111 protein-coding genes (2 of these 111 cut by a window edge) are annotated in these 113877 nt (G+C 68.5%); 71 read left to right on the top strand and 40 right to left on the bottom strand.

What is annotated here, in order from left to right:
* The 3 genes from LKD76_RS21320 to LKD76_RS21310 form a co-directional block, all read right to left on the bottom strand.
* Positions 1-61, bottom strand: the start of a protein-coding gene (locus tag LKD76_RS21320; RefSeq protein WP_227983104.1) for a purine-cytosine permease family protein. The gene continues 1658 nt to the left of window position 1, outside the view; the window shows 61 of its 1719 coding nt (coding positions 1-61); it begins with the start codon at positions 59-61; the stop codon falls past the left edge of the window.
* 164 nt (positions 62-225) lie between these two features.
* Positions 226-498: a hypothetical protein gene (locus LKD76_RS21315; RefSeq protein WP_227983103.1), complete on the bottom strand. Its 273-nt coding sequence runs from the start codon at positions 496-498 to the stop codon at positions 226-228.
* Between the two features lie 2 nt (positions 499-500).
* On the bottom strand, positions 501-1049 hold the full coding sequence (locus LKD76_RS21310; RefSeq protein WP_227983101.1) for an RNA polymerase sigma factor: 549 nt from the start codon (positions 1047-1049) through the stop codon (positions 501-503).
* Between the two features lie 252 nt (positions 1050-1301).
* Between LKD76_RS21310 and LKD76_RS21305 the strand changes: the two genes are divergently transcribed.
* Positions 1302-1970 carry a trimeric intracellular cation channel family protein gene (locus tag LKD76_RS21305; protein ID WP_227983099.1) on the top strand — a complete coding sequence of 223 codons (669 nt, stop codon included), beginning with the start codon at positions 1302-1304 and terminating at the stop codon, positions 1968-1970.
* A gap of 153 nt (positions 1971-2123) precedes the next feature.
* Here the strand turns inward: LKD76_RS21305 and LKD76_RS21300 are convergent, their stop codons facing one another.
* Together LKD76_RS21300 and LKD76_RS21295 are read right to left on the bottom strand one after the other, a co-directional pair.
* Entirely contained in the window at positions 2124-2483 is a 360-nt protein-coding gene (locus LKD76_RS21300) for a group I truncated hemoglobin (RefSeq protein WP_227985353.1), read from the bottom strand.
* A 265-nt stretch (positions 2484-2748) separates the two neighbouring features.
* Entirely contained in the window at positions 2749-3393 is a 645-nt protein-coding gene (locus LKD76_RS21295; protein WP_227983097.1) for an NADPH-dependent F420 reductase, read from the bottom strand.
* Positions 3394-3480: 87 nt separating this feature from the next.
* Between LKD76_RS21295 and LKD76_RS21290 the strand changes: the two genes are divergently transcribed.
* The 4 genes from LKD76_RS21290 (at position 3481) to LKD76_RS21270 (ending at position 8388) form a co-directional block, all read left to right on the top strand.
* Positions 3481-3867: a winged helix-turn-helix transcriptional regulator gene (locus tag LKD76_RS21290; protein ID WP_227983095.1), complete on the top strand. Its 387-nt coding sequence runs from the start codon at positions 3481-3483 to the stop codon at positions 3865-3867.
* A 119-nt stretch (positions 3868-3986) separates the two neighbouring features.
* A complete protein-coding gene (gcvT, locus tag LKD76_RS21285) occupies positions 3987-5084 on the top strand; it encodes a glycine cleavage system aminomethyltransferase GcvT (protein ID WP_227983094.1) in 1098 nt (365 codons plus the stop codon).
* 263 nt (positions 5085-5347) lie between these two features.
* A complete protein-coding gene (locus LKD76_RS21280; protein WP_227983092.1) occupies positions 5348-6448 on the top strand; it encodes a branched-chain amino acid aminotransferase in 1101 nt (366 codons plus the stop codon).
* Between the two features lie 965 nt (positions 6449-7413).
* Positions 7414-8388, top strand: coding sequence for a formylglycine-generating enzyme family protein (locus tag LKD76_RS21270; RefSeq protein ID WP_227983088.1), 975 nt, complete (start codon positions 7414-7416; stop codon positions 8386-8388).
* 55 nt (positions 8389-8443) lie between these two features.
* Here the strand turns inward: LKD76_RS21270 and LKD76_RS21265 are convergent, their stop codons facing one another.
* The 8 genes from LKD76_RS21265 to LKD76_RS21230 form a co-directional block, all read right to left on the bottom strand.
* A complete protein-coding gene (locus LKD76_RS21265) occupies positions 8444-9100 on the bottom strand; it encodes a GAP family protein (protein ID WP_227983087.1) in 657 nt (218 codons plus the stop codon).
* A 30-nt stretch (positions 9101-9130) separates the two neighbouring features.
* Entirely contained in the window at positions 9131-9790 is a 660-nt protein-coding gene (locus LKD76_RS21260) for a GAP family protein (RefSeq protein ID WP_227983085.1), read from the bottom strand.
* Between the two features lie 54 nt (positions 9791-9844).
* On the bottom strand, positions 9845-10438 hold the full coding sequence (locus LKD76_RS21255; RefSeq protein ID WP_227983083.1) for a TetR/AcrR family transcriptional regulator: 594 nt from the start codon (positions 10436-10438) through the stop codon (positions 9845-9847).
* 77 nt (positions 10439-10515) lie between these two features.
* The gene (locus tag LKD76_RS21250; protein ID WP_227983081.1) at positions 10516-11247 is read right to left on the bottom strand and encodes an ABC transporter ATP-binding protein; all 732 of its coding nucleotides are present in this window, start codon (positions 11245-11247) and stop codon (positions 10516-10518) included.
* Positions 11244-12368 carry an ABC transporter permease gene (locus LKD76_RS21245; RefSeq protein WP_227983079.1) on the bottom strand — a complete coding sequence of 375 codons (1125 nt, stop codon included), beginning with the start codon at positions 12366-12368 and terminating at the stop codon, positions 11244-11246. Before LKD76_RS21245 ends, LKD76_RS21250 begins: the two co-directional genes overlap by 4 nt.
* Positions 12369-12554: 186 nt before the next feature.
* Entirely contained in the window at positions 12555-13268 is a 714-nt protein-coding gene (locus LKD76_RS21240) for an MBL fold metallo-hydrolase (protein ID WP_227983077.1), read from the bottom strand.
* A 103-nt stretch (positions 13269-13371) separates the two neighbouring features.
* Positions 13372-14343, bottom strand: coding sequence for a carbohydrate kinase family protein (locus tag LKD76_RS21235; RefSeq protein WP_227983075.1), 972 nt, complete (start codon positions 14341-14343; stop codon positions 13372-13374).
* 173 nt (positions 14344-14516) lie between these two features.
* The gene (locus LKD76_RS21230) at positions 14517-14867 is read right to left on the bottom strand and encodes a HesB/IscA family protein (protein ID WP_227983073.1); all 351 of its coding nucleotides are present in this window, start codon (positions 14865-14867) and stop codon (positions 14517-14519) included.
* A 315-nt stretch (positions 14868-15182) separates the two neighbouring features.
* On the opposite strand from LKD76_RS21230, the gene LKD76_RS21225 reads away from it, so the two are divergent.
* From LKD76_RS21225 to LKD76_RS21200, 6 genes are all read left to right on the top strand, one after another.
* A complete protein-coding gene (locus tag LKD76_RS21225) occupies positions 15183-15851 on the top strand; it encodes a DUF3043 domain-containing protein (RefSeq protein ID WP_372466003.1) in 669 nt (222 codons plus the stop codon).
* A 91-nt stretch (positions 15852-15942) separates the two neighbouring features.
* Entirely contained in the window at positions 15943-17781 is a 1839-nt protein-coding gene (gene cobT, locus LKD76_RS21220; RefSeq protein ID WP_227983069.1) for a nicotinate-nucleotide--dimethylbenzimidazole phosphoribosyltransferase, read from the top strand.
* A gap of 43 nt (positions 17782-17824) precedes the next feature.
* Positions 17825-18568, top strand: coding sequence for an adenosylcobinamide-GDP ribazoletransferase (locus LKD76_RS21215; protein WP_255660263.1), 744 nt, complete (start codon positions 17825-17827; stop codon positions 18566-18568).
* Positions 18569-19019: 451 nt separating this feature from the next.
* Positions 19020-20060, top strand: coding sequence for an ATP-grasp domain-containing protein (locus LKD76_RS21210; protein ID WP_227985351.1), 1041 nt, complete (start codon positions 19020-19022; stop codon positions 20058-20060).
* A gap of 35 nt (positions 20061-20095) precedes the next feature.
* A complete protein-coding gene (locus tag LKD76_RS21205) occupies positions 20096-22102 on the top strand; it encodes a hypothetical protein (protein ID WP_227983068.1) in 2007 nt (668 codons plus the stop codon).
* Between the two features lie 51 nt (positions 22103-22153).
* A complete protein-coding gene (locus tag LKD76_RS21200) occupies positions 22154-22891 on the top strand; it encodes a maleylpyruvate isomerase family mycothiol-dependent enzyme (RefSeq protein WP_227983067.1) in 738 nt (245 codons plus the stop codon).
* Between the two features lie 23 nt (positions 22892-22914).
* On the opposite strand, the gene LKD76_RS21195 is transcribed toward LKD76_RS21200, so the two are convergent.
* The 4 genes from LKD76_RS21195 to LKD76_RS21180 form a co-directional block, all read right to left on the bottom strand.
* Entirely contained in the window at positions 22915-24657 is a 1743-nt protein-coding gene (locus LKD76_RS21195; RefSeq protein WP_227983066.1) for a purple acid phosphatase family protein, read from the bottom strand.
* 74 nt (positions 24658-24731) lie between these two features.
* On the bottom strand, positions 24732-25280 hold the full coding sequence (locus tag LKD76_RS21190; protein WP_227983065.1) for a cysteine hydrolase family protein: 549 nt from the start codon (positions 25278-25280) through the stop codon (positions 24732-24734).
* A 159-nt stretch (positions 25281-25439) separates the two neighbouring features.
* Positions 25440-25709 carry a DUF2277 domain-containing protein gene (locus tag LKD76_RS21185; protein WP_227983064.1) on the bottom strand — a complete coding sequence of 90 codons (270 nt, stop codon included), beginning with the start codon at positions 25707-25709 and terminating at the stop codon, positions 25440-25442.
* 23 nt (positions 25710-25732) lie between these two features.
* Positions 25733-26095, bottom strand: a complete 363-nt coding sequence (locus tag LKD76_RS21180) for a hypothetical protein (RefSeq protein ID WP_227983062.1) — start codon at positions 26093-26095, stop codon at positions 25733-25735.
* A 208-nt stretch (positions 26096-26303) separates the two neighbouring features.
* On the opposite strand from LKD76_RS21180, the gene LKD76_RS21175 reads away from it, so the two are divergent.
* On the top strand, positions 26304-26792 hold the full coding sequence (locus tag LKD76_RS21175) for a hypothetical protein (RefSeq protein ID WP_227983060.1): 489 nt from the start codon (positions 26304-26306) through the stop codon (positions 26790-26792).
* A gap of 3 nt (positions 26793-26795) precedes the next feature.
* Here LKD76_RS21175 and asnB read toward each other — a convergent pair whose 3' ends face one another.
* Positions 26796-28721, bottom strand: coding sequence for an asparagine synthase (glutamine-hydrolyzing) (gene asnB, locus LKD76_RS21170; protein WP_227983058.1), 1926 nt, complete (start codon positions 28719-28721; stop codon positions 26796-26798).
* Between the two features lie 446 nt (positions 28722-29167).
* Here asnB and ctaC point away from each other — a divergent pair, with 446 nt between their 5' ends.
* Positions 29168-30166 carry an aa3-type cytochrome oxidase subunit II gene (gene ctaC / locus LKD76_RS21165; protein ID WP_227983057.1) on the top strand — a complete coding sequence of 333 codons (999 nt, stop codon included), beginning with the start codon at positions 29168-29170 and terminating at the stop codon, positions 30164-30166.
* 18 nt (positions 30167-30184) lie between these two features.
* Complete coding sequence (locus tag LKD76_RS21160) at positions 30185-30601, top strand: cytochrome c oxidase subunit 4 (protein ID WP_227983056.1); 417 nt, start codon at positions 30185-30187, stop codon at positions 30599-30601.
* A gap of 61 nt (positions 30602-30662) precedes the next feature.
* Here LKD76_RS21160 and LKD76_RS21155 read toward each other — a convergent pair whose 3' ends face one another.
* Positions 30663-31946, bottom strand: coding sequence for an FAD-binding oxidoreductase (locus tag LKD76_RS21155; protein ID WP_227983055.1), 1284 nt, complete (start codon positions 31944-31946; stop codon positions 30663-30665).
* A 150-nt stretch (positions 31947-32096) separates the two neighbouring features.
* On the opposite strand from LKD76_RS21155, the gene LKD76_RS21150 reads away from it, so the two are divergent.
* Positions 32097-32864 (top strand): SDR family oxidoreductase, encoded by a 768-nt coding sequence (locus LKD76_RS21150; protein ID WP_227983054.1) that lies wholly within the window; start codon positions 32097-32099, stop codon positions 32862-32864.
* Between the two features lie 111 nt (positions 32865-32975).
* Here LKD76_RS21150 and LKD76_RS21145 read toward each other — a convergent pair whose 3' ends face one another.
* Positions 32976-33368, bottom strand: a complete 393-nt coding sequence (locus LKD76_RS21145) for a VOC family protein (protein ID WP_227983049.1) — start codon at positions 33366-33368, stop codon at positions 32976-32978.
* A gap of 105 nt (positions 33369-33473) precedes the next feature.
* Between LKD76_RS21145 and LKD76_RS21140 the strand changes: the two genes are divergently transcribed.
* A complete protein-coding gene (locus tag LKD76_RS21140; RefSeq protein WP_227983047.1) occupies positions 33474-34448 on the top strand; it encodes a helix-turn-helix transcriptional regulator in 975 nt (324 codons plus the stop codon).
* 7 nt (positions 34449-34455) lie between these two features.
* On the opposite strand, the gene LKD76_RS21135 is transcribed toward LKD76_RS21140, so the two are convergent.
* Entirely contained in the window at positions 34456-35367 is a 912-nt protein-coding gene (locus LKD76_RS21135; RefSeq protein WP_227983045.1) for a helix-turn-helix domain-containing protein, read from the bottom strand.
* Between the two features lie 219 nt (positions 35368-35586).
* Here LKD76_RS21135 and cysD point away from each other — a divergent pair, with 219 nt between their 5' ends.
* From cysD to LKD76_RS21110, 5 genes are all read left to right on the top strand, one after another.
* The gene (gene cysD / locus LKD76_RS21130) at positions 35587-36492 is read left to right on the top strand and encodes a sulfate adenylyltransferase subunit CysD (protein WP_227983043.1); all 906 of its coding nucleotides are present in this window, start codon (positions 35587-35589) and stop codon (positions 36490-36492) included.
* Positions 36492-38369, top strand: coding sequence for an adenylyl-sulfate kinase (gene cysC / locus LKD76_RS21125; protein WP_227983042.1), 1878 nt, complete (start codon positions 36492-36494; stop codon positions 38367-38369). The genes cysD and cysC overlap by 1 nt, the downstream gene beginning before the upstream one ends.
* A gap of 40 nt (positions 38370-38409) precedes the next feature.
* Complete coding sequence (locus LKD76_RS21120; protein WP_227983040.1) at positions 38410-39648, top strand: hypothetical protein; 1239 nt, start codon at positions 38410-38412, stop codon at positions 39646-39648.
* Positions 39645-40436 carry an SDR family oxidoreductase gene (locus tag LKD76_RS21115; RefSeq protein WP_227983038.1) on the top strand — a complete coding sequence of 264 codons (792 nt, stop codon included), beginning with the start codon at positions 39645-39647 and terminating at the stop codon, positions 40434-40436. Before LKD76_RS21120 ends, LKD76_RS21115 begins: the two co-directional genes overlap by 4 nt.
* 136 nt (positions 40437-40572) lie before the next feature.
* Entirely contained in the window at positions 40573-41709 is a 1137-nt protein-coding gene (locus LKD76_RS21110) for a sulfotransferase family protein (RefSeq protein WP_227983036.1), read from the top strand.
* Positions 41710-41780: 71 nt separating this feature from the next.
* Here LKD76_RS21110 and LKD76_RS21105 read toward each other — a convergent pair whose 3' ends face one another.
* Positions 41781-42446: a TetR/AcrR family transcriptional regulator gene (locus LKD76_RS21105; RefSeq protein WP_227983035.1), complete on the bottom strand. Its 666-nt coding sequence runs from the start codon at positions 42444-42446 to the stop codon at positions 41781-41783.
* Positions 42447-42618: 172 nt separating this feature from the next.
* Between LKD76_RS21105 and fabG the strand changes: the two genes are divergently transcribed.
* From fabG to LKD76_RS21090, 3 genes are all read left to right on the top strand, one after another.
* Positions 42619-43377 carry a 3-oxoacyl-ACP reductase FabG gene (fabG, locus tag LKD76_RS21100; protein ID WP_227983033.1) on the top strand — a complete coding sequence of 253 codons (759 nt, stop codon included), beginning with the start codon at positions 42619-42621 and terminating at the stop codon, positions 43375-43377.
* A gap of 23 nt (positions 43378-43400) precedes the next feature.
* On the top strand, positions 43401-44558 hold the full coding sequence (locus tag LKD76_RS21095) for an acyl-CoA dehydrogenase family protein (protein ID WP_227983031.1): 1158 nt from the start codon (positions 43401-43403) through the stop codon (positions 44556-44558).
* 102 nt (positions 44559-44660) lie between these two features.
* Entirely contained in the window at positions 44661-45113 is a 453-nt protein-coding gene (locus tag LKD76_RS21090) for a MaoC family dehydratase (protein ID WP_227983030.1), read from the top strand.
* Here the strand turns inward: LKD76_RS21090 and LKD76_RS21085 are convergent.
* The 3 genes from LKD76_RS21085 to LKD76_RS21075 all read right to left on the bottom strand — a co-directional run bounded on the left by LKD76_RS21085 (position 45101) and on the right by LKD76_RS21075 (position 47382).
* Positions 45101-45592 (bottom strand): nitroreductase/quinone reductase family protein, encoded by a 492-nt coding sequence (locus tag LKD76_RS21085; protein ID WP_227983028.1) that lies wholly within the window; start codon positions 45590-45592, stop codon positions 45101-45103. The two genes, LKD76_RS21090 and LKD76_RS21085, sit on opposite strands and share 13 nt — an antisense overlap.
* A 154-nt stretch (positions 45593-45746) precedes the next feature.
* A complete protein-coding gene (gene trpD / locus LKD76_RS21080; RefSeq protein WP_227983027.1) occupies positions 45747-46799 on the bottom strand; it encodes an anthranilate phosphoribosyltransferase in 1053 nt (350 codons plus the stop codon).
* Positions 46800-46950: 151 nt separating this feature from the next.
* A complete protein-coding gene (locus LKD76_RS21075) occupies positions 46951-47382 on the bottom strand; it encodes a hypothetical protein (RefSeq protein WP_227983026.1) in 432 nt (143 codons plus the stop codon).
* Positions 47383-47592: 210 nt separating this feature from the next.
* Here LKD76_RS21075 and ctaE point away from each other — a divergent pair, with 210 nt between their 5' ends.
* The 5 genes from ctaE (at position 47593) to LKD76_RS21050 (ending at position 52439) form a co-directional block, all read left to right on the top strand.
* Positions 47593-48204, top strand: coding sequence for an aa3-type cytochrome oxidase subunit III (ctaE, locus tag LKD76_RS21070; RefSeq protein WP_227983025.1), 612 nt, complete (start codon positions 47593-47595; stop codon positions 48202-48204).
* A gap of 83 nt (positions 48205-48287) precedes the next feature.
* On the top strand, positions 48288-49169 hold the full coding sequence (qcrC, locus tag LKD76_RS21065) for a cytochrome bc1 complex diheme cytochrome c subunit (protein WP_372465916.1): 882 nt from the start codon (positions 48288-48290) through the stop codon (positions 49167-49169).
* Between the two features lie 20 nt (positions 49170-49189).
* On the top strand, positions 49190-50338 hold the full coding sequence (gene qcrA, locus LKD76_RS21060; RefSeq protein WP_227983024.1) for a cytochrome bc1 complex Rieske iron-sulfur subunit: 1149 nt from the start codon (positions 49190-49192) through the stop codon (positions 50336-50338).
* Between the two features lie 73 nt (positions 50339-50411).
* The gene (gene qcrB, locus LKD76_RS21055; protein WP_227983023.1) at positions 50412-52040 is read left to right on the top strand and encodes a cytochrome bc1 complex cytochrome b subunit; all 1629 of its coding nucleotides are present in this window, start codon (positions 50412-50414) and stop codon (positions 52038-52040) included.
* A 123-nt stretch (positions 52041-52163) separates the two neighbouring features.
* On the top strand, positions 52164-52439 hold the full coding sequence (locus LKD76_RS21050; RefSeq protein ID WP_227983021.1) for an Lrp/AsnC family transcriptional regulator: 276 nt from the start codon (positions 52164-52166) through the stop codon (positions 52437-52439).
* 30 nt (positions 52440-52469) lie between these two features.
* Here LKD76_RS21050 and LKD76_RS21045 read toward each other — a convergent pair whose 3' ends face one another.
* Complete coding sequence (locus tag LKD76_RS21045) at positions 52470-53018, bottom strand: cupin domain-containing protein (protein WP_227983019.1); 549 nt, start codon at positions 53016-53018, stop codon at positions 52470-52472.
* 29 nt (positions 53019-53047) lie between these two features.
* Between LKD76_RS21045 and LKD76_RS21040 the strand changes: the two genes are divergently transcribed.
* Entirely contained in the window at positions 53048-53491 is a 444-nt protein-coding gene (locus LKD76_RS21040) for a MarR family winged helix-turn-helix transcriptional regulator (RefSeq protein WP_227983018.1), read from the top strand.
* Here LKD76_RS21040 and LKD76_RS21035 read toward each other — a convergent pair.
* On the bottom strand, positions 53474-55312 hold the full coding sequence (locus LKD76_RS21035; protein WP_372465915.1) for a DEDD exonuclease domain-containing protein: 1839 nt from the start codon (positions 55310-55312) through the stop codon (positions 53474-53476). The two genes, LKD76_RS21040 and LKD76_RS21035, sit on opposite strands and share 18 nt — an antisense overlap.
* A 549-nt stretch (positions 55313-55861) precedes the next feature.
* On the opposite strand from LKD76_RS21035, the gene LKD76_RS21030 reads away from it, so the two are divergent.
* The 10 genes from LKD76_RS21030 (at position 55862) to LKD76_RS20985 (ending at position 64887) form a co-directional block, all read left to right on the top strand.
* A complete protein-coding gene (locus LKD76_RS21030) occupies positions 55862-56467 on the top strand; it encodes a C40 family peptidase (protein ID WP_227983017.1) in 606 nt (201 codons plus the stop codon).
* A 221-nt stretch (positions 56468-56688) separates the two neighbouring features.
* Positions 56689-57735, top strand: coding sequence for an NlpC/P60 family protein (locus LKD76_RS21025; RefSeq protein WP_372465914.1), 1047 nt, complete (start codon positions 56689-56691; stop codon positions 57733-57735).
* 53 nt (positions 57736-57788) lie between these two features.
* Positions 57789-58793, top strand: coding sequence for a hypothetical protein (locus LKD76_RS21020; protein WP_227983016.1), 1005 nt, complete (start codon positions 57789-57791; stop codon positions 58791-58793).
* Positions 58794-58845: 52 nt separating this feature from the next.
* Positions 58846-60024 carry a glycosyltransferase family 4 protein gene (locus tag LKD76_RS21015; RefSeq protein ID WP_227983015.1) on the top strand — a complete coding sequence of 393 codons (1179 nt, stop codon included), beginning with the start codon at positions 58846-58848 and terminating at the stop codon, positions 60022-60024.
* Positions 60025-60178: 154 nt separating this feature from the next.
* Positions 60179-60562 (top strand): polyketide cyclase / dehydrase and lipid transport, encoded by a 384-nt coding sequence (locus tag LKD76_RS21010; RefSeq protein ID WP_227983014.1) that lies wholly within the window; start codon positions 60179-60181, stop codon positions 60560-60562.
* Positions 60563-60585: 23 nt separating this feature from the next.
* A complete protein-coding gene (locus tag LKD76_RS21005) occupies positions 60586-61023 on the top strand; it encodes an SRPBCC family protein (protein ID WP_227983013.1) in 438 nt (145 codons plus the stop codon).
* The gene (locus tag LKD76_RS21000; protein WP_227985347.1) at positions 61020-62315 is read left to right on the top strand and encodes an ArsA family ATPase; all 1296 of its coding nucleotides are present in this window, start codon (positions 61020-61022) and stop codon (positions 62313-62315) included. The genes LKD76_RS21005 and LKD76_RS21000 overlap by 4 nt, the downstream gene beginning before the upstream one ends.
* Positions 62312-62857 carry a hypothetical protein gene (locus LKD76_RS20995; protein WP_227983012.1) on the top strand — a complete coding sequence of 182 codons (546 nt, stop codon included), beginning with the start codon at positions 62312-62314 and terminating at the stop codon, positions 62855-62857. The genes LKD76_RS21000 and LKD76_RS20995 overlap by 4 nt, the downstream gene beginning before the upstream one ends.
* Positions 62854-63909 carry an ROK family protein gene (locus LKD76_RS20990; protein WP_227983011.1) on the top strand — a complete coding sequence of 352 codons (1056 nt, stop codon included), beginning with the start codon at positions 62854-62856 and terminating at the stop codon, positions 63907-63909. Before LKD76_RS20995 ends, LKD76_RS20990 begins: the two co-directional genes overlap by 4 nt.
* 252 nt (positions 63910-64161) lie before the next feature.
* Positions 64162-64887 (top strand): lysophospholipid acyltransferase family protein, encoded by a 726-nt coding sequence (locus LKD76_RS20985; protein ID WP_227983010.1) that lies wholly within the window; start codon positions 64162-64164, stop codon positions 64885-64887.
* 72 nt (positions 64888-64959) lie between these two features.
* Here the strand turns inward: LKD76_RS20985 and LKD76_RS20980 are convergent, their stop codons facing one another.
* The gene (locus LKD76_RS20980; protein ID WP_227985346.1) at positions 64960-65469 is read right to left on the bottom strand and encodes a polyadenylate-specific 3'-exoribonuclease AS; all 510 of its coding nucleotides are present in this window, start codon (positions 65467-65469) and stop codon (positions 64960-64962) included.
* A gap of 159 nt (positions 65470-65628) precedes the next feature.
* Here LKD76_RS20980 and LKD76_RS20975 point away from each other — a divergent pair, with 159 nt between their 5' ends.
* The 3 genes from LKD76_RS20975 (at position 65629) to LKD76_RS20965 (ending at position 67915) form a co-directional block, all read left to right on the top strand.
* Positions 65629-67014 carry a class II 3-deoxy-7-phosphoheptulonate synthase gene (locus LKD76_RS20975; protein ID WP_227983009.1) on the top strand — a complete coding sequence of 462 codons (1386 nt, stop codon included), beginning with the start codon at positions 65629-65631 and terminating at the stop codon, positions 67012-67014.
* Positions 67015-67027: 13 nt separating this feature from the next.
* On the top strand, positions 67028-67420 hold the full coding sequence (locus LKD76_RS20970) for a hypothetical protein (protein ID WP_227983008.1): 393 nt from the start codon (positions 67028-67030) through the stop codon (positions 67418-67420).
* A gap of 273 nt (positions 67421-67693) precedes the next feature.
* Positions 67694-67915, top strand: a complete 222-nt coding sequence (locus LKD76_RS20965) for a hypothetical protein (RefSeq protein WP_227983007.1) — start codon at positions 67694-67696, stop codon at positions 67913-67915.
* 20 nt (positions 67916-67935) lie between these two features.
* Here LKD76_RS20965 and pknB read toward each other — a convergent pair whose 3' ends face one another.
* Positions 67936-69912, bottom strand: coding sequence for a Stk1 family PASTA domain-containing Ser/Thr kinase (pknB, locus tag LKD76_RS20960; RefSeq protein WP_227983006.1), 1977 nt, complete (start codon positions 69910-69912; stop codon positions 67936-67938).
* A 136-nt stretch (positions 69913-70048) separates the two neighbouring features.
* Here pknB and LKD76_RS20955 point away from each other — a divergent pair, with 136 nt between their 5' ends.
* On the top strand, positions 70049-70417 hold the full coding sequence (locus tag LKD76_RS20955) for an Rv2175c family DNA-binding protein (RefSeq protein WP_227983005.1): 369 nt from the start codon (positions 70049-70051) through the stop codon (positions 70415-70417).
* Here the strand turns inward: LKD76_RS20955 and LKD76_RS20950 are convergent.
* The 4 genes from LKD76_RS20950 to LKD76_RS20935 all read right to left on the bottom strand — a co-directional run bounded on the left by LKD76_RS20950 (position 70318) and on the right by LKD76_RS20935 (position 75817).
* Complete coding sequence (locus tag LKD76_RS20950) at positions 70318-71397, bottom strand: phytoene/squalene synthase family protein (RefSeq protein WP_227983004.1); 1080 nt, start codon at positions 71395-71397, stop codon at positions 70318-70320. The two genes, LKD76_RS20955 and LKD76_RS20950, sit on opposite strands and share 100 nt — an antisense overlap.
* A complete protein-coding gene (locus LKD76_RS20945) occupies positions 71394-73019 on the bottom strand; it encodes an alpha-(1->6)-mannopyranosyltransferase A (protein ID WP_227985345.1) in 1626 nt (541 codons plus the stop codon). Before LKD76_RS20945 ends, LKD76_RS20950 begins: the two co-directional genes overlap by 4 nt.
* Positions 73020-73103: 84 nt before the next feature.
* Positions 73104-74681 (bottom strand): phytoene desaturase family protein, encoded by a 1578-nt coding sequence (gene crtI / locus LKD76_RS20940; RefSeq protein ID WP_227983003.1) that lies wholly within the window; start codon positions 74679-74681, stop codon positions 73104-73106.
* The gene (locus tag LKD76_RS20935) at positions 74678-75817 is read right to left on the bottom strand and encodes a polyprenyl synthetase family protein (protein WP_372465912.1); all 1140 of its coding nucleotides are present in this window, start codon (positions 75815-75817) and stop codon (positions 74678-74680) included. Before LKD76_RS20935 ends, crtI begins: the two co-directional genes overlap by 4 nt.
* 309 nt (positions 75818-76126) lie before the next feature.
* Between LKD76_RS20935 and LKD76_RS20930 the strand changes: the two genes are divergently transcribed.
* Positions 76127-77125: a methylenetetrahydrofolate reductase gene (locus LKD76_RS20930; RefSeq protein WP_227983001.1), complete on the top strand. Its 999-nt coding sequence runs from the start codon at positions 76127-76129 to the stop codon at positions 77123-77125.
* Positions 77126-77271: 146 nt separating this feature from the next.
* On the top strand, positions 77272-77976 hold the full coding sequence (locus LKD76_RS20925; protein WP_227983000.1) for a hypothetical protein: 705 nt from the start codon (positions 77272-77274) through the stop codon (positions 77974-77976).
* Here the strand turns inward: LKD76_RS20925 and LKD76_RS20920 are convergent.
* The 5 genes from LKD76_RS20920 to LKD76_RS20900 form a co-directional block, all read right to left on the bottom strand.
* The gene (locus tag LKD76_RS20920) at positions 77960-79135 is read right to left on the bottom strand and encodes a glycosyltransferase family 2 protein (protein ID WP_372465909.1); all 1176 of its coding nucleotides are present in this window, start codon (positions 79133-79135) and stop codon (positions 77960-77962) included. The two genes, LKD76_RS20925 and LKD76_RS20920, sit on opposite strands and share 17 nt — an antisense overlap.
* Before the next feature lie 67 nt (positions 79136-79202).
* Positions 79203-79925, bottom strand: a complete 723-nt coding sequence (locus LKD76_RS20915; protein WP_372465907.1) for an LppM family (lipo)protein — start codon at positions 79923-79925, stop codon at positions 79203-79205.
* 81 nt (positions 79926-80006) lie between these two features.
* Entirely contained in the window at positions 80007-80855 is an 849-nt protein-coding gene (locus LKD76_RS20910) for a carotenoid biosynthesis protein (RefSeq protein ID WP_227982999.1), read from the bottom strand.
* The gene (locus tag LKD76_RS20905; protein WP_227982998.1) at positions 80852-82414 is read right to left on the bottom strand and encodes a phytoene desaturase family protein; all 1563 of its coding nucleotides are present in this window, start codon (positions 82412-82414) and stop codon (positions 80852-80854) included. The genes LKD76_RS20910 and LKD76_RS20905 overlap by 4 nt, the downstream gene beginning before the upstream one ends.
* Complete coding sequence (locus LKD76_RS20900) at positions 82411-83037, bottom strand: GNAT family N-acetyltransferase (protein WP_227982997.1); 627 nt, start codon at positions 83035-83037, stop codon at positions 82411-82413. The genes LKD76_RS20905 and LKD76_RS20900 overlap by 4 nt, the downstream gene beginning before the upstream one ends.
* A 219-nt stretch (positions 83038-83256) precedes the next feature.
* On the opposite strand from LKD76_RS20900, the gene LKD76_RS20895 reads away from it, so the two are divergent.
* The 23 genes from LKD76_RS20895 to LKD76_RS20785 all read left to right on the top strand — a co-directional run bounded on the left by LKD76_RS20895 (position 83257) and on the right by LKD76_RS20785 (position 110843).
* Positions 83257-83700, top strand: coding sequence for an SAV_6107 family HEPN domain-containing protein (locus tag LKD76_RS20895; protein WP_227982996.1), 444 nt, complete (start codon positions 83257-83259; stop codon positions 83698-83700).
* A 124-nt stretch (positions 83701-83824) separates the two neighbouring features.
* Positions 83825-84253, top strand: a complete 429-nt coding sequence (locus LKD76_RS20890) for an SCO2097 family morphological protein (protein ID WP_227982995.1) — start codon at positions 83825-83827, stop codon at positions 84251-84253.
* A 488-nt stretch (positions 84254-84741) separates the two neighbouring features.
* The gene (gene mraZ, locus LKD76_RS20885) at positions 84742-85173 is read left to right on the top strand and encodes a division/cell wall cluster transcriptional repressor MraZ (RefSeq protein ID WP_227982994.1); all 432 of its coding nucleotides are present in this window, start codon (positions 84742-84744) and stop codon (positions 85171-85173) included.
* A 149-nt stretch (positions 85174-85322) separates the two neighbouring features.
* Positions 85323-86294: a 16S rRNA (cytosine(1402)-N(4))-methyltransferase RsmH gene (rsmH, locus tag LKD76_RS20880; protein WP_227982993.1), complete on the top strand. Its 972-nt coding sequence runs from the start codon at positions 85323-85325 to the stop codon at positions 86292-86294.
* A gap of 61 nt (positions 86295-86355) precedes the next feature.
* The gene (ftsL, locus tag LKD76_RS20875; RefSeq protein WP_227982992.1) at positions 86356-87237 is read left to right on the top strand and encodes a cell division protein FtsL; all 882 of its coding nucleotides are present in this window, start codon (positions 86356-86358) and stop codon (positions 87235-87237) included.
* Complete coding sequence (locus tag LKD76_RS20870) at positions 87234-89156, top strand: peptidoglycan D,D-transpeptidase FtsI family protein (protein ID WP_372465905.1); 1923 nt, start codon at positions 87234-87236, stop codon at positions 89154-89156. The genes ftsL and LKD76_RS20870 overlap by 4 nt, the downstream gene beginning before the upstream one ends.
* 184 nt (positions 89157-89340) lie before the next feature.
* Positions 89341-91044, top strand: a complete 1704-nt coding sequence (locus tag LKD76_RS20865; RefSeq protein ID WP_227982991.1) for a UDP-N-acetylmuramoyl-L-alanyl-D-glutamate--2,6-diaminopimelate ligase — start codon at positions 89341-89343, stop codon at positions 91042-91044.
* Positions 91041-92591 (top strand): UDP-N-acetylmuramoyl-tripeptide--D-alanyl-D-alanine ligase, encoded by a 1551-nt coding sequence (locus tag LKD76_RS20860; RefSeq protein WP_227982990.1) that lies wholly within the window; start codon positions 91041-91043, stop codon positions 92589-92591. Before LKD76_RS20865 ends, LKD76_RS20860 begins: the two co-directional genes overlap by 4 nt.
* Positions 92588-93664 (top strand): phospho-N-acetylmuramoyl-pentapeptide-transferase, encoded by a 1077-nt coding sequence (mraY, locus tag LKD76_RS20855; protein WP_062966230.1) that lies wholly within the window; start codon positions 92588-92590, stop codon positions 93662-93664. Before LKD76_RS20860 ends, mraY begins: the two co-directional genes overlap by 4 nt.
* A gap of 48 nt (positions 93665-93712) precedes the next feature.
* A complete protein-coding gene (murD, locus tag LKD76_RS20850; RefSeq protein ID WP_227985341.1) occupies positions 93713-95176 on the top strand; it encodes a UDP-N-acetylmuramoyl-L-alanine--D-glutamate ligase in 1464 nt (487 codons plus the stop codon).
* Complete coding sequence (gene ftsW, locus LKD76_RS20845) at positions 95173-96702, top strand: putative lipid II flippase FtsW (RefSeq protein ID WP_227982989.1); 1530 nt, start codon at positions 95173-95175, stop codon at positions 96700-96702. The genes murD and ftsW overlap by 4 nt, the downstream gene beginning before the upstream one ends.
* Complete coding sequence (gene murG / locus LKD76_RS20840; protein WP_227982988.1) at positions 96699-97871, top strand: undecaprenyldiphospho-muramoylpentapeptide beta-N-acetylglucosaminyltransferase; 1173 nt, start codon at positions 96699-96701, stop codon at positions 97869-97871. Before ftsW ends, murG begins: the two co-directional genes overlap by 4 nt.
* 95 nt (positions 97872-97966) lie before the next feature.
* Positions 97967-99412: a UDP-N-acetylmuramate--L-alanine ligase gene (gene murC, locus LKD76_RS20835; RefSeq protein ID WP_227985340.1), complete on the top strand. Its 1446-nt coding sequence runs from the start codon at positions 97967-97969 to the stop codon at positions 99410-99412.
* A gap of 160 nt (positions 99413-99572) precedes the next feature.
* Positions 99573-100244 (top strand): cell division protein FtsQ/DivIB, encoded by a 672-nt coding sequence (locus tag LKD76_RS20830; RefSeq protein ID WP_227985339.1) that lies wholly within the window; start codon positions 99573-99575, stop codon positions 100242-100244.
* 424 nt (positions 100245-100668) lie between these two features.
* Positions 100669-101895: a cell division protein FtsZ gene (ftsZ, locus tag LKD76_RS20825; protein WP_227982987.1), complete on the top strand. Its 1227-nt coding sequence runs from the start codon at positions 100669-100671 to the stop codon at positions 101893-101895.
* Positions 101896-102091: 196 nt separating this feature from the next.
* On the top strand, positions 102092-102817 hold the full coding sequence (gene pgeF, locus LKD76_RS20820) for a peptidoglycan editing factor PgeF (RefSeq protein ID WP_227982986.1): 726 nt from the start codon (positions 102092-102094) through the stop codon (positions 102815-102817).
* A 20-nt stretch (positions 102818-102837) separates the two neighbouring features.
* Positions 102838-103587 carry a YggS family pyridoxal phosphate-dependent enzyme gene (locus LKD76_RS20815; RefSeq protein WP_372466002.1) on the top strand — a complete coding sequence of 250 codons (750 nt, stop codon included), beginning with the start codon at positions 102838-102840 and terminating at the stop codon, positions 103585-103587.
* A gap of 187 nt (positions 103588-103774) precedes the next feature.
* The gene (locus LKD76_RS20810) at positions 103775-104575 is read left to right on the top strand and encodes a cell division protein SepF (RefSeq protein ID WP_227982985.1); all 801 of its coding nucleotides are present in this window, start codon (positions 103775-103777) and stop codon (positions 104573-104575) included.
* A 123-nt stretch (positions 104576-104698) separates the two neighbouring features.
* A complete protein-coding gene (locus tag LKD76_RS20805; protein WP_030514706.1) occupies positions 104699-105001 on the top strand; it encodes a YggT family protein in 303 nt (100 codons plus the stop codon).
* A gap of 75 nt (positions 105002-105076) precedes the next feature.
* Complete coding sequence (gene wag31 / locus LKD76_RS20800; protein WP_227982984.1) at positions 105077-105910, top strand: DivIVA-like cell division protein Wag31; 834 nt, start codon at positions 105077-105079, stop codon at positions 105908-105910.
* Between the two features lie 138 nt (positions 105911-106048).
* Positions 106049-106249, top strand: a complete 201-nt coding sequence (locus tag LKD76_RS20795; RefSeq protein ID WP_227982983.1) for a hypothetical protein — start codon at positions 106049-106051, stop codon at positions 106247-106249.
* A gap of 298 nt (positions 106250-106547) precedes the next feature.
* Complete coding sequence (gene ileS, locus LKD76_RS20790) at positions 106548-109745, top strand: isoleucine--tRNA ligase (RefSeq protein ID WP_227982982.1); 3198 nt, start codon at positions 106548-106550, stop codon at positions 109743-109745.
* A 516-nt stretch (positions 109746-110261) separates the two neighbouring features.
* Positions 110262-110843 carry an NlpC/P60 family protein gene (locus LKD76_RS20785; RefSeq protein WP_227982981.1) on the top strand — a complete coding sequence of 194 codons (582 nt, stop codon included), beginning with the start codon at positions 110262-110264 and terminating at the stop codon, positions 110841-110843.
* Between the two features lie 30 nt (positions 110844-110873).
* Here LKD76_RS20785 and LKD76_RS20780 read toward each other — a convergent pair whose 3' ends face one another.
* Positions 110874-111983, bottom strand: coding sequence for a YhgE/Pip domain-containing protein (locus LKD76_RS20780; RefSeq protein WP_227982980.1), 1110 nt, complete (start codon positions 111981-111983; stop codon positions 110874-110876).
* Positions 111984-112038: 55 nt separating this feature from the next.
* Here LKD76_RS20780 and LKD76_RS20775 point away from each other — a divergent pair, with 55 nt between their 5' ends.
* Positions 112039-112482, top strand: coding sequence for a MarR family winged helix-turn-helix transcriptional regulator (locus LKD76_RS20775; protein ID WP_227982979.1), 444 nt, complete (start codon positions 112039-112041; stop codon positions 112480-112482).
* Positions 112483-112531: 49 nt separating this feature from the next.
* Here the strand turns inward: LKD76_RS20775 and LKD76_RS20770 are convergent, their stop codons facing one another.
* Positions 112532-113410, bottom strand: coding sequence for a UTP--glucose-1-phosphate uridylyltransferase (locus tag LKD76_RS20770; RefSeq protein ID WP_227982978.1), 879 nt, complete (start codon positions 113408-113410; stop codon positions 112532-112534).
* A gap of 268 nt (positions 113411-113678) precedes the next feature.
* Here LKD76_RS20770 and LKD76_RS20765 point away from each other — a divergent pair, with 268 nt between their 5' ends.
* On the top strand, positions 113679-113877 hold the 5' portion of the coding sequence (locus LKD76_RS20765) for a DNA polymerase IV (protein ID WP_227982977.1). 1202 nt of this gene lie beyond the right edge of the window; the window shows 199 of its 1401 coding nt (coding positions 1-199); it begins with the start codon at positions 113679-113681; its stop codon lies beyond the right edge, outside the window.

The raw sequence follows: 113877 nt of genomic DNA, 5'->3' as shown, positions 1-113877 counted from the left end.
GGAAGCGATTCCACCGCGTCGGCGGGACTCCGGAGGTCGGCGGTGTCGGGGAGGTGTTCATCGTCAGATCTCCTTGCAACGATCGCTGCGACGTTTCGGACCTCCGTCAACCGCGCTGTCTCACGACATCCGATCTGCAGCAAAAATCAAGGTAGGAGAGCTGATTCCGTTTGACAACATTCAAATGAATATTTTTCGAACGGGCAATATAGTGGTTACACAAGGTCAGCGGCGAGCGGCGATCCGGCACTGACCATCCACGCATTCTCGTTCGATCCGCCCGCGAGACACGGTCTGCGCCAGTCCGATCAGCCAGCAGGTGGGGCAACCGCGCAGCGCGACCAATCCCGCGGGCAGCAGGAGCAGTGCGATCGGCCCGATAACGGGAATCAACGCGACCGACGCGACCAGCAGGCCGAAACCGATCACCCCCCGGGTCAGATGTACGGGTATCGACCTACTCGCGAACGACTTCTCCGCGGTGGCACTGTCTTTCATGCTCACCTTCCTCGATCCGGTATCTCGAGATGTGCTCGGACCTCGGCCCGTGCGCGATGTAGCCGCGATTTCATCGCCGCCGTACTCAATCCGAGCGCCCGCGCCACGGCGCTGCCGGGCAGGCCCTGCACATCGCGCATGATCAGGACCCGCCGCTGATCATCGGGCAGTGCGGCGATGGCGGTGGTGATGCGATCGATCTCCAGGCGTGCCAGCACATCGTCCTCCGCGGAGGCGATGACGCCCTCGGCGACGGGGTCGCGCCGCCCGGCCGATTGCAGCCGGCGCAGGCATTCGTTGCGCACGATGCGGAACATCCACGAGGCCAGCGCGCCGGCCGCGCGCAGGGTTCCGATCTTGCGGAACAGCACGATCATGGCCTCCTGCGCCGCGTCCTCGGCATCCTGGCTGGTCGCGCACAGTGAGGAGGCGAAACGCTGGATGTGGGGATAGGAGCCGGAGACCAAGGCGGCGATCGCCGCCTGGTCACCCTCGCGCGCGGCCAGCACGAGGTGCTCCTCGGGCCAGGCCGAACGTCTGCGATCAGCCACGAGAACGCCTCCGGCGCAGGATCATCAGGCAACTACACCCCAACCCGGCCACGACCACCACGGCGACGACTGCGACAACCATTCCGACCTCCTTCGAACGATGCGGGCCCGATTGCCCGCACATCTATAAGAGATGCGGGCCGCGAAAAGGATTCACGGGACGCAGGTTCCCACGGCTGGTTGCCGGGCGATCCGCCGGGCGCCGGGTAGCGTGCCGATAGCGGGCGAGGTCGACGCGGAAGGAACGATGTCGTGGCGGGAGTGTCGGATACCGTTCCCGAGTTGTTGCGCGCCCTGGATCTGACCGGAGTGTTCGCCAACGCCATGCTCGGCGGCGCGGTGGCGCGGACCTACCGATTCGATCCGATCGGATTCGCGGTGCTCGCCACGGCCTCCGGACTGGGGGGCGGAATCATTCGCGACACCCTGCTGCAGCGCGGGACGCCGGTGGCGCTGGTCGACTACACCTATCTGCTCACCGCGCTGGTCGGGGCATTGATCGCCTTCGCCTTCCGATTCGAGGGCAGGTTGTGGGATCGGCTGTTCCCCTGGGTGGATTCGCTCGCGCTGGGATGCTGGGCGGCGGTCGGTGCGCAGAAGACCCTCGAGGTCGGGCTGGGCTGGCTGCCGGCCGTGCTGCTGGGAACGGCGACGGCGGTCGGCGGCGGCGTCGTGCGGGATCTGTCCGTCGGGCGGGTGCCGACGATCTTCGGGGGTAACACCCTGTATGCCACGTGTGCGCTGCTGGCCAGTGCGACGCTGGTGATCATCTGGTATTCGGGTCACGTGACGGCGGGATCGATCGCGGCGACGGCGGTCGGCGGCGGGCTGTGCCTGCTGGCCCGGTGGCGGGGCTGGATGTTGCCGGAGCAGGTGACCTGGCCGCAGCGGTTGCGATACGGACGGCGCAAGAGCGAGTGATACCTCGGCCGCGCGGTGTGAGGGAATCGGCCGAGCTCGTGGCGGCGGCGTCGCGTGGCCGTGCACCGGCCGATCCGGAGGATGGGAGATCCGAGCAGTGCCCGGCCGGGGAAGCCGGCCGGGCACGCATACGTTCTCGGGATCGTGGCGGATTCAGGAAACCGGTGTGTCGGAGGCGATCTCGGGCGCCAGCGGCGCGATCGCGCCGATGATCTCGCCGACCGTCGCCTCCGGAACGCCCGCGCCCTTCAGGGAATCGGTCAGATGTCCCGCGACGAGGTCGAAATGGTGCATGGTGATACCGCGGCCCTGATGCACCTGCTTCATCGGGGCGCCCGAATACGGTTCGGGGCCGCCGAGGGCGGCGGCGAAGAACTCGACCTGCTTCCCCTTCAATCTGGACATGTTGGTGCCGGAGAAGAAACCGGCGAGGTCGTCGTCGGCCAGGACCCGCACGTAGAAATCCTCGACCACGGTTTCGAGAGCTTCGTGACCACCGATCTGCTCGTAGATGGACGCGGCCGCCGGCTCGGGCTCGGGCTCGGGCTCGGACGAGGGCTCGGGCGAGGGCTCGGGCGAGGGCTCGGACGAGGGAGACGAGGACGACTTCGAAAACAACGACGAGATACGCATGACAAAAATGGAACCAACGTCACATTGCGCAACCGTTAGTCCTGTGTAGCTCCCGAGTTGCCTTGTGTAGAGGGATGATTTCGCCGTTCTCACAGTCCGCACCGGCATGCGGCGAGGTTCGTCTCGCCGGCTGTGACCTGCCGGGTCAGCCGGCCGGGACCACGGCGGGCATCGACGGTACCGCCGAGCGCGGGTCGATTCCGGTGAACGCGAGCGAGATCACGAAACCCGCCGCCTCCTCGAGCTGGCGTGCCCGCGTCAGATCCCCGAGGACCGCGGCGTCGGCACCGAGATCGCGTACGAGCCGTTCGGTGATCCGCACGGCGGTGGGATCGTCGCCGCACAGAGTCACCGTCACCGGTGTGGTCGCGGGCGCGGTCCACTGTTCGCTCGGGAACAGGTGAAAGGCCTTGACCACGTGTGCGCCGGGCGCCAGCGCGGCGACCCGCTCGGCGTGCGAGCCGCCCGGAGGCAGCCGCAGGACCCCGGTGCCGTGATCCACGGCATTGGTCGCATCGATCAGCGGCGTGCCGGTCACGGCGCCCGAACCCGCGCCGGCGGCCGCCAGTATGTCCGCGACGCCGGTATGGGTCACCGCGAGCAGGATCGCGTCCGCGCCGGTCACGGCCTCGCGCGGCGCTGCCGCCCGTGCGCGGGACCCCAGCCGGGTGGCCAGCGCGGCAGCCTTGTCCGCCGATCTGCCCGCTACGACCAGGTCGTGTCCGCCGCGGGCCCAGCCGCCGCCCAGTGCGGCCGCCAGCGTGCCGGTACCCAGGATCGCGATTCGCATCATTGACTCCTTCGATTCGATTCCGGGCAACGGTAGAAAATCCGATACGCACCGAACGGTGCGTGACGGACGCGCGATGATCGACAGATGAGCGGCTACGACGAGCACGCCGGCGAACTGGTCGCCGACTGCCGATTACGCGCGGCGACGGATCTTTTCGCGCACACCTGGGATCCGGTCGTCCTGGTCGCCCTGCTCGGCGGGCCGCGGCGGCGGGCCGAACTGCGAGCCGAGATCGGCGGAGTCAGCGATAAGGCGCTCACCGAATCGTTGCGCAGGCTGCACGGTCACGGCCTGATCGAACGCCGTCGCTACGCGCAGGCGCCGCCCCGGGTCGACTACGCCCTGACTCCGCTCGGGCTCAGCCTGGTCGAGGGGCCGATGCGAGCGCTGGGGGACTGGATCGACGAGCACGGCGACGAACTGCTCGCGGCGTCGGAGGAGGTGGAGCCCGACCTGCTGCGACACGGATAGGCGAGCCCGCACCGGCCCGGGCCGATCCGGAATATCCCGCCGCGGGGCGAGCGTCGCTCCAGCCGACACGGCGCGGGCGGGGCGAACTACACGGCGATCGGGCTCGATAAGCTCGCCGGGTGACCGAGACGCTGCAGCAGGGCCCCATCCACGCCGTCCATGCCGAGCTGGGCGCGACCTTCGCCCCGTTCGGGGGCTGGGAGATGCCGGTGCAGTACGGCGGCACCGTCGCCGAGCACACCGCGGTGCGGACCGCCGTCGGCGTCTTCGATGTCAGCCATCTCGGTAAGGCGACCGTGCGCGGGGCCGGGGCCGCCGAATTCGTCAACTCGGCACTGACCAACGATCTCGGACGTGTCGGTCCCGGCAAGGCCCAATACACGCTGTGCTGCACCGAGCAGGGCGGGGTGATCGACGATCTGATCGCCTACTACGTCGCCGACGACGAGGTCTTCCTGGTGCCGAACGCGGCCAACACCGCGAGCGTGGTGGCCGAGCTGCGCGCAGCGGCGCCGGCGGGGATCACGATCACCGATCAGCATCGCGACTACGCCGTCCTCGCGGTGCAGGGGCCGAAATCGGCCGAAGTCCTTGCCGCACTCGGACTCCCGACCGATATGGAGTACATGGCGTTCGCCGACGCCGAATGGGAGGGCCGTGCGGTGCGCGTATGCCGGACCGGATACACCGGTGAACACGGTTACGAACTGCTGCCGCGCTGGGACGACGCCGAAGCGGTGTTCCGCGCCCTGCTGGGCGAGGTGCGGGCCGCCGGGGGACAGCCCGCCGGACTGGGCGCCCGTGACACCCTGCGCACCGAAATGGGTTATCCGCTGCACGGACACGAACTGTCACCGGAGATCTCGCCGGTGCAGGCCCGCGCGGGCTGGGCGGTCGGCTGGAAGAAGCCCGACTTCTGGGGCAAACAGGCACTGGTACGGGAGAAGTCGGAGGGTCCGCGGCGAATCCTGCTGGGGCTGAAGGCACTCGACCGAGGCGTGCTGCGACAGGGGCAGACGGTATTGCGGGGTGAGCAGGCCGTCGGCGAGACCACGTCGGGAACCTTCTCGCCGAGTCTCAAGGTGGGAATCGCGCTGGCGTTGCTGAACACCGACACCGGACTGGAGCCGGGTGACGAGGTCGAGGTCGATGTGCGCGGTCGCCGGCTGCGCGCCGAGGTCGTGCGCCCGCCCTTCGTCACCCCGCACACCTCCTGAGCGGCCCCGCGCCCCGGGCCGATGGATCGGTCCCCCGGGGCCGACCCCGACGCAGGGGCAGCCTCGCAGTACGGCGGCGTGGCGTCCCGGGCCGGGCGCTGGACGCCCTGGCGTTCGACGCCGCGCCGTCGGCCCGGAGCCTGATCGAACCGCTCGAGCATCGCGGCCGGACCGGCTGTTGCAGGCCGCGGCGGACCTCCGATCGAGGCCACGACGCAGGTCCGGGCATCGCGGCCCGCGAGCACGGATCTACTATCGAGATCATGACAGTCGCCGCACAGTTCACCCGTACCCCGCATCCCGCCCCGATATCGGCGGATCGGCGCACGGAGATTCTGACGGCCCCCGGCTTCGGCCGGTACTTCACCGACCACATGGTGTCGATCGATTACGTCGACGGGCAGTGGACCAACGCGCGGGTCGAGCCCTACGGGCCACTGAGCATGGATCCGGCCACGATGGTGTTCCACTACGGTCAGGCCATCTTCGAGGGACTCAAGGCATACCGGCAGGCCGACGGCAGTATCGCCACCTTCCGCATCGATGCCAACGCGGCGCGGTTCCAGCGCTCGGCTCGCCGGCTCGCGATGGCCGAGCTGCCGGAGGAACTGTTCGTCGAATCGGTTCGACAGCTGCTCGAGGTGGACGCGGACTGGGTGCCCGCGGCCGGGGGTGAGGAGTCGCTGTACCTGCGGCCGTTCATGTTCGCCACCGAGGCCGGTCTCGGCGTGAAGCCGGCGGCGGCCTACAAGTATCTGCTGCTGGGCTCGCCTGCGGGAGCGTACTTTCCGCGTGGGGTGAAGCCGGTGCGGGTGTGGCTGTCGACCGAATACGTGCGCGCCGCGCCCGGCGGTACCGGTGAGGCCAAGGTCGCCGGTAACTACGCCTCGTCGTTGCTGGCGCAGCAGCAGGCCACCGAGCAGGGGTGCGACCAGGTGGTGTGGCTGGACGCGTGTGAGCGCAAATATGTCGAGGAGATGGGCACCAACAACCTGTTCTTCGTCTACGGCTCCGGATCGGAGGCCCGCCTGGTCACCCCGGAACTGTCCGGATCGCTGCTGCCGGGTATCACCCGCGACAGCCTGCTGACCCTGGCGGCGGACTCCGGATATCCGGTCTCCGAGCGCAAGGTGTCGGTCGAAGAATGGCGTAAGGGCGCCGAATCCGGTGAGATCACCGAGGTTTTCGCCTGCGGCACCGCGGCGGTCATCACGCCCGTGGGCTGGGTGCAGTCGGCCGAGGGGGAATTCGAGATCGGTGGTGGCGAGCCGGGCGAGGTCACCATGGCCCTGCGCGACACCCTCACCGGAATTCAGCGCGGCACCTTCGCCGACACCCACGGCTGGCTGCGCACCCTGGCTTGATATCGGCTGTCCACGGTGCCCCGGGGTCGGCCCGGGGCACCGTCGTCTGTTCGCGATGAGTCTCGTCTGTCGCGAGACCGCGCCACCTCGTAGTGCTTTTCGATGCCGAGTTAGCTGATACGGCTGTTCGATGAAATGAAATGGTTGTCCTCGGCCGATCCGGATACCGCTGATCGGTCTCATCGCCGACGAAACCGTAGAAGCGATCGAATCCCTGTCCCGGCGGCCGCCTGTCCCGCGATAATCGGGCGGTCCATTCATCGACCGGGATGGTGGGATTCTCTCCCGCCCAATAGGTTCCCCAACCAGCCTTGCGCAATATCTCGGCAATCGAGGCCTCCGCGGGGCGGGGCGGGAAACCGTAACCCGGGAATCCGGCCGCGGTCTCGGATATCGAGGCGAAACCGTTGAGATGATGATTGCGCCCGTCGGAAAGGTGGAACGGGTGGGTGAGCACAGCGCCGCGGGATGGCGCATACGGTAGGTCGGCCCCTCTCGGCCAGTCGGTCCATGGAGGGCATCTCGATGCGCCCGCCGTACGGAGACCACGCCGCACAGCCGATCTCGTCGGACCGCACGACCAGCGAGTTCGGTGCGCCCAGGGGCTTCCCGCCCAGGAACGCGTCCCACCCGGGGACCTGATCCCGGATATCGAGATCGATGACGCCCGTGAACCGCCGATGCCTCATAGCCGGAACCGCTGTCGGAGACCGGTCTGCGTCACGCAGTGCTCGCCGCCTGTGATCGCAGCATGGGACACGGTGTGGTCCTCATCCGCCTCGGGTGATTTCCACGGATCGTTCCGGGCCGGTCGGAGTGCTTTTCCGGATTGCGCACCCGTTCCCACAGCTCGATGTACGGTCGGGACAGCGTATGCGTGGTTACTGCGAGCCTGCTCGCGCGGCTCGGGATGGCGAACAAGTTTTCGGCGACCGCCGCGGCGGCGACGAGCGGGAGAGGACATCATGCAGCACCGCACCGAATCCGGGAAACAGACCTGCCAATGCGCCCCTACCGCCGACCGCAACGCCGTATCGGAAAAAGAATCTTTTCACGACAGGATTTCCGAGCCGGGGCCGGCGGCCGCCACGGTGACCGGATCGCTGATACGCCTTCCCGGTGGCACGTTCACCATGGGCGACGAGAGCCGCTGGGCATATCCCGGTGACGGTGAGGGCCCGTGCCATCCGGTCACGGTGGACGCCTTCGCGATCGGACCCGTCGCGGTCACCAATACCGAATTCGCCGCGTTCGTCGCCGCTACCGGATATCGCACCGACGCCGAGGAATACGGCTGGTCGTTCGTCTTCGCCGGACTGCTGCCCGACGATATGCCGCCGACCCGGGCGGTCGCGAACGCGCCGTGGTGGCGGCAGGTCGAGGGTGCCGACTGGGCCCATCCGTTCGGCCCCGCCTCCGATGTCGCCGCACTGTCCGACCATCCCGTGGTGCACGTGTCCTGGGCGGACGCGCGCGCCTACTGCGCGTGGTCGGGCACCCGCCTGCCCACCGAGGCCGAATGGGAGTACGCCGCCCGCGCCGGATCCACCGGCCCCTTTCCGTGGGGTGCGGACTTCGAACCCGGCGGGCAGCGGCGAATGAACGTGTTCACCGGCGACTTTCCCCGGACCGCGCCCGGTGCGCACCTGGGCACCATGCCGGTGAACGCGTACGCGCCCAACGATTTCGGTCTCTACAACACCACCGGCAACGTGTGGGAGTGGTGTGCCGACTTCTTCTCGCCGGACTATTACCGCCACAGCCCGGAGCGCAATCCGGCCGGACCCGATCTGGGCAGGGACCGGGTGATGCGCGGCGGGTCGTATCTGTGCCACCTGTCCTACTGCCGCCGCTACCGGGTGTCGGCCCGCCAAGGCAGTGAACCGGTCTCCTCGACCGGGAATCTGGGCTTCCGGGTGGTCGCCGATATCGCGCGATGACCAGCGTGCCGGCCCCGGATCGGAATCCTGCCCTCGCAGCGGTGAGCGGCTGACCTCACGCCAGGTTCACGATGCCGCGAATGGTGAACAACGCGCCGAAGCCGAACATCACCCCCAGCGACAGCACCCGGGTATGCCCGATCATCCACGTCTTCGCGGCATCGAGACCGGTGCGGGCGCGCTCGCCGAGCAGCAGGAAGATGCCGATCGGGATCACGAAGTCCAGGATCGCGGAGATCAGCAGCACGACGGTCGCGAGGATGGCCATGCTCACCGAGACGCCCGAGCTCGAGATCAGGCTCATCCCGGACATCATGATGAACAGATTGGGATTGATCACCGCGAGCCCCAGTCCCATGATGAAAGCCCCTCGGGGACCGACGTTCTCGAGTTCGCCGACCCAGCGCGGCGCCGCGTGGCGTGACCTGGGCTTGCGTATCGCGATCCACACTCCGCAGGCCAGGAACAGCAGTCCGACCGCGAGGCCCGCCCAATGCGAGGTGTCCTTACTGGTCGATTGCGGATCCCCGGCACCACCCAGCAGCGCCGCGATCGCGATCTGGGTATAGACCAGCAGAAACGCGCCGCCGAAGGCGCAGGAATTCGCGGTCGGGCGGCTGGACTGCAGCAGCAGCACACACCCGACGATCGCCCCGGGGGTGATGATCAACCCGATGATCTCCGGGATCAGCAGTACGAGCAGGTCACCCACGCCGACTCCTCAGCATCGATTCCGGTAGCCCTACAGGCCGCCGACGCCCTTTCCGATCACGACCGCGCCCATGACGAGCAGGAGCACCGCCATCACCACGTGATTGTTGGCCTGCAGCCACGTCTTCGAGGTGTCCAGCCCGCCGCGCATCCGATCCGCGGCGACCGCGTAGCCGATCACCGGGACCAGGACGGTGCAGGCCGCGAGGATCGTGAACACCACGACCGCGACGGCCGTCTCTCCGCCGGACAGCCCGCCGGTGCCGATCGTCAATCCCGCCGAGACACACAGCAGCAGATTCTTGGGATTCACCGCCGAGAGCACGATGCCCAGCCCGGTGGCCTTGACGAAGGTCATCCGGTCGATGGCCTGCATCCACCCTGGGACCGCGGTATCGGCCCGGTGGCGCCACTGCCCGACCGCCAACAGGATCAGCAGCACACCCAGCACGATCTTGACCCAGGCGACCGCGGGGGAGTGGGAGGCGCCGGCCTCGCCGTCGATGGACCCCGACAGCAGCACCACGACCACCGTGACCACGAGGATGCCCAGTACCCAGCCCGATCCGAAGCCGGTGCTGGTCCCCGCGGCCCGCGCCGACAGCAGCATCAGGATGGCCGCGACGATCGGGATGGGCGAGATCGCCACACCGACCGCCAGTGGCAGCAATTCGCCGAGAACGGTACCCATGCGCACAAGGTAGAAGACCGCGGCGCCCCGATCGTCACACGCCGCGGGTGAGGTTCAGCCCCGGCGGGGGCGGGAACGGCCCAGATAGGGGCCGAGCAGTTCCGTGACGCGGGCGGCGACATCCGCGAGTGGCGCGTCGTTTTCGATCATGCGCGATGCCGAGTGCACGACGGCGTTGATCAGCTCCGCGGTGGTCTCCGGATCGGGCGCCCCGAATTCGGCCAGTGCCGCGATCAGCGGGGTCCGCAGCTCGGCGTGAATGGCGCGGCCCTGCGCCGCGAGGGTGTCGGCGGCGACGAGGGTCGAAAGTCCCTGCACCACAGCGTGTTCACCCTCGGCGACGAGTTCCAGATTGGCGTGCGCGTAGGCCAGTACCCGGCCGCCGGGATCGTCGGCCGCGGCCATCCGGTCGGCGATGCGCGCGCTCCACCGCGGCAACGCGTCGGCCAGGACCGCGTCGAGCAGGGCATCCCGGGAGCCGAAGTACTGGTACACGCTCGGCCGTGACAGTCCGGCGCGAGTGGCCACCTCACCCAGAGTCGGTGCGACACCCGGATTCTCGGCGAGCAGGGCCCGGGTGGCGTCGAGGAGGGCACGTCGTTGCGCCTGCCGGTGCTCGGCCACGGTCGCCGCCTGGATCTTCGGCATGCGTCCTCCTCGTATCGCGGGCGTCTCGGACACAGTGTTTCACTCGCCGGGTGCCGTCGGGCGGCCGGTCCGCGTGATCAGGCGGTGACCTGCCGGTTCGCGGTGAGGCGGCCGTCGACCATGTGGAGGACGCGGTCGCAGCGGTCGAGGATGTCGTGGTCGTGGGTGACCATGACCGTGGCCACCGCCGCGGCGCGGGTTTCGCGGGCGAGCAGTTCCACGACCTCGGCGCTGCGGGCCCGGTCCAGCGCGGCGGTCGGTTCGTCCACGAGCAACACCTGTGGGGAGCCGATGAGAGCGCGGGCGATGCCGACGCGCTGGCGTTCCCCGCCGGAGAGCCGGTCCGGTCGCCGCTGGGCCTTCTCACCCATCCCGACCGCGTGGAGCAGTTCCAGCGGATCGCGGCGACTCCCGGTGAGGCGGGCGACCAGTCGCAGCTGATCGACCGCCGTCAGCGCGGGCAGCAGATTACCCGACTGGAATACGAATCCGATGTGGCGCAACCGGAATCGGGTGCGAGCGCGCGTGCCGAGGGTGCCGAGGTCGGTGCCACCGATGCCCACCCTTCCGGAATCGGGGGAGGTGAGTCCGCCCGCCGCGGCGAGCAGGCTGGATTTGCCGGATCCCGACGGTCCGATGATCGCGACGAATTCTCCGGGGACGACGGACAATTCGACGTGGTCGAGCGCCGTGACCGTACTCGAGCCGTCGCCCAGGGTCAGGCATACGTCGTCGAGGGTCAGCCCCGCTGTCGGTGAGTCGGACGAATACGAGTGTGTGACAGGGGATGTGCGGGTGAACGGGCTCATCGGTTGGCTCCCAGTGCGGTGAGGGGATCGATCCGGGTGACGCGCACGATCGCCGCGGCCGCACCCAGTACGCCCAGGATCACGAGCAGTCCGGCGCCGGTCGCGATCGCGGCGGGATCGAGTGTGAACGGCATGCCGTGGATGAATCTGCTGCCGCCCACGGCGATCAGCACTCCGGCCGCGGTCGCCCCGACGAGCACCACTATCGCCTGGGTGAGGCCGTCGAGCAGCAGATAGCGGGTGGGAGCGCCGATCGCGCGCAGGACGGCCAGTTCACCGGCGCGCTGGATGGTCCACACCAGGAAGAACGCGCCTACCACCAGAGCGGAGATCGCGTACAGGAACACCTTGATCAGCGACATGGTCGCCATCTCCGCCGAGAAGCCGGGTGAGGCGTCGTAGGACGCGGTGCGGGTCATGGCGGTGGTGTCCGCGGCCGCGTCACCGGCGGCCAGATCGATGGTGGCGCCGGGCGCCGCGCGCAGGGCGACCGCGCTCGCCTCGCGATAGGTCTGGTCGCGGACCGATTCACCCGGTTTCGCCCCGGCGTGGATCTGCTGCCAGGTACGCAGCGGCACATAGGCGACATCGACATGGCCGAAGGTCTGCTTGGCGGCGGTCACGCCGACGATGGTCAGCCTGGTCCCGAGCCGGTCGATCACCACGGTGTCACCGAGGTGCGCGCCCTTGTCGACCGCCGTCGCGCTCACGACGATTCCGTCCGGCCGGTCCAGCCCGGAGCCGCGAGCGGGGTCGGGAGCCAGGAACGAGCCCGGCTCGACGCCGAACAGCGCGAAATCGACCGCCACTCCGGCCCCGGTCCTCGCATTGACCAGGGTGTTGCCGAAGGGGGCGGCGTCGGCGACGCCGGGCCGGGAACGCCACGTGGTGACCTGGGCGGTGTCGACCGTGCTACGGGTGAACGCCGAATCGGTCTTGGTGCCGTGCGCGAAGGCAAACGCGTCGACCGGCAGTGCCCGCAGACCGGAGACGCCGTCGTCGACCAGTCCCGAGGACAGCCCCGACAACATCACGGTCAATATCGAGATGAGCGCTACCACGCCGCCCATCAGTCCGAATCTTACTCGCGCGTACCACAGTTCGCGCAGTGCCAGGAACATGGAGAACTCTCCTCACCGCGGCCGCCGGTAGCCCCGGCGGCGGGACACGAGACCGTCTTGCTGACAGCCTGTCGGTAAGATACCAACGTGGTGTCGGGAAGATGGTTCGGGGGGTGGGGCAGCGGCCCGGAAATGCGAAAAGCCCTCTCGCGCCGGGCGAAAGGGCTGGTGCCGAGACCGAGGGACTCAGCCGGGCATCAACATATGCCACTGTTCGAGGGTTGTCGGGCGCATCACGTAGTTGTTCTCGCGCACCGACGACAGCGCCGCGCTGGGCTGTTCGGAATACCAGTGCCCGGGATAGATCACCGGATCGCCGCTCAGTTCGGCCAGGTGGCGCAGGCTGCGGAACATGGCATCGGAGTCGCCGCCGGGAAAGTCGGTGCGGCCGCAGCCGTCGACGAACAGCGTGTCACCGGCGACCAGGCGATCCTCGAGCAGGAAGCATTGACTGCCGGGGGTGTGCCCGGGCGTGTGCAGGAATTCGATGTCGACGCCGCCGACGCTGAGTGTGTCACCGTGGTCGTGGCCGGTCAGCTCGCTCGGGGCGATGCCGGTGACATCGGCGACCCAGGACAATTCCTCGTGGTTCACGTGCACCGGAACCTGGACCCGCTCGAGCAGTTCCTTCACCCCGCGCAGGGTGAAACCCATCATGGTGCCGCCGACGTGGTCGGGGTGGTGGTGCGTGGCCAGCACTCCGACCAGGCGCAGGCCGTCGGCCTCGGCGATATCGACCAGATCACCGGCCGCGTACGCGGGATCCACCACCACGCATTCGCCGGATTCGCGATCACCGATCAGGTACGAGAAATTGCGCATCTGCGTGGCAATCGGATCGCCGACGGCCCAATCCCGGCCCGCCAGCAGTTGACGAAAATATAAACGATCGGATCCCATACGCACACCCTATTGTTCGCCGGCGAACTCCGCGCATCCGGACGCAATGTTGTGAATCGTCACGGATGCGGCCCGCCGCATGGCTCGATTCCTCGGGGCGCGGTCAGCCCAGTAGGGCGCCGAGTTCCGCGGCGGCCTCGGGACCGTACGCGCCACGCAACCGCTCGATCGCCGTCTCACGATCCAGCGACCACTCCTGAGTGCCGACGGTCTCGAGCACCAGAACCGCGGTGAGCGAACCCAGCTGCGCCGCCCGCTCCAGGCTCAGGCCTCCGGTGTGCCCGGTCAGGAATCCGGCCCGGAAGGCGTCGCCGATACCGGTCGGGTCGGTCTTCGAAAGTTCCGGCACCACTTCGACATTCAGCTCGACACCGTCACCGTCGACGATCACCACGCCCTTGGCGCCCAGGGTCGTGACCCGGATGCCGACGCGGCGGCCGATGTCCTCGGGGGACAGGCCGGTCTTCTGCAGCAGCAGGCCCCACTCGTACTCGTTGGTGAAAAGGTAAGTGGCGCCGTCGATCAGGGCCAGCGCCTGCTCGCCGTCGAGGCGGGCCAGCTGCTGGGAGGGATCCGCGGCGAACGGGATACCGAGCTTGCGGCACTCCTCGGTGTGACGCAGCATCGCGTCGGGGTCGTTGGCGCCCACCAGAACCAGGTCCAGCGAACGGTTTTCGGCGACCTCGGCGATCGAGATGTCACGTGCCTCGCTCATCGCGCCCGGATAGAACGACGCGATCTGGGCCATCGTCTCGTCGGTGGTGCAGACGAACCGGGCGGTGTGCGCCGTCTCGGAGATCCGCACCGCCGAGCAGTCGACACCGTGGCGCTCGAGCCACGCGCGGTACTCGGCGAAGTCGGGGCCGACGGCACCGACGAGCAGCGGGCTGCCCTGCAGCAGACCCATCGCGTAGGCGATGTTGCCGGCCACCCCGCCTCTGCGAATCACCAGATCGTCGACCAGGAAGCTGAGCGACACATGCTGCAACTGGTCGGCAAGCAGGACATCGGAGAACTTCCCCGGAAACCGCATCAGGTGGTCGGTCGCGATGGAAGCAGACACAGCGATGGTCACGAAGCCCGGTCCTTGTCTGTCGAAGGCGAAAACAGCCTTACCGTACCGTGTCGGGATCCGGCGGGGTAAGGCCTCACAGGACACGCGTACCGCGAAACGCCCCCGGTCGGAGGCGGCGGCACGCACAACACGGCGCGGAACCTCCGCAGAGGTTCCGCGCCGCGCAGGGAACGTCAGTTGAAGCTGTCGCCGCAGGCGCAGGAGCCGGTGGCGTTCGGGTTGTCGATGGTGAAACCCTGCTTCTCGATGGTGTCGACGAAATCGATGGACGCACCCTGGACGTAGGGGGCGCTCATCCGGTCGACCGCCAGTTTGACGCCGCCGAACTCGACGGTCAGATCACCGTCGAGGCTGCGGTCGTCGAAGAAGAGCTGGTACCGCAGGCCGGCACACCCACCGGGCTGCACGGCGATGCGCAGCGCCAGATCGTCGCGCCCCTCCTGGTCCAGCAGCGCCTTGGCCTTGGAGGCGGCGGCGTCGGTGAGGATCACACCGTGGGTGGTGGTCTCGTTCTGCACAGTCATGAAGTCTCCTCGCAGACCCTGGTTCAACCCGTGAACGTTGTTTCCGTGAACAGCGCACGGCTCGGTAGCTGTCAACGCCACGTCGCGGGTGGCTATTCCAATCTTGCCACTGCGGTCGCGGTTGCGGGCCCGTCGGCCCCGGAAATTCCGTGTCGTCGGCGGTCGGACGTGCGAATTGCCACACAGTCGGCGCGTGTCAGGACCGGTGCGATGCCCGGTCGGGGCCCGATATCGATACGTCCGGTATGACCGATGACACAGCATCTGCCGAGACCGTATTTCCTGGCGGGTATGCCATCCAATAGCCTGGTCGGCGTGAAGTTCCTGCGCCGTGGCGATACCAGCACCACCGACGACCACGCCGACGACACTTCGGCGGCGACCGACGGTGACTCGGCCACTGTCGCGGGCGGGTCGGGGCAGACCGCCGCCAAGGGCAGACCCACGCCCAAGCGCCGCGATGCGCAGGGCAAACGCCGCGGCCCCGTCGCGCCGGCGCCGCTGACCTCGAAGGAGGCGCGCGCCCGCCGCAAGGCCACCCGGGGTAACCGGGAGGAGCGCAAGGCCGCCTCGGCCGATCGCCGGGCCGCCGCCGCGGACCGTCGCGCCCGCATGCTCGCCGGTGAGGACAAGTATCTGTTGCCGCGCGATCGCGGACCGGTGCGCGCCTACGTCCGCGACCTGGTCGACGCCCGCCGCAATCTGGTCGGCCTGTTCATGCCGCTGGCGCTGGTGCTGATCCTGACGATGTTCCTCACCCCGCAGGTGCAGGCCTACGTCACCCTCGCGATGATCGTGATGATGGCGTTCATGGTCGCCGAGGGCTTCCTCATCGGGCGCACCATCAACAAGCGGGTGCTCGAGCGCTACCCCGACGACACGACCTCACGCTGGTCGCTGGGCTGGTACGCCTTCGTCCGCGCCTCGCAGATCCGGCGCATGCGCGCGCCGAAGCCGCGGGTCTCGCCCGGCGACGCGGTCTGAGCCGACCCGCCCCGGTGACCGCCGCCGCCGACGGCCGTCGCGGCCCGGGTAGGCGCGGGTACCGGTGCTCGCGGATTGGTACCGTGCTGGCGTGGTGAACGATGCTGCGGGCGGCCGAGGGCTGCGGACGCTGGTGCTCGGTGGGGCGCGCTCGGGTAAATCCGCCTATGCCGAGGCGGTGGCCGGGCGCGGCGGGCCCGTGCGGTACGTCGCGACCGCGATCCCGGATCCCGCCGACGCGGACTTCGCCGATCGTATTGCCGCGCATCGGATTCGCCGGCCCGGCACCTGGAATGTGGTGGAGGGCGACCCGGTCGTCGTCCTCGGCGACGCGGCGCCGGTGACCCTGATCGACGACCTCGGCACCTGGCTGACGGCCCGCATCGATGCGCGCGGCGCCTGGGACGCGCCGCGAGGAACCGTCGCCCCCGATATGGACGCCCTGGTCGTGGCGGTGAACGGATACGCCGACCGGCTGGTGATCGTGAGTCCCGAGGTCGGCCTGGGAGTCGTCCCGGCCACGCCCGCCGGCCGGCTGTTCCAGGACGAGATCGGAACACTCAATCAGCGGCTCGCGGCGGTATGTGACGAGGTGGTGCTGGTCGTCGCGGGTATCGCCACGGTGATCAAGAGCGCCGCCACTCCAGCCTCCGCCGCGCCGGAACGCCCCGCCGAGCCCGGGGCCGGCCGAGCGGTGGCCGCACCCTCCAGCGCGCGGGAGCGCACGGGATCGGTGACCGCCGCCGCGGCGACCGCGAGTGCCGGTGCGGCAGCCGGGCTTTCGGCCGCTACACCCGAGACCGCCGCCGAGACCGCCGCACCGCCCCGGGGGCTGACCGAATTCGGCGGTACCGCACCGTCGTTCGGTCCCGTGGCCGCGCCGGACGCGCGCGTGCGGGGAGAGGCCGAGCGGCGGCAACTGCTGCTCACCAAGCCCGCCGGTGCGCTCGGGCGGCTCGAGACCCTGGGTAACTGGGTGGCCGCCTGCCAGGGGGAATGCCCGCCGCATCAGTTCGAACGCGCCCGGGTGGTGGTGTTCGCCGGTGATCATGGTGTCGCGCGGCACGGGGTCTCGGCCTACCCGAGCGAGGTGACCGCCCAGATGGTCGCGAATTTCCTGGCCGGTGGGGCCGCGGTGAATACGCTCGCGCGGCTGGCCGACGCCACGGTGCGGGTGGTCGACATCGCCGTCGACTCCGATACCGATCCGGCCGTGTCCGCGTACAAGATCCGCCGCTCCAGCGGATCGATCGACCGCGAGGACGCGCTCGGCGAGGCCGAACTCCACGCGGCGCTGGCCGCGGGCCGGGCGATCGCCGACGAGGAGATCGACGGTGGCGCGGATCTGCTGATCGCCGGTGATATGGGTATCGGGAACACCACTCCCGCAACGGTTCTCATCGCGACCCTGACCGACACCGAACCGGTCGTGGCGATCGGCCGCGGCACCGGCGTCGACGATGCCGGATGGATGCGCAAGGCCTCGGCGGTTCGCGACGCCATGTGGCGTGCCCGCCCGCACCGGCAGGATCCGTTCGCGATGTTGCGGATCGCCGGTGGCGCCGACTTCGCCGCCACCGCGGGCTATCTCGCACAGGCCGCGGCCCGGCGCACCCCGGTGATCCTCGACGGTGTCGTGGTGACCGCGGCCGCGCTCGTCGCGGAGATGCTGGCGCCCGGTGCGAAACGCTGGTGGGTGGCAGGACATCGGTCGACCGAACCGGCCCATCCACTGGCCTTGCGCAAACTCGAACTGGAACCGCTGGTGGAGCTGGATATGCGGTTGGGCGAGGGCTCCGGTGCGGTGAGCGCGCTACCGTTGCTGCGCGCCGCCATCGCCGCGCTGGCCGAGATGGCCACCTTCGGTGAGGCCGGGGTGAGCACCGCCGACGCCGAATCGGGTTCGGCGGCACCGGAAGTCGTGTCCTGAACGGGAGCGATTCGGACGCCCGGGCCCGATCGGGGCCGCGGCGATGATCGCGGCGCTCCGGCTCGCGATATCGTGGTTGACCGTCCTGCCGGTGCGTGGGCCGCAGACCGTCGATCGCACGACGGCGGCCGGGGCCATCGCCGCCGCCCCGCTGGTCGGGGCCCTGCTGGGCGCCGGTGCGAGCGGGCTGCTGTGGGTGTTGTGCTGGGCCGGAGCGAGTTCGGCGCTGGCCGCGCTGGTGACCGTCGGCGCACTGGTCCTGGCCACTCGCGGCATGCATATCGACGGGCTGGCCGACACCGCGGACGGGCTGGGCAGTTACGGGCCGCCTGAACGCGCGCGCGAGATCATGAAAAGCGGTGGAGCCGGCCCGTTCGGCGTCGCGGCCGTGATCTTCGCGATCGGTATCCAGGCGCTCGCCCTCGCCGCTCTGGCCGACGCGGGTGACTGGTTCGCCGTAGCGCTGGCCGTCACCGTCGGGAGGGTGGCCGTGGTCGCGGCCTGCCGGAGCCATCCGGCCGCGCCCGGCGCCGGTTTCGGTGCGCTGGTGGCGGCGACCCAGACCTGGGTGCCGGTGGTCGTCTGGATCGCCCTCGCCGTCGGCGCCGGCGTTTTCGCCGCGCCCCGGCCGTGGCTCGGACCGCTCGCGGTCGTCGCGGCGCTGGGCCTGGCGGCGGCGCTGGTCCGGCACTGCGTGCGGCGGTTCGAGGGACTGGGCGGCGATGTGCTGGGCGCCGCGGTCGAACTCGGGGTCGCGACCGCGGCAGCGGTGCTGTCGCTGTCGTGACGCGCGGATAGCCGGGATCCGAACTCCGCTGTGCCGGTTTGCAGCTGGTTCGTCGGGGTACTCCGGGGAAAGTGACGGCATTTTTCCGGATTGCCTTCGTCACCGCCGGTCGACTACACCGGTGCTCAAGCCCGGATTCGTCGACACCGTTGTCACGATATTCGATGCCGGCCGCCGATGCCCAGCGTAGGAGTGCGACCCAGAGATCGACGAACCGTGCACAGAAGTCGAGAGGGGAGAAGGTTTGTCGATTTCAGTTTCGGAATCGAAGAGTCGAAACCCGGACAAAGGCTATGTGGCCCTGCTCGGGTGGAGTTTGAATGCAGTCGAAGCGATCGACCGATTCGACCGTCGCTATATCGTGGTCGCGCCGGAGTGGGCCGAAGAATACTGCATAGAACACGAAATACCCTATCTGCCATGGAATTTCGAGCGCCTGAACGATCGTTCGATGGAGATCGCGGAGACGCTGCAGGACCTGGGCGTCGATGTCGCCATCCCGATCTTCGAGGAGACCGTCGAGTGGGCGGGCGCGATCAACTCGGTGCTGCGCGCCAATCCGCGGTTGCTGGGCCAGTCGATGCTGCTGCGGGACAAGTCGCTGATGAAGCGGCGCGCGCAGCTGGGCGGCATCCGGGTCGGGATCTTCGAGGAGGCGCACGAGCGCGACGATGTCATCCGATTTCTCAAGCGGGTCAATCAGACCCTGCTCAAACTCGATGGCGATCCCAACGATCCGATCCACATCAAGGCGTTCGACAAGGCCGGGTGCCTGGGGCATCGGATCATTCGCACGCCGGATGAGATCGATTCGATCCCCGATGAGGATTTCCCGCTGTTGATGGAATCTCATCTGGACGGTTGGGAATTCGCCGTGGAGGCGTGGATCCACGACGGCAAGATCCGCTTTCTCAACATCTCCGAATATGTGACGCTCGGATACTCCGTGTTCGTGCCCGCCACACCGGAACTCGAGAAGTACCGGCCGGAGATCACCCGCCAGGTGGAAAAGCTGATCAAGACGTTCGATATCGAATTCGGATTCGTCCACCCGGAATACTTCGTCACCAGCGACGGTGAGATGTACTTCGGTGAGGTCGCCTATCGCCCACCCGGCTTCAAGGTGTTCGAATTGCTGGAACGGGCCTACGGTTTCAATGCCTACCACGCCCTGGTGCTGGCCTTCGACCCGAAGACCACCGAGGAGGAGATCGTGAACTTCTTCCCCCGTGAGGTGGTCGATGCCACAGGCCATGCGGGATCGTTCGGGGTTTATCCACGCCGACGTGTGGTCACCCATCTCTCGGTCCCCGAGGAGACCGAGGACCACGACTACTTCGAGGCACACGAGCTCATGGCTCCCCTCGAGGAGAAAGTCACCAAACGCACGGCGTTCGGAAACCACTGGGGATTGCTGTACTTCTTCGGTGAAGATCCGTACGCTCTCCGGGACCTGCTGAAGCGACAAGAAGAACTCGACTTCTACGTATGATCCGATCAGCGGGATGGATCACAGGAGGATCCTGATTGAGGCCGCTCGGCAGCGACGACGCAACCCTGGGCAGACAGCTCGCCCGCCTGGACGAAGCGACGCAAACTCTTGCCCGCACCAGCGAATTCGGCAAGCAGGTCAAACTGTCCCGGGTGCTGAGCGCGTTGCGGCGTGTTCTGCAGCTACCCGGCGGATGCGCGGCGCTGCGGTCGCGGGCGGCCGCACTCGAGGACGCGGGGCTGTTCCTCGGCACGGATTGGGCGCAGCCGCAGATCCTGATCCCCGCGTTGAGTCCGGGTTCGTTGCGGAGCCCGAATCCGGACACCGTGGTTCTGGAGACGGTCAGCAATCTGCGCCTGCTGGCCGTGGCCAAGGGCGACTATCCGCACCCGCGGATATCCGCCGAACACGCCGCCAACCATCTGTCGCAGGTGCTGGCGATCAATCTGACGCTGCTGTTCACGCCGCCCGGGGAGGCCGAGCGGCACCAGCAGGGCCGGATGGCGGATGTGTCGCGGGAACTGATGCGCCACCTCGTCGAGGAGGTCGGCTACGAGAAGGTGCTCGAGAACCTGGTCGACGAGATCTGGCGGATCTTGCGCCAGCGGCCGATCCAGGTCGAGCAGGTCAAGCGCATGATCACCCAGATCGCGGTGGCCCGCGCCAATCCGGATATCGATCTGGGTTCCAGCGGACTCGGCGCTGATCGCCTCATCAGCAGCCTCTACGGCACCACCGACGCCTGCCGTGAGGATCCTGGTGTCGAGGTCTACCGCGGTCGGCTGGAATCGATGGACGACAGCGCGTTGCAATACGAGGCAACGGGTTTCGCGCGGTCGATGCACGACACCGGGCTGGTGTCGCCCTATCACGCGGTCCTGCTGCGATTCCTGCTGAGCAAGGGCGACTACCTCATCGGCGAGGCCCTGGGATTGTCGAGCACCGGTCGCGACTGCCTGCTGTGCTACCACGAGCTCGTGCACCACCTGATCGAGCGGTCGGTGTACGTCGAGACCGCGCAGGGCATCTACGGCCTGGCCCTGCTGCTGGAACGGGGAATCCTGTACCAGCCGCCGGTGGCGCCGGCGCTGTGGCGGCAGCTCGGACTGCAGTTGTCACCCGCGGCGAACCGGCGCCTGACAGAGGTCTTCGGCGCGGGCGTGGATCCGCGCAATCGGCTGTTGTCGGGTGTGCTGTCGATACTGGGGCTGCCGCTCGGGGTGGGCCAGGGCGACAATCCGACCTGTCAGTCGGCGCGCGCGCTGTCCATGTGGTCCTACAACGATCCCGACTACCTGCTGCAGATCGTGGCCTGCGCGGCCCGCGACGACGAGGTCGTCATGCACTTCGAAGGGCAGGCGATCTCGTCGCGAGAGGTCGCCGCCGGAGTCGCTACCACGACGCCGATGGATCTGGATGCGGTATCGCTGCTGGTGGTGCCACATCTGGATCGGATCTACGCCGAGATGGGACGCTACTGCGCCGATCGCGAAGGCGATCCGCACCGCTGGGTCAACCCCGAATTCCACGGCTGGTGGTCGGGCCGGGGATTCCGGATCAACGTCGACGTGGCCTCCGGGCGGCTGACCGATGTCGAGGAATTCCTGCGCCACTTCTACGCCAGCCACCACCCCTTCTACAACGGCAACCAGCCGCTGATCCACCCGCAACCGGCCGGTGTCGCCGTCACCGACAGCGCGGCCCGCTTCGTGGGCTGGCACGCCATCACGATCCTGCGGGTCAGCCTCGATCCGCAGGACGCGATGCGGGTCTACTTCTACAACCCCAACAACGACAGCGGTCAGGACTGGGGTGACGGCGTGGTGGTAGGAACCGCCGGGCACGGTGAGCGTTTCGGGGAGGCGTCGCTGCCGTTCGAACAGTTCGCCTCGCGTCTGTACATCTTCCACTTCGACCCGCTCGAGCGCGGTGAACTGGCGGCGGTCGAACGCGCCGAACTGGATTCGGTGGTCGGTTACCTGCATCGCAGCTGGGGTGCGGACCGGCTGCCGGAGATCGTGAGCGGCGCCGCCGCGCAGTGATCGGCCCGCGCGGCCGGTAGCAGGCGGTGCGGCGCGGGATAGATTGGGAGTGTGCGTGATGCGATGTGGCGGTCGGCGCTGTCGACCGAGGGTGACCGGATCGCGGCGGTTCCGATGTCCGCATCGAGTGCCGCTGTCATGGCCTGCCCGGGCTGGGATGTCGCTCGACTGATAACGCACGTCGGCCGGGTGCACCGATGGGCGGCGATGGTGATCCGTGACGGTGCGCAGGCGGCGGCACAGGCACCGCGGCAGCCGCGTCCGGAGATCGCGGGTCTCGCGGACTGGTACCGCGACAGTCGCGACCTGCTGCTCCGGGAGCTGGACGCCCATGCACCCGATGCGGCGGCCGATGTCCTCACCGGCCGCGGCACCGTCCGATTCTGGTTGCGCCGCCAAGCCCACGAGACGGCGATGCACCGCTGGGATGCCCAGGACGCGGTGTCCCCGGGCGCCGCGACCGCGTTCGATCCCGACCTCGCCGACGACGGGATCGACGAATGGCTGCGAGTCTTCCTCCCGCGCCATCTGGCCCGCATCGGCGGTGTCCCGGCCGAATTGGACGGCGCCACACTGCGACTGCGCAGCACCGACACCACAGGCCCCGATCCGGTCCTGCGCCTGGGGCCCGAGCCGGCGGTCGAGTACGGCGTGGCGCCGGTCGATACGACGCTGTCGGGATCGGCCGCCGATCTGCTGCTCACCATCTGGCATCGGCGACCGGCGATCGCGCCGGTGGCGACCGACCCCGGACTGTCGGAACGCATCCTGGATCTGATCCACATCTGAGCGGCCGACGGCGGACCGGTCGTTCAGCGATCCGAACGCGGGCGGGTGAGGGTGAACGAGTCCACCGGCTGCCATTCCCCGGGGCGCGCGCCGAGTGCGAAATAGGTGGCGGTGATGGTGGTATCGCCGCCGGGCACACCCGGGTCCACGTCGAAGGCGCAGAATCCGTAGGGATGGTCGGGATCCTTGAAGGCCGACCAGGGCGCCGATTCCATGACATAGGTCGGCGCCTTCTTACCGGTGGCCGGATCGACCGCGCCCACGCCGGTGAGCACCCGGCACTGCCTGCCGGGGAAGAACAGGGTGTTCGACGGCACCGAGGTACCGCCGCCGCCGATCACCAGATGGACGGTGCCCCGGGAGGTGTCGACGATATCGGTCGCGGCGCCGGTCGCCGAGGGCGGACCGGCGGTGACCGCTTCCGGGACCGGTTTCGGCGTCAGGGTGTCACTGCCCAGCACACCGCGCACGGGATGGGAACGCTCGTAATGGTGTTCGTGACCGCAGAGCACCAGATCCACCTGATAGCGGTCGAACAGCGGTAGCCACTGCTCGCGGATCGCCAGATCGGCGCCGTTGGCCTTGTCCGCCGACGACATCGCGGTCTGATGCATGAACACTACGATCCAGTCGATACCCCGGTCCGCGCGCGCGGCCGCCAATTGCTGTTCCAGCCAGCGTTTCTGGGCGCCGCCGGAATAGCCGCGGACGTAGCTGTTGCCCCCGTCCTGATAGCAGATGTCGTCGTTGGCGAGCGCGATCACCCGCATCCCGCCGACGGTGAACGCGTACCAGAGCCCGCGCGCGAGTTCCTCGGCGCCGCTGTCGGGAACGGTGAAATAGGTTTGGAACGCGGCATATCCGATCGGGCCGTTCCCCCGTTCGTTCTCGTGATTGCCCGGCGCCGGCATCCACGGCCGATAGCGGGCGGACCGGGAGTTGTTGGCCCACCAGTCGTTCCAGGTGCGAATCCGGTCGGTGGCCAGATTGGCGTAGCACAGATCGCCGTTGACGAGATGGAACAGCGGTGCCAGCGCCTCGACGCCGCCGGTCACGTCCCCGGCGAACGGTGAGCCCAGGTTGTCGTTGACGTAGCGCCCGTTGTCGAGTTTGCCGAGCGTCGGTGTGCCCTGATCGCCGAAACTGGTGAACCGGAACGCGGCCCGGCCCGTCGGCGCGGTGCGCAGCGTGCCCAATTCCGGTGGTGCGCCGTCGTGCCCGGCGGCGTAGACGTAGTCGGAATCGGGGGACAGGCCGGTGAGCCGAGCATGGTGGACGTGCACTTCGGCGCCGGAGGCGGCGTCGCGATACATCCGGGTGCGCGCCGGCACCGTGGTGCCGAATCCGGCGGTGGGGGTACCGAATCGCACCACCGGATTGCGGACCGGGGCGGCGCTCTGCCAGCTCACCACGGCCTCGCGGGCCGCGTCCGCGCCGAACTGCAGATGGACCCCGGAAACCGGCGGTGCCGCCCCGCGATCAGTCGCGGCGGTGAAATTCGGCATGCGTGGCCAGAATTCGCGTGCGGTCGCCCGGCGGTCGGTGTCTTCCAGTGCGACGGTGGTTCCCGCGCCGACCGCCAGGCCCGCGATCACCGCGGCGCCGGAAGCACCGAACAGCCATCTCCGACTGACGCCACGTGGCGCACCGGAGCCGCCGTCGGCGCCCTCGTTCGGCGGGGGTGGGGTATCGGCGGGGTCGTGCTCGCCCCGCGGTTGCTCGGCCGGATTCTGCGCGCCGGTACCGCTCGCCCCATGGTCGCTCATCCCCTCAGCCAACCCGCTTCGGGTTCAGTCCGTCCGACGATCCGGCGAACATGAGGTGAATCCGGGCGCGACGGCTATCGAGGCCGCCAGCCGGCGCAGGTGACGACCTCGAATCCGCGACTGGGGAATACGGCGTCCATGAAGAAGTCGTGTATCGCGGGATCGCCGTCGGCGCAGCCGTCCCGCAATACGGTGAGCCGATAGCCACGGTCCGCGGCGTCGTAGCAGGTCGCGGCGACCATGGCACTGGTCGCGACACCTGCCACCGCTATCGTGTCGACACCGTTGGCGCGGAGTACGAGGTCGAGGTCCGTGCCGGCGAACGCGCTGGCGCGTCGTTTCAGCACCACGACGTCCTCCTCGGCGACCGGCAGCGTGAGTTCGGTTCCTCGCGAGCCCTCGTGAAAGGCGTCTCCGGCTTCGTGGAACGACCTGACGGTCGCATCGCCCGGGGCGAGATCGGTGCCATTGGGACGCAATGCGAAATGCACGAACACGACGAGAGCGCCTGCGGCGCGGGCTCGGGGGAGCAGGTCGGCAATCGGCGACAACACCGTACGGGTGAACGGGTAGCCGCCGGTGATACCGCGTTGGATATCTCCGACGATCACCGCGGTGGTCACGATATCCGGCCCGTTCGCTGCCGGGCCGCTCCCCGGATCGACGAGGGATGGGTGAGATGCGTCCGGACGGTATCCACGCGGCCAACGGTAGCCGTCGTCGCGCCGATGGGAAGCCGCCCGGCCGGCGGCGTGCGCCTAGCCGGATCCGGACGGAACCGCTCAGCCGCGGGCGGCGATGCGAGCCTGGACCTCGGGGCGCCGCAGCGGCGGAATCGTCTTGGGCGGCACCTTGCGATCCGGCAGGGCGGCCAGTAGGCGGGTGGTGGCCGCGGCGATCTCGGCGACGGCTTCGTCCACGGCCGGGCGGGTGGCGGCCGAGATGCTGTTCAGGCCGCCGACCTTGCGGACGTACTGCAGCGCGGCCGCATCGATCTCCTCGGGGGTCGCCTCGGGGTCCAGACCGCGTAGCGCGGTGATATTTCGGCACATGCTTACGAGGCTAGGCCGCCGGATCAGTAAGCGCTTCCGCTCGACAAGGGCGAGTAACCGCCGAAACCGTAGCCGTAGCCGTAACCACCGCCCGGCCACGGGCTGTACCACCCGGGATACATGCCTCCGTAGCCCAGACCGGGCACGCCCCATCCCGGTGTTCCCCAGCCGCCGTGATAACCGCCCCAGCCGCCGTGGTGCCCCCACCCGTGGACGAACTGGACATCTGTCGTCGCGGTCTGCACCTGGGCCGCAGCCGGGGTGGCCACCGGTTCGGCGAAGGCCGGGGCAGCCGCGGCCGCGACCGGAGCCGCCGCGATGGCGAGTGTGATCACGGTATGCGACATCCGGCTGCGGACCTTCCAGAGCAGGTCTTTTCGAACCATCGGAATTCCTTACATGCGTTATCTCGGTCGTATCCGTCCAGGGCCGGAGCCCGGCCGCTGCACTAGCTTGTCGGTAATTAATGTACCGTTAGATAGCGGCACGTTCAAGGGTGTGAAGCAGATCGGGTGCGGTGGGCTGCGTCGGGTGTTCCTGGGCGGGGGAAGCCGACCGGTACGGTTCCTCGGCTGCCCTGATTGAATGCATTTCATGTGCGCTGCAACGGAATTGACGATCGACTCCGACTACCGGCAAATTCATCTCTTCGACAGCGGTACGGCCAACGAACCGTGGTCGGGCTGGGGTGATGAACCGATGGTGCTCGCCGAGGATGCGGCCGGGATCCTTACCGGGGTCAACGGTGATGTGACCGTGGTGTTCGAGGTGACCGACGGTCCGGTGACCGACGATGAGGAGGCCGAGCACACGATTGTGGAATTCAGTCTGCTGTCGGCGTCGGGGCGGCTACTGGTGACCAGCCCGAGCTGGGGAGTCGAGGACGCCGAGCCGCTCGAGGTGCCGCGGGGGCCGCTGCGCCTGCGAGTAGCTCTGAGCAGGCAGCCCTGGCTGGACTCCGATGACGATGATGATTTCGACGAGGACGACACCAGCGAAGACGGCGATCCGGCCGACCGGCAGCGAATCCGCATCCGCTGCTGGCCGGCCGCGCCGTCCGCCCCGATGATAGTGAAGAGCTGACCGCTACAACCGGACCGGGTAGGACGGTTGCTCGATGGTCGGCTTGATCCGGTCCTCGACGAAGATGCCGTGCCAGATCATGAAGACCAGCAGCGTCCACAACCGGCGGCTGTGATCGCCGTTGCCGGCCCGGTGCGCCTCGAGCATCGCCTTGATCGCGGACTTGTCCAGCAGGTGGTCGGTCTGCGATTCGGCGATCTGGGTGGCTGCCCAGTCGTAGAGCTCGGGGCCGCGCAGCCAGTGCCGCAGCGGAACCGGGAAACCGAGTTTCGGCCGATGCAGTACATGCGGCGGCACGATCGTCTCGAGTGCGCGGCGCAGCGCGTACTTGGTGGTCTCCTTGGTGATCTTCTGCTCGTACGGGATCTGCTCGGCGACCGCGAACACCTCGGAATCCAGGAACGGCACCCGCAGTTCCAGCGAATTCGCCATCGTCATCTTGTCGGCCTTGACCAGGATGTCGCCGCGCAACCAGGTGAACAGATCCAGATGCTGCATCCGCGCCACCGGATCCCAGCCCTGTGAGCGCGCGTAGATCGGCGCCGTCACGTCCTGATGGGTCCACTCCGGGCGGAAATCGCGCAGTACCGCCCGCAACTGGGCATCGTTGAAGCTGCGGGCATTGCCGTAATAGCGCTCCTCGAGGCTCAGCGAACCGCGATGCAGCAGGCTCTTACCGCGAGTGCCGTCGGGAATCCGATCCGAGAGCTTGCCCGCCAAGCGCCGCACGCCCTTCGGCAGATATTCGAACGGCTTGAGCGACAGCGGCTCCCGATAGATGGTGTATCCGCCGAACAGCTCGTCGGAGCCCTCACCGGACAGCACGACCTTGACGTGCTTGCGGGCCTCCTGGGCCACGAAGTACAGCGGCACCAGGGCCGGGTCGGCCACCGGATCGTCGAGGTACCAGACGATCTCGGGGATCGCGGCCGCGAACTCCTCGGGGCTCACCATGCGGATGTAGTGCTTCGCGCCGATGGCCTCGGCGGTCTCGGCCGCCACATCGGCCTCGGAATAGCCCTCGCGCTCGAAGGCGGAGGTGAAGGTCAGCAGATTCGGATTGTGCTGGATCGCCAGCGCCGCGATCGCGGTGGAGTCGATGCCGCCGGACAGGAATGCGCCGACCGTGACATCGGCGCGCATGTGTTTGGCGACCGAATCCTCCAGCACGGCCGCGATCTCGCGGTAGCGGGCCTCCTCGGCACCGGCCGCGAACGGGCGCACTCGGAAATCCGGCCGGAAATAGCGGGTCACCTCCGGCGCCGCGCCGGGCCGCAGGGTGGCGTAGCAGCCGGATTCCAGGCGGCGGATGTTCGCGTGCAGCGATTCCGGCTCCGGCACGTACTGCAGCACCGTGTAGTGCTCGAGCGCGCGCGGATCCAGGTCGTCGGACAGATTCAGCGCCGGCAACAGCTCCAGCAGGCTCTTCTTCTCACTGGCGTAGCCGGTGCCGCCCGGGCCCGTCGCCAGGAACAGCGGTTTGATGCCGAACGGATCGCGGGCCAGTACCAGGTCCTGGGTCTCGGTATCCCAGATGGCGAAGGCGAACATGCCGCGCAGCTTCGAGAACGCCTCGGTGCCCCAGTAGTGGTAGGCCGCGACGATCGCCTCGCCGTCGCCCTCGGTGTGGAATGTCGCGCCGTGCTCCGCGGCGAGCTGCGCGCGCAACTCCAGGTAGTTGTAGATCTCGCCGTTGAACGCCAGGGCGTAGCGCTGCGGATTCTCCTCCGGCCCCCAGCGCAGCGGCTGATGCGAATGTTCGATGTCGATGATCGACAGCCGGTTGAAGCCCAGGATGATGTGTTCGTCATGCCAGGTACCGCGCTCGTCCGGGCCGCGATGGCGCCCGCACTGCAGGGCGTCGTACACCTGCTGTACGACGGAGTCGGTTGCCACATCGGCGGTCAGAAATCCCAGCAGTCCACACACTGCGTCGAGAACCTCGTTTCCGGATCGGGTACGCGGAGAACATTCGAAATCAGTCCCCGAGTATGCCGCACCGCGGGCCGTGACGCCGCCTCGCTGCGCGGCCGTTGTTCCCGGGGCGCCGGCGGGGCGTCGGCGTGCGGCCCGAACGGGGCGATCGCGCCCGGTGGCCGGTGTGTCGAAAGCGACCCGGGCACAACGCGGGAGGCGGTTTGGTCTACGCTGCGTAGTACTCGGGAACTCCCGTGGTCGGCCGTGCGTTCGGCGCGGCTCGCGGAAAGATCCCGAACGTGCTGAAAACGTGCTGCCCGGCCTCCGGGCAGCACCGTGTCGGATGGACGACCAGGAAGGCGTTGAGCGTGGCGCACAAGGCGAGCGAAGCGATAGGGGCACGACCCGCCCGGGTACGGCGGGGCCGCATCCTTCGGCGGGCCGGGCTGGCGGTGTCCATGGGGATCACCGTGATGCTCGTCTCGGGCTGCTCGATCGACAATCCCGTGCTTCGGTTCGGCTGGCCTTCGGGTATCACCCCGCAGGCGACCCGGATGCGGGAACTGTGGACGTGGTCGGTCGTCGCCGCCCTGGCGATGGGTGTTCTGGTCTGGGGTCTGACCTTCTGGACCGTCGCGTTCCACCGCAAGAAGAAGAACTCCCCGGAGTTCCCGCGGCAGACCGGGTACAACGTGCCGCTGGAGCTGACCTACACCGCGATCCCGTTCGTGATCATCGCGGTGCTGTTCTACTTCACCGTCGTCGTGCAGAACTACGTGCACGAGAAGACCTCGAACCCGGATGTGGTCGTCGATGTGACGGCGTTCCAGTGGAACTGGAAGTTCGGCTACCAGAAGGCCGTCGGCGTGGACGGTCACGTCTACAACGGTGTCGACGAAACTCGTCAGGCTCTGAACGAGCAGATCAAGGACGAGTACAAGGAGCGCACCGCCGACGGACACCCGCAGCCGGGCCCGCTGCACGGTCTGCCCGCCAACGACATCTCCTACCTGCACTACGACAAGGTCGAGACCATCGGCTCGTCGAACGAGATCCCGGTGCTGGTGCTGCCGACCAACAAGGTGGTCGAGTTCCAGCTGGCCTCCGCCGACGTCATCCACTCCTTCTGGGTGCCGGAGTTCCTGTTCAAGCGCGACGTGATGCCGAACCCGAAGGAAAACCACTCCGACAACGTCTTCCAGATCACCAAGATCGAGCACGAGGGCGCATTCGTCGGCCGCTGCGCGGAGATGTGCGGTACTTTCCACTCGATGATGAACTTCGAGGTGCGCGCCGTGACACCGGAGAAGTTCGACAAGTACATGGCCGCCCGTGAGACCGGCAAGACCAACGCGGAAGCGCTGTCGAGCATCGGTGAGTCGCCGGTCGCGACCACCACGCACCCGTTCGACACCCGTCGGACCTCGCGTGAAGCCAGCCAGGCCGAGAGCAAGTGAGAAGGGTACTGAACTGACATGAAGGTCGAAGCACGTATCTTCGAGCTGCTCACGGTGTTCTTCATCATCGTGGCGGTCGTCTACGCATTCTTCACCGGCCAGTCCCGCACCGGCGTGGAGTGGGCCGGCACCACCGCGATCGTGCTGACCGCGGGCCTGACCCTGATCGTCGGCACCTACTTCCGCTTCGTGGCGCGCCGCCTGGATCTGCGCCCCGAGGACTACGAAGAGGCCGAGATCGTGGACGGCGCCGGCGACCTGGGCTTCTTCTCGCCCGGTAGCTTCTGGCCCATCCTGCTGGCCGGCTCCGCGTCGGTCACCGCGCTCGGGTTCGCGTTCTTCCAGTACTGGCTGATCGGCCTGGGTGTGCTCTGCGTGCTCGCCTCGGTCGCCGGTCTGGTGTTCGAGTACCACCTGGGACCCGAGAAGCACTGACACAGCCGAACGAAAGGCGCCCCGGTCGACACGACCGGGGCGCCTTTCGTTGTCCTGGAGATTATTCGCCGGTCTCGTACCGGCGGGCGCGCTCGGAACGGCAGATGTCGTCGATGCCCGCGGTGATATCGCGCAGCAGATCCGGGGTGCCGGACTTGCCGGGGTAGATGCCGGTCGGGCGCAGGCGGCAGGTGAAGGTGATGAAACCGTGGTCCTCACCGGCGAATTCGTGCAGATACGGTGAGCGCACCCCGTAGGTCATGGCGGAGATGACCGTGATGGCGCCGCTGCGTTCGCGATGTTCGGCGAACAGGTCGTGCAGACGGTGGAATACGGTGCTGTAGCTGGTCAGCGGCGCGAAGACTGCGACCCGGTAGGCGGGACCGCGTTCGGAGGAGCTGATCACGGTGTCGGCGAGATACTCCGCGTCCCGCAGGGTGAGCACCTTCGGCGCGAACATCAGCGCGCCGGCGGCGGCATTGCGGACCGGCATACCGGCGCGGCCACCGGCGGCCGAGGCGATGGCGCCCAGCGATTTCCGGGCGCGCGCACCCAGTTCGCGACGTGCCCGCAGTGAGGGGGTGGCGGTGGTGGGGTGCAGGCTCGACCACTGCCCGAAGCGCACCGTCCCCAGCTGCACATGCCCGGTGCCCACCGGGCGCGACACCCGCAGCGGTGCGGTGTCGACCCAGCGGCCCACCTGCAGCAGGGCATCGCCGGGCCGGGTGATCTCGGCGTGCGAATGTTCGACGAAGGTGTCGAAGTCGAGGAAGCGGTGTGCGTCGGAGGTCAGCCAGGTGTGATCCTTGTCGACCTCGATGGCCTGTAGCGTCAGGGCCGTGATGATGCCGGTGCGGCCGCCGCCGCCCAGGACCCGGCGGAACCGGTCGGCCTGATGGGTGCGCCCGCAGGTACCGAATCTGCCGTCGGGGTCGACGTATTCGAGGGCGACCACATTGTCGCTGAACATGCCGTAGCGATGGGAGGCGGCGCTGAGCCCGCCGACCGCGGCGAATCCGCCGGCGGTGATCTCGCGGTGGTCACCGACGATCGGCAGTCCCAGACCGTGTCCGGCGAGGGTGCGGTCGATATCGGACAGCCGTGCACCGGCCTGGACGCGCACCAGCCGCGCGTCCGCATCGACTGCCTGCACCCGGTTCATCCGCCGCAGCGACAGCACGATGCGACGATCCGGCGGGGCCAATTCGTCGTCGAGTTGCTCGGCGCTGTGATCGCCACCGCGCACAGTCAACGGTTGAGGTCGTGAATCTCGCACTGTGCGAACGACATCCGCGGTGTCGCGGGGTAGATATTCCTCCGGCAGAGCAGCCAGCGTCGTACTCATGGCCCCACAGCTAACCACAGTCGCGGCGCTACGTCTGCCCCGGGAATTGCGCCGCAGGTGCGGGCCTTTTCCCGACAGGTGCCGAGGTGGACGGTGACATGCGTTTCAAGTACTTGTCCGGTTCCGGCCGGAGGAGTTTGCTGTGGAGATATGAGCACAGTGCTGGTGACCGGTGGAACGGGAGCGCTCGGGCGGCACGTCGTGGATCGGTTGCGTACGCGTGGGCACGAGGTGCGGGTGCTGTCGCGGCGCGAGGACGCGGGCACCCATACGGGAGATCTGACGACCGGACAGGGGGTGCCGGCCGCGGTCGAGGGCTCCGAGGTGATCGTGCACGCGGCCTCGGATTTCCGACGATTCGGCACACCGGATCTCGCGCAGACCCGGAATCTGCTCGCCGCGGCCGGGGGAGTGCGGCAGCTGCTGTACGTATCGATCGTCGGCATCGACCGCATCCCGCTCGGCTATTACCGCAACAAGCTGGCGTGTGAGCAGCTGATCGCCGACAGCGGTGCGCCGCACACGATTCTGCGCGCCACCCAGTTCCACGATCTCATCGCCGCGGTCCTCGGCGGGGTGCGGCGGCTCCCGGTCGCGCCGCTGCCGACGGACTTCCGTTTCCAGCCCGTGGACACCGGTGATGTCGCCACCCGGATCGCCGACCTCGCCGAGGGCGATCCGCTGGGCCGTGCGCCCGATTTCGGTGGCCCGGAGGTCTCGACCCTGGCCGAACTGGCCCGCGTGTGGCAGCGGCATCGAGGCGGGCCGAAACACCTGCTGCCGCTGCGGCTGCCGGGCCGCGTCGCCGGTGGATTCCGCGCGGGCGCCAACACCTGCCCCGAACATGCCGACGGCACCCGAACCTGGGCGGACTATGTAGCGGCCGACCCAGGTCCGAGCTACCGCCTGCGCGGATAACCGCTGATCGCCGCGGCCGCGGCCGCCGCCGGCGTCAGCTGTCGCCATCGGCACACGATCGAACCTCGTCGCTGCCGCCCAGGCCGGCGCGGTACGGCACGGCCGGGCGGGTCACGCGCGTCCCGGCTCGGCCGGCGGGGTGAAGAAGTTGACCAGATTGCCGTCGGGGTCGCGCAACAGCAGTGAGCGGTTGCCCCACGGCATGGTTGCCGGAGGCTGCACGATCTCGGGTGCGGTGGCGAGCCCCGACAACCGGCGATACTCGGCGTCCACATCGCCGACCAGGAATTCCAGGATGGCGGTGCGATTCGATCCGGGAACGGCGGCGGGGGCGCCGAACAGGGCCATCGTCTCGGCGCTGCCGATCGCCAGGAGGCACGACGGGCCGGGGAACTCCGCGAATTGCGCGGCGCGCCAGCGCGGTTCGAGGCCGAGGGCCTGCTCGTAGAAATCGACCAGGCGGATGATGTCGCCGGTGATGATGCGGACGGAGGCGAAACGCACGAGAGGTCCTTCCGATGGCTGGGCGCCGCCCGGAACCGAGCGGCCGACGCCCACGCTAGAAGCAATACCGGACATAATCCGCCCGGTATTATGAGAAACTTCGGCGTGACCCGACCGATCGCACGAGTCCTCGCCCTGCTGGAACTCCTGCAGGGCGGCGGCACCCGCACCGTCGCCGATCTCGCCACCCGCCTCGACGTCGACGAACGCACCGTCCGGCGCTATGCCGAACACCTGCTCGACCTCGGCATTCCGGTCGATGCTGTGCGCGGTCGCTACGGTGGCTACCGGCTGGCGCCGGGATATCGGATGCCGCCGTTGATGCTCACCGACGAGGAAGCGCTGGCGGTGCTGCTCGCGATGGTGGCGGGCCGGCGGGCCGGTCTGATCACCACCTCGGTCGCGGCCGCCGAGGCCGCGACGGCGAAAATCCGGCGGGTGCTGCCGGAGGCGCTGGGGAGCCGCCTCGACGCGCTGCTGGCCGTCGCCGATTTCACCGCACCGGAACGCGAGTCCCGCCCGACGGAGGCCGAGCTACTGCTCGCCGTGGCCGAGGCGGCCCGGGACCGCCGCCCGGTCGCGCTGTCCTACGTATCCGGTGACGGTCGTCCCAGCGAGCGCGTCGTCGATCCCTACGGCGTGGTCGCGCATTCGGGACGGTGGTATCTGACGGGCGCCGATTCGGCCAGCGGTCAGGTGCGCACCTTTCGCATCGATCGGATCACCGCGCTGCGAGCCGTGGCCGGAAGATTCGACGTGCCAACGGATTTCGATCCGGTCGCATGGGTGCAGGCCGGTTTGGCGCGCGCGCCGTATCGGTACGAGGTGTCGATACGTATCCGGGCCCGTCCCGACGCCGTCCGCGCCGTCTTCCCGCCCGCCGTGGCGATACTGGAGGTCGCCGACGGTGCGGATCACGAGTGGACGCGCGCCCGGATTCACGCCGAGCAACTCGACTGGATACCCCCGCTGCTCGCCGCCCTGGACCGCCCGTTCGTCATCGAGGAGCCGGCGGAGCTACGCGTACGGGTTCGATCCCTGGCCGGACGGCTCGTGGAGCATGCCGCCGCCGACGCGTGAGTAGTTGTCATCGCTCGGGACTTTCCGGTGCGATGTGGTCGGATCTCGCCCGGCTCACCCTGTCGGCCGCGGATCGGGTGGCGTCGCCGAGGCCGGCGAGGGCGGTGGCCGACAGGTGGCCGTCGGGACAGCTGACGATGGCCGCGGTGACGGTTCCGGCGGTGAAGATCGGGGCGGCGACGGTGACCACGGCGTTGTCCTCGCCGAGCTCGGTGGGCAGATAGTCGATGGTGATCAGGTCCGCGATCATCGCGCCGAGCCGGTTGCGCAGCGGATCGGTGACGGGGGAATGACGCAGGGAGGCGAGAGCTTCGAGCATCGGCACGGATTCGTCGGCGAGGCGTTCGACCGAATAGCCGCGGGTGCGGACCGCGTCGAGGACCTGGGCCAAGCGCTGCCGATGTGCCGGATCGGCATCGGCGATCCAGCGTGCGCGTTCGGATGCCGGTGCCCACGCGGTGAATTCGCGCGCCACCGGCGGGGCGAGCGGCAGTCGCCGGCCGGTGCGGATCCACGGCAGTGACGGGTCGCCGACCACCTCGGTGATCAGAATGGACTCACCCTCGCGTTCGGCCAGGAATACCGGAAATCCCTGGTCGGAGGCGAGTGCGCGTAGCGCGTCGGTGGCCAGGCGGCGCAACGGGAACGCGGTCTCGGCGCGCCGGGCCACGGTCAGCAAGCCGAGGCCGAGTCCGTAGTTGCCATCGGGATCGCGCACCGTCCAGCCGTCGGCGGTCAGCTGGGCCAGTACCGCGTGCGCGGTCGCCCGGGACAGCGCGGTTTCGCGGACGATGCGCGCCAGTGAGAAGTGCTCGGCCGGGCGGCGGGCGAGCAGTTCGATCACTCGCACCACGCGATGGGTGGGCGGAGACCCGGCGGAGACGGCGGGAGCGGCGGCGACATCGGTGCTGTCGGACATGGCGCCTTTCCTGATTCTCGGTCGTGCCGTCGGCCACTGTAGCCGCCCCGGCCGGCATTCACGACGGCCGAAATCGGCGATGGCAGACGACGGCCTTGACCGGCGCCGGTGCACCCGCCTATCGTCGGTGTCACAATATCGAACAATAGCGTCGAATATTCGACACCGCAACCCGGCGAAGGGTTCGGTACGAGGATCGGCGCGGACAAGGCGAATGTGATGCGGACGGGATACGAGCTGTCGCATCTGTCGGCCCTCGAGGCCGAATCGGTGCACATCTTCCGAGAGGTGGCGGCGACCTTCGAACGGCCGGTGCTGCTGTTCTCCGGCGGTAAGGACTCCGCGGTCATGCTGGAGCTGGCGCGCAAGGCGTTCTGGCCGGCGGCGCTGCCGTTCGCGCTGCTGCACGTCGATACGGGCCACAATTTCGACGAGGTGATCGACTTCCGTGACCGCACAGCGGCCCGGTTGGGAGCACGGCTGCTGGTGGCGCGGGTGCAGGACGATATCGACGCCGGTCGCGTGGTCGAGCGCGCGGGCGAGAGCCGCAACCGGCTGCAGACCACGACCCTGCTGCGCGGCATCGCCGAACATCGCTTCGACGCCGTATTCGGTGGTGCGCGCCGGGACGAGGAGAAGGCGCGCGCCAAGGAGCGGGTGTTCAGCTTCCGGGACGAGTTCGGCGCCTGGGAACCGCGCGCGCAGCGGCCGGAGGTCTGGAACCTCTACAACGGCAAACACCGTGCGGGCCAGCATATCCGGGTCTTCCCGCTATCGAACTGGACCGAACTCGACATCTGGGAGTACATCGATCGGGAAGCGGTCGAACTGCCCCCGCTGTACTACGCGCACCGCCGCCCGGTGTTCCGGCGCGACGGCATGCTCCTGGCCGCCAATCCCTTCCTCACACCGGGCGCCGGTGAGCCGGTCTTCGACGCGACCGTGCGCTTCCGGACCGTCGGTGATGCCACCTGCACCGGCTGCATCGAGAGCCAGGCCGACAATCCGGCGGCCGTGATCGCCGAGACCGCGGTCACCCGGCTGACCGAACGCGGCGCCACCCGCGCCGACGACCGCATCTCCGAATCCGGGATGGAAGACCGCAAGCGGGAGGGCTACTTCTGATGAGCCGCAATCTGTTACGCCTGGCGACCGCGGGCAGCGTCGACGACGGCAAATCCACCTTGATCGGCCGGCTGCTCTACGACTCGAAGAATCTGTTCTCCGATCAACTGGCCGCCATCGAACGCGCCAGCGCTCAGCGTGGCGACGGCGCCACCGATCTCGCGCTGGTGACCGACGGGCTGCGTGCCGAACGCGAGCAGGGCATCACCATCGATGTCGCCTATCGGTACTTCACCACGCCCCGGCGCAAGTTCATCATCGCCGACACTCCCGGGCACGTGCAGTACACCCGCAACATGGTGACCGGCGCGTCCAACGCGGACCTGGCGCTGATCCTGGTCGATGCCCGCAAGGGGGTCGTGGAACAGACTCGCCGCCACGCCTTTCTGGCCTCGCTGCTGGGGGTGCCACACCTGGTGGTGTGCGTGAACAAGATGGACCTGGTGGACTGGTCCGCCGAACGTTTCGACGAGATCCGTTCCGAATTCGCCGATTTCGCGGCCAAGCTCAACGTCGGCGATCTGAGCTTCGTTCCGGTGTCGGCCCTGCACGGCGACAACGTGGTGACCGATTCCGAACACACTCCGTGGTATCCGGGCCCGCCGTTGCTGCGCCACCTCGAGCAGGTGCACATCGCCTCCGACCGCAATCTGATCGACGCCCGGTTGCCTGTGCAGTACGTCATCCGCCCGCATACGGCCGATGCCGCGCATCGCAGCTACGCCGGCACCGTGGCGGGCGGCATCTTCAAACCCGGTGACGAGGTGGTGGTGCTGCCGTCCGGCAAGTCGGCGCAGGTCGCCCGGATCTGGGGCCCCGGCGGGGTCAAGGTGGACGAGGCCTTCACCGGGATGGCGGTGTCGGTCGAGCTCGACGACGAGGTCGACGTCGGTCGTGGCGATATGCTCGCCCGCCCGGGTAACCGGCCGCATATCGCCACCGAGGTCGACGCGATGGTGTGCTGGTTCTCCGAGGACACCGCACTGCGCCCGGATGCGCGCTACACGATTCGCACCGCCGCCCAGACCACCCGGGTGCAGGTCCACGACCTCGGCTACCGGCTGGATGTGAATACCCTGCACCGCGTCACCGACGCGGACGGCTTGGCGCTCAACGACATCGGCCGCCTCACCCTGCGCAGCCAGCGGCCCCTGATGGTCGACAGCTATCGCGACAATCGCCGCACCGGCAGTTTCATCCTGATCGACGAGGCCACCGACCAGACCGTGGCCGCCGGGATGATCCTGGCCCGCGATACCGGCCCCGAGGCCGCACCCGGCACCTCGGCGGCACCGGCGGTGGTACGCGAGGACGTCGTCTGGCACAGCTCGTCGGTCGGGCGCGGTGAGCGCCCGCACGCCGGGGCGACGGTCTGGCTGACCGGGCTGTCCGGCTCCGGAAAGTCCACCATCGCCGTGGAGTTGGAACGACAGCTGGTGGCCGCGGGCCGACCGGCCTACCGGCTCGACGGCGACAACCTGCGGCACGGGCTCAATGCCGACCTCGGGTTCACCGACGACGACCGCCGCGAGAACATCCGCCGGGTGGCGCAGGTCGCCTCGCTGTTCGCTGATGCCGGCCTGATCGCGATCGTCTCGGTGATCAGTCCGTTCGCCGATCAGCGTGAACAGGCACGCGGGGTGCACGCGGCGAGCGGTTTGGATTTCCACGAGATCTTCGTCGACACCCCGCTCGAGGTGTGCGAGAGCCGGGATCCGAAGGGGCTCTACGCCAAGGCCCGCGCCGGGCAGTTGCCGGAGTTCACCGGGATCGACTCGCCCTACGAGCGGCCCGCGGAGGCCGAGCTGGTGATCACGCCCGACCATGGCACACCCACCGAAATCGCGGCCCTGATCCGCCGCGAACTGAGACTGTGAAACCCAGTCAGCACTGCCCGCACAACACGCTAGGACGTCAATGAGTACATCGACAGGATCATCACCGGGAGCCGAAACCCAGGCGGGGAACGGGCTTCCGGGCGGCGCATCGCTCACCGCGCCGTTCACCGCCGCGATCGCCGAGGCGGAGAAACTGATCGCGGCAGCGGATTTCATCCACGACGAGTCCGACCTCGCCGAAGGGTACGACTACCTGGCCGGCAGTATCGCGGCCTGCCTGCAGCTGTCCGGCACGCACGGCACCAGCCACCCGTACTTCGTGAGCTCCACCGGACCGCACGCGAAGATGGGCCTGGACAACCCGGATACGCTGTACTACCACGCCAATGTCGAGCCCGGCGCGGAGTATCTGCTCACCGGTGTGCGCGGCAGCACCGTCGATCTGAGCTTCCAAGTGCTGCGTGGCGACTACACCGCCACCGATGTGCCCAACGGTGACGACGCCTTCGACGACCGCCGTTTGCAGATCGCCGAGGACGGCAGCTATCAACTGCGCTTCGGCCCGCCGAAGGCCGATGCCGGACCGAACTATTTCGTGCTCGGCGAGGGCGCCTCGATGCTGGCGGTACGCGAGGTGTACGGCGACTGGAACGCGGAGACCAAGGGCAGCATCCGCATCGAGCGCGTCGACACGGTCGGCACCGCCGCCGCCGCACCCGGTGTCGAACAGCTGCGTAAGCGGTATCGCGCCGCGGCGCGGGCACTGGTCCAGCGCATCCACACCTGGTTCAACTTCCCCAAGTGGTTCTATCTGGACCTGCCGGTGAACACCCTGACCGAACCGCGCAAGACGCCCGGCGGGCTGAGCACCCAGTACTCCTCGGTCGGCCATTTCGATCTCGACGACGATCAGGCGCTGGTCATCACCGTGCCGAAATCCGACGCGCCGTACCAGGGTTTCCAGCTCGGCAGTCGCTGGTACATCTCACTGGACTACGTCAACCACCAGACCAGCCTCAACAGCGCGCAGTCGCAGGTCGATCCCGACGGCATGATCCGGCTCGTCGTCTCGGCGCGAAACCCCGGTATCGCCAACTGGGTCGAGACGACCGGCCGCCGGCGCGGCATCCTGCAGTTCCGGTGGCAGCGCGTCGCTCGCGAGTTGACTCCCGAGGACGGGCCGCGGTTCGCCCTGGTGCCGTTCGACGAGGTCGCCGCGCACTTGCCGCACTACGAACTCAACCGTATCGATGCCGAGGGCTGGCGCGAACGCATCGCCGACCGGCAGCGCGGTTTCGCCGATCGGATGCTCGGATGAGCGCGGGTAACGGTCTGCTGGCCGACAAGGTGGTCGTGGTGAGCGGCGTCGGCCCCGGTCTCGGCCGGGCACTGTGTGTGCAGGCTGCCGCGGCCGGTGCCAAGGTGGTGCTGGCGGCGCGCACCGAATCCCGGCTGCGGGAGGTGGCGGACGAGATCGAGGCGGCCGGCGGAACCAGCCTGACCGTGCCGACCGATATCACCGACGACACCGCGGTGGTCACTCTCGTCGAGCGCACGGTCGAGACCTTCGGCCGGGTCGACGCTCTGATCAACAACGCCTTCGCCATGCCGTCGATGAAGTCGCTGGAGCGCACCGACTTCCAGCAGATCAGCGACAGCCTGGACCTGACGGTGCTGGGCACCCTGCGGGCCACTCAGGCCTTCACCGACGAGTTGGCCAAGACCCGCGGCGCCGTGGTGATGATCAACTCGTCGGTGCTGCGGCACTCCGAACCCCGTTACGGCAGTTACAAGGTCGCGAAATCGGCGCTGCTGGCCATGTCGCAGACATTGGCGACCGAATTGGGCGCCAAGGGGATCCGGGTCAACAGCGTCGCGCCGGGCTACATCTGGGCCGATCAGCTGAAATGGTATTTCGGCGAAGTCGCCGAGAAGTACGAGATCACCGTCGACCAGGTGTATCAGCAGACGGCATCGCGCTCGGACCTGAAACGCCTGCCCGAGCCGGACGAGATCGCCAGGGCCGTGGTCTTTCTCGCCTCCGACTGGGCCAGCGCCATCACCGGCCAGACCCTCGACGTCAACTGCGGTGAATACCACCGTTGACTCGGCGGAGCCTCCGGCACCGCGTGTTCGTGGCCCCCTGTGCCTCGATTTTTCACTCCTCCGGTCAGTCGCCGCGCTCCCTCCCCCCGTCGCTCCAAAATCGAGGCGGGCCAAGAACTTTGAGTAAGGACACGTAATGACCGCTCGTACCACCGTCGGGACCATCGAGGATCTGCACGCCTCCGCCACCAAGGCGTGTGGACTCACCGACTTCGGCGCCGACGACTACCTCGAAGCACTCGGGGTGCTGCTCGATTCCTATCGGCGCGACGCCGATCTCACCGAACTCGGCTCCAAGATGAACCGCTACTTCCTGCGCGGCGCACTGGTCGCGCGGGCATTGAGCGAGGCGTCGTGGCGGGCCAATCCGGGCTACGCCGACACCGCGATCTCCCGCCCGATCTTCGTCACCGGCCTGCCCCGCACCGGAACCACGGCGTTGCATCGGCTGCTGGCCGCCGATCCGCAGCACCAGGCATTGGAGATGTGGCTGACCGAGTTGCCGCAGCCGCGCCCGCCGCGCGAGACGTGGGCCGACAATCCGGTCTATCGGCAGATCGACGCGGGGTTCGCCCAGCATCACATCGACAATCCGGAATTCATGGGGCTGCACTACATGAGTGCCGCCGAGGTCGAGGAATGCTGGCAGTTGCTGCGCCAGACCGTGAAGTCCATCGCCTACGAATCGCTGGCTTATCTGCCGACGTATTCGGCGTGGTTGCGGACCCAGCAGTGGACCGACGCCTATCAGCGCCACCGCAAGAATCTGCAGCTGATCGGGCTCGGCGACGATCGGCGCTGGGTGCTCAAGAACCCCAGCCACCTGTTCGCACTGGACGCGTTGATGTCGGTCTACCCGGATGCGCTGATCATCCAGACCCACCGTGATCCGGTGACCATCGTCGGCTCCTCCTGCAGTCTGTCCGAACAGGCCACCAAGGGCTGGTCGAACGCCTTCGTCGGGGAGACGATCGGCCGCACCCAGCTCGAGTTGTGGACCCGCGGACTGCGTGAATTCACCACGGCCCGAGCCCGTTACAACCCCGCGCAGTTCCTCGACATCCAGTTCGACGATCTGCGCGCGGACCCGTTCGGCACGGTCGAGAAGATCTACTCGACCTTCGGACTGGACTACACCGAGGGAGCCCGTTCGGCCATGCGGGCCCTCGACGAGGAGAGTAGATCCGGCGACCGCAAACCGTCGCACCGGTACTCCCTCGCCGACTACGGCCTGACCGAGGATCAGGTCCGCGCCGAATTCGCCGATATCTGACGGTATTCACAGCGACGCAGCAGATCACCCGGCGCCGAATCGGCGCCGGGTGATCTGCTGTCCGGTGGTGATCAGGCCCCGCCCGATTTCTCGCGGCGGCGGGCCCGGCGCTCCTCGATGGCGGCGAAGCGGATCTCGAGACCGGATACGAACGACTCCAGCGCCAATTCGAAACTCTCGGCATCGATTTCGTCGGCCTTGGCACGGAGCAGATGCGCCTGTTCCAGGTGGGGGTAGCGGTCACGATAGACCTGCACGTCGTCGACGAAGCCGCGGGAGAACGAGCCGACGGTCGAGCCCATGACCACATACCGGGTCGCCGCGCCGATCATGGTGGCCTGCCGGGGCGGCCAGCCGGCGCCCACGAGCCCGCCGTGGACGGCATCGGCGGCCCGCAGCGCCGCGTCGCTCTTTCCCGGCGCGGTGGCGAGATAGGGGACGAAGTTGGGGTGGCGGACCAGGGCGGCGCGATAGGAGCGCGCCCAGAAGATCAGGCCGGTGCGCCAGTCGCCGGTGTCGAAGGCCGAGGCATCGACACCGGACATGATGCCGCCGGCGATATCGTCGAGCAGATCGTCCTTGGTGGGGTAGTGCCCGTACAGCGAGGCCGCTTGAACGCCCAGTTCGGCGGCCAGTTTGCGCATCGACAGCTCCGGCAGGCCGTCGCGGTCGATCAACTCCAGGGCCGCGTCGCGAATGCGCTCCCGGCTCAGTAGCGGTACCCGGGGTCGCGGCATACCGGCCACCTCCTTTCGCTGCGCAGATCTGTCCGATGCCGAAGTCAAACTACACCCCGGTCACCGAGGGGCTTGAAGAACCGAACGTTGTTAGTTTATCGTGGCGGCAGGTTCCTAACAGTGTTCGGTTAAGCGCATCCGGTACTCGGCGGATTCGCGTGCAGGAGGAAAGATGACAGATCAGCGCAGAGTCGCCGTCGTCACCGGGGCCGCCCGGGGTATCGGCGCCGCCACCGCGGCCCGCCTGGCTGCCGACGGCGTCGCCGTCGCCGTCGCCGACCTCGACGAGCAGGCCTGCCGGGCCACCGCCGAGTCCATCTCCGCCGCCGGGGGAGTGGCAATCCCGCTGGCCTGCGATGTGACCGACGAGGCGGCGGTGGACACGGCATTCGACCGTGTCGCCGCCGACCTGGGCTCGCTCGACATCCTGGTCAACAACGCGGGCGTGCTGCGGGACAATCTGCTGTTCAAGATGTCGGCCGCCGACTGGGACACGGTCATGTCGGTCCATCTGCGCGGTGCCTTCCTGTGTTGCCGTGCGGCCCAACGGCACATGGTGGCGCGCCGCTCCGGCGCTATCGTCAACACCTCGAGCGTGTCCGCGCTCGGCACCCGCGGCCAGGCCAACTATTCCGCCGCCAAGATGGGCATCCAGGGCCTGACCCGCACGCTGGCCATCGAGCTGGGCCCGTTCGGGATCAACGTCAACGCGGTCGCACCCGGTTTCATCGTCACCGAAATGACCGCGTCCACCGCGGCGCGGGTGGGAGTGACTCCCGAGGAGCTGCAGGCGAAAACGGCGGCGGTCACCCCGGTCCGCCGCGTCGGGCTTCCGGCCGATATCGCGAACGCGGTGGCCTTCCTGAGCTCCGAGAAATCCTCGTTCATCACCGGTCAGACGATCTACGTCGACGGCGGACGCCGGCTCTAGACGACACCAGCAGGAGAACAATCATGCGCAGAACCAGCTACGGCGCCGACCACGAGGCGTTCCGCAAGACGTTGCGTACCTTCATCGAAACCGAAGTGGTGCCCGTATTCGACGACTGGTACCACGCCGGAATCGTGCCGCGCGAGTTCTATGGCAAATTGGCCGAACTCGGCGTCTTCGGTATCGAGGTGCCCGAGGAATACGGCGGCGCGGGTATCGACTCGTTCAAGTTCCAGGCCGTCGTCATCGAGGAAATGAACCGTGCCGGAGTATCTTTCGGCGGATCCAGCGTGCACGTCGGGCTGTGCCTGCCGTATCTGAAGAAACTCGCCACCCCGGAGCAGAAGCAGCGGTGGCTGCCCGGCTTCGCCGCCGGGCGGATCATGTTCGCCATCGCCATGACCGAACCGGGAACCGGCTCCGATCTGGCCGGAATGCGCACCACCGCACAGCTTTCCGCGGACGGTACGCACTATGTGCTGAACGGGGCCAAGACCTTCATCACCGGTGGGGTGAATGCCGACCGGGTAATCGTGTGCGCGCGTACCGCGCCGCCGCGCGCCGACGATCGGCGCTTCGGCATCTCGCTGCTGGTCGTCGACACCACCTCGCCGGGCTTCGGCATCGGCCGAAAACTCGACAAGCTCGGACTGCGGGCCTCCGACACCGCCGAGCTGAACTTCACCGATGTACGGGTGCCGGTCGCCGATCTGCTCGGCGAGGAGAACAAGGGGTTCTCCTACCTCGGCCAGAACCTGCCGCAGGAGCGGCTGTCCATCGCCGTCGGCGGGTACGCCCAGGCCGCGGCCGCGATCCGCTTCGCGCAGGAGTACACCGAGCAGCGCACTGTCTTCGGCAAGCCCGTGGCCACATTCCAGAACACCAAATTCGAGCTCGCCGCATGCCGGGCCGAGGTCGACGCGGCCCAGGCCGTGGTCGACCGGGGGCTGGACGCGCTCGACGCCGGGGAACTGTCCGCCGCCGACGCCGCTTCGGCGAAACTGTTCTGCACCGAGGTCGCCGCTCGCGTCATCGACCGCTGCCTGCAGCTGCACGGCGGATACGGCTTCATCAACGAATATCCGATCGCCCGGCTGTACGCGGACAACCGGGTCAATCGCATCTACGGCGGCACCAGCGAGGTCATGAAGATGATCATCGCCAAGGATATGGGGCTGTGAACGCGATGCCGCGGCCCGCTCGCGAGCCCCGATCGCGCCGGGTGGCCGAAAGGTATTGTCGGACCGTGTACTCGACGCGCACACACCGCGAAGGGAAATCGCATGACCGATTTCGCTGATCTGGAGGCATTCCGGGCGGCGGTGGGCACCGAACTCGGCACCAGCGACTGGATGCGCATCGATCAGGAGCGCATCGACCTGTTCGCCGAGGCCACCGGTGACCACCAGTGGATTCATGTCGACCCGGACAAGGCGGCGCAGGGCCCCTTCGGCGGTACCATCGCGCACGGATTCCTCACCCTGTCGCTGCTGGTGCCGCTGGCCAACGAGGCCACCACGGTGTCGGGCATCCGGATGGGAATCAACTACGGGCTCAACAAGGTTCGCTTCATCACCCCGGTGCCGGCGGGCGGGCGGATCCGGGCGCGCGTGCGCCTGGACTCGGTCGACGACATCCCCGGCGGAGTGCAGGCGGTCCGCACCGTGACCATCGAGCTCGAAGGCGCCGACAAGCCGGCCTGCGTGGCGGAGAACATCGTTCGCTATCTGGGCTGACCGCGTCCGGGCGGCTGGTCGGCGTTCGGGGTGAGCTTCAGGACGGGCATGACCCGATCGGTCTTCTGCTCGTATCCGTGGAACCGCGGTTGTTCGACACAGATGCGGTTCCAGGCCGCATCCCGCGCCGCACCCTCGAGTTGCTCGACGCGCACCGGGAATTCGCGCCCGCCCACCTCGGCCCACACCTGGTCGGGGTGGGCGGCGATGTTGTGATACCACGCCGGATTGTCGCGCGAGCCCGCCATCGACGCCACGACCAGCCAGCCGTTCTCGTCGGGGAACCGGGCCACACTCACCCGGCGTCGTGCACCCGACTTCGCGCCGACGGTGGTCAGATACAGCAGATCCATGCCCTGGAATCGGTCACCGCGCCAATGATGGAACCGTTCCATCCCCTTCATCACGGCCCGGCTGACCGGATTGGCCGTCATCGCGGGCTTACCGCGCGTACCCCGTGGTGTTTTCCGAAAGCTCATGGCGCCGCTCCTCGAGGTTCACGGGACACCCGCGCCCGGTCGCACCCGACGACCAGTCGCGCGAAGGTCGGTCTACGCTGCCCGCTTTCCGCCCTATTCTACTGACCGCGTGCCGATGTCGAACCGAATACCGATGTCGAGGACCCGACGCGGCTCAGTCGGCGAGTTCGTTGCTCACCTTCACCCAGCGATCCAGCAGCGCGGTGGCCGCACCGGAGTCGACCGCGCCCGCGACCCGCTGCAGCGCGGGCCGCAGCAGATCGTGGATATCGGTCGCCGCACGGTCCGGGGTGAGCTCGTAGGCGACGATCGCGGCCGCGGAGTTCAGCAGGACGGCGTCGCGGACCGGACCGGTGGCGCCGTCGAACATCTCGCGCGCGATCGCGGCGTTGACCGTGGCGTCGCCACCACGCAGGGCGGCCGGATCCACCCGGTCGATTCCGAGACCCGCCGGATCGATCGCCGTCTCGTACTTCTGTCCGCCGGTGACCACCCAGACATCGGTGGTGTCGGCCGTGGTGATCTCGTCGAGGCCGTCGTTGCCGCGCACGACCAGCGCGTTGGTGCCGCGTTCGGCGAAGGCTCCCGCGATCACCGGGACCAGGTCGGCGAAGGCGCAGCCGATCAGGCCCGCACTGGGTTGTGCCGGATTCGTCAGCGGGCCGAGCACGTTGAACACGGTCGGTATGCCGATCTCCTTGCGGGCCGGACCCGCGAACCGCAGCGCCGGGTGGAACATCGGCGCGAAACAGAAGCCGATTCCGACCTCGCGCACGCACTGCGCCACCGCCTCGGGGCTCAGCGCGATCCGCACGCCCAGCGCCTCGAGCACATCCGCGCCGCCGCTCTTCGACGACGCCGCGCGATTGCCGTGCTTGACGACGGGAATGCCGGCCGCGGCGACGACGACCGAGGACATGGTGGAGATATTGACGGTGCCGGAACGGTCACCACCGGTGCCCACGATGTCGACCGCGCCGATATCGAGTGACACCCGGCGGGCGTGGCCGAGCATGCCCTGCGCCAGACCGGCCAGCTCGATCGCGGTGGGGCCCTTCATCTTGATCGCCACACCGAAGGCGGCGATCTGGGCCGAGGTGGCGTTGTCGGAGAAGATCTCGTCGATCGCCCACGCGGCCTCCTCCGCGGTCAGATCGACCCCGTCGGTCAGGGCACCGAGAATCTCGGGCCAGCTGCGCGCGCTCATCACATCTCCCGTTCGCGATCGGCACACCCCCGTCGTCCGTCGACGCGGGTGCGGGCGGAAGGCACCTGCGCGGTTGTCCGCGGCTGCCCGGCTAGCAGCCTAATCGGAGGAGGCAACTTCTTTCCGGTCGGCGTGCGCCGCCGCGGCCCGGTTACCGGGAATCGCCGCCCGAGCCGCTCGGCTGGAGCGCATCCCAGCCCAGCACCGTCCCCTCGTGCCGTTGCGCCAATCCGGCCATGCGCGCGCGTTCCTGCGAACAATGCAGGGCGTCGAGCACCTGTGTCCGCTGTAATACCAACTCGATATGACCGGAATCGTTCGCGCCGGCGGGATCCGCGGGGGAGTACCCGTCCTGCGCGGCGATCGCGACGACGGCCTCCCACGCGCCGGCGGGTACCCGCAGATGATGGCGCAGCACGGTGGGCTCCGAGGCGCGCCAGCCCACCGCTCGCGCGAGTGCGCTCGAACAGGCCTCGGCGTCGTCGAAACCGGAGACCACCACCACCAGATCCGTTCGCGCCGGATCCAATTCCACCGCCGCGTCGCGGCCCGACAGCCGTCGCCACACCGACCGGATTCCCATTTCCACCCGCCTTCTTCCGCGCTCGCCCGCAATATCGCATACCCCGGAAAACCCGTGGTACCCGCGTCGGCATCGCCGCTCGACCTGCGGGTTCACCGGACACGCCGAACCGGGTCCCAGACCCGCACGCGCGCTGGTGATTCCGGACCCGACACCCCGAATTCGCACCCGGGTACGCCTGTCGTACTACGACGAGTCATACTTACCGGCGTGACGACCGCAGTAGGGACACCAGGATCGGCCATTACTCAGCGTGTGCACTCGCTGAACCGGCCCAACATGGTCAGCGTCGGAACCATCATCTGGCTGTCGAGCGAGCTGATGTTCTTCGCCGGCCTCTTCGCCATGTATTTCGTCGCTCGTGCCCAGGCCCATGGCAACTGGCCGCCGGAACCGACCGAGCTGAACCTCAAGCTCGCCGTGCCGGTCACGGCCGTGCTGATCGCGTCCTCGTTCACCTGCCAGATGGGCGTGTTCTCCGCCGAGCGCGGTGACGTCTTCGGGCTGCGGCGCTGGTACCTGCTCACCTTCTTCATGGGCCTGTTCTTCGTGATCGGCCAGGGCACCGAGTACCACGCGCTCTACTCGGAGGGCACCACGATCTCGAGCAGCATCTACGGCTCGGTGTTCTTCATCACCACCGGCTTCCACGGTCTGCACGTCATCGGCGGTCTCATCGCGTTCATCTTCCTGCTGATCCGCACCAAGATCAGTAAGTTCACGCCGGCACAGGCCACCGCCGCGATCGTCGTCTCCTACTACTGGCACTTCGTCGACATCGTCTGGATCGGGCTGTTCGCCACGATCTACTTCGTCCGCTAGCCGGGCGGCGGTCGTTGCCCACCGCGGCCCGCGACAAATACACACTTTGCACAAGTCGGTTCCGTCTACTCAAAGGGACACAGATGAGTTCATCTCCCCCGTCAGCGCCAGATCCCACCAGCCCCGGGATCGGTAGCGCTGAGAACAACCAGGCCATCAAGACCCGCAAGCAGCGTCGGATGCGCCGCAAGGTCGCCGGTGGTCTGGTTCTTCTGATGGGCCTCGTCGGAGCCGGCTTCGCGGCCTCGGCGCTCACCCCGCATGCGCAGGTCGCCACCGCCAATGAGGATCAGTCGGCGCTGATTCGCGAGGGTAAGCAGATCTACGAGACCTCCTGCATCACCTGCCACGGCGCGAACCTGCAGGGTGTACAGGATCGCGGTCCCAGCCTCATCGGTGTCGGCGAGGCGGCGGTCTACTTCCAGGTGTCCACCGGCCGTATGCCCGCCGCGGGCAACGGTGCGCAGATCCAGCGCAAGCCCCCGAAGTTCGACGCCCGCCAGACCGACGCACTGGGCGCGTACGTCGCGGCCAACGGCGGCGGTCCGACCGTGGTGCGCGATCCGAACGGTGAGATCGCCCAGGATTCCCTGATCAAGGGTGCGGATCTGGGCCGCGGTGGCGAGTTGTTCCGCCTCAACTGCGCGTCCTGCCACAACTTCACCGGTAAGGGCGGCGCGTTGTCCTCCGGTAAGTTCGCTCCGCCGCTGGAGCCCGCGAGCGCGCAGCAGATCTACACCGCGATGCTCACCGGCCCGCAGAACATGCCGAAATTCTCCGACCGGCAGCTGTCACCGGAGGAGAAACGTGACATCGTGGCATATGTGAAGGACCGCACCGAGACCAAGTCGGAGGGCGGATACGGTCTGGGTGGACTCGGCCCCGCGACCGAGGCCCTCGCCATCTGGATCGCCGGCATCATCGTGCTGGTCGGCGCTGCGATGTGGATCGGATCGCGATCATGAGTGAACAGGAGCAAAAGGACATGAGCCGGCCTGAGGACGGCAGCGGTAAGGGTGTGAACCTGAACCCGACCGAGGAGCAGCTCGACGCGATGTCGACCGAAGAGCTGGTCGAACTCGGCACCGCGCGCGACGGCGTCGACGTCGTCTACCGCGCTCCGCGCTGGCCGGTTCCGGGCACCCGCGCGGAGAAGCGGGCAGAACGCCACGTCACGCTGTGGTTCGCCATCTCCGGCCTGTGCGCCGCGGCGCTGATCGGCGTCTTCCTGTTCTGGCCCTGGGAGTACAAGGGCCGCAACGAGGACGGCAACGGCCTGTACTCGCTGGCCACGCCGCTCTACGGCCTGCTGCTGGGTGTCGCGGTGCTGGCCATCGGTGTCGCCGCGGTCATCATCCGCAAGAAGTTCGTCCCGAACGAGATCTCCATCCAGACCCGCCACGACGGTCCTTCCGACGAGGTGGAGCGGCGTACCCTGGGCGCGCAGCTGTCGGATGCGCTGGAGACCTCGACGCTGGGCCGTCGCAAGATGATCACCCGCACCGCCGGACTGGGCGTGGGTGTGCTGGGTATCGGCGCACTGTTCCTGTTCGTCGGCGGCATGATCAAGAACCCGTGGGCCAAGGGCATGAAGTCCCCGCTGTGGGTGTCGGGCTGGACCCCGGACTTCCCGGGGCAGACCATCTTCCTGCGCAAGGACACCGGACGGCCCGAGGACATCGTGCTGGTGCGTCCGGAGGATCTGGACGCCGGCGCCATGGAGACCGTGTTCCCCTGGAAGGAAGAGTGGCGCGGCAACGAGGAGGAGACTCTCCAGTCGCTGCGTGGCATCCGCAACGCGGTCATGTTGATCCGCCTGCGCACCGAGGACGCGCAGAAGGCGGTCAAGCGCAGGGGCCAGGAGAGCTTCAACTTCGGCGACTACTTCGCCTACTCGAAGATCTGCACCCACCTGGGCTGCCCGACCTCGCTGTACGAGCAGCAGACCAACCGCATCCTGTGCCCGTGCCATCAGTCGCAGTTCTCGGCCACCGAGTGGGGTAAGCCGGTCTTCGGTCCTGCTGCCCGTGCGCTGCCGCAGCTGCCCATCACCGTCAATTCCGAGGGATTCCTGGTCGCCAACGGCGACTTCATCGAGCCGCTCGGTCCGGCCTTCTGGGAGCGTCGTTCATGAGCGAACGAAGTGAGCGAATCATGTTCCAGCGTGCAGGGCACATGCTGGAACCGAGCGTCAGCGAGGTGCAGGCATGAGCCCTAGCAAAGTGGTCGCTCAGGCCAACGAGATGGACGAGCGGTATCGCGCCGCCGCGTTCGTGAAGCGGTCGATCAACAAGGTCTTCCCGACCCACTGGTCGTTCCTGCTGGGTGAAATCGCGCTGTACGCGTTCATCATCCTGCTGCTGTCGGGTGTGTACCTGACCCTGTTCTTCGATCCGTCGATGACCGAGGTCGTGTACCAGGGCGCCTACCAGCCGCTGCGTGGCGTCACAATGTCGCGTGCCTACGAGACGGCGCTGAACATCTCCTTCGAGGTGCGCGGCGGTCTGTTCGTCCGCCAGGTGCACCACTGGGCGGCGCTGCTGTTCGCGTGCTCGATCATCATCCACCTGTTCCGCATCTTCTTCACCGGCGCGTTCCGCAAGCCGCGTGAGGCGAACTGGGTGATCGGCTCGCTGCTGCTGGTGCTGGCGATGTTCGAGGGTTTCTTCGGGTACTCGCTGCCCGACGATCTGCTGTCCGGTACCGGTCTGCGCGCCGCGTTCGGTGGCATCACGATGGGTATTCCGCTGGTCGGTACCTGGATGCACTGGCTGATCTTCGGCGGTGACTTCCCGGGCACGATCATCATCCCGCGCCTGTACGTCGCGCACATCCTGTTGTTCCCGGGCATCATGCTGGCGCTGATCGCCGCCCACGTGGCGATCGTCTGGTACCAGAAGCACACCCAGTTCCCCGGCCCCGGCCGCACCGAGAACAATGTCGTCGGCGCCCGTATCGTGCCGGTGTTCGCCGCCGACCAGGGTGCGTTCTTCATGTTCACCCTCGGTGTCGTCGCCGTCATGGGTGGTGTCCTGCAGATCAACCCGATCTGGAACCTGGGTCCCTACAACCCGTCCCAGGTGTCCGCGGGTTCGCAGCCGGACTTCTACATGATGTGGACCGACGGTATGGCGCGTCTGATGCCGCCGTGGGAGCTGTATCTGGGCCGCTACACCGTGCCGGCGCCGTTCTGGGTCGCGCTCATCATGGGCTTGGTGTTCACGGTGCTGATCGCCTACCCGTGGATCGAGAAGCGGCTCACCGGTGACACGGTCGCGCACAACATCCTGCAGCGTCCGCGTGACGTGCCGGTGCGTACCGCGATCGGTGCCATGGCCATCGCCTTCTATCTGGTGCTGACGCTGGCGTGTGTCAACGACATCATCGCGCTGAAGTTCGATGTGTCGCTGAACGCGACGACGTGGTTCTTCCGCATCGCCCTGCTGCTGGCGCCGCCGATCGCCTACTTCCTGGCGTACCGGCTGTGCCTGGGTCTGCAGCGCGCCGACCGCGCGGTGCTCGAGCACGGCATCGAGACCGGTGTGATCAAGCGCCTGCCGCACGGTGAGTACATCGAGGTGCACCAGCCGCTGGGCCCGGTCGACTCGCACGGCCACCCGATTCCGCTGGAGTACCAGGGTGCGCCGGTGCCGAAGAAGATGAACAAGCTCGGCTGGGCCGGCAAGCCCGGTTCCGGTTCGTTCCTGCGGGCCGACCCGCCCTCGGAGGCCGACGCCCTCGTCTCCGCCGAGCACGAGGCCGAGCACAAGCAGCTGGAGGTCCTGGCCACGTACCAGGCGCAGTCCAGCGGCGGTGGCGACAAGCACGGCCACTGATCCATCCCGGCGTGAGGCCCCGAGTCGAGTAATCGGCTCGGGGCCTCGTCGTTGTGGTGTGCCTTTCGAGATGCCGGGAGCGGCGGCTGTCCGGGTGCGATGGCCGCGCAATAGACTCGCGCCATGATTACCGCGATCGTGTTGATCCACGCCGAGGCCGCCCGCATCCCCGAAACCGCGCAGGCGCTGGCCGATCTCGAGGGCGTGGCGGAGGTGTACTCCTGCGCCGGGGACGTCGACCTGATCGCGGTGGTGCGGGTACGTGACCACGAGCAGATCGCCGAGGTGGTGACCGGCCGGGTCAACAAGACGACCGGGGTCCTGCGCACCACCACCCATATCGCGTTCAAGTCGTATTCGAGTGCGGATGTCGAGGCCGGCTTCTCGATCGGCGAGTGAGCGGGGAACGACCCGGATTCGACGAGCCGATCACACCCCGGGGGAGCTGAGCTGTTTGCGCAACAATCGCCGCTCGTAGCCGAGCCGCCTGCCGAGTGCCGCGAGCGGGCCGAGCAGCGCTCGTTGCGGCAGTGCCGGAACGCCGGCCAGATATCCGTCCTGATAGTCCCACAGGAGCGCCAGCGCCAGTGGGTTGCGCGGAATACCGGAGTGGGTAGTGCGGCCCGCCGCGTCGAGCGCATGCCAGAACCGGAACATCTCCCAGTGCCGCGCCGGCGGCCGGATTTCGTGGTCGATGACGGTCTCCGGTGCCACGCTGGCGAAAGCGTGCACGGTCCTGGCCGGGGCCGCCAGCGTATCGCCCTCGCGCGCTACCACTGTGCGGCCGCCGACGCGGAACTCGAGCTTGCCGCGCCGCACGGTCCACTGCTCGGCGATATCGGGATGCCAGTGTGGTCCCGCCTGACGCCCCGGAACCGGCAGATGATGGCGTAGCAGCAGATACGGGCCGTGTTCGTCGATTCCGTCCGTCAAGTGGGTGACCTGATGGCCGTTGCGGAAGGTCAAGGTGGCTGGCATATCTCAGGTATAAAGGTAGCCTTCGTATTATGTCAACGGACGTTTCCGACTCGTTGCTGAAGCTGCTCGTCGAGGTCACTCGCCGATTCGAGGCCCAGCTGAACGACCGCCTGAAGACCGAGCTGGATGTGGAGCTGCGTCCGGCCCACTACGCCGTCTTCCGCTATCTCGAACCGGCGGGCACCCGGGTGACCGCACTGGCCGAGGCGGCGGGGATGACCCAGCAGTCGATGGGGGAATTGGTCACGCACCTGCAACGACGTGGTCTGGTCGAGCGTCGTCTCGATCCCGCCGATCGGCGGGCTCGGCTGGTGGTCGCCACGGCGGCCGGACGCGCCGCGGTGGCGGTGGCGGCGGCGCGAATCGCCGAAATCGAGGAGCGCCTGCGAAGCGATCTGGGCGCCGATGCGGTCGAACAGGTGCGGCGGTCGCTGGTGGCGGCGCGGGCCTCGCTCTCAGGCGCCGGTACGTGAAAGATACTCGCCCGCCCCCGATTCGGCGCGAGTCGCGGCTTCGGCCCGTTCGACCCAGGACAACCACGGCCCGGCCCCCAGGCGTGGCTCGCGATAGCCGTCGGTGGTGCGCACGATGCGGGTGCCGGGCTGGTTCAGCCAGCGGGCGATGACCGCCGTCTCCTCGGGTGGGGCGCCGCGTAGCGGGGGATGATCGGGATCGTCGAATTCGTCTGTGTCGCAGAGCAGTCCGGCTTCTGCGCCGTCCGGGGTGGTGCTCAGTGTGGCCGGCCGGACGGTTTCGGCCGCGGCGACCAGGCTGTCGACCACCGGCATGGGCGCGACACCCCGGGCCGCGGTTCCGGCCGCGGCCAGACGGCCGTAGCGAACGACCGCGAAGTCCCATCCGCCGTCAGCGGCCGGGCGCGCCGCGATCAGTTCGGCGATGCGGGCCAGGGCGGCCAGCCGCTGGGTGCGCCGCAGTGCCCGCACCACGGTGCAGGTCCGGTCCCGCAGTCGCGCGGCGGCCTCGAAATGCTCTGCGGTGACACAGGTGTCGATCCGTTCGGCGATGGCGCGCAGCGGCGCGTCGTCACTACCGGTGAACAGTGCCCGCACCGCACGCGGGGCGGCGGCGTAGGTGGCCGCGGTGGCCCGCTCCCCGAATGTGGTGGCCGGGCATCCGCCCACGACGGCGGGTGGGCAGTGCGCGCCGTGCGTGCCACCGCGCGGAATCCGGGTCGTACAGGTGCGCACCCCGCTGTACTCCGCGACGATCGCCCCGACCTCGGTGGCCTCGGCGCGAGAACCGAAGGGGCCCAGGGCGTGGGCGGTCGGTGTGCGGCTCACCGCGAAACGGGGGAAGGCCTCATCGGTCAGCGTCAGCCACCATGCGCGCTGAGGGAATTTGGAGCGCCGGTTGTAGGGCGGGGTGTGTGCCACCAGCAGCCGCAGTTCCCGGACACCGGCCTCGAGGCCGTGCGCGCACCGGACGTGGTCGACCCGGGTGGCGAGGGTGACCATCTCCCGCATCCGGGTGCGGGTTTCGGATCCGGTGAAGTAATTGCGTACGCGGCGGCGCAGATCGACCGCCGTCCCTATATAGAGGACCTCCTCGGCCGGCCCGCGGAACAGGTACACACCCGGCGCCGCGGGCAGATCGGCGGCCAGTACCCGTTTGGCTCGTTGGCGCCGTGTGACCGCGGGCAGATAGTCGACGAGTTCACCGAGCGTCTGCACCCCCAGATTGCCGACTCGTTCGAACAGCGCGTGCAGGACGTCGACGGTCGCGCGCGCGTCGTCGAGAGCGCGGTGGGTCGGCCGGGTGGAAGAGCCCAGCAGTTGTGCCAGCGCGGACAGCCGCACCGTCGGTGCCTCGTCTCGATCGAGAATGCGCCGCGCCAGCTGCACCGTGCACAGCACGGTGAAGGCCGGCCACGCGGTATCGCTGCGCTGCGCCGCCGCGCGCAGGAACGACATGTCGAAGCGGGCGTTGTGCGCGACCAGCACGGCGCCCGCGGCGAATTCGAGAAAGCCCGGCAGTACGGCTTCGATCCGGGGAGCCTGCAGCACCATCGCGGTTGTGATGCCGGTGACCTGCACGATCTGCGGCGGGATGGCCCGGCCGGGATCGACGAGTGTCGCGAACTCGCCGAGAATCTCGCCGCCGCGCACCTTGACCGCGCCGATCTCGGTGATCGCATCCCCGTCCGGACTGGTGCCCGTGGTTTCCAGGTCGACCACGACGAAGGTGATCTCGCGCAGTGCCCGCTCGGCCTCATCAGCTCCGTGACCGGGTAATTCGAGGGCCAGCTGGGATGATCGTGGAGCGGGGGTGGGCACGGCGAGCAGCGTAAACGCAAGGTCCGACAGGGTCGGCTTTGCCCGATTTCGCGGCCGGTGCGTCGTGAAGGTTGCGATGTACGAGGTTCGGATCGCGCGGATATGCGGAAAAGTGACCAGCGCCACAATGATTCGGAACGGCTATTGCCGACGGCGAATCGGTGACGAGTTTCGAAACGCGCAACCGCTGTGGAATGCCCACCGATGACGCGGGTAAACGTGCGGACTGTTCGGTTGGTTTCAGCGTCTTCGCCCGCGGGGCGTACGTGCGGTTTCGTGCTCCGGGCGCTGGTCGCGAATGTCGCCCGCGCCTCCGGTCACACGGGTGGGGAGGGGGTCGTCGCCGTCGCCGCGCACGCCCGTCGTTATCTTTTCGTGATCACTGTGAGCTATCTCGCATGCCGCCGAGCGGTGCCTCATACCTGATCTAGTTCCGGGCTGTCGGGGCTTTACAACGCACCGTTATGTCCTCGTAACCTTTTCGAGACCTCGCGGAGTCCGACGCACCACCGGGTGCGGCGTCGCGGGGCAGATGAGGAGTACCGCATCATGGCGATCAAGCGACAGGTTCAGGGGCTGCCTCGCACCGCCCGCCGGGCTGTTGCGGCCGGAGCCGTTGGCGCAGCAACCCTCAGCGCCCTGCTGCTGCCTGCGACCACTGCCGCCGCCGCGCCGGTCACCGTACCGGGCGTCGGCGCCATCGACGTGCCCGATCAGGTTCTCGGCGCGATCCCGCCGGGCGCGATCCCGCCGAACGTGATCCCGCCGGGTGTGCAGATCCCCGGTCTCGGGGCGCCGTTCGCACCGCAGCAGACCGTCGGTCAGCGCGCGGCCGACGCCGCCATGTCCAAGATCGGCGCCCCCTACTCGTACGGTGCGGCCGGTCCCAACGCCTTCGACTGCTCGGGTCTGGTGAAGTGGTCCTACGAGCAGGCCGGTCGCGAGCTGCCGCGCACCAGCTACGAACAGCTCGACGCGGGCGCCCCGGTATCGCTCGACGCGTTGCAGCCCGGTGACGTGATCTCGTTCTACGGCGGCAGCCACTCGGGTCTCTACGTCGGTGACGGCAACGTCGTGCACGCCTCGACCTACGGGCAGCCGGTGAAGGTCGCTCCGATCTCCTCGATGCCGGTGGCGGGCGCCCGCCGCTACTGAAATCCCGCCCGGATCGGCGCATTCCGCACAGTTCGGACTGCCGATCCGGGCATTTCCGGTTATGCGGCGTGATCATTTCGTGGCCTGCTGGACATGGACGCTCGCCGTTCCGTAACCTTATCGAGACCTTTGTGGTTTTCAGCTCGGGACGAGAGAACGGGGCACGGCAGGCCGTGACAGTGCACAGAGGCAACGCGCACAGCAACACCAGGACCAGACGCTTGGTCGGCAGATCACTCGCGGTGGGCGCGCTGGTGATCGGAGCCGGAACCGGCGGATTGGCATCGGCCGATCCGGCGCCGGGCCAGCCGACCAGCGCCGGCGACGCCGTGCAACGGCTGATCGAGTTGTCACATCAATCCGAACAGCTCAATCAGCAGGCACTGACCGCGCAGGGTGATCTGGACGCCAAACAGGGTGTGGCTCGCGACGCCGACGCCAAACTGATCACCGCCACCCAGGCCGTGGACGCGGCCAAGGCCGAAGTCCGCAAATACCAACCGGCCGTGGACCGTACGGCGATCGCGGCCTACCAGGGCGCTCGCACCAACCGGCTGTTCTCGGTGCTGGTCTCCGATTCCCCCCAGCAACTGCTCGATCAGATGTCGACGCTGGATGTGCTCTCCGCGCAGACCTCCGATCAACTGGCCCAGTTCTCCAAGGCCAGCGAGTCGGCGACCGCGGCCGAAACCTCCGCGAAGACCGCCTCCGACGCCGCGCGCTCGGCCGCGCAGAAGGCCGATGAGGTGCGGGCCGATCTGGAACGTAAGCGCGCCGACCTGCAGGGGTCGATGGCGCAGGTGATCCAGGCGTGGGGTGCGCTGTCGGCGGGAGACAAGTCCGCTCTGGCCGGATCGCTGTTCCCGCCCGGATTCGATCGTGAAACCCTGCTGAAGGGACTGGTCCCCGGTAGCGGGACCAGTGCGCTCGCCGCCGGTCTCACCCGCGTGGGCGATCCGTACGTCTGGGGCGCCACCGGCCCGGATCAGTTCGACTGTTCCGGTCTGGTGCAGTGGGCCTTCCATCACGTCGGTATCGATCTGCCGCGGACCAGTCAGGCGCAGGCCACGGTCGGCTCACCCGTCTCACGTGACGAACTGCAGCCCGGTGACGTGGTGTTCTTCTATTCCGATGCCTCCCATGTCGGAATCTACGCGGGCAATGGCATGATCCTGCATGCCTCCACCTTCGGTGTACCGGTCGCCGTAGCCCCGATGGGGAACACGCCCTTCCATTCGGCCCGCCGATATTGGATGGGAATGTCGTAAACACTGCGAGAATCTGGCGGCGAGTAATCACACAGACGTGAGGATCGTGTCGTATGAGCGCACTGCTGCGGGCCCGGGAATGGCTGGCGCACCGGGGACGGTTCGAATTCGTCGCGACCGTCGCGGTGGTGATCGCCCTGACCGCGGCCGGCGGTGCGCTGCTGTTGTTACCGAAGACCGGCCTGCGCGCCGTGCCCACGGCCGCGGAGACCGATTCCGTGCCGATGGCGCACGCCGATCCGCAGGTCCCGGAGCTGCGCCGGGTCATGGGGTCCTACGGACCGGTTGTGGCACAGCAGGTTTCCGGTGACGACGGCAAACTGTCGGTGGTACTCGGACATCCGTACCAGCGCGGTGACGTCGATCAGCTGGCGCGCGAGGTGGGTCCCGCGGTCTCGGCCGTCTCACAGGTCTGGGGCACCGGATGGGCGCACGAGGCCGTGGTCGCCGTCGCCTCCAGCAGCTCCGAATTCGCGGCACTGACCCACGCCATCGGCCCGGTGTCCACCCAGGTCGCGGCCGCGTCGGTCGCCGATCCCGTCGTGCCGGGCGCGCAGCCGGCCGGGCAGCGGATCGTCTTCGCCGCCGATGCCGGTCACCGGCTCGGCCCGGACGGCCTGCGCGAAACCCTGCGCCACGAACTCACCCATATCGCCGCGCGCGCCGATACCGTCGACGGCTCCCCGCAGTGGGTGCTCGAGGGATTCGCCGAATACTGCGGCCACCGCGGGGATGCGCAACGCTTCGCCCAGGTGGCGCCGACCGTGACCACCCGCGCTCGCGCCGGCGACCTGCCCGCCGATCTCCCCGCCGATACCGCCTTCGTCCCCGCACCGGGCAACGACGCCGCCCTGGCCTACGAACAGGCCTGGTCGGTCCACGCCTTCGTCGCCGACCGGTTCGGTGAGCCGAAACTGGTGGCGCTCTATCACCGCCTGGCAACCGGACCGCAGAACGAGGCCGCGCTGGATCGCGGCCTGCGCGACACCCTCGCTCTCGGTCACAGCGAATTCGTCACCGCCTGGCGGGACTGGATCAAGGCCCGGGTAGCCACCTAGGGATGCGGGGTCCCGGCCGGTCGCGGCGGGGTGCACCCATAGACTCGGGCCCATGGCCCGCACGCTGTTGATCACCAACGACTTTCCGCCTCGGCCGGGTGGGATCCAGTCGTATGTTCATTCGCTGGCGTTGCGGATGCCACCGGAGGATCTCGTCGTCTACGCACCTCGCTGGCGCGGCGACTCCCATCTGCGCTTCGACGCCCAGCAGCCGTTCCAGGTGGTGCGCCATCCCACCACCCTGATGTTGCCGACGCCACTGGTCCTGCGCCGCGCGGCGAAACTGCTGCGCGACGAACGATGCGACACCGTCTGGTTCGGTGCGGCCGCCCCGCTGGCGCTGATGTCGCCGGCACTGCGCCGCGCGGGCGCGCACCGGATCGCGGCCAGTACCCACGGCCACGAGGTGGGCTGGTCGATGCTGCCCGGCGCGCGCCAGGTGCTGCGCGTGATCGGAGACCACACCGACGCGATCACCTACGTCAGCAAATACACCCGGCGCCGATTCGCCGCGGCGTTCGGCCCGCGGGCGGCGCTGGAATATCTGCCCCCGGGCGTCGACAGCGCGGTCTTCCGCCCGGACCCGGCGGCGCGCGCGGAGCTGCGGGCCCGCTATGGACTCGGAGACCGGCCCACCGTGCTCTGCCTGTCCCGGCTGGTCCCGCGCAAGGGACAGGACATGCTGATCCTGGCCATGCGCGAGATCCGCCGGCGCGTGGACGGCGCCGTGCTGGTCATCGCGGGTGGCGGCCCGTACGAGGAGCGGTTGCGCGGCCTGGCGAATTCGCTGGAACTCGACGGCGATGTGGTGTTCACCGGACGGGTCCCGGCCGCCGAACTGGCCGCCCACCACACCATCGCCGACGTCTTCGCGATGCCGTCGAGGACTCGCGGTGCTGGACTCGATGTCGAGGGTCTGGGCATCGTCTATCTGGAGGCGTCGGCGACGGGGGTGCCCGTGGTGGCCGGAAATTCCGGTGGCGCACCGGAAACCGTCCTCGAGGGACGTACCGGCACGGTGGTCGACGGGCGCAGCGAGCGGTCCGTGGCCGCGGCCGTCGTCGATATCCTGTCCGACCGCGACGCCGCGGCGCGAATGGGTGCCGCCGGCCGAGAATGGGTCGCCGACCAGTGGGGATGGGACGCCCGGGGCGCCCGGCTACGTGCCCTGCTCGGTTCCGAGACGCGTTCGGGCAGCCGCGACGGCGACGGCGTCGGTCCGCTGAGCTAGATGGTCACACTCCGTTACCGCCTCCGGGCTCCGACCCAGTAGGCAGTGTCGATGGAGCCTACTGGGGAGCCCTGCGTGGTCACACTCCGTTACCGCCTCCGGGCTCCGACCCAGTAGGCTCGGCTCCCATGAGCGAGCGCAGCGAGCCACAGCCGTGAGCAGCATTCAGGTGGCCGACCAGACCTTCGTCGCCGCGTCCGGCGCCGCGGTCGCCGAGGTGCTGGCCGATCGCGGCCGCTGGCGGCAGTGGTGGCCCGATCTCACCCTGGAGGTGCGAGAGGATCGGGGCGACAAGGGTATTCGCTGGTCGGTCGCGGGCCCGCTGACCGGCACCATGGAGGTCTGGCTGGAGCCGTCGCTGGACGGCGTGATCCTGCATTACTTCCTGCACGCAGAACCGCCGGCCGCGGGAACCGTGTCGGCGCGAACGTTGATGGCGGCCAACAGATCTCGGCGAGTGGCCGGTAAGAAGATGTCGTTCGAGGTGAAATCCCGGCTGGAAGCCGGCCGTCCGGCCGGTGTGGCGCCGTCACGCTAGCTCGAAAGGAAACGCTGTCAGTCATGGCCGACCGGACCCAGAGGTCGATCATCGTCGATGCCCCCTCGGATCGAGTGATGGCCGTTATCGCCGATCTGCAGTCGTATCCGGAATGGGTATCGGCGGCGCGATCGGTGGACGTGCTGGAGACCTATCCCGACGGGCGCGCTCGCACGGCTCGCTTCGTGCTCGACGCCGGTGTCGTCAAGGACACCTACGTGCTGTCCTACACCTGGCGCGCGGACGGCCGGGCGGTGAGCTGGAAACTCGTCAGTGGTGAGTTGCAGAAAGCGCAGGACGGCACCTACGAGCTCATCGACCAGCCCGACGGCACCACCCAGGTGGTGTACGAGCTGACCGTGGACCTCACCATCCCGATGATCGGGATGTTCAAACGCAAGGCCGAGAAGGTGATCACCGATACGGCTCTCAAGGAACTCAAGAAACGGGTCGAAGGCTGACCCCGGCCGCGCCGCGTGGTCGTGGTGCCGTCACGACCCGGCTCGAACTGTTCATCGGCAAGGGCGGGGTCGGTAAGACCACGCTCGCGTGCGCGGCGGCCATCGCCGCGGTGCAGGCCGGACAGCGAGTGCTGGTCGCCTCGGTGGATCAGGCCCATTCCCTGGGTGACGCCCTGGGTTTCCGGTTCGCGCACGATCCCGGCACGGTGGCCGGGGTCGTCACGGTCGCACCCGGATTCGACGTCATCGAGATCGATTCCCTTGCGCTGCTGGAGGATCGGTTCCGCGATGTGGTGCTGATGTTGTCCGGCGCCGGTCACGATCACGGTATCGACCTCGCCGCCCTGGATCCGGCCGAGCTGACCGGACTGCCGGGTGTGCAGGAACTGCTGGCATTGACCGAGATCGCGCAGTTCGCGGGTGAGGACGACTGGGATCTGATCATCGTGGACTGTCCGCCCTCGGCGGATATGTTGCGCATCGTCACCGCGCCGGACACGCTGCTGGGCTATCTGGAGCGCGTGTGGCCCACCCATGCCCGGGTGCTCAGCGCGACCGGCACCGATCTGCGGCGCGCGGTACTGGCCTCGACGGTGGAGCGGATCGCCGCCGCGGTCACCGCGATTCGCGATCTGCTGGCCGATCCGCAGCGCACCGGCGCCCGCCTGATCACCGGGGCCGAACGGGTCGCGCTGGCCGAATCGGCCCGGGTGCGCTCGGCGGCGGCGCTGCTGGGTATGCGGCTGGACGCGGTGGTGGTGAACAAGGTGCTGCCGCCGGTGCCCCCGCCCGAGGGCCCGCCGCATCCGGCGGTGCAGTGGTATCTGCAGCGCCGTACCGAACAACTCGACGTGATCGGCGATCTGCGCCGCCGCATCCCGGATGTGCCGGTGACGATCGCACACCACAGCGGCCCGGAACCGGTCGGGCCGCACGCACTGTCGGCACTGGCGCAGGCGCTGCCCGTTCGTGGCAACCCTGCGGTTCCGGCGCCAGACCCTATGCTGGGCGGAGCGACACCGGGCAGCGTGGCGGGGGAGCCGGAGGTGCGATGGGAGTCGGGCACCGGTTTGGAATCGGTATTCACGTTGCGGATGCGTCTGCCGGTGGTCGACCCGGGAACTGTGCGACTGGGACGAGTGGAGGACGATGTGATCGTGGGAGCGGACGGAGTCCGGCGGCGGCTACGCCTGGCACCGGTATTGCGGCGATGCACGGTCGAGGGCGCCGAACTCGACGGTGAACACCTCGTCGTGCGGTTCCGGCCCGACCCGGGAGTCTGGCCGCAATGACCCACGCCCACCCTCACGACGACACCTTCGGCGAATTCGCGCAGGAATTGCGCGCCCTGGCCGAGATCCTGCTCGAACGTATCGAGCCCACCCTGCGGCGCGCCGCCGCCGACTCCCGTGAATGGGACAGCTGCAGCTGGTGCCCGGTCTGTGCCGCCGCGGCGCTGGTCCGCGGCGAACACCACGACGTGGTGGCGGCGGTGGCCGACCACGGCACCGCGATCGTGACGGTGTTGCGCGAGGCCCTCGCCGGCGTCCCGGTGGAACCCCTGCTGCCGGACGACCTCGACGAGGGCGCCGAACCGGGCGGTGACGGGTCCGGCCCGTGGCCGGACGAGCCCGGCGGTCCCGATGCGCCGGGACCGAGCGCATCCGGCGCGCACGCCCCCGGCGCGCACGCCCCCGGCGCGGAGGCCGTCGGCGCGGAGGCTGTCGGTGCGGAGGCGGCGGGCAGGCCCGGTGCGAAACACGGTGGGCGCGGACGTCACTCGGCCGCGGCCCGGCCCGGTTACACCCCGATCACGGTGCGGATCAAGAAATGACCCCCCGCATCGGGCGGGATACTCCGCTGACCGTCGGCATCGATGTCGGCGGGACGAATATTCGCGCCTCGGTCGTCGACGGGACCGGTGAGGTGCTCGATACCGTGCAGGCGCCCACTCCGCATTCGGCGCACGCGCTCGAGGACGGCCTCGATCGCGCGGTGCGGGAGCTGTGCGCGCGCCACGAGATCGGCGCGGTCGGGCTGGCGGTCGCCGGATTCGTCGACGAATCCAGGTCCTCGGTCCGGTTCGCTCCACACCTGCCGTGGGAGGACACCGCGGTGGCGGGGCGGCTCACCCGGCGTCTCGGCCTGCCGGTCATCCTCGAACACGATGCCAATGCCGCGATGTGGGCGGAATACCGATTCGGTGCGGCGTCGGGCGCGCACAACGGCGTCCTGGTCGCGATCGGGACCGGAATCGGCGCGGCGCTGCTGGTCGAGGGCCGCCTCTATCGCGGAAGTTTCGGGGTCGCACCGGAACTCGGACATCTGCAGGTGGTGCCGAACGGCCGGGTGTGCCCGTGCGGTAAACGCGGATGCTGGGAACGCTATTGCAGCGGAACGGCTCTGGTGGACACCGCGATCGAGATGCTGGCCACCGATCCCTTGCCGTCGACGATTCTGGCGCGCGAGGTGGTGGGTGATCCCGGTTCGCTGACCGGACGCCGGGTCGCGGGCGCCGCGCACGACGGCGATCCGGTGGCGCTGCGGGTGATGGCCGACTTCGCCCGCTGGCTCGGGCTGGGCCTGGCATTCGTCAGCGATATCTTCGATCCGGATCTGATCGTGATCGCCGGCGGGGTCAGCTCCTCGGCGCCGCTGTTCCTCGACGATGCCCGCGATCACTACGCGGCCGCGATCACCGGTGCCCGGCATCGCCCGCTGGCCCGGATCCGCACCACGCAGCTCGGGGAAGCGGCCGGCATGATCGGCGCGGCCGAACTCGCCCGTGCCGCGCTGGATTCCGACAGTGAACACCGGGCCGCCGACACCGATCGTGGCGCCGACGCGGCGCGCCGCCGGGCCCGTACCACCGCGGGGCGGGAATGATCGACCCGCTCGGGGAGATCACCCGAACGGGTTCGGGGTGACCGTTTTGCCCAGCCGGTAATTGCCGACGATCGCCCCGTTTTCACGGTGCGAAGCGGCTGACGAGTACCCGAATTCACCGTTGTGATTGCGCGCATGTGAAATACCTCGTGTGGGGTTGGTCGCAGCTGGTTTGCGGCGGTAGAGTCGGGTTCGACGGAGGTGCCTGCGACGAGGCCGGTTCCGTTCCACAATCACAGGGGAAAGGACGCAATGTTCTACTGGCTGCTCAAATTCGTGCTGGTCGGGCCCTTCATGCATGTATACAACCGTCCCAAGGTCGAGGGCGTGGAGAATATCCCCGCCGACGGAGCAGTCATCCTCGCCGGTAATCATCTTTCGTTCACGGACTGGTTGTTCACCCCGTTGCTGAGCCCCCGCCGAATCACCTATCTGGCGAAAGCCGAATACTTCACCACTCCGGGACTCAAGGGCCGGCTGCAGAAATTCTTCTTCTCCGGCACCGGTCAGTACCCGATCGACCGCAGTGGCGCCAGCGCCGCCGAGGACGCGCTCAACACCGCCCGCAAACTGCTGGAGCAGGGCCGCATGGTGGGCCTGTACCCGGAGGGCACGCGGTCGCCCGATGGCCGGCTGTACAAGGGCAAGACCGGTGTGGCACGCCTCGCCCTGGAGACCGGTGTCCCGGTGATCCCGGTGGCGCTGATCGGTACCGACGAGGTGTGCCCGCCCGGTCCGTTCCGCTGGCGTCATCGTCGCGTCACCGTGAAATTCGGTGCGCCGATCGACTTCTCGCGCTACGAGGGCATGGGCGGTAACCGGTTCGTCGAGCGCGCCGTCACCGACGAGATCATGTACGAGCTGATGCGGATGTCGGGTCAGGAGTACGTCGACGTCTACGCCGCCAGCCTGAAGAAGGATGTTCCCTCGGGTAGCCGTCCCGATGCGGAGCGCATCCCGGCGACTCTCGCGAGCTGAGTTCGCACCAACCCCCTGATCGACGATCGCGGCCCCGGCACCTGTGCCGGGGCCGCGAGTCGTTGGGCCGGCTCAACGCCGGTCGACAGCCGCACCGCCGCGCCGGAATGCCTCGATCGCCTCGTACTTGGCCAAATTGTGCCGGGCGTCGGCGAGCGCGTCGTGGGCGTCGGCGGGCACCGGCGGCAGTTCGGGACGCCCGTACTGATCCCAGTGCTGGCGCAGTTCGTTGGTGTAGCGCGGCAGTGCCGCCGGCAGGTCCACCATCGATCCCCACAGCTGGCACAGGGCCACGTGATCGTAGGCCCCCGCCCATGCCCACAACTCCGGTCGCACGGCGGGCCGCGGCACGAGGAATTGATAGAGCTCGTCGCGAATCCGCTGCCGGCTGCGCCACAGCGGCGAGGACGGCGAGGGAAGTTTCGGCAACACATTGCGCCGCACCCACTGCCCGGCCCGCTCCGGATCGAATTCGGTCGACACCGCGTAGTATTCCCGGCCGTCCTCGCAGACCACACCGATCGAAATCAGGTCGATCGTCGTGCCGTCCTCGATGAATTCCGAGTCGTAGAAATACTTCACGCGGTTCATGCCTTTCCCGGTTCGGCGTGCGGCGATATTCGAGCCGACGCTCCTGGTCCGGCCCGCGCTAGAGGGTACGGCCCGGTCGGTCCGGACGTATTCATCGCCCCCTACCCTCCGGGTTACCCGGTGATTGCGCGTGGTCCGTATTCTGAACTGGTGAACTGGACCGTCGACGTACCGATCGATCGCTTGCCGGAACTGCCACCGTTGCCCGCCGAGCTCCGTCGGCGTCTCGACGAGGCACTCGCCCGCCCGGCCCTGCAGCAGCCTTCGTGGGATGCGGAGCAGGCCGCAACCATGCGTACCGTCCTCGAGAGTGTGCCGCCGCTGTGCGTGCCCGCCGAGGTCGAGGAACTGCGCCGGCATCTGGCCGAGGTGGCGCGCGGCGAGGCGTTTCTGATGCAGGGTGGCGACTGCGCGGAGACGTTCGCCGACAACACCGAACCGCATATCCGTGGCAACATCCGCACCCTGCTGCAGATGGCCGTGGTGCTGACCTACGGCGCGAGCCTGCCGGTGGTCAAGGTCGCCCGGATCGCGGGCCAGTACGCCAAACCCCGGTCCGCCGATGTGGACGCGCTGGGCCTCAAGTCCTACCGCGGCGATATGGTCAACTCCCTCGTCGCCGAGGCCGCCCCTCGCGAGCACGATCCGTCCCGGCTGGTGCGGGCCTACGCCAATGCCAGCGCGGCGATGAATCTGGTGCGCGCGCTGACCGGCGCCGGAATGGCCGATCTGCACAAGGTGCACGATTGGAATCGCGATTTCGTGGCGCAGTCGCCGGCCGGGGCCCGCTACGAGCAGATGGCCTCCGAGATCGACCGCGGTCTGGCCTTCATGAACGCCTGCCGGGTACAGGACCCGAGCCTGCAGTCGGCCAAGATCTACTGCAGCCACGAGGCCCTGGTTCTCGACTACGAGCGCGCGATGCTGCGGTTGGCCCAGAACGCCGCCGGTGATCCGGTGCTCTACGACCTGTCCGCGCACTTCCTGTGGATCGGGGAGCGCACCCGCCAGCTCGACGGCGCGCATATCGCCTTCGCCGAACTGCTGGCCAACCCGATCGGCATCAAGATCGGCCCGTCCACCACGCCGGATCAGGCGGTGGAGTACGTCGAGCGACTCGACCCCAACAACGAGCCGGGCCGGCTCACGCTGGTGGCCCGGATGAGCAATATGAAGGTTCGCGATGTGCTGCCGCCGATCATCGAGAAGGTGCAGGCGACCGGACATCAGGTGATCTGGCAGTGCGATCCCATGCACGGCAACACCCACGAGTCCTCCACCGGCTACAAGACCCGTCACTTCGATCGCATCGTCGACGAGGTGCAGGGTTTCTTCGAGGTGCATCACGCGCTGGGCACCCATCCGGGCGGTCTGCACATCGAACTGACCGGTGAGAACGTCACCGAATGCCTCGGTGGCGCCCAGGACATCTCCGATCTCGATCTGGAGGACCGGTACGAGACGGCCTGCGATCCGCGCCTGAATACCCAGCAGTCCTTGGAATTGGCATTCCTGGTCGCCGAGATGCTGCGGTGACGGACCGGATCTAGTGGACGTCGTATTTCGCAATGACGAAGGCCCCTCGCGCGGTGACGGCCGCCCGCGCGGGGAGGGGCCGGCCAGCGCACAGAGCTCGACTCGAATCGGCAGTGCCGACCGCACCATCCTGCGGTTGCTGCGTGATCGTGACCGGGACGGTATTCCGTCGGAGGTCGTCCTCCGCGACGGCAGCCGGTTGCTGATCTTCAATATTTGCTGGGGATACGAGATCTCGTGGGATTTCGAGGTGTCGCGGGGCTACGCGCCGGCCGCGGCCGCCGCCCAGATCACGACCAATATCAGCCCGAGTATCGGTGGGGTGTCGGTGGAGGTTTTCACCACCGCCGCGGTGGTCGCGGTCAACGACCCGGAAACGGGCACACCCCTGCTGACGGTCGGCTGATCGGACCGGGGTGCCCGTGGCGTGATCGTGACATGATTCCGCACAAGTTAACTGTTCGGTTGCTGAACCCTGAAACCTGCACTAGGTTTCCAGGCGTGGGACTGCAGCGGCAACAGGCTGTGCGGGACATGCTCGGAGAGGATCGTTATGCAGGGCGTATCGGTAGCCAGAGGATTGCGTTCGTCTGCTGATCATTCGATTGCCGGTGGTCGGCTCGCGAACAGGCCGGTTGCGGCCCTTGCTGAACATGTACTCGAGATCGAGGGCGTCCCGGTGACGATCGTGATCGAACGCCCTGAGGTCGACCGCGCGGGCATCGCCTGGCGGTGCCGGTTGCGGGTGGTACGCGGGAACGGTCGGCTCGAACAATCGCAGGTGGTCGGCGTCAGCGCCGGCGCGGTACTGCAGCAGGCCCTCGATCTGGCCGGGGAGCGACTGGGCATCAGTGCGGCCGAACTACTCGGTGGCGCCGATGTGGGCGGTGTGCTGCCCTGAGCGGAACGGCCTTGACGGAGTCAGAAGGGCAGGACCGTGAGCGTCACCGTGGATCCGGGCGCCACATTCGACCCGGCGAACGGTGACTGCACGCGCACCGTGCCCCGGTCGCCACTGAACACCTGGTTCAGCACCACTTTCAGGCCCAGACCCTCTAGTTCGGTGCGGGCCGCTGCGGCGTTCTTACCCGTGACATCCGGAACCTGAACCGAATTGGAGATGATCAGGGTGACCGAACTGCCGGACAGCACCTGCGTGCCGGCCGCGGGATCGGTGCCGGCGACCTGCCCCGGCTTGACCCTGCCATCGAATTCGTCGCGGGTGCCCGCCACCGAGATCCCCGCGTTCTGCAGCACCGATTTGGCTTCGTCCACTGTCTTGCCGCGCAGATCGGGCAGGCGCACCGGCTGCGAACCCTTACTGCGATAGACCTTCACCTGGGCGCCGGTGGGCAGAACGGTTCCGGGCGACGGTTCCAGTTGTGCCACCGAACCCTTGGGCGCCGTGCTGGGGCGCTCGCCGCTGTCGACGGGCTGCAATCCGGCATCGCGGATGAGCTGATTCACCGTCTTCGCATCCTGGCCCGGCTGGAATTCGGGCACATGCGGCTGCCCGCTCGACACCAGCACCGCGACCGTCGATCCCTTCAGCACCCGCGCCCCGGCCGAGGGATCGGTGCCCACCACCCCGCCGACCGGGATGATGTCGGAGGCCCGGTCGCGCGTCGTCGTGCCGAACCCGGCGTTCTTCAGAGTCGTGGCGGCCTGTTCACTGCTCATCCCGGCGATCGGCGGGACCGAGGAATACCGGCCGACACCCAGCCACCAGCCGCCGATACCCAGCAGCAGTGCCAGCGTGACGACCACGGCCGCCCAGATCAGCACCCGGCGCCGCGATCGGCCTCGATCGGGCAGGAATTCCTCCCGGTAGGGCGGCTGCGGTGGCTGACGCGGCCGCTCGGGCTCGGGCATCGGATGGGCCGCCGTCATGACCTTGGTGTGCGAGGGTTCGGCGGCCAGCCTGGTCGTGGCCTCGGTGACCGGGCCGCCGACGTGCGGGGGTTCGTGCATCGCCGCCGGGGTCTGCGGCACTCGATAGCGCGCGGACAGGTGTTCGGCCGATTCGCGCGGTGCGGGCACGCGATAGTCGGGCAGCTGTAGGGCGGTCGCCAGGCGATGCAGTTCGATCGCCATCTCGGTGGCGTCGGCGAAGCGATGGGCGGGCTCACGGGCAGTGGCCCGGGCGACCAGCTCGTCGAATTCCGGCGGCACCCCGTCGATGAAGTCGCTCGGGCTCGGCACATCCTTCTCCACCCGCTGATAGGCGATCGAGAGCGAGGTGTCGCCGGTGAAGGGAACGCGGCCGGTGAGCATTTCGAAGATCAGGATGCCGAAGGAGTAGACATCGCTGCGGGCATCGGCGCTACCGGCGGTGACCTGTTCGGGCGACAGATACGCCGCGGTACCGAGGATGACGCTGGCCGAGGTCAGATTCGATCCGGCCACCGCCCGGACCAGCCCGAAATCGGCGATCTTGACCTCGCCGGCATCGGAGATCAGCACGTTCTCCGGTTTGATATCGCGATGGACCAGGCCGGCGGCGTGCGCGACGCCGATCGCGCGCAGGACCGGCTCGGCGACCGCGCGCACCGCGTGCGGTGGCATCGGCCCGCGTTCGCGCAGCAGTTCGCGCAGGGTGCCGCCCTCCACCAGCTCCATGATGAGGAACGGGTACTCGCCGTCGATGCCCTGGTCGTACACCGCGACCAGCGACGAATGCTTCAGTTTGGCCACGGAGCGGGCCTCGAATTCGAACCGGGTCAAGAACTGTGGATCGCCGGAGAACTTCGGGTCCATCACCTTGATCGCCACGGGCCGGTCCAGCCGGGTGTCGACTCCCCGGAAAACCATCGACATCCCACCGCGCGCGATCGGCGCGTCGATGCGGTAGCGCCCGTCCAGCATCTGGCCGATCAACTGCTGTCCTCCGAGTTTCACCTAGCGGGTGCCGCCCCCACGACGGCATACCCGATCGTATAGGCGCGCGCCGTCACGGTCTCTCAGGACGTGCTCATGGTGGTCGGGAAACGGGGCGTACGCTGTACCTCCACGCGGACGGGCTACCGTTGTGCCCGTGAGTGCATTTCCTTGCAGCGATGATGTCGTTCCCGAATCGGTCACCCTGCTCCCGTTGCCGGACGTGGCCGACCAACTCGGTATCGCGGTGACCAAAGTGCATCAGATGCTGCGCGATCATCAGTTGATCGCGATCCGCCGCGGCGGCATCGCCGGAATCCCGAAGGATTTCTTCGATTCCTCGGGTGCGGTGGTCAAACCACTGCCCGGTCTCATCACCGTGATGCGGGACGCGAAGTACAGCGACGAGGAAATCCTCCAGTGGGTCTACACCGTGGACGAATCGCTGCCCGGGCGGCCCGTCGACGCCATCCACGGCCCGCTGGCGCGTGAGGTCGTGCGTCGCGCCGCCGCCGAACCGTTCTGAGCCGGCGTCGCGGTCACCGCTGATACCGCTGGCAGCCGGAGTCCGGTGCCGAATTCGGTGATCGCGACCCGGAGCCGCCGCGATGTGGGAACCGTTGCGCGCCGGTCGAATACGGCGTAGTCGTGGTCCTCGATCCGGTCGAGGATCTCGGCGTACAGCACGGCCGCGGTCCGGATCGCGGGCCGGACCCGCGGCTGCAACAGATCGATTCCGGGCATCGCGGTGCGGTAGACGGCACGGTTGACCGCGATCAGGTGGGCGAGTGCGCGGCGGACCCGCGTGTCGGTGCGGCCGGTGTGCCGGCAGTGGGCGAGTAGATCGGTGCTCACGCCGAAGGCGGCCAGGGCGTCGGCCGGCAGGTAGACGCGCCCGCGGTCGAGATCCTCGCCCACATCGCGCAGGAAATTGGTGAGCTGGAAGGCCTCGCCGAGGGCCGCGGCGGCCGGCTCGGCCTCGGTGACCGGGCCGACGGTGCCGAGGATCGGCAGCAGTTGCAGCCCGATGGCCGCCGCCGAACCGCGCATGTACTCCCGCAACTCGGCCATATCGGCATACCGGTCGCGGAACGCCGGGCCACCCGGCACGTCCATGCGCATCGCGTCGAGGAAGGTCCAGAAGTGTTCGGGCGCAACATCGAATCGGGTGACGGTATCCACCAGCGCGGTCAGCACACGGTCGTCGATCACCTGCTCGTCGCCCGATGCCGCGCCGGGCGCGGCGGGGGCCAGGGCCGCACGCAGGCACAGTTCGATCCGGTCCAGCCGGGCGCGGGCCCGCGTCGGCGCCGCACCGGTGTCCTCGGCGTGATCGACGATGTCGTCGACGGTGCGGGCAAAGGCGTAGAGGGCGTGCACCGCGGCCCGGCGAGGTGCCGAGAGCAGCCGGGTGGCCAGGAAATAGGTGCGGCCATGGGCGGCGGCGATCGCCTTGCAGTGCCGGTACGCGGCGGCCGGATCGGCGTCGGCACCGCGGCGGGTCATTGCTTGGATCTGCCCGAGTCCGCGCGCAGCCGCAGCGGATCCACCTTGCGCAGCGACAGCGCCGCCACCACCGCCACGAAGGTGGCCGCGGCGACGTGCCAGATGTTGTAGAGGCCGATGGAACCGCCCGGCTGGAACACCAGCATCAACCAGGTGCACAGCCCCACCAGCACCATCAGGGTCGTGGTGGACATGGCGAAACCGGCTGCCAGCGCCAGCGGCCACGAGTAGTACCAGGGCAGCGCGGCGGGGGACAGGATCACGATCGCGACGAAGGCGATGAGAATACCCATCACCGCCTGCCGTTCGGTGTTCTTGTAGCGCCACCAGGTCCAGGCCAGGATCAGCACCAGTGCGACCGCGCAGAGCCCGCGCGTCCACACCAGCACCTCGCCCAGGTTCAGCGGCGTCACCCAGGTGATCATGTGCGCCATGATGGTCGGCAGCGACAGCCAGTTGATGATCTTCTTCGATCCCGACAGCGCGGTGAGCCAGCCGATGCCGACCCCGGCGGCGGCCGAGGCGGCCACGAAGACCACCGCGAAGACCGATACCCCGAGCCCCGCGATCTTGACGAACGTTCGAATCGGATGGGGGAGCGGCCCTTTGTTCTCCGCCGCCCGCCGTTCGCGTTCGTGAATCATCCAGATCCACACCAGGAACGGCAGCGCCACCCCCGCGGTCGCCTTGATCGCGACGCCGATCGCGACCACCACGATGCCCGCCGCGTGGTGACGTTCGAGCACCAGTGCGATACCGGCGGCCATCAGCCCCACCATCAGCATCTCGTTGTGCACGCCGCCGATGAGATGGATGAGCACCAGCGGATTGAGCACCGCCAGCCACAGCGCCACCGTCGGTTTGCCGCCGAGGTGTTTGGTCAGGTGCGGGACGGCCCACATCATCAGTGCCAGGCCCGGCAGCATGACCAGCCGCATCGCGATGGTTCCGGCGACCACGTTGTCACCGGTGATACTGGTGATGGCCTGGCCCATGAGCAGGAAGATCGGGCCGTAGGGAGCGGTGGTGGTGGTCCACACGGGGCTCACATTGTCCAGCAGCACACCGGGATTGACCACCGGTCCGACCGTGTAGGGGTCGAAACCGTCACGAAGCAGCGCGCCCTGCGCCAGATACGAGTAGACGTCCTGGCTGAACATCGGGACGGCGAACAGCAGCGGCAGGATCCAGATGCCGACGGTCACACGCAACTCGTTGAGGGTGACGGCGCTCGCGGATCGGTCGGCGCCGCGGTACGGGCCGGTCCCGATGGTGATGCGGCCCAACCGGACCCAGGCGATGATCATCGACAACACGCCCAGCCACACCACGATGGTGGCCAGCGCGTAGCCGTGGCCGAAACGCAGCCAGGACAGATGGGCCGATTCCAGCAGCGGATCGCTGCGGCGCACCGCGCCGGCGCCCAGACCGCCGAAGGTGATCATGACCGCACCCCAGAAGCCGAGCAACGCGGCGTGGCCCTCGGGGCTGCGGAAGAAGTCGCCGGCCCAGCGCGTCCACCAGCGGACGGTGTGCGCGGTGGGCTCCGGAATCGGTAGCGCGGTCACCGGTGCCGTGGTAACCGTGCTGGTCACAGGCGATGTCACGGGTGCGGTATCCATATCGGGGGTCGGCATGGTTCGTCTTCCCCCCGGGATGTCGGTGCGCGGTCGAGACCGCGGCTGGTGGTGTGGTCGCGGGCCAGTTTAATGGGTTGTCGGCAACCCTAGCGCGCCGGTCGGCGCGGTGGCGCCGACGACGTGCCGGAAGGTGCCGATAACACGTTCAGCGGCCAGTTTGCCCGATAACAGTGCCGTCGGCACCCCGACACCCGGCGTGGTCCCGCACCCGGCCAGCACGACGTTGGCGGGGGTGCGCGCGAGGTTGCGGGTCCGGAACGGCCCGGTCTGGCGGAACAGGTGTGCCGCGGAGAACGGAGTGCCGGCGATCATCCCGCTGTCGTACCAGGTCCGCGGGGTGTCGAGATGGTCGGCGGTGAAGTGATCGGCGATGCCGCGGTAGCCGCGTGCTTCCAGCACCCGCAGCAGCTCGCCGAGGTAGGCCGGGGCGATCCGGGGCCAATCCAGTGGTGCCGCACGCAGATTCGGGCACGGCGCCAGCAGGGACAGCGGCTCGTACCGGCGGGTGCCGCGGGTGACGAACTGGCCGGGATCCGACAGTGCCGGGCGGGTGAGCAGCAGCGACGGATCACTCATCAGCCGCCCCCGGTGCGGCCGGGCGGCGATCTCGGTGAAGGTGCGGTCCCACTCCTGCCCGAAATCGATGGTGTGGTGGGCTTGCAGCGGCCACTGCGCCGCGATCTCGGCCGGGATCAGACCATGTGCGACGACCGCCGACGGCGCTGCGCGCAGCGGGCGGCGGCGGTGGATGCCGAACCGGTCCAGGGAGCCGAGGTCGGCGGTCAGCACCACCACGTCGCACTCGTGCGCGCGCCCGTCCGCGGTCCGGACGCGGCGGGCGCGCCCGTCCCGATACTCGATGCCGGTGACCTCGCAGTTCAGCTCCAGCTGCCCTCCGGCGCCGGTGAAGGCGTCCGCGAGCGCCGCGCTGATCGCGCGCATGCCACCGGTCGGGAAGTACACCCCCAGGGAGGTGTCCATATGCGGAATCGCGCCGTAGACGGCCAGCGCCTGGCCGGGGGCGGTTCCGGCGTAGAGGGCCTGGAAGGTGAACAGCCGGGCCAATGTCGGATCGTCCAGGATGCGGCCCACCCGCGGGCCGAGGCGGCCGAACGCGCCCAGTCGCAGCAATTCCCACAGCGCCGCGCGCTTGGCGGGGATGCGAACCATATCCAGTGGCGAGTCGAAATTGGTGTCCATGAACTCGCCGTAGGCGGCGGTGTAGATCCGGGCCAGCCACTGCCGTAGTTCCAGATAACGCCGCTCCTGGGCCGCACCGCGGACCCGTCGCACCTCGGCGGCCATCAGCTCGGGATCGGAGTACACCGCGATGGTGGCGTCGTCGGCGAACCGCGCCCGATAGGCCGGATCGAGGCGGTGGATGCGCAGATCGTGGGCCGCGGCATCGGAGCCCACCGCGGCCAGTGCGTCGTCGACGAGGCCGGGCAGGGTCAGAACGGTGGCGCCGGAATCGATCTCGTAATCCGGTCCGCGGTAGACGCCGACACGGCCGCCGGGATGGTCGGCGCGCTCGAGCAGGGTGACCGTGCGACCGGCGCCGGTCAGATACAGCGCGGCGGCCAGACCGGACAGGCCGGCGCCGACGACGACGATTCGATCCGTCGGCCCCGCAACGGTTTTCATGCCACCCGCCGGGTGGCGGCCAAGGCCATGGCCCGCAGCTTCGCTCCGGCTTCTGGGGTGACCGCGCTGGCCGCCAGCGCGGTCAGGCCCCGCTCGGTGAGCTCACCGATGCGCCGCTCCACATCGTCGACCGCGCCGAGGTCGGTGATGATGGTGCGCAGTGCGGTGACCTGTTCGGCGCTGAGATCGGCGCCCAGCGAGTCGCGTAGCAGCTGGGCCGCCGCGGGATCGGTGGCATCGGCGCGGCGCAGCGCCTCAGCCACCAGGACGGTGCGCTTCCCCTCGCGCAGATCGTCCCCGGACGGCTTACCGGTGACGGCCGGATCGCCGAAGACGCCGAGCAGGTCGTCGCGCAGCTGGAAGGCGATGCCGATATCCGTGCCGAACTCCCGGTAGGCGGTGATCAGTCCGGCATCGGCGCCCGCCAGCGCGGCCCCCAGATGCAGCGGCCGCTCGACGGTGTAGGCGGCGGTCTTGTACCGGTTGATCCGCAGCGCCGCGGCCACCGAATCGTCGGCCCCGGCCTCGCCGTGCACATCGAGTAACTGCCCGCCCATGACCTCGGTGCGCATCGCGGCCCACACCGGCGCGAAGCGCGCGCGCGACTCGGCGTCGAGACCGGCCGCCGCCACCATGTCGTCGGCCCACGACAGGGCGAGATCACCGATCAGGATGGCGACGCTCACCCCGAAATGCCCGGAATCCCCGCCCCAGGCGCGATCGCGGTGACGGTGCTCGAAGTCCACGTGCACGGTGGGGAAGCCGCGCCGGGTGCGGGAGGAGTCGATGATGTCGTCGTGGATCAGCGCGCACGCCTGCACCAGCTCCAGGGCCGAGCAGGCGGTGAGTACGGCGCAGGCCTGCTCACCGGCCGGATCGCCACCAGCACCCAGCCATCCGGTCCAGGCGAACGAGGGGCGGGTGCGCTTACCGCCGCGCAGCACGAAATCCTCGAGGGCGGAGGCGGCCGAGACGAAGACCGGACCCAGCTCCTCGACCAGTTCGCCGCGACTCGCGAAGAAGTCGGTCAGTGCCTGCTCGACCGCGCTGATCAGCTCGGCGGAGTCGTTCGGCACCGGGCGTGCCGGGCTGGCCGGACCAACGGACAACGCAACCTCCAGATAGTTTCGTCGCATCGGCGGGCAGAAGACCCCCCGTGCGCCGATCGCGTATCGATCCGTTCCGGCGGGTGACCGGCCGGATCACCGAGAACTTTACTGCGTCGATTTCACAGCTCGACAAGGCAGTCGTCACCGCGTGAACTCGGTCGCAGTGGCAGGCACCCGCGCGCTCGCCGGCGGCCGCGCACCGTGGCCGGCAGGCCGGATCGGCGCGGGAGGGGCGTCGCGCCCGGCTGGCGGTGGATACGCCCACGGGGTGCCCGGCCCGGGGGCGAAGACACCGTGGCGCACCGCCGGGACCAGCGCCCCTACTACACTGGACCGGTGAGTTTCGACAACGTACGGGGACGATCGACCCCTGGCCGACCTTCCCGGACGCCGCAGGTTTCCGGAACTCCCTCCGTGGTGGGGCAGCTGCGTCCCCGTCCCGACGGCACCGTGCCGTTCTCCGTGGAATTCAACCCGCCACGCGACGAGGCGGCCGAGGCGCGGCTGTGGCGTGCCGCCCGCGAATTCGAGCGGATGCATCCGGCCTTCGTCTCGATGACCTACGGCGCGGGTGGGTCCACCCGCGATCGCACCGCCAGGATCACCGGTCAGCTGGCCCGCGAAACCACTCTGCTCACCGTCGCCCATCTGACCGCGGTCGGGCACAGTGTGGCCGAGCTGCGATCCATCATCGGCAGCTACGCCGACGCAGGCATCCGCAACATGCTCGTCCTGCGCGGAGATCCGCCCGGTGATCCGCTGGGGGAGTGGACCAAACACCCCGAGGGCGTCGAATACGCCGAGGAGCTGGTTCGCATGGTGTGCGGTCTCGGCGATTTCCACGTCGGGGTGGCGTCGTTCCCGCAGGGCCACTACCGCTCTCCGGATCTCGACCACGACACCCGCTTTTTGGTGTCGAAACTGCGTGCGGGAGCGGAGTATTCGATCACCCAGATGTTCTTCGACGTGGAACACTATCTGCGCCTGCGGGATCGGGTCGCGGCCTTCGACGCCGAGCAGGGCGCCAAGCCAATCATCCCGGAGTTGATGCCGATCACCTCGCTGCGCACGGTGCAGCGGGCCGAGGAGCTGTCCGGCCGGGCCCTGCCCGCGCAGGTGATGCAGCGGCTGGAGCGGGCCGCCGGTAACGATCCGGAGGCCAACCGCAACGCGGTGCGCGCGGCCGGTATCGAGATCGCCACCGAGATCGGGCAGCGGCTGATCGACGAGGGCGCGCCCTGCCTGCATTTCATCACTCTGAACTTCGCCAAGGCCACCACCGAGGTGCTGACGAATCTGGGCTATACGGTGACTCCGGCGGTCGTCAGCGCCTGATCGACGCCACACCGGCGAGTTGCCGCGGATTCGCGGCTGTCGGCGGTACCGTCTCTGCACCGTGATGACGCGGAGGTCCCGAGTCGTGTGTGCGTGACCCGCGGACCGACCTGGTGCGGATGTTCCGCCTGATGCAGGAGACCCCGATGGCCGTGGTTAGCAGTGTCGTCCGCCTTTCCGCCGTGCTCGCCGTGACCGGCGCGCTCACCTTCGCGGGCGCGGTGACCGCCGGTGCCGCGCCCCCCGATCCCCGGGCGGCGATCGCGGCAGTCGGAACACCGGCCGCCGCCACCGATTTGCTCGGCGCCTACCAAGCCGCGGTGGACAGCTTGAAACAGCTCGGAATCGAGCCGTTCCTGTACCCGTCGGCGGCGGCGTTCTGCCAGGACGGCAGCACGCTGGGACTGGTGCCGGCGCTGGCCGGCGCGGTGCCCGGTCCGTGGCCGAAGCTCGCGGTGCCGGTGCCCGGACTGGATCTGTCCGCGGTGAAATCCGGGCAGACGATGTTCGCGTTCGTACCCTACGGACTCGGTCCCGACACCGCCGACACCTCGGGTATGCAGGTCGCCTGGTTCAACGCCTCGACCGGCCGCGGCGGATTCGCGGCCATGGGGCCGATGTCGCAGATCGTCGAGTCGATGATTCCGCGGAATCTGCCGCCGGAGGTGCGGCCGGCCTTCGAGCAGGGGATTCGGAATTTCTTCCTGTCCGCGCTCCCGCTGGGCGGGGTGCGCGCGGTCCCGGTGGACACGGGTTCGGGCACGGTGCTCGCCGCGATGTTCGGCACGGTGCGCAACGGCGATCACACCTGCCTGTTCCTGCCGACCGTCGGCATCACCTCGGTGCCCTGACCACCGGCCGTCCCTTCCAGGTCAGCGCGCCGCGCCGGCGTAACCGGTGCGACCGCGCCGACAGCCGCAGATACGCGGCGACCGATACCGGATGTGCGAGGGCGGCGACGAGGTCGGCGCCGCGCGGCCCGGTCCCGGACTCGAGGGACCGGGCGAGCAATCGGCCGGTGACGCCGAGCCCGTAACCGAGGACGCCCGTGCGGCGTACCCGTCCGGTCCCGAAGACCGCGGCCAGCGCGGGCGCCACGTAGGCCAGCGCGGCCACCGACCCCACCGCGAGGGTGCCCGCGGCGGAACCGTAGGCCGACCACAGCCAGCGGGTATATCCCTCGTCGACTTCCCGTGCGCCCCTGTACATCCGGGTGCTCGCGAGCGGTCCGGCGGCGACCAGCGCGGTGCGGTGTCCGGCCCGGCGCAGCACCCGGGCCAGCGCTAGATCCTCGGTGATCGATCCGGCTACGGCGGTATGTCCGCCGACCGCGCGGTAGACCATGGTGTCGAAGACCAGGAACTGCCCGCACGCCACCGCCGTCGACGGCCGCAGACTCCGATCGGCGAGCCGCACCGGCAGTGTCGTCGCCCACGACCAGCACAGCAGTGGCTGCACCAGGGCCTCGGCCACCGATCCGGCTCGCTGACAGGGCCAGGGCGACACCAAACCCGCACCACTGCGGCGCAATTCACTCACCGCCGCGGCGAGTGCCCGCGGCCGCAACCGCACATCGGCGTCGAGGAAGATCAGCGCGCCCGGGGGCGGATCCGTGGAATCGGTCGTAATGCCCGCGATCTCGGCCAGCCGCGCGCACGCGGCCGTCTTACCGGTCCAGCCCGGTGCCGGAGGCAGATCGGCGGAGACGACCGAGAAGCGCTCGTCGTCGCCGATCGCCGTGACCGCGGCCGGGAAGGTGCCGTCGGTGGAACCATCGTCGAGAATCCATACCCGAAGCCGGGAAATACCTTGCTGGGCACGCAGATCGGCGATCAGGTGCGGCAGCCGGGAGGCCTCGTCGCGGGCCGGGACGACGACCACCACCGGCTCGATCACGGGTGCGGATTCGGGGCGCAACCGGCGCATCCCCAGCCGATTCACCAGTGCCGCCGCGCAGCCGGCGCCGGCGATCGCCGTGCCCGCGGCGACGAGCGGACCGGACAGGTTCACGGCGACGTCTCCGGTCTGTTCGCCGGGGCCGGAGGATTGGTCACCCCGGTGCCCATCGGCCCCCGGATCAGGCGTCCTGTCCGACGCGCCGTTCGGCGCGCGGGCGCCACGGCGGTGTGGGATTGCGGGTCAGATATGCCAGCACGGCGACGATCGCGGCCACCGCGAGCGTGATTCCACCGACGATGCCGGCCCAGCCCGCGAAGGAGCGGGTGTTGGGATCGGCGTAGCTCACCTCGGCGCGCACGGTGCTGACATCACCGGCGGGCAGCTTCCACGACACCGTCGAATCACCTTGCCGGGTGCCGTTGGTGGTGGCCACGCGCGCCGGGAACGCGACGGTGAACTGCACGTCCGAGCCCTGCGGCGGAACGGATTTCAGATCCACCCGACCACTGAGCGTGACCTTGTCGCCGGTCCGGATGAACTGCAGGGTGAACATGCCCTGGGTCTGATCCGACAGGGCGCCCAGTTGCTGGACCTCACCGAAGGTCAGATCGTCGAAATAGACCTGGCTGCCGACGTATCCGTCCTGGCTGTAGGGCTCCACCCGGATCTTGGTGGCGAGTGTCTCCGGCGCCTTGAGCTCGGGTCCCTTGTCCTTGTCGTTGGCCGGGATGACCGCGGCGACCAGATGTCCGGAGACCCGGTCGTTGGACGACACTCCCATCGACACCTGCATCCGCAGGCAGCCGGTCAGCAACGGCGCCAGCAGGGCGGCCAGCAACGCTACGGACCAGATGCGATGACGCCGGTGTCGGCGCGACGGGGCGAGGGTCGACTCAGGCATCGAGAGTGTCGGACGCGGCTGCACGGCACACATCGTGCCATGCGCCGGCGTGATCGTCGGCACGCGACGGGCGTTGCCGCGCTACGGCCCTGTTCGCCGCATCGGAGGCCGGCCCGGAAATCCGGGGTTTCCTCGATCCGGTCCCGCGCCCGGGCGCGTGCCGCCGCCTGCGGTGCGCGCCGCTCGCACGAGCACCACCAGCATCGGGACCGCGACCACGCCGAGTCCGATCAGGCCGTAGAGCGCCGAGACCGGCAGTCCGAGAAACGCCGCGTGTGCCAGCGCCGATCCGAACCAGGTCCACAGCAACACCGCGATCGGCACCGCGGGCGCGAAGATCCGTTCCGGGCAGCGGCGTTCGAGGCCGATCACCAGCGTCGTCATCACCGCCGCGACCGCGAACCAGCCGAGATAGTTGGTGTAGGGGATATCGGACAGGCCGGGCAGTCCCGGTAGCGCCGAGCACCAGCGCCACTGTCCGTCGTCCACCATCTGTGGATCCAGGAACAGATCCCAGCCGACCGCGCCCGCCGCGGTGAGCGCGATCTGCGCGCCGCTGCTCCGGCACAGCAGTCCCGCCGCCACCCGGATCGGATACAACCCGCCCACCCACGCCAGCGGTATCAGCAGCGGCACCCCGGCCAACTCCGGGCCGAGTCGTCCGTCCGCGTAGCCGTAGCAGCCGAACGGAAATCCGGATGCGGTGCCGATCATCTCGGCGAGACCGCCGAGACCGGCCACGATCAGGAGAAATCCGGCCGCGTAACCGAGCCCCCGGACCGCGCGGGCGTGCAGCAGCGCGGTCGCGGCCGACAATCCGACCACGAGGACCGTGACCCGATCCCGCGCCGCGCCGTCAGTGAGCGGGTAGGCGATCTGCGCGGCAACCCAGGCCAGAGCCGTCAGCGCCGGCCACCGTGCGGCGGTCATCGCCGGGGGAGACGACGACGCCGCAGCGTCCGCGACACCAGCCGGGCCGCGGTGCGCCCGCTGGCACCCGAGACGCCGCCACCGGGATGGGTCGAGGCGCCGGTCAGATACAGTCCGGGCGCGCCCGGCACCCGCTGTCCGGACAGCTCGGGCAGCGGACGCCAGAAGAACATCTGATCCAGCGACATCTCGACATGCATGACATTGCCGCCGAGCAGGCCGAGCTCACGCTCCAGATCGGCAGGGGTCTGCACGTGGCGCTGCCGCACCGTCTCCGCGAAACCCGGTGCGAACGTGTCGACCTCGGCGATGATGCGGTCGGCCTCGCGGTCGCCGTGCGCGCTCCAATCGCTGCCGTCGGCGAGCCGATGCGGATGCCATTGCGCCCACAGCGACAGTTGATGTTCACCGGGCGGTGCGATCGTCGGATCGAGGGCGCTGAAACTCATCGCCAGGACGGCGGGGCGCGGCGGTAGTTCCCCGGCCAGCGCGGCGGCATGGCCGAGGCGCAGTTGCCGGCGATCGGTCACCAGCAGTTGTAGTCCGCGCGCGGATTCCGCGGTCGTGGCCCCGGGGTAGGCCGGCAGCCCGGTGGTGGCGGCGCGCACCACCATGCCGATCCCGGGCCCGACCCGGATCCGGCGTCGCCAGTCGTCGATCACGGTGCTGTCGAATCCGCCGCGCCGCAACAGGTCGAGGGTGGTCAGTACATGGGTGCCCGAGATCACGGTGCGAGCGAACAGATTTCGGCCCGCGGCCGTGCGGACCCGCCAGCCGTCGCCGGTGCGCCGCAGTTCGGTCACCGCGTCACCGGGTGAGACGACCCCGCCATCGGCGCGCAGGCGGGCCACCAGCGCGGTGGTGAGCGCCCCGCTGCCGCCGACCGCGCGACCGGGCGGGAGGATGTGCATCGGGGCGGCGAATCCGGCCATGGGCGCGGTGCCCGGCTCCGACATCGGCGGACCCGATTGCGCGCCGAACCAGGCCAGCGCGGCCTTGAGCCGCTCGTCGTCGAACCAGGTGTCGAGCAGGGCGTCGCCGGACTGCAGGAATTCCCGCGACAGGGCGCTGCCGCCGGCGCGGGCGTCCAGCCCCCAGAACGACCGCACGAATCGTCCCGGGGTGGGCGCGCCGCCGAAGGCTCGCATCACGCGCTGTGCTCGCGGCCCCCAGAGGCCGGCGAATCGCCGGTAGGCCTCGGCGTCGCGAGCCCCGCAGGCCCGCTCGATCGAGGCGCAGGTGCGGTCGAGATCGCGATGGAAGACGATCGGAACGCCCGCCGACCCGGGGGGTGCGGGGGCGAAAGCCCAGGGATCACAATCGATGTAGCGCAGTCCGAACCGCGCGAGCTCGAGTTCCTCGACGATCCCGGTGTGCCGGATCATGATGTGTGCCGAGGAACCGCGATCGACCTGGTGGCCGGGGAAGCGTTCCACGGTCGATACCGCTCCGCCCAGCACCTCATCGCGTTCGAGAACCTCCACCGGATGTCCGTCGCGCGCCAGATAACAGGCCGCGACCAGGGCGTTGTGTCCGGATCCGATGATCAGGGTGGTCACTGTGCCGGCACTCGCAACGGCAGCTGCCGGCCGAGGACGGCGAAACGCCGGGTATCGCCGGAGAAGACGAAATGGCGGACCACATCGGTGAACCCTTGCCGCCGGTACAGCCGCCACGCGCGATTGTCCTCGCGGTCGACCTCCGGGGTGGACAGCAGCACCGCCGCTTCGGTGCGCTGTTCCAGCAGTCGCACCAGCAGGGTTTCGCCGATGCCGCGTCCCTGCGCCGCCGGGTGCACATGGAGTTCGGTGAGTTCGAAATAGTTCGACAGCAGTTCCCGCGCCGCGTGTTCCGGCCAGCCCGAACGGCGCATCCCGGTGTGCACCTGCTGATGCCACCACTGATGGGGCGCACCGTGGTAGCCGTAGGCGATCGCGACGATCGGCGCCTTGCGCAGATCGACGTGGCCGTCGGCGTCGGGAACGACAGCGGCCACGGCCTGCCAGCCGGGCCGGGTGGTGTGCTCGGCCCACATCGGGGCGCGGTGATGTTCGGTGCCGCGCGGATAGTCCATCGCCGCCACGTACACCGCCAGCGCGTCGTGCAGGCGATGGCGCAGGGTCGCGGCCGAGAGGTCGACGACGACGGGGGCTGGGGTCTGGTGCTGCCTCACGGCGGTCATCTGCGGGGAGCCATATCTTCGGGGGCCGTCTCTGTCTGTCGGAGGGCCGCGGCGGTCGCGGCCGGGTGCGGGTGGGCCATATCCAGGGTGCGCGGCTCTCGTTCGGCGCGAAAGTCTGTCGGTGGTCGTCTCTATATTCACATTCAATTGAAACGTTCGAATACCTGTTCGGTTCGTTCGGTCGACCGGGTCGGGTACGCGGAATGTGGAGGTGTCGTGATGGCTGGTCGGATGGATGATCCCCGACGTGCGGGCCGGGCGGGTGGACTGCTCGACCGCGCCGACACGATGGTGGTGCAGGCCTGGGCAGAAACCGATCCGCGGGAACGGCTGCGCACGGCGTACCTGGCGGCGCTGCGCGGGGCCGGCGCGGTGCTGGCCGCCACGGGCGCCGATCGCGCACCGCGGGCTCGCTCGCGCAACGCCTGGGTGCTGATGGAACAGGCGGCGCCCGAATTCGTCATGTGGGCCGATTACTTCAGTTCCTTCTCCGAACTCCGGGCGGCGCTCGAGGCCGGCCTGGACCGCGCTATCAGCGATATCCAGGCAGATGAATTCGCCTCGCGGGTGGAGGCTTTCCTGCGAGATGTGGAGGATGCGCTGTCGGTTACCGCGGTTCGGCTACGGCCCGCGGCGGGCCGACTCGGCGACGGCACGGCGTGAACATCGGCGAGTAGGTGGTAGCGCACTGATCGAACTCGTATCATTGGTGGCAGTAGCCGCCAAGGTCGGCTACTTGTCGTCTACCCGGAGGCGACAACCAGGACCTAGTGCCGGGGGAGGTACCGTGCCACTCTCCGAGCACGAGCAGCGCATGCTCGAACAGATCGAGAGCGCTCTCTATGCTGAGGACCCCAAATTCGCCTCGACCGTTCGGGGCGGACGGCTTCGCTCTGCCACCGGAAGACGCAGACTTCAGGCGGCCGCGCTCTTCGTCCTCGGCCTCGTACTTCTCATCGCGGGTATCGCGCTGCCGGTCAAGCCGGGCGGATTCCCCATCATCAGCCTGCTCGGCTTCATCGTGATGTTCGGTGCGGGTGTGTTGTTGCTGCTCGGTGGCTCCGGGTTGTCCAAGGGAGGCCGGGGTCACGGTGATGAGCCGTCCGGTCCCGGAGGCGCACCCGGCCGTGCGGCAAAGAGCAAGCAACGTAAGGCGGGTGGTTTCTCCGCCCGGATGGAAGATCGGTTCAGACGCCGTTTCGAACAGGACAGCTGAGGTTCGGCGCACGTCCGTACCGCTCGGATGTGAACGGCACATCGAGGTTGCGTGAGGATTGCCATGTGCCTCCTCCGGTAGCCGACAACTGAAGATCATCGAACGACACGCCGGACTGGTGGCGTGTCGTTCCTTTGTGTGCGGTGTGGTCCGGATCGCATTCGCCCCGTATCGGATTCACCGCGTCCCGCAGATCCCCACACCTCCCCACGTGGTTCCCCCACTCTCTCCCACCGGCCGTTTCTGCCCTTCCCAGCTGCGGGTTTGCTGATGGTTGTCGGGATACCTGTCCATACGGCGACGCGTGTCGGGGGAACTCGACGAAATCTCCCCACCGCGGTGATAGCTGAGTTGACCTGGTGAATCCCGAATTCGGGGATCGAGATCACCACTGCTTTCGATTGAAAGTGGGGGAAAGTGGGGTAATGTGGAGCGCGCACTGATAAGAGCCGACCAGACGAGGTGATCGAGCGGGAGGTGTCGAGACTGTGTTTCTCGGTACCTACACGCCTCGGCTGGACGACAAAGGGCGACTGACGTTGCCTGCGAAGTTTCGCGACGAGCTGGCGGGAGGGTTGATGGTCACGAAGGGTCAAGACCACAGCCTTGCCGTCTATCCCAAAGAAGAGTTCACCGCGCTGGCGCGGAGAGCCGCGGCGGCGTCCCGAAGCAACCCGCAGGCAAGGGCTTTCGTCCGTGCCTTGGCGGCGTCCACGGACGAACAGCGTCCCGATGGGCAGGGCCGGATCACGTTGTCGGCCGAACATCGCCGCTACGCGGATCTCACCAAGGACTGCGTGGTGATCGGCTCGGTCGATTTCCTCGAGATTTGGGACAAACAGGCGTGGGATTCCTACCTCGCCGAGCACGAGGAGGACTACTCGCTGGCAGGAGACGAGTCGCTGGGCGGAATTTTCTGATCCGAGACAGGCGAGTGCCCTGCGGCCTCTGCCCGACACGGACCCTGACGTACTTCCCCAACGCCAGGTGCCGTGCTTCGGACAGAGACCCCGGGGCATTGGCCACCGACCCGTCGTAAGCACCGTGAGCCAGGATTCGGGAGGTCGAGGTGAACCATGACAGCGACCACCCCCGCCATGTTCCGGTTCTGTTGCGGCGAGCGGACGAAATCCTCGGTCCCGCACTGGAATCCGGTGGCGTCCTGGTCGATGCCACCCTCGGTCTGGGCGGGCACGCCGAGCACTTTCTGCGTACCTATCCGTCGATTCATCTGATCGGGCTCGACCGCGACACCGAGGCGCTGCGCCTGGCCGGTGCGCGGCTGGAACCCTTCGCGGACCGAATCACGCTGGTGCACACCAGATATGACGGCCTGCCGGGCGCTCTGCGCGAGGCGGGGTTGCCTGAACGCGGTTCCGTGCGCGGGGTACTGATGGATCTGGGCGTGTCGTCGATGCAGCTCGACGAGGCCGAGCGTGGGTTCGCCTATTCGGTGGACGCGCCGCTGGACATGCGAATGGATCCGACCGGCACTCTCACCGCGGCCGACGTGCTCAACACCTACAGTCACGGTGACCTGGCCCGGATTCTGAAAGTCTATGGCGAGGAACGCTTTGCGGGCCGGATCGCCTCCGCGATCGTCCGCCGCCGGGAACGCACACCCTTCACCACGAGTGCGCAACTGGTGGAGCTGCTCTACGACGCGATTCCGGCGGCGACCCGGCGCACCGGCGGCCATCCGGCCAAACGCACCTTCCAGGCGTTGCGGATCGAGGTCAATCGGGAGCTGGAATCGCTGCAGGCCGCGGTGCCGGCGGCGCTGGCGGCGCTCGAGGTGGGCGGGCGGATCGTCGTCATGTCCTATCAGTCGCTCGAGGACAAGGTGGTCAAGCAGATCTTCGCGCAGGTTTCGGCCTCGCGCACCCCGCTGGATCTTCCTGTCGAATTGCCCGGTATGGGACCGGAATTCGCGATTCTGACCCGGGGCGCGGAGAAGGCGACCGATGCGGAGATCGCGGAGAATCCGCGCGCGGCACCGGTGCGGATGCGCGCCGCCGAGCGAATACAGACGGCCGGATGAAGGTGATCCGGCATCGGGGGCACGGCCAGTCCCACAGGAATACGGTAGGGGAGGCAGGACTATGAGTGTGCGGACACGGGTGGACGCACCACGACGGACCCAGCGGTCCGTCGCGCGGCGGGCGCAGAGTGCCGACCGCGTGAAATCCGGTGCGGCCCAGCGTGCCTATGCGCGCAGGCGCAACCGCTCGGGGGAGCGGATGCTGCCGCCGCTACCGGGCCGCGCCGGATCGCTGATGGCAGGGCGGCTGCCGTTCGTCGCCGCCATTCTGGCGTTGCTCGGCTGCGGCCTGCTGGCCACGCTGCTGCTCACCACGCACGCGGCCGAGGACAGTTATCAGCTCGGCGACGCCCGCCGGATCAATCAGCAGCTGCTCGATGAGCGCGCGGCGCTACAGCGTGAGGTCGAGGCCGCCGATTCCGCGCCCGAACTGGCCGACCGCGCACGGGAACTGGGCATGATCCCGGTCAAGGATCCGGCGCGGCTGCTCGTGGCGCCCGATGGTGCGGTCACGGTGATCGGTAAGGAGACCGCCGCGGAGGGCGCGCCGATGCCGCCGCTCAACACCACTCCGGCCGCGCCCGGCGCCCTGCCGCCGAAACTCGTTCAGGCACAAGGGGAGCGGCTGGTGCCGGTGACCACCGCACCCGCGCCGGCTCCGGCTCCCGGCGCGGCCGATCGCAACGTGTCCGACCAGAACCACGCCCCGGCACCGCAGTCCACTCCGGCACCGGCCCAGCCGGCGCCGGTGCCCGCGCAGGTGCAGGCCGCCCCGGCCGCGCCCGCTCCGGCGCCACCGGCGGAGCAGGCCCCGGCGGCGCAAGCGGCCCCGGCCGCTACCACGGCTCCGGCCGGCGACGTCCCGGTGGCTCAGCCGGTTCCGGCGCCGCCCGCCGGTGAGGTGCCGGTGGCGCAAGCGGCGCCCGAGGGGGCGCATCGATGACCGCGCGCGGCGGCGGCAGAACCGGCGGGGGTGCCTCGGGGCGCGGCCGGGCGGGGGCGCGATCCGCGCCTGCCCGGCCGCGCCCCGTTTCCCGGCCCCGTCCCGGTTCGCCGGCGGATGCCGCCGCGCGCCTGCGGTTCGGTGTCGGCCGCGTTCTCATGCTTGTGGCTTTGCTGGTCGTGGCGATGCAGCTGCTCTGGTTGCAGACCTTCTCCGCGCCCAGTCTGTCCGCCGAGGCGGCGAGTCAGCGCACCGTGCACCAGACCGACTGGGCGCTGCGCGGTTCCATCCGCGATCGCGACGGCCGGGCGCTGGCGTTCACGGTCGCGACGAAGAAGTTGAACTTCCGTCCGGTCGCGGTGCGCAAGGAGCTGGCCGAGGCCCGCAGCAAGAGTGACAAGGCGCCCGATGTCGATCGGCGGTTGCAGGCGATCGCCAAGGGCCTGCACGAGAAGCTGGGCAAGGCCGCGCCGAGCGAATCGGATCTGCTCACCAAGTTCCGCGGTGACGATCAGTTCGTCTATCTCGCCTACAACGTCGACCCCCGGGTGGCCGACGAGATCAGCCAGCGCTTCCCCGAGGTCGGGATGGAGCGTCAGGACACGCCGGTCTACCCGGGCGGTTCGCTGGCGGCCAACGTCGTCGGCGCCACCGGCTGGGACGGGCACGGTCAGGTCGGGCTCGAGGCCTCGATGGATTCGGTACTGGCCGGCACCGACGGTTCCCACACCTACGACCGGGGCTCCGACGGTGCGGTGATTCCCGGCAGCGAGCGGGACAAGGTCGCGGCCGTCAACGGTTCCACCGTCGAGCTGACTCTGGATTCGGATCTGCAGTTCTACGTACAGCAGCAGGTGCAGGAGGCCAAGGACAAGTCCGGGGCGCAATCGGCGTCGGCGGTGGTCCTGGACGCGCACACCGGCCAGGTGCTGGCCATGGCCAACAACAACACCTTCGATCCGGCGCAGGATCCGAAGTACTGGGATGCGGCCAATATCGGCAATCCGGCCGTCACCGACGCCTACGAACCGGGGTCGGTGAACAAGATCATCACCGCCGCGTCGGCGATCGAATACGGACTGACCACCCCCGACGAGGTGCATCAGGTTCCCGGCGAGATCCAGATGGGCGGCGTGGTCGTCCACGATGCCTGGGAACACGGTCTCGCGCCGTACACCACCACCGGAATCTTCGGGAAGTCGTCCAATGTGGGCACCCTGATGCTGGCGCAGAAGGTCGGGGAGAACCGATTCTCCGATATGGTGCAGCGCTTCGGGCTCGGGCAGCGCACCGGAGTCGGTCTGCCCGGCGAGAGCGCCGGCATCGTGCCCGCGCGTGATCAGTGGTCGGGGTCGACCTTCGCCAATCTTCCCATCGGCCAGGGTCTTTCGATGACCCTGCTGCAGATGACCGGAATGTATCAGGCGATCGCCAACGACGGGGTGCGGATTCCGCCGCGCATCATCAAGGATGTCATCGGCCCCGACGGCCACCGGAGCAGCGAACCGCAGCCCGACGGGGTGCGGGTGGTCCGGCCGGAGACCGCGCGCACCCTGCGCGATATGTTCCAGGCGGTGGTGCAGCGCGATCCGATGGGTGTCCAGCAGGGCACCGGTTCCCCGGCCGCGGTCGAGGGGTATCAGATCGCCGGTAAGACCGGAACCGCGCAGCAGATCGATCAGAAATGCCAGTGCTACTCCAGCGACCGCTATTGGATCACCTTCGCCGGAATCGCCCCCGCGGACAACCCGCGTTACGTCGTGGGCATCATGATGGACGCGCCGGTGCGCAGCTCCGACGGCAGTGGCGGGCAGTCCGCCGCGCCGCTGTTCCACAGCATCGCTTCCTGGGCGCTGCAGCGCGATCGGGTACCCCCGTCCACGGTTCCGCCGAAACGGCTTGTGCTGCAGGCGATGTAGTGGTTCCCAGAGCTGGTAATCCTTTCTCGGATCCGTGGTCGGGGGCCTGCGGGCCACCGCACAGGCCGGTGCGGGCGCGGTGAGGCCGCGGAACCGGTGCGCCGGAGGCGGCCATGCTGCAGAGCCGTCGATCGCTCACAGGTAACCTGACTCCCCGACCCCAATCTCGATACCCCATGCACAGATGTGCGAATCGGAAAGGAGCCTGGTGCCCGTGCAGCCCAGTCCGCAGGTGCTTCGCCCGGCCGTCGCGTTGTCCACGCCGGTGCAGGCCGTTGTCGAGTCGACCGGCGCGCGGCTGCACTCCGGTGCCGCGGCCGGGATCGAGATCACCGGCATCGAGCAGCGGTCCGATGCGGTGCGGCCCGGCGATCTGTTCGCCGGACTGGCCGGTGCCAAGGCCCACGGTGCGCGCTTCGCCGCGGACGCGGTCGCTCGCGGCGCGGTCGCGGTGTTCACCGATGCGGCGGGCGCGGAGCTGATCGGCGCGCTGGACGTGCCGGTGCTGGTCCACGACGATCCGCGCGGGGTGCTCGGTGAACTGTCGGCGGCGCTGTACGGGCATCCGTCGCGGAAGTTGCGGGTCATCGGGATCACCGGGACCTCCGGTAAGACCACCACCTCCTATCTGGTCGAGGCGGGGCTGGTGGCATCCGGATTGTCGACCGCCCTGATCGGGACGATCGAGACCCGCATCGGTGGTCACCGGGTACCCAGCGCCCTCACCACTCCCGAGGCGCCGCAGCTGCACGCGATGTTCGCGGTGATGGTCGAACAGGGGGTGCAGGCCGTGGTCATGGAGGTGTCCAGCCACGCCTTGGCGCTGGGCCGCGTCGACGGTGTGCACTTCTCGGTGGGCGCGTTCACGAACCTGTCGCAGGATCACCTGGACTTCCACGCCGACTTCGAGGACTACTTCGCCGCCAAGCGTCGCCTGTTCGTCCCCGATCCCGGAACGCCGGACCGGCAGGTCGCGGCCGACACCTGTGTCATCTGCGTCGACGACGCGTGGGGGCGGCGGCTGGCCCGGGAGGCGAGCGGCCGCGCGACGGTCGTCACCGTCGCGACCGCCGATTGCCCGACCGGTGAGACCGAACCACAATGGACGGTCGCCGATGCCGCCGCGCTCGCCGACGGCGGACAGCGGTTCACCGCTGTCGGTCCGGACGGTCCGGTGCCCACCCGGCTGCGGCTGCCCGGGCGTTACAACATCGCCAACGGCCTGCTCGCACTCGCGGTGTGCGCGAGTGCGGGTGCGGATGTCCCGGCCGCGGCCACGGCGCTCGGCGCGGTCGACGTGCCGGGTCGCATGCAGCGCGTGGGAGAGGGGCAGGATTTCCTCGCTCTGGTCGACTACGCGCACAAGCCCGCCGCGGTCGAATCGGTGATCGCGACGCTGCGCCGGCACCTGCGCGATTCCGGGGGGCGCCTGGCCGTGGTGGTCGGTGCGGGTGGTGATCGCGACGCCGGGAAGCGGCCCCTGATGGGCGCCACCGCGGCCCGGGGCGCCGATCTGCTGGTGATCACCGACGATAATCCGCGGACGGAGGATCCGGCCGAGATTCGTGCGGCGGTGCGCGCGGGTGCGCTGGGCATCGCCGAATCCGAGCGCGGTGAAGTGCGCGAGATCGGCGATCGCGCCGCGGCCATCACCGCCGCGGTCGACTGGGCGCGGTCGGGCGATGTGGTGCTGGTGGCGGGTAAGGGACACGAGACCGGGCAGGAGATTGCGGGTGTGAAGTATCCGTTCGACGACCGCGAGGTGCTGGCACAGGCGCTGGAGCGGAAAACCGCCGCGCCGGTCGGCTCGGGCCCGGAGGCGGCAGCTCGCGTAACCACGGAGGGCCGGCGACCGGCGCCCGATGACAAGGACCTGACGGTTTCATGATCGAAATGACTCTGCGGGAGATCGCCGAGATCGTCGGCGGCACGCTGCACGATGTGAGCGATCCCGCGGTGACGGTGACCGGCGCGGTCGAATTCGATTCGCGCCGAATAAATTCCGGTGATCTGTTCCTGGCGCTGCCGGGTGAGCACGCCGACGGCCACGACTACGCGGACCGGGCGGTGGCGGCCGGAGCCGTCGCCGTGCTCGCGGCCCGGCCGGTCGGTGTACCCGCCGTCGTGGTCGAGCCGTTCGGGCCCGCCGCGGAGGCCGGGTCGAACCGGTCCTATGTGCTGGCCCACGACTCCGACGGATCGGCCGCGGCCGTGCTGGCGGCGCTGGCGAAACTGGCCCGCGCCAGCGTCGATCGGCTGGCGGCCGGTGGGCTGACGGTGGTCGGCGTGACGGGGTCGGCGGGCAAGACCTCCACCAAGGATCTGCTGGCCCGGGTACTCGAACCGCACGGCGCGGTGGTCGCGCCCCCCGGGTCGTTCAACAACGAACTGGGACATCCGTGGACGGCGCTGCGCGCGGGTCCCGACTCCCGGTTCCTGGTTCTCGAACTGTCGGCGCGCGGCCCCGGCCACATCAAGGCCCTGACCGAGATCGCGCCGCCGCGCATCGGCGTGGTTCTCAACGTCGGTACCGCGCATCTGGGTGAGTTCGGTGGCCGCGACGCCATCGCACAGGCCAAAGGTGAACTGGTGGAAGCGCTTCCGGAATCCGGTGTCGCGGTGCTGAACGCCGACGACCCGCGGGTGGCGGCCATGGCCACCCGCACCCGTGCCCGGGTGGTGACCTACGGCCAGTCGGCCGATGCCGATGTGCGCGCCACCGATATCGTGCTCGATTCCGACGCGCGTGCGCGGTTCACCCTGCACGCCAACGGATCTCGGGAGCAGGTCCAGCTCGCGGTGCACGGCGAACATCAGATCGCCAACGCGCTGGCCGCGGCCGCCGTCGCTCTCGAATGCGGTGCGGACCTGGCGACGGTGGCTCGCTCGCTGGCCGGTGCGACCGTCGATTCGGCCCATCGAATGGATGTGCGTACCCGGCCCGACGGGGTGACCGTGGTCGACGATTCCTACAACGCCAATCCCGATTCCATGCGCGCCGCTCTCAAGGCGCTGGTCTCGATGTCGGGTTCCGGTGGTACACCGGCGGTGCCGCGGGGCCGGCGCAGCTGGGCGGTACTGGGCGAGATGGCCGAACTGGGCGAGGAGTCGGTGGTCGAACACGATCGCATCGGACGGCTCGCGGTGCGCTTGGACGTCGACCGCTTGATCGTGGTCGGCACCGGGCGCCCGGCCCGCGCGCTGCACCAGGGTGCGGTCATGGAAGGCTCATGGGGCGAGGAATCGATCCTCGTACCCGATATCGAATCCGCGATCGCGGTGCTGGACAACGAGATCGCGGCCGGTGATGTCGTACTTGTGAAGGCGTCGAATTCCGCCGGTTTGTGGGCGGTGGCGCGGCATGTGCTCGCATCGGGTCCGCAATCGGTAACACAGGGTCCGTCCACGGAGGCGGGCACGGAGGCAGCTGGATGAGGCAGATTCTGTTCGCGGCGGGGATCGCGCTGGCGGTGTCGATCCTGCTGACGCCGCTGCTGATCCGGATGTTCGCCAGACGTGGATTCGGCCAGGAGATCCGCATCGACGGCCCCGAGAGCCATCAGGCCAAGCGCGGCACCCCCACGATGGGCGGCGTGGCGATTCTGATCGGCATGTGGGCGGGCTACCTCGGCTCCCATCTGATCGGTATCGGTTATCACGCCGACGGGCCCTCGGTCTCCGGTCTGCTCGTGCTGGGCCTGGCCACCGCGCTGGGCGTGGTCGGTTTCATCGACGACTTCATCAAGTTGCGTAAACAGCGCAATCTCGGCTTGACCGCGGCCGGCAAGTACATCGGCCAGCTCGGGTCCGCGGTGATCTTCGGTGTGCTGGCGCTGCAGTTCCGCGGCGCCGGGGGACGCACCCCGGCGAGTCGGCATCTGTCCTACGTTCGCGAGATCAACACCGTCTCGATGAGTGTGATCATCTTCCTGGCCTTCGTCTGCCTGGTCGTGGTCGCCTGGTCGAACGCGGTGAATCTGACCGACGGACTCGACGGCCTGGCCGCGGGTTCGATGAGCCTGGTATTGGGTGCCTACGTGATCATCACGTTCTGGCAGTACTACCACGCCTGCGAATTCAAGGCCGAGGCCGGCTGTTACAACGTGCGCGATCCGCTGGATCTGGCCCTGGTGTGTGCCGCCGGAGCGGCGGCCTGCGTCGGATTCCTGTGGTGGAATGCCGCGCCGGCGAAGATCTTCATGGGCGATACCGGATCGCTGGCCCTCGGTGGCCTGCTCGCCGGTTTGTCCATCACCACCCGCACCGAACTGCTGATGGTCGTGATCGGCGCGCTGTTCGTCGCCGAGACGGTATCGGTGGTGCTGCAGGTGGCGGTGTTCCGGACCACCCGCAATCGCTTGTTCAAGATGGCGCCGTTCCATCACCATTTCGAATTGAGCAAGTGGGCGGAAACGACGGTCATCATCCGGTTCTGGCTCTTGGCCGGAATCGCGGCGGCGGTCGGTCTGGGCTTGTTCTACAGCGAATACCTCTCTCAGGTCGGGTAAGCAGCGATGGTCGAACATACTCCGCGGACCCTGCGATCACCGGGTCCCATGCTCGAATTTCTGCGCGGCCGTGACGTTCTCGTCGCGGGATGGGGAGTGTCTGGACGCTCGCTCATCGAGCCGCTGCGCGATATCGGTGCCCGTCCGGTGGTCACCGACGCCGGCGAGAAGGCGATGGCCGAGGCCGCCGAACTCGGGCTCGATACCGCCACCGGCGCCGAACTGCTCGAACCCGATGCGCTGACCCGCTTCGCGCTGGTGATCACCAGTCCGGGCTGGCGGCCGGATTCGCCGGTGCTGGTCTCGGCGGTTACCGAGGGCATTCCCGTCTGGGGCGATGTGGAATTCGCCTGGTGGGTCGATCAGGCGCGGCTGTACGGTCCGGTGCGCAAATGGCTGGTGATCACCGGGACGAACGGTAAGACCACCACCACCCAGATGACGCATGCGATTCTGCGCGCCGCCGGGCTGGCCAGTGTCGCCTGCGGCAACATCGGCCTGCCCATCCTGGACGCACTGCGGCGTACCCCCGGCCCGCAGATCCTGGCGGTCGAACTGTCGTCGTTCCAACTGCACTGGGCGCCTTCGGTCCGTCCGGAGGCCGGTGTGGTGCTGAACGTGGCCGAGGATCATCTGGATTGGCACGGCGGTCTGGACGCCTATGCCGCCGCCAAGGCACGCGCACTGACCGGCCGGGTCGGTGTGGTGGGACTCGACGACGCGGTGGCCGCCGCGCTGGCGCGAAAGTCCAAGGCGCGCCGCACCGTCGGCTTCCGGGTCGGCGTACCCGCGGACGGTGAACTCGGCGTGGTCGACGGCAAACTGCTCGACCGCGCCTTCACCAAGGCCGCGATCCTGGCCGAGGTCGGCGATATCAGCCCGCCCGGGCCGGCGGGTGTGGCCGACGCCCTGGCCGCCGCCGCGCTGACCCGCGCCATCGATGTGGCCCCGCAGTTCGTCAAGGAGGGGCTGGCCGAGCACAAGGTGGGCCCGCATCGCGCGGCCTTCGTGCGCGAGCTGGGCGGTGTCGGATTCGTCGACGATTCCAAAGCGACCAATCCGCATGCGGCGCGGTCGTCGATCATGGCGCATCCGCAGGTGGTGTGGATCGCCGGTGGCCTGCTCAAGGGCGCGCATATCGACGATCTGATCGAGGAGGTCGCCGATCGCCTCGTGGCCGCAGTGGTTTTCGGCCAGGACGCGCCCCTGATCGCGGCGGCAATGGCGCGACACGCGCCGGATGTCCCGGTGGTGGAGCTCGGTTCGGGTGACGATGCACAGATGAGCGGGGAACCCTCCACGGCATCGCTGGTCGCCGAGATCGACGGTGCGGACGCGGTGATGGCGCGCGCGGTGCGCATCGCTGCCGGCTTTGCCGGTCGCGGCGATACCGTTCTGCTCGCCCCGGCGGCCGCCTCGCTCGACATGTTCGCCGACTACACCCACCGCGGCCGCAGCTTCGTCGCGGCGGTCCAGGCACTCGACGAGAGAGATATCGGGAGCCAGCAGTGACGAATTCGGCGCGCAAGCCCGTCGGCACCTGGTTCGGTGCCTGGCTGGCGCGCCCACTGGCCGATTTCCATCTCGTCGTCACCATCGCCACCCTGCTGACCGTGCTCGGGCTGGTGATGGTGCTGTCGGCCTCCAGTGTGGAGGCCTACGCCGACGGCGGTTCGGCCTATTCACTGTTCATGCAGCAGGCGTTCTTCGCCGGGCTCGGCACGATCCTGTTCTATCTGGCGTTGCGGATTCCGCTGCGAGTGTTGCGGCGCTTGTCGTTCCCACTGTTCGCGGTATCGGTGCTGTTGCTGGTGCTGGTCCTGATTCCCGGCATCGGTTCTCAGGTGCAGGGGTCGCGGCGTTGGTTCGATCTCGGCTTCGTTTCGGTGCAGCCGTCGGAGATCGTGAAGGTCACGCTGATCGTGTGGGGTGCGCACCTGCTGGCCACCCGCCGCAGCGATCAGATGGGGTACAAGGACATCCTGGTGCCGCTGGTCCCGGCCGGGCTGCTGGTCTGCCTGCTGATCGTGCTGGAGCCGAACCTGTCGACCACCATCGCGGTCGGCCTGGTACTGGTCGCGCTGCTGTGGTTCGGCGGGTTGCCGGTCCGGTTGTTCGTGACGATCGCCGTCTCCGGTGCGGTGGCGGCCGGGATTCTGGCGCTGTCGGCCGGATACCGGTCCGATCGCATGCGCGCGTTCTTCAATCCCGGTGACGATCCGCAGGGCATCGGGTATCAGGCGCGCCAGGCGCAGTTCTCACTCGCCGACGGCGGGATCTGGGGCCGCGGCCTGGGACAGAGCCGGGCCAAGTGGAGTTATCTGCCCAACGCGCACAACGACTTCATCTTCGCCATCATCGGCGAGGAGCTCGGATTTCTCGGCTGCGCCCTGGTGCTGGGTCTGTTCGCCCTGTTCGTCTTCGTCGGACTGCGGATCGCCAGCCGCTCGGTCGATCCGTTCCTGCGGCTGCTGACCGCGGCGGCGACCACCTGGATCACCGGCCAGGCGCTGATCAATATCGGCTATGTGGTGGGCCTGCTGCCGGTGACCGGTCTGCAGCTTCCCCTGGTGTCGGCCGGTGGCTCGTCGCTGGCGATCACCTTGATGATGTTCGGCCTGATCGCGAGCGCGGCGAGGCATGAACCCGAGGCGATCGCCGCGTTGAAGGCGGGCCAGGACGGACGCTTCAGCCGGTTGCTGCGACTACCCGTTCCGGAGACCTATTCCTCCGCTCGCGCGGCCCGGTCGCGCGCGGCGGCGGTGGCGGGGTCGCGGCGGCGTGAGCTGCCGCCGGCGCGCAAGCGGTCGGACAAATCCGGGCAGTCGCGCGGATCGGGCAAGTCTCGTGGTGCCGCCAAGGTGCGGGGTGGCGCGGCGGTGCCGTCGCGGCGCTCGATAGATTCGGATTCGGCACGACGGCGCAGCGCCGAGCCCGCCCGGCGGGAGGCGCGCGGGGCGTCGTCGTGGCGTACGACCCGGGCCTGGGAGCCCAGCTATCCGATGACACATGCGAGAGAACGAGGTAATTCGAGGTGACAACCGGCGGGAGCGGGACGACGGTTTCCGGGCAACGCACGCTCTCGGTGATCGTCGCCGGCGGGGGCACGGCCGGACATATCGAACCCGCGATGGCGGTCGCGGACGCACTGCGTCGGCTGGATCCCTCGATCCGGATCACCGCACTGGGTACCCAGCGCGGGCTGGAGACGACACTGATCCCCGAGCGCGGCTACCCGCTGGAGCTGATCCCGCCGGTGCCGCTGCCACGCAAGCCCACGATGGACCTGCTGCGGTTGCCGGGCCGGGTGCGTGCCGCGGTGGCCCGCACCAGCGCGGTGATCGAGGCGGTCGAGGCCGATGTGGTCATCGGCTTCGGCGGATACGTCTGTGTCCCCGCGTATCTGGCTGTCGGCGGCGGTCTGCTGCGGCGCGGGCGCCGGGTGCCGCTGGTGGTGCACGAGGCCAATGTGAAGGCCGGCATCGCGAACAAGGTGGGCGCTCGCCGCGCGGCCCGGGTGCTGGCCGCCGTGCCGAATTCGGGTGTGCACGCGAGGGGGCGCGCCGATGCCGAGGTCGTCGGGATTCCGGTGCGCGAGTCGATCGCCACCCTGGACCGGGCCGGTCTGCGTGACCGGGCCCGCGAGCATTTCGGGCTCCCGCGGCAGGGGCCGGTACTGCTGGTCTTCGGCGGCTCCCAGGGGGCGCGCCGGTTGAACGAGGCGGTTTCGGGTGCGGCCGCGCAACTGCTGGCCGCCGGCGTCTCGGTGCTGCACGCCCACGGCCCGAAGAACACGCTCGAACTCGGCGGTGTCGATCCCGATTCGGGTCGTGACGGCGCGAAATACGTCGCGGTGCCGTACCTGTCGCGGATGGATCTGGCGTATGCGGCCGCTGATGCGGCGGTGTGCCGATCGGGCGCGATGACGGTGGCCGAGGTGTCGGCGGTGGGTCTGCCCGCTTTCTATGTTCCGCTGCCGCACGGTAACGGCGAGCAGGAGTTCAATGCCCGCCCCATCGTGGCCAAGGGTGGTGGCAGAATTGTCGCGGATGCGGAGATGACGCCGAAGTATGTGATGGACGAGGTGATCGCGCTGCTCACCGATCCGGCCGCACTGACGAACATGTCGGTCGCCGCGGCCGGGGCCGGGCATCGCGATGCCGCGGACGAGGTGGCGCGGATCGTGGTGGAGGTGGCCGGCCGGTGACCGGAGGAAACGAGACGGTCGAGGCGAACGCCGAGGGTTCGGCGGCGCCGGGACAGACCTCTGCCGAATTGCCGGAGCTGCTGCGGCGCGTGCACATGGTTGGCATCGGCGGCGCCGGAATGTCGGGGATCGCACGGATTCTGCTGTCGCGCGGCGGCGCCGTCTCCGGCTCCGATGCCAAGGAGAGCCGCGGGGTGCTGGCGTTGCGGGCACGCGGCGCGCAGGTCCGGATCGGCCACGACGCCGGCGCCCTGGACCTGCTGCCCGGCGGTCCGAGCGCGGTGGTGACCACCTATGCCGCGATTCCGAAGACGAATCCCGAACTGGTGGAGGCGAATCGGCGCGGCGTGCCGGTGTTGTTGCGGCCCACGGTTCTCGCCGAATTGATGCGCGGCCATCACACCCTGCTGGTCTCGGGCACCCACGGTAAGACCTCGACGACCTCGATGCTGGTGGTGGCATTGCAGCACTGCGGATTCGACCCGTCGTTCGCGGTCGGCGGCGAGCTGAACGAGGCCGGGACCAACGCCCATCACGGCACCGGCGGCTACTTCGTGGCCGAGGCCGACGAATCGGACGGCTCACTGCTGCAATACGATCCGGACGTCGCGGTGGTCACCAATATCGAATCCGACCATCTGGACTTCTTCGGTACCGACGAGGCCTACGTTCAGGTCTTCGACGATTTCGTGGCGCGGCTGGGGCGCGGCGGACTGCTGGTGGTGTGCCTGGACGATCCCGGATCGCTGGCGCTGGCGCGGCGGGTCGCGGATCGGGTCGCCGCCGGCGAACTCGATATCCGGGTGGCCGGGTACGGCTCGGCGGAACTTCCCGATGCTCCGGTGCCGGTGCAGGCTCGGCTGGTGGCCTGGGAGCCGCGCGATGTCGGTGGATTGGCCACCGTACAGCTCGGTGACGAACCCGCGGTCCGAACACTGCGGCTGTCGGTGCCCGGCCGCCACATGGCGCTCAACGCCCTGGCCGCACTGCTCGCGGCCCGGGACGCCGGTGCCGATGTGGACGAGGTGCTGCAGGGTCTCGAGGGTTTCGGCGGGGTGCACCGCCGGTTCCAGTTCGTGGGCCGGGAGAACGGTGTGCGGGTCTTCGACGACTACGCCCATCATCCGACGGAGGTGCGCGCGGTTCTCGGCGCGGCGGCCGAGCTGGTCCGCCAGGAGGCGGCCGACGGCGCACGCTCGCGGCAGGGCCGGGTGATCGTGGTGTTCCAGCCGCATTTGTACAGCCGCACGGCCACCTTCGCCGAGGAGTTCGGCGCCGCGCTGTCGCTGGCCGACGAGGTGGTGGTGCTCGATGTGTACGGTGCGCGGGAGAAGCCGCTGCCCGGGGTGAACGGTGCCCTGGTGGCGCAGGCGGTGACCGGACCCGTGCACTATCAACCCGATATGTCTCGGGTGGGCCGCCAGGCCGCGAGCCTGGCCCGGCCGGGCGATGTGGTGATCACCATGGGCGCCGGCGATGTGACGATGCTCGGTGGGCAGATTCTGGACGGACTGCGGGTGCGTCCGCCATCGGGGCGGTGATCGTGGCGCCCCCGCCCGGTGGGCGCCGCCGCGCACACCGGAGAGGGAGGTGGACATGGCACAGCGTGGGGTGACCGAACAGCCCGATCTCGCCGCCGACGTCGATCCGGACGACGACCGTGATTATCGGCCGCGCCGTACCGCGTCGCGGGTGCGCACGATGGGGCAGGGCCGATGGCGGCGAATCCTGTTGTGGGGCATCCCGGTTGTGGTGGTGGTGATCGTGCTGCTCGCGGTCGCGTACTTCACGCCGCTGCTGTCGGTGCGCACCGTTCAGATCGAGGGGGTGTCGGCGGTCCCGGACCAGGATGTCCGCGCGGTTCTGCAGATTCCCGAGGGACGCTCCATGCTGCGGATAGACACCGACGCGATCGCGCGACGGGTGGCGGCTCTGCCGAAGGTCCGCTCCGCCCGGGTGCAGCGGGTATTTCCGTCGACGGTGCGGGTCACCGTAGACGAACGCCGCGCGGTGCTGTTCTTCGACGGCCCGCAGGGACCGCATCTGCTGGACTCCGAAGGGGTGGAATTCGCCATCGAACCGGCGCCGCCCGGTGTCCCGAAGCTCACCACCGGGCACCCGGGCAGCGCGGACCCGGTGACCCGTGCCGCGGTGGCGGTTCTCGACGCCGCGCCACCGGCGCTTCGTGCGCAGGTGGGAGAGGTTGCGGCGCGGTCGGTTTCGGATATCGAATTGAGCCTGCGCGATGGGCGTACGGTGGTATGGGGCGGTTCGGACGACTCCGAACGCAAAGCGGCGGTGGTACTTCCGGTGCTGACCCGCCCGGGAACGGTATTCGACGTTTCGAGTCCCGATCTGGTAACGGTACGATAGTGACACTCGTTGTGCCGTTGCGGTTTTCGACCGGCGGCCGGGAGTCGATGGCCACGTGCGGTGGCCGTGGCACCACGGACTGCCGGGGTGTCGCAGCCGCGTACTCGGCCGGTGAATCCACGGTCACGCGGATATCGGGAGTCGATCCCGGTGTCTGCGGTGGCCGTTCGCGATACGATGCCCGACGGGCTCGGACGAGAAGGATCACACAAGATTCTGCCCCTCGTTTCGGCGCGCCTGCGCACGGATCGCGGCGGGTGCGAATAGCGTTCCGCACCAGTCGGATACTTGACATAACGCCAACCCTATGGTTCAGGTTTAGGGTTTGTCCGAGTGAAAACCCGGGCGAACCGGGGACCTCGAACCGGCGCTCTGCCGAGAATCCGAAAACGACAGGCTTTGGATCGAAGGAAGGCGAGAGCCCATGACGCCCCCGCACAACTACCTTGCAGTGATCAAGGTCGTCGGTATCGGCGGCGGCGGCGTGAACGCCGTCAACCGAATGATCGAACAGGGACTCAAGGGAGTCGAGTTCATCGCCGTCAATACCGACGCGCAGGCACTGCTGATGAGTGATGCGGACGTCAAGCTCGACGTCGGCCGCGAACTCACCCGCGGTCTGGGCGCCGGCGCGGATCCGGAGGTGGGCCGCAAGGCCGCCGAGGACCACAAGGACGAGATCGAAGAGGTGCTCAAGGGCGCCGACATGGTCTTCGTCACCGCCGGCGAGGGTGGCGGCACCGGTACCGGTGGTGCGCCCGTGGTGGCCTCGATCGCCCGCAAGCTGGGCGCGCTGACCATCGGTGTGGTCACGCGACCGTTCTCCTTCGAGGGCAAGCGGCGCAGCAACCAGGCCGAATCGGGGATACAGGCGCTGCGCGAATCCTGCGACACCCTCATCGTGATCCCGAACGATCGGCTGCTGCAGCTGGGCGACGCGGCGGTGAGTCTGATGGACGCCTTCCGCTCCGCCGACGAGGTGCTGCTCAACGGTGTTCAGGGCATCACCGACCTGATCACCACCCCGGGTCTGATCAACGTCGACTTCGCGGACGTCAAGAGCGTCATGTCCGGCGCCGGTTCGGCGCTGATGGGTATCGGCTCCTCCCGGGGTGAGGGGCGATCGGTGAAAGCCGCCGAGGCCGCGATCAATTCACCGCTGCTGGAGGCGTCGATGGACGGCGCGCACGGGGTGCTGCTGTCCATCGCCGGCGGGTCCGACCTCGGTCTGTTCGAGATCAACGAGGCGGCCTCGCTGGTGCAGGAGGCGGCACATATCGAGGCCAACATCATCTTCGGAACGGTGATCGACGATTCGCTCGGTGACGAGGTCCGGGTCACGGTCATCGCCGCGGGATTCGACGGCGGTACCCCGGCCCGGCGGATCGAGCCGGCCGGTCGAACCAATATCGGCGCGGCCCGCGCCGGCGACGTCGGCCAGACCACGAGCCGGAGTAGAGATTTCGGCACCACGCGTCAATCCGAACCCGAGCGCGCGGCCGATCCCGCGCCCGCCCGCGGCCCGGCGCCGTCGTACGAGCCGCGACCGGCCACCGAGCCGACGATCGCCAGCAACACCCGTTCTCACATCCAGCCGCCCGATGAGGACACCGACGACGACGTCGACGTGCCGTCGTTCATGCGGCGGTAGGCCCCGCCTCTCCGTGCCGACTGCGCCCGCTCCGAACCCGGAGCGGGCGCAGTCGGTTTCCGGTCGGCGACAGCGGGTATACGAGGCCCAGCTCGATCGTGTAGGAGGTGATCGTCGGCACGCCCCACCGGTGAAATGCCTGGTGGTGAGCGGCATCGGTGCCGATGGGTTCATGGTGGCTACTAATCTTTGGGGTATGACACAGGCTTCGGTTCGGACCCGGCGGGTGACCACCACGCGGGCGGGCGGGTTCTCCCGTGCGCCCTACGATTCGTTCAACCTGGGTGATCATGTCGGTGACGATCCGGAGGCGGTGCGGCGGAACCGGATTCGCCTGGCCGAGGGCATCGGCCTGCCCCCGGAGCGGCTGGTCTGGATGGAACAGGTGCACAGCCGCAACGTCGAGATCGTGGACGGGCCCCGGGCCGAACCCGTTCCGGTCACCGATGCCCTGGTCACCACGGTGGCCGGCCTGGCGCTGGTGGTCCTGACCGCGGACTGTGTGCCGATTCTGCTGTCCGACGACCAGGCGGGGGTGATCGCGGCCGTACACGCCGGACGGGTCGGCGCCCGCATCGGAATCGTGCCCGCGGTGCTGGAGGCGATGATTTCGGTTGGCGCGCAACCCGAACGCATCGGTGCCTTCCTCGGCCCGGCCGCCGGCGGCGACCGCTACGAGGTGCCCGCGGCGATGCGCGACGATGTGGAGGCCCATCTGCCCGGCAGTGCCACCACCACCCGGCGCGGCACCCCCGGGCTCGACCTGAGGGCGGGTATCCGCCGCCAGCTCGAGGAGGCCGGTGTCGCCGCGGTGGCGGTGGATCCGCGGTGCACGATCTCCGATGCAACCCTGTTCAGCCATCGGCGCGGCGCTCCGACCGGCCGCATCGCGAGTGTGATCTGGATGGAGGCTCCTCGGTGAGCGGGGGCGCCGAATCCGGTATCCGCACAACCGAATCGGGGCCGCCGTCCGGCGGCGAGCGTGCGGCCCATCTGGCCGCGGCCCTGACCCGTCTGGAGCAACGCATCGATGCCGCCTGCCGGGCAGCGGGCCGCGAACGTGACAGCGTCCGGCTGCTGCCGGTGACCAAGTACTTCCCGGCCTCCGACATCGAGATCCTGTACCAGCTCGGGCGCCGCGAATTCGGCGAATCGCGAGAACAGGAGGCCGCCGACAAGGTGGCATCATTGGGCCGGCTGTCTCAGGTGCGCTGGCACATGATCGGCCGTCTGCAGCGCAACAAGGCGAAATCGGTTGTGCGCTGGGCCGATACAGTGCATTCTGTGGACTCCGACCGGTTGGTGAGGGCACTTGACACCGCAGCCGGCGCGGCCCGCGACGAGGGGGTGCGGACGAACCCGCTGCGGGTGCTGTTGCAGGTGAGTCTGGACCGTGATCCCACCCGGGGCGGCGTCGGGCCCGATGATCTTGCCGCACTCGCCGATCAGGTCGAAGCGACGGAGAATTTGCAGCTAGGGGGACTGATGGCTATTCCGCCACTCGGCATGGATCCGGATTCGGCGTTCGCCGAACTGGCCGGTCTGCACCGCACTCTGCTGCGGGCGCATCCGGGCGCGAGCGAATTGTCGGCAGGAATGTCCGGCGACCTGGAGGCCGCCGTGCGACACGGGTCTACCTGCGTGCGTGTCGGTACCGCTCTCATGGGCGAACGACCGATAACCTCGCAATAGCAAATAAACCTCATCAGTCACATTCGAAACATATGCTTGGGGCTGACGAGGACTGAGCAGGACTTCAACACCCCAGGCCAGTCGGGGCCGTAGGAAGGTCGACCAGGATGAGCGAGCGCAGCGAGCGAGAAGTCAGCGCAGCCACGAGCGTGTTCGTGCTGGAGCCGAGCGTCAGCGAGGTGGAGGCATGAGCACGCTGCACAGGTTCAAGGCGTACTTCGGCATGGTTCCGCTCGAGGAATACGAAGACGACTATGTCGACGACCGCGGCCCACGAGGTATCGACGACCGCGGCCCGCTGGGATCGGACGACCGTGGCCGGCGGTCGCGCTTCGGCGACGACCCGTACGACACCGGCCGGTCCCACTTCGGCGACGACCGGTTCGCCGACGATCCGGGTTATCCCGAGCCGGCCTACAAGGCGCCCTATCAGCCCGGTTACACGGTGCCGCGGCGCTCGGAGTTCGCCGACGAGTCCTACTCCGATGATCGCTACGAGCCCGTGCGCCGCCCGACGCGGATCGAATCCGCGCCCTCGGGCCGTTCGCGGGGACTCGGTGGCGGCACTCCGATGGTGCGCGGCACCACGCACGGTGCGCTGGCGGTCGATCCCGAGGCCGAGCGGCGGATGGAAGAGCGGAGGCTGGAGGAGCGTGCCCGGTTCGAACCGGCTCCGCGCCGGACCCCTGTCTTCGAGGACGGAGGTCCGTTGTCCAAGATCACGACGCTGCGTCCGCGCACCTATGCCGAGGCCGCGATCATCGGCGAGCGCTTCCGTGACGGAACTCCGGTGATCATGGACCTGGTCGAGATGAGCAACGCCGATGCGCGCCGACTGGTGGATTTCGCCGCCGGTTTGGCCTTCGCACTGCGTGGTTCGTTCGACAAGGTGGCGACCAAGGTGTTCCTGCTCTCACCGTCGGATGTCGATGTATCGGCCGAGGAGCGCCGGCGCATCGCCGAAAACGGCTTCTACAACCAGAAATAACCCTCGAACCGGGAGCCGCGGCGCGGCGGCGGCCCCGGTCGAGTGGCCGCGATGGGGGGAATCGATGCCGTATGGACGGCGCGGGGAGTTTGCAGGACACCGAATCTGAGGCAAAGTGGACAGGTGGCCTTGTTTCAGGTGCTGTATGTACTCCTGTTCCTCTTCTGGCTGTTGTTGATCAGCCGAGTGATCGTCGAGTTCATCCGCAGCTTCGCGCGCGACTGGCATCCGCGGGGGTTCGTCGCCGTCGTGCTGGAGGTGATCTTCACGATCACCGATCCCCCGGTGAAACTGCTGAGACGCCTGATACCTCCGGTGAACTTGGGGGGAATTCGACTCGATCTTTCGATTATGGTCCTGCTTTTCATCGTGTTCATTCTCATGTCGATCGTCAGCAGGCTCGGGCAGCCGATAGCTCCGGTGTGACAGAATGGGCCGAGAAGAAGAGCTTGCTAGAAGATCTACGGTAGATCTCCGTACGAAGCGTGAAGGGATCCTTCCATGCCGCTGACTCCAGCCGATGTGCACAACGTCGCGTTCAGCAAACCGCCGATCGGGAAGCGCGGCTACAACGAGGACGAAGTCGACGCCTTCCTCGACTTGGTCGAACAGGAGCTCTCACGCCTCATCGAGGAGAACGCGGACCTGCGCCAGCGGGTTGCTGAGCTGGATGCCGAGCTGGCCGATGCGAAGAAGTCGCGTCCGGCTCCGCAGGCGGTGAAACCGGTACCGCCGCAACCGGAGCCGCCGAAGCCCGTGCCCGTGGCACCGCCGGTGCCGGTTCCCGCCCCGGCGCCGGTCGCACCCAAGGACAACTCCGCCGCGGATGCGAATCTGCAGGCCGCCAAGGTGCTGAGCCTGGCGCAGGAGATGGCCGATCGGCTCACCACCGATGCCAAGGCGGAGGCCGAACAGCTTCTCTCCAACGCAAGGGCGAATTCCGAGCGAATGGTCAGCGAGGCGCAGACCCGGTCGGACGCGATGGTCGGCGAGGCACGTCAGAAAGCCGACTCGTTGCTGTCGGATGCCCAGAACCGTTCCGACAGCCAGCTGCGGCAGGCCAAGGAGAAGGCCGACGCGCTGCAGGCCGATGCCGAGCGCAAGCACACCGAGATCATGGCCACCATCACCCAGCAGCGCAGCGTGCTGGAAAGCCGGATCGAGCAGCTGAAGACCTTCGAGCGTGAGTACCGGGTGCGGCTGAAGTCCTATCTGGAATCGCAGCTCGAGGAGCTGGAGAATCGTGGTTCCGCAGTGCCGGTCGACGGCGGTGAGGCATTCGAGGCCGTCTCCAACAACCACGCACCCGCCTCGTTCGCCAAGGGCGGCAAATAGCTCGTTCCCGGGTGCGTCGGCCGCACCCCGCCGAGCTGTCGGGGTAGGACGTCGCATTCCGCTGTGTGGTCGTTGTTCTGTGGAGCCGCCGGGGCCCCTCGTGGGCGACGCGGCCCGCCTGCCGCCTAGGGGGTGACCATGCTCGTCCTGACACTCGTGCTGGCCGCGATCGGCTTCGCTCTCCTGGTGACGGCGTTGACAACCGGATCGGTGCTCTGGGCCTGGGGGTGCATCGTGGTATGCGTCATCGGCGCGGTCGTCCTGCTGGTCAGCGCGCTGGCGATTCGCAATCCCGACGATGGTCAACAGTCACGCCCGGGTCGTCACGCCAAACGGTGAGCGCAGCATGAACGGGGCACGGAAATAGCGTTGCCCGCACTGGCTACAATCAAACCTGTAGATCGGCAGTGATCCGGCCATCACCGGGGAGTCTTCGGAAGAACGGTGCTCAGGCGCTCAGTAGAACCGAACGGGCGAGCCCGTCACAGCTCGAAACGAGAGGTCCGCACCTCGGAGCAGGCTCCGGGACGGACAAGCGGGGTGGTACCGCGGCAGCGGCGCACAGGCGCCGGCGTCGTCCCCGTGCCCACCGATTGCGCCGATCGAGCGCACTGGCACGAGGGAGACCGTGGCCGCCATGGCGGACGAGACATCCACCCGCAACGCCTATCCCCGCGTCGAATTCAGCGATGCGGATGCCGGCTCGCGGACGGGCGCGAGCGCGACGTTCCCGGAGCTCGAGCGCCGGGTTCTGGAGTACTGGGCCGCCGACGACACGTTCCGCGCCAGCATCGACCACCGCGCCGGCCGCGAGGAGTTCGTCTTCTACGACGGCCCGCCATTCGCCAACGGTTTGCCGCATTACGGGCATCTGCTCACCGGATATGTGAAGGATTTGGTTCCGCGGTTCCAGACGATGCGCGGTAAGCGCGTCGAACGGCGCTTCGGTTGGGACACACACGGATTGCCCGCGGAAATCGAAGCGGAGAAGCAACTCGGTATCACGGACAAATCACAGATCGACGCGATGGGCCTTGCGGAATTCAATGCCGCGTGCAAATCCTCTGTGCTTCGTTACACCAATGAGTGGCGTGAGTATGTGACGCGCCAAGCCCGGTGGGTCGACTTCGACAACGACTACAAGACCCTCGATCTCGACTTCATGGAGTCGGTGATGTGGGCGTTCAAGTCGCTGTACGACAAGGGCCTGATCTACCAAGGCTTCCGGGTGCTGCCCTACAGCTGGTACGAGCAGACGCCGCTGTCGAATCAGGAGGCCCGCCTCGACGACGCCTACCGGATGCGCCAGGATCCGGCGGTCACCGTCGACATGCGGCTCCAGGTCCCGGCCGGTCATCCGCTGCACGAGCTCGACGGCGCCAACGCGCTGATCTGGACCACTACGCCCTGGACACTGCCGTCGAACCTGGCGGTCGCGGTGCATCCGGACATCACCTACGCCCATGTGCGGGGTAAGGACGGGAAGCGGTATGTGCTCGCCGTCGAGCGGGTCTCGCACTACGCGCGGGAACTGGGCACCGCCGAGGACGGCCTCGAACTGCTGTCGGAGCATTCCGGCGCCGCGCTCGTGGGCCTGAGCTACCGGCCGCCGTTCGACTTCTTCCTCGGTCACCCGAACTCGCATCGGGTGCTGGGCGCCGACTACGTGACCACCGACTCCGGTACCGGCGTGGTGCATCTGGCACCCGCGTTCGGTGAGGAGGATATGGATGTGGCCTCGGCCAACGGCATCGAGGTGGTGCAGCCGCTGGACGCGGGCGGCAAGTTCACCTCGATGGTGCCGCCGTACGAGGGTCTGATGGTCTTCGATGCCAATCCGGTCATCATCAAGGATCTCAAGGCGGCCGGAAAGCTGTTGCGGCACGAGACCATCGAGCACTCGTATCCGCACAGCTGGCGTTCCGGTCAGCCGCTGATCTACATGGCGGTGCCGTCCTGGTTCGTGGCGGTCACCAAGTTCCGTGACCGCATGGTGGAGCTCAACAAGGAGATCACCTGGGTCCCCGAGCACATCCGCGACGGCCAGTTCGGCAAGTGGCTGGAGAACGCCCGCGACTGGAACATCAGCCGCAACCGCTACTGGGGCGCGCCGATCCCGGTGTGGATCTCCGATGATCCGGCCTATCCGCGGGTGGACGTGTACGGCTCGCTGGACGCGCTCGAGCGCGACTTCGGGGTGCGGCCCGACGACCTGCACCGGCCCATGATCGACGAGCTGGTGCGCCCGAATCCCGATGACCCGACCGGGAAATCGATGATGCGGCGCACCCCGGAGGTGCTCGACTGTTGGTTCGAGTCCGGTTCGATGCCGTACGCGCAGGTGCACTACCCGTTCGAGAACAAGGAGTGGTTCGAAGGTACGTCGGACGCGTCGCCGCACAGCCCGGGCGATTTCATCGTCGAGTACAACGGCCAGACCCGCGGCTGGTTCTACAACCTGCACGTGCTCTCGACCGCGCTGTTCGACCGCCCGGCGTTCAAGTCCGTTGTGGCGCACGGCATCGTGCTCGGCGACGACGGGCTGAAGATGTCGAAGTCCAAGGGCAACTATCCCGACGTCAACGAGGTGTTCGACCGCGACGGCTCCGATGCCATGCGGTGGTTCCTCATGGCGTCGCCGGTACTGCGCGGCGGCAACCTGATCGTCACCGAGCGCGGTATCCGCGAGGGGGTGAGCCATGCGCTGCGCCCGCTGTGGAACGCGTGGACCTTCCTGCAGCTCTACGCATCCCGGCCGGGGGAGTGGCGGACCGATTCGCAGCATGTGCTGGACCGCTACATCCTGGCCAAGCTGGCGCAGACCCGCGACGCCATGACCGATGCGCTCGAGGTGTACGACATCGCCACCGCCTGCGACGAGTTGCGCACCTTCGCCGACGCGCTCACCAATTGGTATGTGCGCCGGTCGCGTTCGCGCTTCTGGGAAGAGGATCGCGATGCCATCGACACCCTGCACACCGTGCTCGAGGTGACGACGCGACTGGCGGCGCCGCTGCTGCCGCTGATCACCGAGGTGATCTGGCGCGGCCTGACCGGCGGCCGTTCGGTGCACCTGACCGACTGGCCGACCGCGCAGGAACTGTCCCGTGACGCCGATCTGGTGACGGCCATGGATGAGGTCCGCACCGCCTGCTCGACGGTGCTGAGCCTGCGCAAAGCCCAGAACCTGCGGGTGCGCCTGCCGCTGTCGGAGGTCACCGTGGCCGCGGCCGACGCGGATCGGCTGCGTCCGTTCGTGGACCTGATCGCCGACGAGGTGAATGTCAAGAAGGTCGATCTGACCGCCGACGTGGCCGCGCACGGTCGCTTCGAACTCGTCGTCAACGCCCGTGCCGCGGGTCCGCGCCTGGGCAAGGAAGTGCAGGCGGTGATCAAGGCGGTCAAGGCCGGCCAGTGGCGCGAGGACGACGGTGTGGTGCGGGCGCTGGTACCCGGTCACGAGGACGGGATCGTCCTGCTGCCCGAGGAATACACCCAGCGCCTGGTGGCCGCCGAACCCGAATCCACCGCGGCTCTGCCCGGCAACGCCGGTCTGGTGGTGCTGAATTCGGAGGTCACCGAGGAACTCGAGGCCGAGGGCTGGGCCCGGGACCTGATCCGCGATCTGCAGGAGACTCGCAAATCGCTGGGGCTGGACGTGTCCGACCGGATCACGGTGGTGCTCGAGGTCCCCGCCGATCGCGCGGAATGGGCGCGGACCCATCGTGACCTGATCGCGGGCGAGATCCTGGCCACCGAGCTGAGCTTCGGCGCCGCGGGCGCTGCGGCGGCCGAGGTGGTCGGTGGGGTGCGCGCGGCGATCGCCAAGGCCTGATCGCGACGCCGGGCCCGGTCGTATCTCGGCCGGGCCCGGCGGGACCGCCCGGATCGGCGATCGCGTCGGTCGGGCGGGGAGCCCGGCGGCCGATGAGCCGATCGGTGCGCTGCTCTCCGGACCGCATCGGTGGCGGCGCGGGACCATGTATACCCTGCTGGACCGCATCTACACTCCGGTTCTCGGGGCGCCCGGCGGGCCGCGGAGAGGGGGTCATCGTCCGATTCGCGGTACGACCTGGCATGTGTCCGATGGTGCCCGACAGGGTCACGGTTGCGAATGGGTACTTGTGGTGTGCATGTGACTTGCGCTAAAACAGCTATGTCACAGCAACCATCACTGTTTACTAGAGCTTGTGTGTTGTTCCCGATCGAACCCGATGAAAAAGTGCACCACCTGGTAGTTGACCGGATGAGGTGTCCGTGGGGAAGCGGCCATCCCAAATCTCTGCTGTGTGCTGTGTAATCGCCGGTCGGCGTGCCGTGGTGGTGGCATTGCCTACCGAAGGGCGAGCACATGGCAGCGTTACGCGTGCGCGGAATCGCGTACAGCAGATTCTCTTTCTCGCGATATCTGTCGGCCGCCGCGGTGGTGGCCGTCTGCTTCACGATCTGGGCGGGTCCGGCGACGGCCGCACCCGCCGACACCGGCAGTTCGTCGGGGTCGGCGGAGACGGGCAGCGGTTCGGGTTCCGGGTCGGGGTCGGCCTCCGGCAGCGCCAGCGGTTCGGCGGCCCTGCCGCTGGCCAGTCCACGTGCGCTGATCGCGCTGAGCGTCGCCGGCACCCAGGCCGGTAAGCCCTACGAGTGGGGTGGCACCGGACCCAATGCCTTCGACTGCTCCGGACTGGTGCAGTGGGCGTTCCGGCAGGTCGGGATCTTCCTGCCGCGCACCACCTGGGAACAGGCCCGGGCCGGCAGTGCGGTGCCGTTCGGATCGATGATGCCCGGCGATGTGGTGATCGTGAACGACGACGGCTCGCACGAGGGGATCTACGCCGGTGGCGGCATGTTGTTCAACGCGCATTCGCCCGGCGTGCCGATCGGGCTGACCCCGATGAGTGATTTCGACATCTACGCGATTCGCCGCTTCTTCTGAGGCGGCGGATCGCGGGCGGTGCGGCGTCGGTCAGACGCCCACCGCCTGTTCCAGCTCCTCTTCGGCCTCGTCCCGGGCCTCGGCGTCCGCCGCCTCGTGGTGCGCGGTGGCGGCGGCGGGGCCGGTGGGGATCGTGGCCGCCGCGGCGGCCGGCGACGCTGCCGTGGTCGCCTGTCCCCGCGCTGCCCGGCGCTCGTGGATTCCGGCGACTACCACCAGGGTCACACCGGCGGTGAACCACAGCGCCAGGCTCACCAGGCGACCGGCGAGTCCGCCGTTGCCGTCGAAGTAGAGCAGGCTGCGCGCACCCTCCACGAAGCCCGCGCCGTTCCAGAAGGAGTGCAGGGCGCCGAAGAATCCGTTCTGCAACTCCGGCCGGTAGATGCCGCCGGAGGTGGTGAAGTTGAGCATCACGAACAGCACCATCACCGCCAGCGTCGTCCACCGCTTCAGGTAGGTGTGCAGGCCGATGCCGATGAACAGGATGCCCGCGGCGTAGAGCCAGGCCATCGCCCAGATCGAGGCGTAGCCGTGGTCGACGACACCGAAGACGGGTCCGGCGAGCGCGATGCCGATCACGCTGACCACGAACGAGGTCACGGCCGCGGCCAGGGCCCGCACCGTCATACTCGCCCCGGCTCCGGCGACACTGATCGCGGCGACGCTGCCGTAGGCGCCGATACTCAGTGCGACAAGTACGAAGAACAGGCCCTGGCCGGTGGGATCGCCCTGAGCCGTGGGCGCGATATCGGTGGTGTGCAACGGGAGATTCCGCTGGGCCGTCACCGCGCCGAATACCGTGTCCACCGCCATCGCAGTGGTGTCCGAATTGGCCTCGGCCACCAGCAGTTCCGGCTGCCGGTCGTCGGGGACGAAGGCGCCGGCGAGGTCGCGATGCCGGAGTCGGTCGATAGCGGCCGCCCGGCTGTCGACGGTGACGATGTCGAGCGCGTCGCCGGTCCGATCCTTCAAGGTCTGCGCCATGACCTTCACCTGCGGGCTGTCGCCGACGATCGCGACCTGCAGATGATGGGGCTCGGGCTGGTGGAACGCGCCGAGGTAGGCCAAGCCCATGCCCAGGCACATCAGCAGCGGGGTCACTAGATGTCCGGCGATATGCCGAAGCTGGTGTAAGGGCATGCTCTCCGCTCCAAAGGTTGGTAAATACAACTATTATCTGTTGTACTATACAACCATGAAGGATGCGGATTCATACCCGTCCCGCGTTGTGGCGATTCAGACAATCCAGCGCGAACTCACCGCGTTCGCGCGCCGGGCCCGCGGGCGCGCGGCCGAACTACATCCGGATCTGCCGCTGGTGGCCTACAGCATTCTCGACCTGGTGATCGCCCGTGACGGCTGTCTGGCCGCCGAACTGGCCGAATACTTCGTGCTGGACAAGTCCACGATGAGCCGGCAGGTCGCGGCGCTGCAGAAGCAGGGCTATCTGGTCAAGGAAGTGGATCCGGCCAACCGGCGCAACCACATCCTGCGCGCGACCGACGCCGGGCGGCGGATCGCCGCGGCGGCCGAGCGCGCCCGCAGCGCGGCCGTGGACGAGCGGTTCGACGACTGGGACGATCGCGATATCGACCGGTTCGCCGCGTACCTGGTGCGCTACAACGCCACCGACGGCTGAGCCCGCCACCACCTCGGCGTCGGGCAGCGGCGTTGCGCCGGGGTGTCGGTCACTCCGTGCACAGATCGCGCAACAACGGCCCGTAGGAGGGATGGGCGAGGGCCGAGGCGAATTGGGCGACCAGATAGTCGGCGGGATTGCCGGTGTCGTACCACTTGCCGCGGATCACCTGGCCGTAGGCCGCGTTCGACGCGGCGAACACGTTGATCGCGTCGGTCAGGTAGACCTCACCGGTGCGGTGGGTGTACCACTCGTCGACCTGTTTGCGCAGCTCCTCGATAATGCCGGGGGTGACAACGTACCCGCCGATCGCGGCGAAGGCCGAGGGCGCGTCCTCCGGCTTGGGCTTCTCGACCAGGCCCGTGAGGCGCATCAGTCCGTTGTCGAAGGTCTCCTCCACCACCGGAACGCCGTAGCGCTTCGAGTCGGCCGGATCCATCGGCAGCAGTGCCAGCACCGGAGAGTGGGTCTTGTTGTAGGCGTCGATGAGCTGCTGGGCACGCGGCACCTCGGCGACGAAGACATCGTCGGGCCACAGCACCAGCATCGGCTCGTCGCCGAGTGTGCGGGCGGCATTGAGCACAGGCGTGCCGTTGCCGTACGGCCCGTGCTGGTCCAGATAGGTGATGTGGCCGAGCCGGCTCAGTTCGCCGACCTCCTCCACGGCATCGGCGTAGGCGGACTTACCGTCGGCGCGCAGCTGCGCCACCAGGGCGGGATTGGGGCGGAAATGATCTTGGATCAGCGACTTCCCGCCGCTCACGACAATCGTGATATCGGTGATCCCCGAGGCCACCAGTTCCCGGACGGTGTGCTCGATCACCGGCTTGTCGCCGACCGGCAGCATCTCCTTGGGAATGGCCTTGGTCAGCGGCAGCAGGCGGGAGCCGATACCGGCGGCTGGGATCACGGCCTTGCGGATGGTCATGAATCGATCATCACACATTCTCGTTACCGGACATGTCGGTCCCCACGCGTAGATTTCGGGCCATGCACCCTGACTTCGCCTCGGCTACGACACGGCTCGTGCCTGGTCAGAGGGTATCCACCCGGGTCGGTGCGGGTATCGCGGGACGGCCGGATGTCTACCCCGGTACACAGGAACCCGACAGCAATTCCGGAGTCGCCGAACAGTTCCCGGCGGCGGGGACAGCTGCGGCCGTCCTCCGGTCCGGGCGCCGTACGCCCGGGTGCCGATGAACGCGCCCGGCGTCGCCTCCGCGACCGACGACACGGTCTCGGCGCGGCGGTGGGTGCTGCACATCGATATGGATGCCTTCTTCGCTTCGGTCGAACAGCTCACCCGGCCGACGCTGCGCGGCCGGCCGGTCCTCGTCGGTGGCATGGGCGGTCGCGGGGTGGTGGCGGGAGCCAGCTACGAGGCGCGGGTGTTCG

Origin of the sequence: Nocardia spumae, from assembly GCF_020733635.1 — a bacterium.
GTDB lineage: Bacteria > Actinomycetota > Actinomycetes > Mycobacteriales > Mycobacteriaceae > Nocardia > Nocardia spumae.
The sequence above is the reverse complement of the archived record's forward strand: the minus strand, read 5'-3'. Positions and strand labels throughout refer to the sequence as shown.

What these genes read in the sequence shown, in the direction of transcription:
- LKD76_RS21185 (WP_227983064.1), bottom strand. Translation starts at nt 25,709, where the DNA reads ATGTGCCGAAATATCACCGCGCTACGCGGTCTGGACCCCGAGGCGACC.
- LKD76_RS21240 (WP_227983077.1), bottom strand. Translation starts at nt 13,268, where the DNA reads ATGGGATCCGATCGTTTATATTTTCGTCAACTGCTGGCGGGCCGGGAT.
- qcrC (WP_372465916.1), top strand. Translation starts at nt 48,288, where the DNA reads ATGAGTTCATCTCCCCCGTCAGCGCCAGATCCCACCAGCCCCGGGATC.
- LKD76_RS20945 (WP_227985345.1), bottom strand. Translation starts at nt 73,019, where the DNA reads ATGGATACCGCACCCGTGACATCGCCTGTGACCAGCACGGTTACCACG.
- LKD76_RS21015 (WP_227983015.1), top strand. Translation starts at nt 58,846, where the DNA reads ATGGCCCGCACGCTGTTGATCACCAACGACTTTCCGCCTCGGCCGGGT.
- ctaC (WP_227983057.1), top strand. Translation starts at nt 29,168, where the DNA reads ATGGGGATCACCGTGATGCTCGTCTCGGGCTGCTCGATCGACAATCCC.
- LKD76_RS20785 (WP_227982981.1), top strand. Translation starts at nt 110,262, where the DNA reads ATGGCAGCGTTACGCGTGCGCGGAATCGCGTACAGCAGATTCTCTTTC.
- cysC (WP_227983042.1), top strand. Translation starts at nt 36,492, where the DNA reads ATGAGCCGCAATCTGTTACGCCTGGCGACCGCGGGCAGCGTCGACGAC.
- LKD76_RS20950 (WP_227983004.1), bottom strand. Translation starts at nt 71,397, where the DNA reads ATGACCCGCCGCGGTGCCGACGCCGATCCGGCCGCCGCGTACCGGCAC.
- LKD76_RS20860 (WP_227982990.1), top strand. Translation starts at nt 91,041, where the DNA reads ATGATCGAAATGACTCTGCGGGAGATCGCCGAGATCGTCGGCGGCACG.
- mraY (WP_062966230.1), top strand. Translation starts at nt 92,588, where the DNA reads ATGAGGCAGATTCTGTTCGCGGCGGGGATCGCGCTGGCGGTGTCGATC.
- LKD76_RS20985 (WP_227983010.1), top strand. Translation starts at nt 64,162, where the DNA reads ATGTTCTACTGGCTGCTCAAATTCGTGCTGGTCGGGCCCTTCATGCAT.
- LKD76_RS21005 (WP_227983013.1), top strand. Translation starts at nt 60,586, where the DNA reads ATGGCCGACCGGACCCAGAGGTCGATCATCGTCGATGCCCCCTCGGAT.
- LKD76_RS21270 (WP_227983088.1), top strand. Translation starts at nt 7,414, where the DNA reads ATGCAGCACCGCACCGAATCCGGGAAACAGACCTGCCAATGCGCCCCT.
- pgeF (WP_227982986.1), top strand. Translation starts at nt 102,092, where the DNA reads ATGACACAGGCTTCGGTTCGGACCCGGCGGGTGACCACCACGCGGGCG.
- LKD76_RS20775 (WP_227982979.1), top strand. Translation starts at nt 112,039, where the DNA reads ATGAAGGATGCGGATTCATACCCGTCCCGCGTTGTGGCGATTCAGACA.
- LKD76_RS21075 (WP_227983026.1), bottom strand. Translation starts at nt 47,382, where the DNA reads ATGGGAATCCGGTCGGTGTGGCGACGGCTGTCGGGCCGCGACGCGGCG.
- LKD76_RS20900 (WP_227982997.1), bottom strand. Translation starts at nt 83,037, where the DNA reads ATGACCGCCGTGAGGCAGCACCAGACCCCAGCCCCCGTCGTCGTCGAC.
- LKD76_RS21210 (WP_227985351.1), top strand. Translation starts at nt 19,020, where the DNA reads ATGGAGATCGCGGAGACGCTGCAGGACCTGGGCGTCGATGTCGCCATC.
- LKD76_RS21255 (WP_227983083.1), bottom strand. Translation starts at nt 10,438, where the DNA reads ATGCCGAAGATCCAGGCGGCGACCGTGGCCGAGCACCGGCAGGCGCAA.
- LKD76_RS20910 (WP_227982999.1), bottom strand. Translation starts at nt 80,855, where the DNA reads ATGACCGCCGCACGGTGGCCGGCGCTGACGGCTCTGGCCTGGGTTGCC.
- LKD76_RS20895 (WP_227982996.1), top strand. Translation starts at nt 83,257, where the DNA reads ATGGCTGGTCGGATGGATGATCCCCGACGTGCGGGCCGGGCGGGTGGA.
- LKD76_RS21105 (WP_227983035.1), bottom strand. Translation starts at nt 42,446, where the DNA reads ATGCCGCGACCCCGGGTACCGCTACTGAGCCGGGAGCGCATTCGCGAC.
- LKD76_RS20870 (WP_372465905.1), top strand. Translation starts at nt 87,234, where the DNA reads ATGACCGCGCGCGGCGGCGGCAGAACCGGCGGGGGTGCCTCGGGGCGC.
- LKD76_RS21250 (WP_227983081.1), bottom strand. Translation starts at nt 11,247, where the DNA reads ATGAGCCCGTTCACCCGCACATCCCCTGTCACACACTCGTATTCGTCC.
- LKD76_RS20795 (WP_227982983.1), top strand. Translation starts at nt 106,049, where the DNA reads ATGCTCGTCCTGACACTCGTGCTGGCCGCGATCGGCTTCGCTCTCCTG.
- LKD76_RS21095 (WP_227983031.1), top strand. Translation starts at nt 43,401, where the DNA reads ATGCGCAGAACCAGCTACGGCGCCGACCACGAGGCGTTCCGCAAGACG.
- LKD76_RS20770 (WP_227982978.1), bottom strand. Translation starts at nt 113,410, where the DNA reads ATGACCATCCGCAAGGCCGTGATCCCAGCCGCCGGTATCGGCTCCCGC.
- LKD76_RS21045 (WP_227983019.1), bottom strand. Translation starts at nt 53,018, where the DNA reads ATGCCAGCCACCTTGACCTTCCGCAACGGCCATCAGGTCACCCACTTG.
- LKD76_RS21195 (WP_227983066.1), bottom strand. Translation starts at nt 24,657, where the DNA reads ATGAGCGACCATGGGGCGAGCGGTACCGGCGCGCAGAATCCGGCCGAG.
- LKD76_RS21290 (WP_227983095.1), top strand. Translation starts at nt 3,481, where the DNA reads ATGAGCGGCTACGACGAGCACGCCGGCGAACTGGTCGCCGACTGCCGA.
- LKD76_RS20810 (WP_227982985.1), top strand. Translation starts at nt 103,775, where the DNA reads ATGAGCACGCTGCACAGGTTCAAGGCGTACTTCGGCATGGTTCCGCTC.
- LKD76_RS21260 (WP_227983085.1), bottom strand. Translation starts at nt 9,790, where the DNA reads ATGGGTACCGTTCTCGGCGAATTGCTGCCACTGGCGGTCGGTGTGGCG.
- LKD76_RS21115 (WP_227983038.1), top strand. Translation starts at nt 39,645, where the DNA reads ATGAGCGCGGGTAACGGTCTGCTGGCCGACAAGGTGGTCGTGGTGAGC.
- LKD76_RS21020 (WP_227983016.1), top strand. Translation starts at nt 57,789, where the DNA reads ATGAGCGCACTGCTGCGGGCCCGGGAATGGCTGGCGCACCGGGGACGG.
- murC (WP_227985340.1), top strand. Translation starts at nt 97,967, where the DNA reads ATGGTTGGCATCGGCGGCGCCGGAATGTCGGGGATCGCACGGATTCTG.
- LKD76_RS21155 (WP_227983055.1), bottom strand. Translation starts at nt 31,946, where the DNA reads ATGAGTACGACGCTGGCTGCTCTGCCGGAGGAATATCTACCCCGCGAC.
- LKD76_RS21120 (WP_227983040.1), top strand. Translation starts at nt 38,410, where the DNA reads ATGAGTACATCGACAGGATCATCACCGGGAGCCGAAACCCAGGCGGGG.
- LKD76_RS21245 (WP_227983079.1), bottom strand. Translation starts at nt 12,368, where the DNA reads ATGTTCCTGGCACTGCGCGAACTGTGGTACGCGCGAGTAAGATTCGGA.
- LKD76_RS20990 (WP_227983011.1), top strand. Translation starts at nt 62,854, where the DNA reads ATGACCCCCCGCATCGGGCGGGATACTCCGCTGACCGTCGGCATCGAT.
- fabG (WP_227983033.1), top strand. Translation starts at nt 42,619, where the DNA reads ATGACAGATCAGCGCAGAGTCGCCGTCGTCACCGGGGCCGCCCGGGGT.
- LKD76_RS20925 (WP_227983000.1), top strand. Translation starts at nt 77,272, where the DNA reads ATGGCCGTGGTTAGCAGTGTCGTCCGCCTTTCCGCCGTGCTCGCCGTG.
- LKD76_RS21180 (WP_227983062.1), bottom strand. Translation starts at nt 26,095, where the DNA reads ATGGTTCGAAAAGACCTGCTCTGGAAGGTCCGCAGCCGGATGTCGCAT.
- LKD76_RS20935 (WP_372465912.1), bottom strand. Translation starts at nt 75,817, where the DNA reads ATGCGACGAAACTATCTGGAGGTTGCGTTGTCCGTTGGTCCGGCCAGC.
- qcrA (WP_227983024.1), top strand. Translation starts at nt 49,190, where the DNA reads ATGAGCCGGCCTGAGGACGGCAGCGGTAAGGGTGTGAACCTGAACCCG.
- LKD76_RS21215 (WP_255660263.1), top strand. Translation starts at nt 17,825, where the DNA reads ATGATCGCGGCGCTCCGGCTCGCGATATCGTGGTTGACCGTCCTGCCG.
- LKD76_RS21030 (WP_227983017.1), top strand. Translation starts at nt 55,862, where the DNA reads ATGGCGATCAAGCGACAGGTTCAGGGGCTGCCTCGCACCGCCCGCCGG.
- LKD76_RS21110 (WP_227983036.1), top strand. Translation starts at nt 40,573, where the DNA reads ATGACCGCTCGTACCACCGTCGGGACCATCGAGGATCTGCACGCCTCC.
- LKD76_RS20780 (WP_227982980.1), bottom strand. Translation starts at nt 111,983, where the DNA reads ATGCCCTTACACCAGCTTCGGCATATCGCCGGACATCTAGTGACCCCG.
- qcrB (WP_227983023.1), top strand. Translation starts at nt 50,412, where the DNA reads ATGAGCCCTAGCAAAGTGGTCGCTCAGGCCAACGAGATGGACGAGCGG.
- LKD76_RS21175 (WP_227983060.1), top strand. Translation starts at nt 26,304, where the DNA reads ATGTGCGCTGCAACGGAATTGACGATCGACTCCGACTACCGGCAAATT.
- LKD76_RS21135 (WP_227983045.1), bottom strand. Translation starts at nt 35,367, where the DNA reads ATGTCCGACAGCACCGATGTCGCCGCCGCTCCCGCCGTCTCCGCCGGG.
- ileS (WP_227982982.1), top strand. Translation starts at nt 106,548, where the DNA reads ATGGCGGACGAGACATCCACCCGCAACGCCTATCCCCGCGTCGAATTC.
- LKD76_RS20995 (WP_227983012.1), top strand. Translation starts at nt 62,312, where the DNA reads ATGACCCACGCCCACCCTCACGACGACACCTTCGGCGAATTCGCGCAG.
- ftsL (WP_227982992.1), top strand. Translation starts at nt 86,356, where the DNA reads ATGAGTGTGCGGACACGGGTGGACGCACCACGACGGACCCAGCGGTCC.
- LKD76_RS20915 (WP_372465907.1), bottom strand. Translation starts at nt 79,925, where the DNA reads ATGCCTGAGTCGACCCTCGCCCCGTCGCGCCGACACCGGCGTCATCGC.
- cysD (WP_227983043.1), top strand. Translation starts at nt 35,587, where the DNA reads ATGCGGACGGGATACGAGCTGTCGCATCTGTCGGCCCTCGAGGCCGAA.
- trpD (WP_227983027.1), bottom strand. Translation starts at nt 46,799, where the DNA reads ATGAGCGCGCGCAGCTGGCCCGAGATTCTCGGTGCCCTGACCGACGGG.
- wag31 (WP_227982984.1), top strand. Translation starts at nt 105,077, where the DNA reads ATGCCGCTGACTCCAGCCGATGTGCACAACGTCGCGTTCAGCAAACCG.
- crtI (WP_227983003.1), bottom strand. Translation starts at nt 74,681, where the DNA reads ATGAAAACCGTTGCGGGGCCGACGGATCGAATCGTCGTCGTCGGCGCC.
- LKD76_RS21090 (WP_227983030.1), top strand. Translation starts at nt 44,661, where the DNA reads ATGACCGATTTCGCTGATCTGGAGGCATTCCGGGCGGCGGTGGGCACC.
- LKD76_RS21150 (WP_227983054.1), top strand. Translation starts at nt 32,097, where the DNA reads ATGAGCACAGTGCTGGTGACCGGTGGAACGGGAGCGCTCGGGCGGCAC.
- murD (WP_227985341.1), top strand. Translation starts at nt 93,713, where the DNA reads ATGCTCGAATTTCTGCGCGGCCGTGACGTTCTCGTCGCGGGATGGGGA.
- LKD76_RS20830 (WP_227985339.1), top strand. Translation starts at nt 99,573, where the DNA reads ATGGGGCAGGGCCGATGGCGGCGAATCCTGTTGTGGGGCATCCCGGTT.
- ftsZ (WP_227982987.1), top strand. Translation starts at nt 100,669, where the DNA reads ATGACGCCCCCGCACAACTACCTTGCAGTGATCAAGGTCGTCGGTATC.
- LKD76_RS21050 (WP_227983021.1), top strand. Translation starts at nt 52,164, where the DNA reads ATGATTACCGCGATCGTGTTGATCCACGCCGAGGCCGCCCGCATCCCC.
- LKD76_RS21160 (WP_227983056.1), top strand. Translation starts at nt 30,185, where the DNA reads ATGAAGGTCGAAGCACGTATCTTCGAGCTGCTCACGGTGTTCTTCATC.
- LKD76_RS21280 (WP_227983092.1), top strand. Translation starts at nt 5,348, where the DNA reads ATGACAGTCGCCGCACAGTTCACCCGTACCCCGCATCCCGCCCCGATA.
- LKD76_RS20865 (WP_227982991.1), top strand. Translation starts at nt 89,341, where the DNA reads ATGTGCGAATCGGAAAGGAGCCTGGTGCCCGTGCAGCCCAGTCCGCAG.
- LKD76_RS21315 (WP_227983103.1), bottom strand. Translation starts at nt 498, where the DNA reads ATGAAAGACAGTGCCACCGCGGAGAAGTCGTTCGCGAGTAGGTCGATA.
- LKD76_RS21295 (WP_227983097.1), bottom strand. Translation starts at nt 3,393, where the DNA reads ATGCGAATCGCGATCCTGGGTACCGGCACGCTGGCGGCCGCACTGGGC.
- LKD76_RS21085 (WP_227983028.1), bottom strand. Translation starts at nt 45,592, where the DNA reads ATGAGCTTTCGGAAAACACCACGGGGTACGCGCGGTAAGCCCGCGATG.
- LKD76_RS21040 (WP_227983018.1), top strand. Translation starts at nt 53,048, where the DNA reads ATGTCAACGGACGTTTCCGACTCGTTGCTGAAGCTGCTCGTCGAGGTC.
- LKD76_RS21230 (WP_227983073.1), bottom strand. Translation starts at nt 14,867, where the DNA reads ATGACTGTGCAGAACGAGACCACCACCCACGGTGTGATCCTCACCGAC.